Here is an 85,108-nt window from a genome sequence, read left to right on the forward strand (position 1 = left end):
GGACTTGAAATACGGTCACCTGTGGGAGCTGGCTTGCCTGCGATGGCGGTGTATCAGGCAGTGATGAGTCAGCTGACAGACCGCTATCGCAGGCAAGCCAGCTCCCACACTGACTGCATTTTCAAATCAGGGTTGGTAGACGCGCTGGAAGCCTTCGCGGATCTTGTCTTCCGGCAACTCATCGGCAATAAACACAATCACACTTTCCCGCGCTTCGCCCTCTTCCCACTCCGTGTCCCAATCAAAGCCGTAGAGCTTGAGCACGCCCTGAAACACCATGCGCCGGTCTTCCCCGGCAATATTCAGCACACCTTTGTAACGCAGCAACTGCTTTCCGTGGTCTTCCAACAGCTCGTTCATAAACTCGCTGAGCCGGTTGATATCCAGCGGCTGGTCGGTGCGCAGCACCAGGCTCGAAATGCGGTCGATGGACGGCGCGGCGCTGACCGGGCGCAAGCTCATGCCGGCGTTGAGGTTGAAACCGCGCACATCCAGCAGTTCGGCCAAATCGATCTGGCCATGATCGACCACACGGATCGGCGCACGGCGGTTGATGCGAGTGAGGCGCCCGCTGAGCGCGTCAAAGGTGGCGTCATCCACCAGATCGCGCTTGCTCACCAGCAGCCGATCGGCAAAGCCGATCTGGGCCTGGGCAATGGTTTGGGTCAGATGATGCTCGGCATGGGCCGCGTCCACCAGAGTGATGATGCCGTCGAGGATGTAACGCTCGCGCAGTTCTTCATCAATGAAAAAGGTCTGCGCCACCGGGGCCGGGTCGGCGAGGCCGGTGCATTCGATCACCAGGCGGTCGAAGGCGATCTCGCCGCTGTCCAGACGCTCCAGCAACAGGTAGAGGGCTTTGGTCAGGTCGGTGTGGATAGTGCAGCACACGCAGCCGTTGGACAGGGTCATGACCTGTACCGGCTCTGCGCCCAGGAGCTGGGTGTCGATACCGGCATCACTGAATTCGTTTTCGATGACCGCGATCTTCAGGCCGTGCTCGGCCTTGAGCAGATGGCGCAGCAAGGTGGTCTTGCCGGCACCGAGGAAGCCGCTGAGGACTGTGACCGGAATGGGAGAGGACAAAATGCAGTTCTCCTTGAAGGAATACAAAAACAAATGTGGGAGCAGACCCCTGTGGGAACCGGGCTTGCCCGCGAGGCAGACACCTCGGTGTTTCAGTCACACCGAGGCAATGCCATCGCAGGCAAGCCAGCTCCCACAGAAGCCCGCTCCCACAGGGGTATTGCGTTAACTCAACAGCACTTTGGCCCACCCTTGCCACCGTAACGGGCTTCCTGGCGCTCCCGGAAGAACGCCTCGTAGTCCATCACCGGTTTGTCCGGGTGTTTGGTTTGCATATGCTCGACGTACGTGTCGTAGTCGGGCATGCCGACCATCAGGCGGGCGGCCTGACCGAGGTATTTACCGAGGCGACTGAGGTCATTGAACATGGCTGCAATCCTCGATCACGCGTCCGGCAGGGCCTGGAACGGGGCTTCTTTATCCGTACGTTCTTTGTTGCCCCAGGCGGCGACACCGACCTTGAGCGCGTAGAACAGGATGCTGAACACCACGAACAGGAACAGCGCGGTCAGCGTTGCGTTGGTGTAGGCGTTGAAGATCACGTGCTGCATCTGGTCGATGCTCTTGGCCGGGGCCAGGATCTGGCCGTTGGCCAGGGCATCGCTGTACTTCTTGGCCAGGGACAGGAAGCCGATCGCCGGGTTGGCGTCGAACAGCTTGATGAAGCCCGCCGTGGTGGTGCAGATCAACAGCCAGACCGCAGGCAGCAAGGTCACCCAGATGTAGCGCTGGCGTTTCATTTTGATCAGCACGACGGTGCCGAGCATCAGCGCGATACCGGCCAGCATCTGGTTGGAGATGCCGAACAGCGGCCACAAGGTGTTGATGCCGCCCAACGGGTCGATCACACCTTGATACAGCAGGTAACCCCACATGGCCACGCAACCGGCAGTCGCGATCAGGTTGGCGGTCCAGGATTCGGTGCGTTTCAGCGCCGGCACGAAGGAACCCAACAGGTCTTGCAGCATGAAGCGACCGGCACGGGTACCGGCGTCGACGGCGGTCAGGATGAACAGCGCTTCGAACAGAATCGCAAAGTGGTACCAGAACGCCATGGTGTTTTCACCCGGCAGCACACTGTGCAGGATCTGCGCGATACCGACCGCCAGGGTCGGCGCACCGCCGGCACGGGCCAGGATGGTGGTCTCACCGATGTCATGGGCCACGGCCTGCAGCGCTTCCGGAGTAATTGCAAAGCCCCAGCTGCTGACGGTCTGCGCCACGGCGGCCACATCTGCGCCCACCACGGCGGCAGGGCTGTTCATGGCGAAGTACACGCCTGGCTCGATCACCGACGCGGCAACCATCGCCATGATGGCCACGAACGACTCCATCAACATGCCGCCGTAACCGATGTAGCGGGCGTTGGTTTCGTTGTCCAGCAGCTTGGGTGTGGTGCCCGAGGAGATCAGCGCATGGAAACCCGAGACGGCGCCACAGGCGATGGTGATGAACAGGAACGGGAACAGGCCGCCCTTCCACACCGGGCCGGTGCCGTCGATGAATTGGGTGAGCGCCGGCATTTTCAGCTCTGGCATGGTGACCAGGATGCCGATGGCCAGGGCGATGATGGTGCCGATTTTCAGGAAGGTGGAGAGGTAGTCACGCGGTGCGAGGATCAGCCATACCGGCAATACCGCCGCCACGAAGCCGTAGCCGATCAGCATCCAGGTAATCTGTACGCCGGTGAAGGTGAAGGCCTTGGCCCACACCGGGTCAGCAGCGACCTGCCCGCCCAGCCAGATCGAACCCAGCAGCAACAGCACGCCGATGATCGAGATTTCGCCGATGCGGCCCGGGCGGATGTAGCGCATGTAGACGCCCATGAACATCGCGATCGGGATGGTCGCCATGACCGTGAAGATGCCCCATGGGCTCTCGGCGAGGGCCTTGACCACGATCAGCGCCAGCACCGCGAGGATGATGATCATGATCAGGAAGCAGCCGAACAGCGCGATGGTCCCCGGAATACGCCCCATCTCTTCGCGAACCATGTCCCCCAGGGAACGGCCGTTGCGACGGGTGGACAGGAACAGGACCATGAAGTCCTGCACCGCGCCCGCCAGCACCACCCCGGCAATCAGCCACAGGGTGCCGGGCAGGTAGCCCATTTGCGCCGCCAGCACCGGGCCGACCAGCGGGCCTGCACCGGCGATTGCCGCGAAATGGTGACCGAAAAGGATGTGCTTGTTGGTCGGCACATAGTCCAGACCGTCGTTATTGAGCACTGCGGGGGTGGCCCGCCGTGGATCGAGTTGCATCACGTTGTTAGCGATGAACAGACTGTAGTAGCGGTAGGCGACCAGATAAATGGCCACGGCAGCGACCACAATCCACAAGGCGTTGATCGCCTCGCCTCGGCGCAAGGCCACTACGCCCAGGGCGCACGCTCCTACGATTGCCAGCACCAGCCAGGGTAGGTGGCGTAGCAGGCTATTATTATTTTTCATTTTTATATTCCAGCCAGGGTGGACAGAAGGACAGCCATCCCGAGTTTAGCGCTGTTGGCCTCAAAGACCACCCCCCTACGTTGGTCTAGAGCCTTGCCATCGCAAAAAAAGCAGAAATAAAAGCCGGGTGATGGCGCAAGGCTACAATCCTTCTATTCACAGAGGGTTTAACCAATGACCGAGCAACCGTCTGACCGCCGCCGTTTTCGACGAATCGCCTTTGATGCCAGGACGACCATTTCCCAGGACAGCTGGAATTGGCCGGTGCAACTGGTGGATTTGTCGCTGCGCGGGTTGCTGGTGGAGCGCCCTGACGACTGGCGGGGTAATGGCAAGCGCCTGTTTGACGTGGATATCCGGCTGGACCCACAGGCGCATATCAAGATGCAGGTGAAGCTGGCCCATGACGATCACGGGCAGCTTGGGTTTGTGTGCCAGCACATCGACCTGGACTCGATCAGCCATTTACGGCGGTTGATCGAGCTGAACCTGGGTGACGAGGATGAACTGCACAGGGAGCTGGCAGCATTGCTGGAGACCTGACAGCCAATACACACCAAAATGGTGGGAGCTGGCTTGCCTGCGATAGCGGCGGACCAGCGTGTACACCTTTATCTGACACACCCTCATCGCGGGCAAGCCCGGCTCCCACAGTGGGCTCTATTGGCAGTGAGGTCGATGACTACTCGAACAACGCATCCAGCGCCTGCTCCAAGCGCGTGACCCCGATAATTTTTAGCCCCGCCGGCGACTCCTTCGGCGCGTTGCCCTTGGGCACGATGGCGCGCTTGAAGCCGTGCTTGGCCGCCTCTTTCAGGCGCTCCTGGCCGCTGGGCACCGGGCGTACTTCCCCTGACAAACCGACCTCGCCGAACACCAGCAAGTCATGGGGCAACGGCCGATTGCGCAGGCTGGACATCACCGCCGCCATCAAGGCCAGGTCGGACGCGGTCTCCAGCACCTTGACCCCACCCACCACGTTGAGGAACACGTCCTGATCGTGAGTCGGAATACCGCCGTGACGGTGCAACACCGCCAACAGCATCGCCAGCCGGTTCTGATCCAGGCCCAACGTAACGCGGCGCGGGTTGGCCAGGTGGCTGTCGTCCACCAGCGCCTGCACCTCCACCAGCATCGGCCGGGTGCCTTCCCACGTCGCCATCACCACGCTGCCCGGCACTTCTTCCTGGGCTCGCGTGAGAAAAATCGCCGACGGGTTGGAGACTTCTTTCAGCCCCCGATCGGTCATGGCGAACACGCCCAGTTCGTTCACTGCGCCGAAACGGTTTTTCACGGCCCGCAGCAAGCGCAGGCGGCCATCGGATTCGCCTTCGAAATACAGCACGGTGTCGACCATATGCTCCAGCACCCGAGGCCCGGCCAGTGCGCCCTCTTTGGTCACATGGCCCACCAGGAAGATCGCCGTGCCACTCTGTTTGGCATAGCGCACCAGCAGCGCCGCACTTTCGCGCACCTGGGACACACCGCCCGGCGCCGATTGCAGTTGCTCGGTGAAAATCGTCTGGATCGAGTCGATCACCATGACCTTGGGTTTTTCCACCCGGGCGGTGGCGATGATGCTTTCGATGCAGGTCTCGGTCATCACCCGCAACTGGTCCTGGGGCAGCCCCAGGCGGCGGGCACGCATCGCCACTTGCTGCTGGGACTCTTCGCCGGTGACGTACAGCGCCGGCATGCGGCTGGCGATACTGCACAGGGTTTGCAGCAGGATCGTCGACTTGCCGATGCCCGGGTCGCCGCCGATCAGCACCACCGAGCCATCCACCAGGCCGCCGCCAAGGACGCGGTCCAGCTCGCCGGACGCCGTGGAAAAACGCGGGATTTCTTCGACACTGACTTCGGCCAGGGTCTTGATCTGCGCCTGTTGCCCGGTCCAACCGGTGCGGCCGGAGGGCGCTGCTGCGCCGCCGCTTTCGATCATGGTTTCAGTCAGGGTGTTCCAGGCACCGCACTCGGTGCACTGGCCGGCCCACTTGGGAAAGGTCGCGCCGCACTCCGTGCAGCCGTACATGCGCTTGGCCTTTGCCATTCGAGAACCTCCAACCGAAAAACCGCGATGATAGCTCAGCGCGAGGCCGGGGTACGGATTTCCCCACTGGCCAAACGTGAAGCGCTGTTGCCGACCGGGTCTTCGGCATTGAGATCAGCGCCCTTGGCTTTCAGTTCGTCCAGCAGCTCGACGCGCTTGAACAGCCCGGCGTACATGGCGGCGGTCTGTCCGGCACCGTTGCGCTGGTCCGGGTTGCAATCGGTGGCCAGCAGGCGCTGGGCAATTTTCAGCTCGCCCTTGAAGATCGCGCCCATCAACGCCGTGTTGCCGCGTTTGTCCTGCACGCAGGCATCCGCGCCGGCGGCGAGCAAGCGCTCCACGAAAGGCCCCTGGCCGTGATAGGCGGCCAGGATCAACGCGGTGTAACCCTTGTCGTCCTGGGTGTTGAGGCTGTAGCCGGATTCGATGAAGGTGTTGAGCATGTCGAGGTCGCCACGGCGGGCGGCGTCGAAATAGTAGTCCTGCAATTGAGCCTTGAGCGCCACCGGATCGGGCGACTCGGCATGGGCGACGAAGGCCAGCATGGCCATCAGCAATCCGATAGAAATACGCATGGATGTTCTCCTGCCAAAGACCGGCGCCCGTTCCGGGGCGCCGGCCAGAACCGACGGATCAGTCCGTCAATTTGTCCGCCAGCGCCTTCACGCGCGCCAGGTCACCCTTGGCCACCTTGGTCACGCCGGTGCCGTATTCCGGGTCAGCCTTGTAGAGGAACGACAGGATGATGTGCTTGCTCTCGTCATCGGTAGTGGCCAGCGAGCCGCCGAAGTTTTCGATCAAGTCCTGGCGCTCTTTCTTGCTGTAGGAGCGGTACAGATCGCCGGCCTGCTTGAAGTTCTGCTCGCGCTGGATCTTCGCCTGCTGGGTGCTGCCCGACAGCGGCGACTGGCTGTAGCGCGCGGTTTGCGGCTCATCCCGTGGCAACAGGCGGCTTGGCTGGTAGTTCACGCCCGTGGTGGTTTTGCCGGTGTTCATCGCGCCGTCCTGATTGCCGTTGTTGACGGTCACCCGAGGGGCGTTGATCGGCAATTGCAGGGCGTTCGGCCCCAGGCGATACATCTGCGTGTCGGCGTAGGAGAACACACGGCCTTGCAGCAAGCGGTCTTCCGACGGCTCGATGCCCGGCACCAGATTGGCAGGGGCCATGGCCACTTGCTCGGTTTCCTGGAAGACGTTGGCCGGGTTGCGGTTCAGCACCATCTGGCCGACTTTGCGCTCCGGCACATTCGGCCAGATCTTGGTGGCGTCCAGCGGGTCGAAGTCGAACTTGGCCAGGTCCTCAGGCTTGAGCACCTGCACGTACAGGTCCCACTTGGGGAAGTCGCCCTTGTTGATATGGGTGACCAGGTCATTGGTCATGTGGCTGTAGTCGCGGCCCTGAACCTCGGTGACCTGCTTGGGATCCAGGTTCTTGATGCCTTGCAGGCTCTTCCAGTGGAACTTGACGTAGTGCACTTCGCCCTTGGCGTTGATCAGCTTGTAGGCGTGCACGCCGTTGCCGTCCATTTCCCGGTAGCTGGCCGGGGTGCCGGAGTCGGAGTACAGCTCGGTGAGGGTACGCGTGGACTCGGGCACATGGGAGAAGAAGTCGAAGCGACGCGAGTCGTCATCCAGGTTGGTACGCGGGTCGGGTTTGAACGCGTGGACCATATCCGGGAACTTGATCGCATCGCGAATGAAGAAGGTCGGGAAGTTGTTGCCCACCAAGTCCCAGTTGCCTTCGGCGGTGTAGAACTTGGTGGCGAAACCACGCGGGTCACGCAGGGTTTCCGGCGAGTGATTGCCGTGCACCACGGCGGAGAAACGCACGAACACCGGCGTGGTCTCGCCTGCGGCGAACACCTTGGCCTTGGTCAGGTCGCTGAGGTTATCGGTGACGGTAAAGGTGCCGTGGGCACCGGTGCCGCGGGCATGCACCACGCGCTCCGGGATGCGCTCGCGGTCGAAGCGTTGCAGCTTCTGGATGAGTTGCACGTCTTGCAACAGCACCGGGCCATTGGCGCCGGCGGTTTGCGAGTTCTGGTTGTCGCCGACCGCCGCACCGTTGTCGCGGGTCAGGTTGGCGGCTTGCACAGAGAGGGAAAGCACACTGGCGGTCACCAGCGCCAGCGCATGGCGCGCCGACACCGTCCCGCGGTTCATTGGGTTCTTCATCAAGGTTTCCTCTGGTTTTTTTAGTGCACATTCAGTTGTGCTTGCCAGAGGCTAGTGACCTGACAGTCAGAAGATAAATAGAAAAGCCGTACTATTCCGATATATAAAATAATGTGGCGAACCGCTGAAATCCCGGGTATTTCGCGCGCGATTGGTGGCACTTTGCAAACTATTTGCGTTTAATTGTGTCGATAAAAACTAACAGTGTTAACAGTTGTGTCGCGCAAGCCTCCTACGACTGACTTACACTGAGTCCACCCTTCTCATCTGTAACAAGGAATAACCCATGGGCGTGATCAGTGAGTTCAAGGCCTTCGCGGTCAAAGGCAATGTGGTCGATATGGCCGTCGGTATTATCATCGGCGCGGCGTTCGGCAAAATTGTTTCATCCTTTGTAGGCGATGTAGTAATGCCCCCACTGGGTCTGTTGATCGGTGGTGTGGACTTTGGCGACCTGGCGATAACACTCAAGGCAGCACAAGGCGATATACCGGCGGTGGTACTGGCCTATGGCAAGTTCATCCAGAGCGTGGTCGATTTTGTGATCATTGCCTTCGCAATCTTCATGGGCGTGAAGGCCATCAACCGTCTCAAACGCGAAGAAGCCGTGGCCCCCAGCCTGCCACCGACGCCGAGCAAGGAAGAAGTGCTGCTGGGCGAAATCCGCGATCTGCTCAAGGCGCAGAACGACAAAACGCTTTAAGTCGAACGCTATGTGGTGAGCGGGCTTGTCGAATCGTCGCACCGCCCGCTCACTACAGGATTACCAGTAGTTTTCCACCGCCACCTGGCCCGGACGCCGGCTCAGGCTCAGTTGCAGGTTGCGCTGCTTGAGCAACTGGCGCGTGTCATCGACCATCTGCGGGTTGCCGCAGATCAGCACGCGGGAGTGCTCGGGGGTCAGCTCGACGCCGGCGGCACGTTCCAGCTCGCCATTCTCGATCAAGGTGGTGATGCGCCCGTTCAATGTTCCCGGGTGCTGCTCACGGGTGACGATCGGCAGGTAAACAAGCTTGTGGGCGTGCTCGGCCAGGTACTCGCGCTCATCCAGCTCCTTGATCAACGCTTGATAAGCCAACTCCCTGGCTTCCCGGGCGCTGTACACCAGAATGATGCGCTCGAATCTTTCCCAGACTTCGAAGTCCTGCAGGATCGACAGGAACGGCGCCACCCCGGTACCGGTGCCCAGCAACCACAAGTCGCGCCCATCAATGAAACGATTCAAGGTCAGGTAGCCGGTGGCCTGACGTTCCACCATCAGGGTATCGCCCACGCGCAGGCGGCTCAGTTCGCTGGTGAATTCGCCACCGGGCACGACGATGGAAAAGAAATCCAAGTGCTCATCGAACGGGGAAGACACCACCGAGTAGGCCCGCCAAACCGTGCTGCCATCGGCCTTGGTCACACCCAGGCGCACGAACTGGCCGGCGGTGAACCGAAAACCCGGGTCGCGGGTCGTGCGCAAGGTAAACAGGCTGGGGGTCAGCGATTGCACATCGAGCAAGGTCTGGCGGGTAAATTTCTCAGCACTGGCCGTCATGGGGGGCTCCGTTCTACAGGTGCCCTAGTGTCCCTCAAACTCGCCCGCGGAAACACCTGCGGTTGGTAGTGGCATTTCGCTGATGGCAACCAGTGGCCGATTAATGGCACCACTAATTAATTGGCTATTAATCCCTGCCAAGAGTGTCCAAAACTCGCTGTAAATTGCCCGTAACAGATGCCTCAACTCCCTAAAAAACCGACATAATTTGCTGATATGTGGGTGGACCCAACTAAGAGCAGGGGCATACACGCTTGAGCCTCGCCGCACAACAGCGAAAATCCTCATCCGCCATGTAATACATGTCCTACACTGATTTGGCGTGAAGCAGCACTGGGGAGCCAGGAAGTCCCCCATTCAGGGAGAACCCCCATGGAGAGTTATCAATGGTCAACTGGCGCAACACCCGGCTCCCCAAACTGGAAGGTGAGAACGAGATTACCAGCGTGTTTGAAATGGTGGTCAACCACACTTATGAACTCGGCTTCCAATATTGTTCATTTACCATGAGTTCTCAATCGCTCGACTATCAAACTGAACCGATTCAACTCAACAACTACCCCAATGAATGGAATACGCGTTACAAAAAAGCGCATTACTTCGAAGTTGACCCCACTGTCAGTCACTGCAAACGCTGCGTGCTGCCCTTCGTCTGGGAACAGAAAGCCTTCAATGCGACGCCCGACCTGTGGGAGCTGGCTCAGTCGATGGGAATGCATTTGGGCTGGACCCAGTCGGTCCACGATTTCCAGGGCGTATTCAGCATGCTCACCCTGGGGCGCGGCGAGGGCCAGGTAAGCCCCGAAGAGCTCTACGAAAAGGCCGGCCAAGTGTTATGGCTGTGCCATGCGATGCATGCCGTGGTCGTCCAGAAATATGCCGCGCAACCCGGCGTGAACGCGCCCAGCAAGTTGACATCACGCGAGACGGAAATCCTCAAATGGTCAGCCATGGGCAAGACGGCCTCCGACATCGCCGTCATTCTTTGTCTGTCAGAGCGCACCATCGGTTTTCATCTCGGCAATGCTTGCAAGAAACTGGGAGTCCACAACAAAATTGCCGCTGTGCTCAGGGCTTCCAAGATGGGCTGTTTTTAATCGCCCGGAAACACCGCATGTAATCCCTCTGGAAAGAAAGTAACATTTGCAACCAATTCTGAGTGTTGATGCAACTCCCCGCAGCTGCGTCGAAGTTCACTCAGAGGGTTGCGCAGCCGCTGCCGAACACTCACCGATTATCCAGAGCCTCCCCCGCCATGCCCCTGCTCGACAGCCCCTTCGCCCAACTCGATCTTATCCGCCAGCCAGAACAGCATAACGACCCGCTGCAAGCCTTCGACGCCGCCGATGAATACCTGCTCAACCACCTGGCCGAACAGCAGCCCGCGCCCACAACGCGTGTGTTGGTACTCAACGACAGTTTCGGCGCCCTGGCGGCAAGCCTAGAAGGCCGGGTGCAGGTCATCTCCAGTGGCGATTCGTTTCTCGCCGCCCAGGGGCTGGAAAAAAACCTGGCGCGTAACGGCAAGGCCTTCGATGCCGTACCCTTCACGCCCGCCAGCCAGGTGCCGACCGGGCCGTTCGATCGTGTGCTGATCCGCGTGCCCAAGACCCTGGCCCTGCTGGAGGAACAGTTGATCCGCCTGCAAGGCCAGTTGGCGCCGGGAGCGCAGGTGATCGCCGCCGCGATGATCAAGCACCTGCCACGCGCGGCGGGTGAGTTGCTCGAACGTTATATCGGCCCGATGCAGGCCTCTCTGGCAGTCAAAAAGGCCCGTCTGTTGATTGCAACGGTCGCGGATCGTCCGACCGCGGTCTCACCCTACCCGACCCGCTACACACTCGAAACACCCGCGCTTGAATTGCTCAACCATGCCAACGTGTTCTGTCGCGAAGGCCTGGACATCGGCACCCGCGCCTTCCTCCCACACCTGCCGGGCAACCTGGGCAGTGCCCGCGTGGCAGACCTCGGTTGCGGCAATGGGGTATTGGCAATCGCCAGCGCGCTGCAAAACCCTGATGCCCACTACACCCTGGTGGACGAGTCCTATATGGCCGTGCAATCCGCCACCGAGAACTGGCACGCAACCCTGGGCAATCGCGATGTGGAGGTACGCGCCGGCGATGGCCTGGCCGGGCAGGCAGCGCAATCTTTGGACGTGGTGCTGTGCAACCCGCCGTTCCATCAACAGCAGGTGGTGGGTGACTTCCTCGCCTGGCGCATGTTCCAGCAGGCGCGCGAAGCGCTGGTGGTGGGTGGCGCCCTCTATATAGTCGGCAACCGCCACCTGGGGTATCACAGCAAACTGGCGCGGCTGTTCCGGGGAGTCGAGCAAGTGGCGGCCACCCCGAAGTTCGTGATTCTCAAGGCGCGCAAATAAAAAAGCCCTTCGACAGAAGGGCTGAAAGCCGGGCCGCAAGGCCCGGATGGGATGTCAGTGGGTGGTCAGGCCCGCCGCGTTCATGAACATGCGCATCAGGCTGGCCACGATGAACAGGGCCAGCACGCTGCCAGTCCAGATCATCGCCAGCCACCCCAGGCGCCGCCACAGCGGTTGTTTCTCGGCCTGCTCGATCTCGCGCAACGACGGTTTGCCGGACATGTCACACCCCTCCTAGTGATAGCCGTCTTCGTGGGTCACCTTGCCGCGGAACACGTAGTAGCTCCAGAAGGTGTAGCCCAGGATGAACGGGATGATGAACAGCGTGCCCACTAGCATGAAGCCTTGGCTTTGCGGCGGCGCGGCGGCGTCCCAGATCGATACCGACGGCGGAATGATGTTCGGCCACAGGCTGATCCCCAGGCCGCTGTAGCCCAGGAAGATCAGCACCAGCGTCAGCAGGAACGGCGTGTAATGCGCATTGCGCGCCACCGCGCGGATCAACCCGTACATCGTCACCAGCACCAGGATCGGCACCGGCAGGAACCAGAACAGGTTAGGCAAGGTGAACCAGCGCGAGGCGATTTCCGGGTGCGTGAGCGGCGTCCAGATGCTGACAATGCCAATCACGGCCAGCACCACGAAGGCCAGCGGCCGCGCCAGGTCGTGCATTTTTTCCTGCAAGGGGCCTTCCGTCTTCATGATCAGCCAGGTGCAGCCCAGCAATGCATAGGCAACGATCAGCGCCACACCACAGAACATCGTGAATGGCGTAAGCCAGTCCAGCGAACCGCCGGCGAACTGGCGGTCCACCACCGGAATGCCATCGATAAAGGCCCCCAGCGCCACGCCCTGGAAGAAGGTGGCCGCCACGGAGCCGCCGATGAACGCCTTGTCCCACAGGTGACGCTTGTGGTCCTTGGCCTTGAAGCGGAACTCGAAGGCCACGCCGCGAAAGATCAGCCCGACCAGCATCAGGATCAGCGGCAGGTACAAGGCCGACAGCACCACCGAATAGGCCAGCGGAAACGCACCGAACAACGCCGCCCCGCCCAGCACCAGCCAGGTTTCGTTACCGTCCCACACGGGAGCCACGGTGTTCATCATCACATCGCGGTCGGTCTTGCCCGGGATAAAGGGGAAGAGAATGCCGATGCCCAAGTCGAAGCCGTCCATGACCACATACATCATGATGCCGAAGATGATGATCACGGCCCAGATCAGCGGAAGATCAATACCCATCTCAATGCCCCTTGTGCTGAATGTGGTCGTCATCGCTGCCGTCATCGGCGGCCGACAACGGACGGGCCGGTGTACGTTTCTGGCCAGGACCGCCGTGGGTCGTCTCGGCGCCTTCGTGGGTCACGGGGCCTTTGCGTACCAGGCGCATCATGTAGCCCAGCCCCGCACCGAACAGCGCGAAGTACACCACCACGAACAGCACCAGGGTGATAGTCATCTGCGCCAGGCTATGCCCGGAGGACGCATCCGCCGTGCGCATCAAGCCGTAGACCACCCACGGTTGGCGGCCAATCTCGGTAGTGAACCAGCCGGCGAGAATCGCGATCAGGCCGGACGGGCCCATCCACAGTGCCAGGTACAGGAACGGCCTGGACGTGTACAACTTGTCGCCCTTGCGCAGCCACAGGCTGAACAGACCGGTAAAGATCATCAGGAAGCCCAGGCCGACCATGACCCGGAACGACCAGAACACGATGGTGGAATTGGGCCGGTCTTCGGGCGGGAACTCCTTGAGGGCAGGCACCTGTTTGTCCAGGGAGTGGGTCAGGATCAGGCTGCCCAGGTACGGGATTTCCACGGCGTATTTGGTTTTTTCAGCCTTCATGTCAGGCCAGCCGAACAGAATCAGCGGCGTCGGTTCATTGCCGATGTTTTCCCAGTGGCCTTCGATCGCGGCGATTTTCGCCGGCTGGTGCTTCAAGGTATTGAGCCCGTGGAAGTCACCGATCACCGCCTGGATGGGCGCAACGATCAGGGCCATCCACATCGCCATCGACAGCATCTTGCGGATGGCCGGGTTGTCTTTGCCGCGCAGCAAATGCCAGGCCGCCGAGGAACCGACGAAGAACGCCGTGGCCACGAAGGCCGCCGTAGCCATGTGGGCCAGGCGATAAGGGAACGAGGGGTTGAAGACCACTGCCAGCCAATCGGTCGGAATCACGCGCCCATCGATGATTTCGAAGCCTTGTGGCGTCTGCATCCAGCTGTTGGACGACAGGATCCAGAACGTGGAGATCAACGTGCCCACGGCCACCATCACCGTAGAAAAGAAGTGCAGCTTGCGCCCCACCTTGTTCCACCCGAACAGCATCACCCCCAGGAAGCCGGCTTCGAGGAAGAAGGCCGTGAGTACTTCATACGTAAGAAGCGGGCCGGTGACGGCGCCGGCGAAGTCCGAAAAGCGGCTCCAGTTGGTGCCGAACTGATAGGCCATGACCAGGCCGGAGACCACGCCCATGCCGAAGTTGACGGCAAAGATCTTCGACCAGAAATGGTAGAGATCACGGTAGGTGTCGTTGTGGGTCTTGAGCCACAGGCCTTCCAGCACCGCCAGGTAACTGGCCAGGCCGATGGTGATCGCCGGGAACAGGATGTGGAAAGAGATGGTGAACGCGAATTGAATTCGGGCGAGATCTAGCGCCTCCAAACCGAACATAAGTCTTCCTCTGTCAGGTAATACCGGCTGCTGGCTGGGAGCCTGCACCCACTGCCCCCACGGATATGGAGTGTGGCGAATTTCAATTCGTTTCTTTTTTTGCCAACCACGTAGGGAATCAGGCCTTAGGGCCGCCAGGGCAACGCCCGTGAAGGTGTTGATCTGGATCAAGCATTGCTGAAAGAGTAGTCCCATTTTGAACGCAGGACTGTGTGGTCTTTTGCCGCGTGACAGGCTGCCTCAGCTCAGTTGTTGCAACCATCTGTTACAACTTAATGATAATCTCGGCGCTCCCTCCGGCCCTGACCCGAACTTCCGATGCCTAGTGAACCCGCGTTGCTGTTGCGTCACCACCGCCCTTTCATCGCGTTCTGGCTGGCGCGCATCTTCACCGCCAGCGGTTTCCAGATGCTCACCGTGGCGATTGGCTGGAACCTCTACCAGTTGACCGGCAACGTGCTGGACCTGGGCCTGGTCGGCCTGGTGGAGTTCGTGCCGCGCGTCTTGTTCATGCTGCACACCGGGCATGTGGCCGACCGCTATGAGCGACGCAAGGTCGCGGCCATCTGCCAGACCGTGCAGGCCTTGATCGCCCTGTCACTGGCCATCGGCGGCCTGACCGGCAGCGTGACCCGCGAGATGATCTTCATCCTCGCCTTCCTGCTGGGTGCCGCACGCTCCTTCGAAATGCCCACCACCCAGGCCCTGCTCCCGAGCATCGTGCCCAGTGCGTTGTTCCCGCGCGCGGTGGCATCGTCCCAATCGGCGCAACAACTGGCGACCATCGTCGCCCCGGCCCTGGGCGGCTTGCTCTATGCGTTCGGCAGCGTGTGGGTGTATGGCCCGACGGTGGCGTTGTACCTTATCGCCTGCGTGCTGACCCTCAACCTGCCTGCGCGCCAGACCCCGCTCAACAAAGGCAAAGCCACCCTGGATTCGCTGCTGGCCGGCATTCGTTTCATCCGCAGCCGCCCGGATATTCTCGGTGCCATCTCCCTGGACCTGTTCGCTGTGCTGCTGGGCGGTGCCACCGCGCTGTTGCCGGTATTTGCCAAGGACATTCTGCTGACCGGCGCCTGGGGCCTGGGCCTGCTGCGTTCGGCACCGGCGGTGGGCGCGTTGCTGATGTCGTTGTGGCTGGCACGGTTCTCGGTCGACCGTCATGTGGGCCGTGTGATGTTCACCGCCGTCGGAGTATTCGGCGTCGCGACCATCGCGTTCGGCCTGTCCACCTCGTTCTGGTTTTCCCTCGCCGTACTGGTGGTGCTGGGCGCCGCAGACATGATCAGCATGGTCATCCGTGCATCCTTCGTGCAGTTGGAAACGCCGGATGAAATGCGCGGGCGGGTCAGTGCCGTCAACGGCCTGTTCATCGGCGCGTCCAACCAGTTGGGCGAGTTCGAATCCGGCATCACCGCCCACTGGTTCGGCACCGTGCCCGCCGTGGTCATGGGCGGGATCGGTACGCTGGTGGTCACCGGTGTCTGGATCAAACTGTTTCCGACCCTGGCCAATCGGGACCGGATGCATGTGCCGGACGAGGAAGCGCGCGCTTAAGCAGCGCGCCCGCCGAATCAGTTTGTCCCACCTATCAATGGAACGAATTCTCACGTCGAAATCACTCAAGGGTTACACCAACGCTGGAACCTTCCTGCGATTGGCGAACCCCTTCGACCTACTTTCGGCAGATGAAGATGAGCATCCCCAGTGTTTCCAGGCAAACCGTATCCCCTCCACTCTCTCCAGCCTCGTCTTGGGACAGGCCCAACAGTAGCTACACGCTGAAGACCTCTCTCGATCGATTCACGCAGAGCATCACCACCGACCTGAACGCCGGGAACATGCCCCCCGGCGTCAACGACATGGTCGACGCCGTGCGGTGGCCGCGCACCCGAGGCCTGCCTTCCGTGCAGGTCAAGACATTTGCCGTCGACGGGGTCCAGGCCACGGACATCATCTTCATACAGCGTGTACCCTCAGTGCCCGCCGGCCCCAATATCGTGCTGTATGTTCCACAGGACGATGGGCGCTCGTTTCAGTCGTTCAATTCCCTTGCAGAAATGAATGCCTGGCTGAAAGCGCAGGCCGGCGACCCCAAGCAACTCAAGTCCTTCAGCCAGCACTTTGCCGAGGGTGGCTCACCTGCCAGGACCCAACGGGTCACAGATACCCTGACCCGGTTCAAAAACAACGACATCAACGCTGTCGCAGGCCCGTATGCCACTGAAGGCAACGATATTTTTGCGCGACTGGATCAGGGCAGCTCCGCGCCCCCCACATCAGTCAATGGCTTGACCGATCTCAAGCACGAAAGCACTTCCCCGGATGGGCGGGTGCTTTACTCCGGGCGACGCGCAGATGGCGAAAAGGTACTGTTTGAATACGACGCCTACGGCAATCTGCTGGGCCAAGATAAAAAGCAGCAGTTTTACTTCGTGAAGAACGGCTTGAACCAGCACCTGCCGCTGGTGCCGATGACGGCCAGCGAATTCAAAAGCAAGGTTCAGAATGAAGCGGCCAGCAATGTCGAAGCGGACGACATCCGAGGGTTCTACGAAGAACTGCTCAAGCACCTTGAACACCCTTTTTCCGGGCTGGGCGAAGCGTTGCAAGTGTTCGGTGTGGATAAAAACACGGCCAACACCGTGGAGCGCTACTTCGATAACCCTTTGAGCGCGCTGTTGCTGGATCTCAATCAGAATAATCACATTGGCAAGGTCTTCGGGGTCGACAAAACGACCATGGACTCTGTGCTTGGTACGGTCGGTGATTCAGGCCAGGGATTTGTTCCCGTCTATGGACAAGTCAGGGGCTTGGGTACTTTGCTGGTGAAGGCTCTTCGCAATGAGCCACTTTCGGACGATGAGATCAGCAGCCTGGCCGACAATCTTGCCTTGAAACCCGACAGTCCAGCCCGTAGAAATCTGGTCAAGCCGAAGGCTGTTCCGGCACTCACACCCAAGGCTGCCGCCGAAAAACCTGCCCTCGACACCCGTCCGGTCGAAACAGCCCCTGCCGCCCCGCCGTCAGAGACGCCCAACCAGCCCGAACCGGAAGTCAATCGTCTGCGCCCCTCACAATGGGGCCGGATCAGCCAATTTGCGGTGGAAGGCGGCGAGCAATTGATCGCAGGTGTCACTCCAAACGCCCATGGCATCTACCAAGTCAACGGCAGCTCCGGCGAAAGCCGCTGGTTCATTCGACTCACCGACGAACAAAGTACCGGGCACGTCCATGAAATAGACGGCCGGTTCAAACTGCGTGATGGCTACGTTCAGGTTATCGACCCTTCGACCAAAAAACCGCTCATGACCGTCCACTCTGATGGCCAAGGAGGCTGGCAGCCGGCCAAAGGCAACGGCGGCATAAAACTGCCTTGGCAGTCGGCCAAACCATCCTTTGAGCCCGGTGCCTATGACTATCCCGCCCCCGGAGAGCCTTCGTCATCGAAAATAAAGGACCAGATTGATAAAAAGCTGAAAGCGGATGCCAACGCCTATCACAAATCCGCGAAAACCAAGCCAAGGCCTGTTCTTGCCGATCTGCCTAAAAATGCCTCGCCCAAAGAGGTGATTGACACTGTCTACGGGAAATCCTCCGGCATGATCCTTGGCGAGGATCATTCCCAGCCCGCTGGCGTGCAGTTTTTGATTGATAACGCAGGCGAGTTCGAGAGGAACAAGGTGACCACCTTGTATTCGGAAGGGTTCGATCACTCGCTTCAACCCGACCTGGACCACTTTTTCGAAACAGGCAAGTTTTCGCCCGCCCTGAGTAACAATCTGAAGCTCATTGACCGCGCTCATGCCGGCCACGGTCGCTACACCAACAGAGAACTGCTGTTGACGATGCGAAAACATGGCATACGGGTCAAAGCTATCGATGTGCCCTCCGTGGAGCCCAAGACCACCCGCCTTAAAAACATGAACTATTACGCAAGCAATGTCATTAATGCTGACCAGGCCAACCAACCACAGGGCAAATGGGTTGCAAGGGTTGGCAGCGATCATGTGTTCAACTACGACAACGAGCCTCCTGTTCGAGGTATATCTCAACTGACGGGCGCAACGGGCGTCTCCATCGATGAAGCGCCGCCAACCAAGGAGACCGCTGTGACACAGTCTCGAGACAAAACAGAACTCTACATCGACCTGAAACAGCCTAAATAGCAGGTGGGAATCACCGAATCTGGCGAAGCCAGAAATTCGATGGTCCCCTTCCGACGCACATCAGCGCGACGTTTTCACAGCACCTTATCCAGGGTAATGGGAAAATCCCGCACCCGTTTGCCAGTGGCGTGATACACCGCATTCGCCACCGCGGCTGCCACGCCGACGATGCCGATTTCGCCCACGCCCTTTGAACCGAGGGCGTTGACGATCTCGTCATGTTCCTCGACGAAAACCACATCTATGTCGCCGATATCGGCATTCACCGGGATGTGATATTCAGCCAGGCTGTGGTTCATGACACGCCCCAGTTGATGGTCGGTCTGGGTTTCTTCGTGCAGGGCCATGCCGATGCCCCACACCACGCCGCCGAGGATCTGGCTGCGCGCCATCTTGGGGTTGACCACGCGCCCGGCGGCAATCGCGCTGACCACCCGGCTGACCTCGACAGTGCCCAGGTCTTCATCCACCCGCACTTCGACAAACACGGCTGAATGAGTGGCCGTGGCGTATGCCTTGCGTTTTTTGTCCGGTTTGCTATCGACCTGTACTTCCACCGCGCCCTTGCCGCCGTCCTTGACCAGTTGCGCCAACGACACCCGGACATCACCGGCATGCAGTTGGCCGTCTTCGAAACGCACCGATTGGGCGTCCTTGAAGACCGGGTAAGTCTCGCGGGCGATGGCCAGCAGTTGGGCGGTCAACGCTTCGCATGCTTGCTGCACGGCGGTGCCGACGGATGAGACGGTAAACGAGCCGCCCTGCAACGGCGCGGTCGGCAAGGACGAGTCGCCTAGCACAAACACCACGTCCTCAACGGGCACGCCACTGGCCTGCGCAGCAATCTGGGTCATGACCGTGTAGGTACCGGTGCCGATGTCGGTGGTGGCGCTGCTGACGGTCAGCTTGCCCTCTGCGTCGAGGCTGGCCTTGGCGCTGGCCTTCATTTGCATGGCTTCCCACACACCGCCGGCCATGCCCCAGCCGATCAGGTGGCGACCGTCGCGCATGCTGCGTGGTTCGGGGTTGCGCTGGTCCCAGCCGAAACGCTCGGCACCTTCGCGGTAACACTCGCGCAGGGCTTTGCTCGACCAGGGTTTGTCTTCGTTCTGGTTGCGTTCGGCGTAATTGATCAGGCGCAGTTGCACCGGGTCCATGCCCAGCGCGCACGCCAATTCGTCCATGGCGCACTCCAGGCCGATCACGCCGAGGGCGGCGCCCGGTGCGCGCATGTCCAACGGGGTAAAGACATCCAGCGGCACCAGGTTGTAGGTCAGTTGCACGTTGTCGCAGTGATAGAGCATGCCGCTCCATTCCACCACATGCTCGCTGAAATCCTCGAAGCGTGAGGTCTGGCCGATGGCCGTGTGTCCCAAGGCCAGCAGCCGACCGTTCGCCGCCGCGCCCATCTGCAAGCGCTGCAAGGTGCGCGGGCGATAACCGAAGGTGAACATTTGCTGGCGCGTCAGCGTGACGCGCACCGAACGCTTGAGTGCCAGCGCGGCCATCACCGCCAATGGCAGTTGATACTGTGGGCGCAGGCCGGAGCCAAAGGCCCCGCCGACAAACGCGGCAAAAATACGCACTTGGTGTTTATCCAGGCCGAACACTTTTTGCACATACGCCTGACAGTTCTGCGGGCCCTGGGTCTTGTCATGGATATGCAGCGTGCCGTCCGGTTGATACAACACCGTGCTGGCATGGGGCTCCATCGGGTTGTGATGCTCACTGGGGGTGCTGTAGTGCAAGTCCAGGCGAACGGCGGCATCAGCCCATTGCGCCTGAAAGTTGCCGCGCGGCGCGGGCGGTGTCTGCGGCGAGGCATGGGCGTGTTCCTGCTGCGCCGCCAGGTCGGTGTCGAAGGTTTCGGGGGCGTACTCGATGGTCACCAGGGAGCCGGCATACCGCGCCAACTCCAGGTTATCGGCGACCACCAGCGCCAGAGGCTGGCCGCTGTACAGCACGCGGTCGTTGTACAACGGGCGAAACGGCGAGCCGTCCGCCGCATCGGCATCGGCGAAGGCATCATCGTAGCTGGCGATATTCGGGCGGTTGAGATGATCGAGCACCGTGACCACGCCCGGCAGCGCCAGGGCCTTGGAAGCGTCGATCCTGAGCACTCGTCCTTTGGCGATGGTGCTGGATACCACACTGCCATGCAGCAGTTGCGCATCGGGAAACTCACCGGCGTAGCGTGCGCGGCCGGTGACCTTGAGCAGACCGTCCACCCGGTCCAGAGGCTTGCCAAGGGTGGTCATGGGCGTTCTCCTGCGACCGCCGCGTCGCTCAGCGCACGGATGACCGCGCGGCGTGCCAATTTGATCTTGAACCCGTTGTGCGCCAAGGGTTCGGCGTCTTGCAACAGGCTGTCGGCGGCGTGGCTGAAGGTTTCTCGGCTCACCGCCTGGCCAATCAGCGCGGCCTCCACCGCACGATCGCGCCAGGGTTTGTGGGCCACACCGCCAAGGGCCAGGCGCGCGTCGACGATGCGGTCGCCCTCCAATTCAAGGGCGGCGGCAACGGACACCAGCGCAAAGGCGTAAGAGGCGCGATCGCGAATTTTCAGGTAGTGGCTGTGACGCGCCAGATGGTCGGTGGGCAATTCGATAGCGGTGATCAGCTCATCATCAGCCAGCAGGTTATCGCGTTGCGGCGCATCGCCCGGCAGGCGATGGAAGTCGGCGAACTCAATGACCCTGGCCCCGCCTCGCCCCTCGACATGCACTCGCGCGTCCAGCGCCGCCAAGGCGACACACATGTCCGAAGGGTGGGTAGCGACGCACTGTTCACTGGCGCCGAAGATTGCGTGAATGCGGTTCAGACCGCTGCGCGCCGGGCAACCACTGCCGGGCTCGCGCTTGTTGCATGGCACGCTGGCATCGTAGAAGTAGTAACAACGGGTGCGCTGCAACAGGTTGCCGCCGGTACTGGCCATATTGCGCAGTTGCGGTGACGCCCCGGCGAGAATCGCCTGGGACAGCAATGGGTAGCGCTGTTCGATAAGCGGGTGCCAGGCCAGATCGGCGTTGCTCACCAACGCGCCAATCAACAGGCCGCCCTCGGCGGTTTCCTGAAGGTCATGCAGCGGCAGGCCGGTGATGTCGATGAGATGTTCAGGGCGGCTGATGTTTTCTTTCATCAGGTCCAACAGGTTGGTGCCGCCGGCGATAAAACGCGATGTCGCACTGCTCAGGTGCACGGCCTCATTCACGTCAGCGGGCTTGCTGTAATGGAACGGGTTCATTGCTCGCCTCCCAGCACATCCTCGATGGCATCGCGAATATTGCTGTAGGCCCCGCACCGACACAGGTTACCGCTCATGCGCTCCCGGAGCTGCGAGACGTCATCGGTACGCCCTTCATTGATCAGGCCGACGGCGGAGCAGATCTGGCCGGGCGTGCAATAACCGCACTGGAACGCGTCGTGCCGGATAAAGGCTTGCTGCATGGGATGGAGCGCATCACCGTTGGCCAGGCCTTCGATGGTGGTCAGCTCCGCGCCATCGCACATCACCGCCAGGGTCAGGCAGGCGTTGACCCGTTTGCCGTCGCGCAACACGGTACAGGCGCCGCACTGGCCGTGGTCGCAACCTTTTTTGCTGCCGACCAGGTCAAGCTGTTCACGCAACAGGTCCAGCAAGGTAGTCCAGGGCAATACCTTCAGATGGCGGGCCTGACCGTTGAGGGTCAGGTGGATCGAGTGACTGACGAACGGCTGGACCGCCGCGCCATTGGGGGTCGCGCTCATAAACACCTCACGGGTTGGTGTACGTCCGCGGCGTTCAGGAAAGTCGCCGTCTCAGGGGTACGACTTCCCGGGGTATCGAGCGTTCAAGGGGATTGATCAGCGGATGTTGAACTGGGTGCTGAGCGTGTTGCGCGGAGGGTTGATCGACGAATTGCTGTATTCGAACCACCCCGGGGCTTCGACATTCAGACTGAACACATAGATGTAGCCCATCAGGGTGCCTGCGCCGTTGCACACCTGGCTGATGTTGCCCACCTGGCACACAGGGGTGCGCGTGCCGTCCAGCTCGGCGCCGTCGAAGCGCCCCATCGGGTTGTTGCCCAGGCCGACTTCCATCACCGAAACCTGGGTGGGCCCACGGTGTGTGCACATCTGCGTGCTTTGCGCACGCTCGGGGATAATTTCCTTGCACACTGCCGACTCGACCTTGACCACGCGCACCTCGCTCAAGGGCGGTGCAGTCGCGCCCCAGGCCGGTGCTGCCGCGAGCAACAGGCTGATACAGGGGATCAGAGCTAGACTCCACGGGCTGGCGTTTTTCATGTTGCAGTCGACCTTCGTTTAAACGTCGGCGCAGTATGCCTCATGGTCTCTGCTGCTGGTATGATGCGCCGCTTTTTCCGAACCTCTCTGAAACCACAGGCGCTTGGCGCAGTTTGTGCTTTGACTTAGAGGTCAACAAATAACGACGCCACAGAGCGTCACAGGGAGCAGGCATGCTGGAAAAGCTGTTTCAACTCAAGGCACACAACACCAACGTGCGCACCGAGATTCTCGCGGGCGTCACCACCTTCCTGGCCATGGCCTACATCCTGTTTGTGAACCCGAGCATCCTCGGCGAGACCGGCATGGACAAGGGCGCGGTGTTTGTCGCCACCTGCCTGGCAGCGGCCATTGGTTCGACCGTGATGGGCCTGATCGCCAACTACCCGATCGCCCTCGCGCCGGGCATGGGTCTCAACGCCTTCTTTACCTACACCGTGGTGCTGCACATGGGCCACACCTGGCAGGTGGCGCTGGGTGCGGTGTTCATTTCGGCCGTGCTGTTCTTCCTGCTGTCGATCTTCCGCATCCGTGAGTGGATCATCAACAGCATCCCCCTGCCCCTGCGCTCGGCGATTGCCGCCGGTATCGGCCTGTTCCTGGCGCTGATCGCACTGCACAACGCCGGTATCGTGGTCAGCAACCCGGCCACCATGGTGGGCCTGGGCGACCTGAAACAACCGGCGCCGATCCTCGCCACCCTCGGTTTCGCGCTGATCGTCGCGCTGGAAGCCCTGGCCGTGCGCGGCGCAGTGCTGATCGGCATCCTCGCGGTGACTATCGTCTCCATCGCCCTGGGCTTCACCCCGTTCGGCGGCGTGACCTCGATGCCACCGTCCCTGGCGCCGACCTTCCTGCAACTGGATATCAAAGGCGCGCTGGATATCGGCCTGGTCAGCGTGATCTTCGCCTTCCTGTTCGTTGATTTGTTCGACAACTCCGGCACCCTGATCGGCGTAGCCAAGCGCGCCGGCCTGATGGGCAAGGACGGGCACATGCCGAAAATGGGCCGTGCACTGATCGCCGACAGCACCGCCGCCATGGCCGGTTCCCTGCTGGGCACCTCGACCACCACCAGCTACATCGAATCGGCTGCTGGCGTGAGCGCCGGTGGCCGTACCGGCCTCACCGCCATCGTGGTCGCGATCCTGTTCCTGCTGGCGCTGTTCTTCTCGCCGCTGGCCGCCAGCGTTCCGGCTTTTGCCACCGCTCCGGCACTGCTGTTTGTAGCAGTGCTGATGACTTCGGGCCTGGCAGAAATTGACTGGGATGACATCACCGTTGCAGCGCCGGTGGTGATCACCGCCCTGGCGATGCCCTTCACTTACTCCATCGCCAACGGCATCGCCTTCGGTTTCATCGCCTGGACCGCCATCAAGCTGCTTTCGGGCCGCTACCGTGAGCTGAACCCGGCGCTGGTGATTCTGTCGATTCTGTTCGTGATCAAGCTGGGCTGGTTCAACGCATGACTTTTGACGCCGCACGCTACACCGTACAACTGCAAGACAAGGTCACGCGCCTGCGTGACCTGCTGGCACCGTTCGATGCCCCCGAGCCGCAAGTGTTCGACTCGCCGCTGCAGCACTTTCGCCTGCGCGCGGAGTTCCGCCTGTGGCGCGAGGGCGGTGAGCGCCATTACGCGATGTTCTCCCAGGACGACAAACGCACGCCGATCCTGATCGAAGAGTTCCCCATCGCAAGCACCCGCATCAACCAGTTGATGCCGCGACTCAAGGCTGCCTGGCAAGCCAGTGCCGCCCTGAGTCACAAGCTGTTCCAGGTGGAGTTTCTGACTACCCTGGCGGGCGACGCGATGATCACCCTGTGCTATCACCGCCCACTGGACGAGCATTGGCACGCCGCCGCCAACCAGCTGGCGACTGACTTGAACGTGAGCATCATCGGCCGCTCCAAGGGCAAGCGCGATGTGATCGGCCACGACTACGTCGTTGAAAAGCTCGAAGTCGGTGGCCGCACGTTCAGCTATCGCCAACCCGAAGGCGCCTTCACCCAGCCCAACGGCACGGTGAACCAGAAGATGCTCAACTGGGCATATGAAGCACTGGGCGATCGCCCGGATGATTTGCTGGAGCTGTACTGCGGCAATGGCAATTTCACCCTGCCTCTGGCCACTCGGGTGCGCAGGGTGCTGGCGACTGAAATCAGCAAGACGTCAGTCAATGCGGCCCTCAGCAATCTCGATGAAAACGCGGTGGAAAACGTCACGCTGGTGCGCCTGTCTGCCGAAGAACTCACCGAAGCGCTGAATGAAGTGCGACCGTTCCGCCGCCTGCACGGCATCGACCTGAAGAGCTACGAATTCGGCAGCGTGTTCGTCGACCCGCCCCGCGCCGGCATGGACCCGGACACCTGCGAACTGACCCGGCGCTTCGACAACATCCTGTACATCTCCTGCAACCCGGAGACATTGGCGGCGAACATTGCGCAATTGCATGACACGCACACAATCACCAAGTGTGCGATGTTTGATCAATTCCCGTGGACGCACCATATGGAATCCGGCGTCTTACTGACTCGGCGGTAACTCAGCGTCCTCCGGTTCCTTCTTGCGCGGCCGTCCGCCCTTCTTGCCATTGGCGCGGGCGGCGGCGGCTTTGGCGGCGCTGCGCTTGCGGCCGTTGCGCGAGGCGACCAGGCTCACGGCCAAGTCCATCAGAGGCTTGCTTGTGGCAATCAGACCCGTGACCGAAACATCCAGGTCCTGGGGTTCACAGCACAGCGCCTTGCCGCCAAAGCCGACTTCCAGTTGCTCAAAATCCTCCAAGGAAAACCCTTCGAACTCGGGCAGGCCAGTCACCGGCAGTACCACGCGACTGCCGTCGCTGAAGCCGATGGAAATACAGTTGTCTTCATAACGCACCGAGCTGGCGCGGGCATAAAGGTGCCGTGTCTTGCGCCCTCGGGCTATCGCCTTCTCGACGTCGGCCTCAGTGAGCGGTTTATCGGGTACGGCTTTGGCTTTTACGATTTGCTTCATAGTTCTATCTCCACAAAACCCGGCGCCCTGACCAGATTCAAAATTGTCCGTTGCGCTACAACATCGTGCCTGGCGCTTGCGATGACATGGGCTCCACGTCCCCATCCAGGAAACTGAAACGAAAACGGGCATCCCAATCGTTCCCCCTGACATGCACATGGGGCGGGCAATGCTCATCCCTGATAAACACCGAAATCACATATCCCTTGTAAGCGCCTACTCTCATCGCAACCCATCTGTTAGGTTATTTTTCGCCAGGTAACAATTTTTTCCCGTGTCACCCGACAACCGGCTCCTGCGTCCCGAAGCTGTTTCACAGATTAGTCAGCACAAAAAACCCGGCGAATGCCGGGTTGTAACCACTCATGCCGAGGGCTGGAAATACCCTGCCAACGCCCGCAAGTCCTGCTCGCTCAGCAACCCCGCGTAATACTTCAGCTGAATACGCGCCAGCAAATATGCATGCCGCGCATTCGCCAGGTCGCGGCGGGCGGTGAAAAGTTGTTGCTCGGCGTCCAGCACGTCGAGGTTGACGCGCTCACCGCCGGTGACGCTTTTGCGGGTGGCGGCCACCAGCGCCGTCGCCGAGCTGACGGCCATTTCATAGGCGCGTACTTTGGCCGCGCCACTGGTGTTGAGGTTGAACTGTTTGCGCAACTCCACCAGCGTGGCCGAGGTTTGCGCGTCCAACTCGTATTGGGCCTGGGACAGCTGGTTCGCCGCCTGGCGCGTGGACGCCGACACCGAGCCACCGGCGAACAGCGGCAGGCTTACTTGAATGCCCACGCTGTTGGTGTCGTACTTCTGGTTGTAGCTGCTTTCCGAGTCGGAGCTGGTCTGGCGACTGCTGGCATAGAGGCTGACCTTGGGTAAATGGCCGGCGCGTTTGCGCTCCACTTCATAGGAGGCCACGTCCAGCGCGTGGTGCTGGGATTTCAGCTCCGGGTTATTGGCCATGGCCAGTTCGCGCCAGGCTTCGAAACGGTTGGGTTGCAGCGGCGCGACGTCGAACTGACGGGTCAGCGGCACCAGCGCTTCGATCTGCAAGGGTTGACCGACGATGGCTTCCAGCTCGCGCAAGGCGCTGTCCTGGGCATCCAGCGACTCGATTTCTTCTGCCTGGGCCAGACTCAAGCGCGCCTGGGTTTCCAGCACGTCGGTGCGTGTGCCTTCACCCCCCTTGAGCAAGCGATCGTTGAGTTGCAGGCGCTCGGCCAGGGCGCGTTTCTGCGCACGGCTCAGTTCGATGCGTTCCTGGGCCAGCAGCGCCTGGCTGTAGGCACTGAGCACCCGCACCGCCAGTTCCTGGCTCTTGCCGCGAAAACGCTCATCGGCCATCAGCGCCTGGGCAGTGCCCTGACGAAAACGTGCGTACGCCTCGTAATCCAGCAGGGGCTGTTGCAGGGTCAGGGTCGAGGCATAGCTGCGGTAATCGCGGTCAGTGCTGACATTGCCCACGGCGGTACTTTGGGTCACCTCGGACTCGTTGCGCGAGTTGTTGTAGCTCCAGGACAGGTTCGGCAACAACGCCGAACGACCGATCACGCGGTTCTCTTCGCCGGCCTCACGCTCCTGAATCGCCGCCTGAAACGTCGGATCATTGCGCAGGGCAAGGTCATAGGCGTCCATCAATCCCAAGGCGCTTGCGGTCGGTGCCACACCCAGACACAGGGTAAAAAACAACGCCTTCATTCTTCCACCAGCGCCATGTGGGTACGATCCAGCAACGGTTTGAACAAGTAGTTGAGCATTGAGCGCTCCCCCGTCTTGACGAAGGTTTCCACCGGCATGCCCGGGCGGATCTGCACGCCGTCGAGTTGCTGCATACCCGCCGCGCTGACCTGGGCGCGCAGCGTGTAATAAGGCTCCTCGGTGCGCTCATCCACCTGGCGGTCCGCCGACACCAGCGTGACCTCACCCGCCACCCGGGGCGTGGTGGCCTGGTTGAACGCGGAGAACAGCAGTTCCACCGGCAGGCCCGGGTGAACCTTGTCGACCAACTGCACCGGCACCCGCGCTTCCACCAACAGCGGTTCGCCCTGGGGCACGATGTCCATCAGCGCCTGGCCAGGCTTGATCACCCCGCCTTCGGTGTACACATCCAGCCCCACGACGACCCCGGACGCCGGCGCGCGTACCAGGCTGTTGGCCAGTTCGAACTCGGCCGAGGCCAGGCGATTGCGCAGGTCATCGCTGCGCGTGCGGGTCTCGGCCAACTGGCTGCGCAGATCTTTCTGGAAATCTTCGCCAAGCTGGCGGATGCGCAGGCGTAGCTCCAGCACCTGGCGCTGCAATTGGCCGATGCGGCCAAAATCCTCGGCGATGGTGCCGTCGATCTGGGCGTACAGCCGCTCGCTGTCGAGCAAGCGATTGCGCGGGATATAGCCTTCGCGCGCCAACTCGCGCAGACCTTGCAATTGCTCGCTCAAGGCCGCGCGCTGCTGGACCTTGCTGGCCTGGGAGTCCCGCGTGCCACGCAACTGCGCCTCGGCGCCGGCGATGGTTTCGCGCAGGCCTTGTTGCTCGGTGGCCAGTGCCTGGGCGCGGCTGCTGAACAGCTGGCGTTGCAGGTTCAGGGTGCTCGCCGCCTCCGGATCGTTGAGCAGTTCGGGCCCGAACGCGATCGCCGACAAGCCTTCGCTTTCCGCACTCAAGCGCGCTTCGCTGGCCAGTGACGCCAGGTACTGACTGCGCAAGGATTGCATCTGCCCACGCAACGGGGTTTCCTTCAGGCGCAGCAACACTTGACCGGCCTTGACCGCCTCACCATCACGTACCTCGATGCGTTCGACGATCCCGCCGGCCGGGTGCTGCACGGTCTTGCGATGGCCCGACACCATGACCTTGCCCGACACCGCCACGCCCTTGTCCAGAGGCGCCAGCGACGCCCAGCCGAGGAACCCGGCAAAACCGCCGAGTACCAACAGCCAGCCCAGGCGCGAATACTTTTTGTCATCCAGCGCCAGCACGTTGTTCGATGCTTCGCTGATCAACACCGGCCTGCTCGGATTCATGCCTGTTTTCCTTCACCAAGGCGGTAGCTCATGCTCAGGGTCGACACCGGTTTGGTCGCCGGTGCAGCGGGTTTCTGCCGCACTTCAAGCACCCGCGCCGTCGGGCCGAACGCCTGCAACTGGCCGTCCTTGAGGATCAGCAACTGGTCGGTCAAGGTCAGCACATTGGGTTTGTGCGTGATCAGGATCAGGGTGCGGCGCTGCTGCTTGAGTTGGGCGATGGCCTGGAGCAGCGCTTGCTCGCCCGCCTCGTCAAGGTTGGCGTTGGGCTCGTCCAGCACGATCAGCGCGGGCAGGCCGTACAGCGCACGCGCCAGCGCCACGCGTTGTTTCTGGCCACCGGACAGTCCCGCCCCGCCCTCCCCCAGTTGGGTGTCGTAGCCCTGGGGCAGTTGCAGGATCAGTTCGTGCACACCGGCCATTTGCGCGGCGGCGAGGACTTTGTCCGCCTCCACTTCGGCAAAGCGCGCGATGTTTTGCGCGATGCTGCCGGCAAACAGTTGGATGTCCTGGGGCAGGTAGCCGATATGCGGGCCGAGTTGCTGTTTGTCCCACTGGGCAAGGTCCGCGCCGTCCAGTCGCACCTTGCCGGCCAGCGGTGCCCAGGCGCCCACCAGCACGCGGGCCAACGTGGATTTGCCGCAACCCGACGGGCCGATCACTCCCAGCACATCGCCGGCCGGCAGACTGAAACCCAGGTTGGCCAACGCCGGTCGGCGGCTGCCGGGCGCGCAGGCGCTGACCTGCTCGACACTCAAATGGCCCTTGGGCGTGGGCAAGCTCATGCGCAGCGGGCGTGCCGGGTTCACCGCCAGCAACTCCGACAAACGCTCGTAGGCCAGGCGCGCCGAGCCCCATTGCTTCCATACGCCGATCAACTGGTCGATGGGCGTGAGCACGCGGCCCATCAGGATCGAACCGGCGATCATCATGCCCGGGGTGATATCCCCCTGCACCGCCAGCAACGCGCCCAGCCCCAGCACCAGCGACTGCAACGCCAGACGCACGCCTTTGGACCAGGCGGTGACCGCCGCGGTCTTTTCACTGGCCAGGTTCTGCTGCGCAAGAAATGCCTGGTGCTGGCCGAACCAACGCGCACGCAAGGTGCCGAGCATGCCCATGGCTTCGATGGTATCGGCATTGCGCAGGTTAGCCGTGGCCTGCTGACTGGCGCTGATGGACAGCTGGCTGGCCTGGGCCATCGGCGCCTGACTGACGTGATGGTTGACCCACGCCAACGCGATCAGTATCACCGCGCCGCCCAGGGCGAGCAGACCGAGCCAGGGGTGGAACAGGAAGATCACCAGCAGGTACACCGGAAACCACGGCGCATCGAAAAACGCGAACAGCGCCTGCCCGGTGGCGAACTGGCGCAAGGTGGTCAGGTCGTGCAACGCCTGGCCGGCGGCCTGGGTGCCGCCCTTGAGTTGCGCCTCGAACGCGGCGTCGTACACCCGCTGGTTCAGGCGCATGTCCATCTGCGTGCCGAGGCGGATCACCACTTGGCTGCGCACCCATTCCAGCGCGCCCATCAGGCCGAACAGGCCGAGGATCATCAGCGTCAGCATCAGCAGGGTCATCTGATTGCCCGAGGCCAGCACCCGGTCGTACACCTGCAGCATGTACAACGCCGGGGCCAGCATCAGCAGGTTGATCACCGCCGAGAACAGGCCGATGTTGAAGAAGCCACTTTTATAGGCCGTGAGGGCGGCCAGGGTTTCGTTGCCGGCGTGGCGCATCTGGGGATTCTCAAAGGGTTGAGCGTGCAGCGTCGTTGCGTTGACAGGTGAAACGACGCTGCTCAGAATTCGGCACCGCCGTCGCTTGAAGAGTTAGAAGGCTTGAGCGACGGCGGTGTAATACGGCGAATGGGAGAGTGATCTTCCATTCGCTTTTTTCATGCTGCGTCAGGCCGCGAGTGCGAAGTCCTGCGCTACATCCTGCACACCCACCAGCGCCACATCGGCGGTGGTCGAGGACGCTGCGTGAGCCGCAAGACCCGCAGAGATTTCGTCGAAGGTGCTGGCGGTGGAGAGGCTGGAGTCGATGGCGCCCAGCAGTTCGTTGAGCACGCCTTCCAGTGCGCTGGTGTTGCCTTGCATCAAGCCGTAGATCACGCTTTGAACTTCGTTGCCGGTGCGGCCCGCGCCTTCCGCGGCGAACAGGTCGAGACCGTTGAAGGCCACCTTGTAGGCGCTCAGGTCAAAATCACTGCCGTTGCCGCCGCTAAGGCCGGTGCCCAGCTCGACGTTATCCAGGTTGCCCCACAGGTAGTGGTTCAGGTTGCTGCTGGCAGGCAGCAGTGGATTGAACACATAGTGCAGGCCGTTGCTGGTGTTGCTGTCGGCGATGAACGCGTAGTCGGAATTGTTGGCGCCATGGGTCGAATACTGATCGCCACTGAAGGTGCCATTGCTGAAACCGCCAGTATTACCGGTGCCATGGCCTGCCGTGGCAAAACCCAGAGCCCAGTCCGACAGGTAGTCAGACAGCGAAGTAGTGCCCAGGTACGACTCGTAGCTAACAGAAATAGTCATCACTAAACCTCGTTATAAACAGCGCTAGTATCAGTACGCAGATGCGCACTTTTTGCCCAACCCTGGGCAAAACCGTGATTGATCCGGGGCCTCGGCCTCGGTATCAGAATTTGTATTCGAGCATCCCGCTCAACGTCCGCCCGCGAGCCAGGCTGAGGTTGTTGGCATCGCCCATGGCCACGAAGTAGGCCTCGTCGGTGGCGTTCTCCAGTGCCAGAGCGATGTTCAATTGATCGGTCATCCAGTAACTGGCGTAGACGTCATAGACGGTGTATTTGGGCCACACGGCCTGGTCGATGAACTGATAGCCCTGGTTGTTCAGGTTTTCCCCATTACCGGAGCTGTAGCGAACACGCACACCGGTATCCAGGCGCTTGTCCAGAAAGCGCGCGCCCAGCGTCAGCGACCCGCGATCAGCCGGGGTGTAGGTAGCATTCCCCATGATGCGGCCGCAGCTTTCCTTGGCATTGGCGACATCGTCATCCAGCACTTCATACCGAGTGACCGGACGGAACCCGATGGTGCCGTTGGGACGGGTGAACTGTTCGATAACGGTGGTGGTAGGACCGGCCTTCTTGGCGCCGCCCAGGTAGTAGTTCTTCGAGCAGAACTCGTTGCTGCCGATCATGTGGGTGTAGCTGAGGTTGGTATACGCCCGCCCCATGTCGTAGTTCAGTTGATACTCAAGCCCCCTGAACCGCGTGTCATTGAGGTTGTTGGTGTACGCCATGATCCCGTTGAAGCCGCCCACGGACGTCTCCGGCAGGCTCACGCTGGTGTTGAGAAAGGTGAAGTTCTTAATCTTCGTATCGAAATACGCCACCTTGATGCCCAGCCGGTCATCGTTGAAGAACAACGATTCCTTGAACACATTCATCCCCACTTCCCAATCACGGGACTCCTCAGGCTTGAGGTAAGGGTTGGGGAATACCCGCTCGCCCGTGCCACCACCATGGGGTCGACCGGTCATGAAGGTTTCGGTGACGGCCGGCGGACGCCAGCCCTTGCCCCAGCGGGTATAGAGTTGCAGCCAGTCGACGCCGGGCTTGATGCCCACACCAAAGGTTGGCGAAAAGCGCCCTTCCTCACGGTCGATGTCGAAAATGTCCTCGACGCGCCGGGCCGGCGTGCTGCTGGTGTAAAAACGATCGCGCTTGTAGAGCGTCATTCCCGTAACGCCTTCCAGTCGGTAGCGGTCGTAACGCAGCCCTGCATCCACGGTCAGCCAATCGTCGTATTCGTATTGCAGATTGTTGAAGAGACTGGCGATGGTGCGCTTGCCTTCCGGGTCGGCACTGGGGGTGTAGGGCAATGATCCGGTCGCGAGGACATTGCTCGACTCAACTTTATTGGTTCTGGGCTTGAAGGTGTCCTGATACATCTCCAGGCCATAGTTCCAGCTCAAGTGGCCCCCTGCGCCCAGGTCGAAGCGCGCGGTGTTTTCCCCTTGCAGGCCCCAGGTGTCGGTCTGGAAATGGTCGGTGTAGGGCGCGAAGTAGTTGCCCGAACTCAGCGACGCCACATTGGGCGCATTGGCCCGGTCCAGCTGGGTGGTGACGTAATAGAGCTTGGCCTTGAAGTCGATCAGCGGGTTGTCCGGGCTGTAGCTGTAGTCCAGCGCGACGTTTTTTGCGTTGAGATTGTTTTTGCTGGTGCGCAGGTAATAGGTGCTCAGCAGGTCATCGGCGATGTAGCCCCAGGAATCGTTGCTGTCGGTGTCGCTTTCCAGGTAGCTCAACTGCACGCGCTGGTCGTTGGGCAGGTTCAGGCCGAACTTGACGATCTGCGAGCGGGTCACGCTGCCGGTGTCGCCGACTTCGCTGTTCAACCAGTCGTCGAAGGCCGCCGGGGCGTATTTCCTGGCGCGCAGATTGGTGCCCAGGTTTTTGTCATTGTGGGTGCCGCCGCGATAGTTGCCGAAATGCCGCTCGCTGTAGCCCAGCAATACATCACCACGTTCATCGCCAAAGGCGAACACGCCGCTGCCGTTGAAGTTTGTGCCGTTGCCCAGCTCACCGATGCCGCTGCCGGCACGAACCCGTCCGCCGTAGGGTTTGCCGTCCTTGAGAAACTCGCTGGCGTCGAGGGTCTTGAACGACGCGATACCGCCCAACACCGCCGCGCCGCCCTGCCCCGACTGGCTGCCTTTGTCGATCTCGATGCTGGAGATGAACTCCGGGTCGATCAGCATCGTGCCGTTGCGTTGCTGGTGGCCGTTGACGTTGAAGTTCTGGCGCATGCCGTCGATGTTCATGTTCACACGGCCATAGTCCTGCACCCCGCGAATGTTCACGGACAGGCCGGGGTCGCGTTGATCGACGGCGGTGTAGACGCCCGCGGTTTCCTCCAGCATGTCGGCGGCGTGACGGGGCGGGCGTTTATCGATCATGTCACGGCTGATCACCGCCACCGACTTTGGGCTCTGGTACACCCAGTCACTGGCCTGGCCGTTGCTGCTGCCGGTGATGGTGGTGGTGCCCACGGTCATGGCGTCGTCATGCTCGGCGTTGACCCGATTGAGGGTAACCTGACGCTCGCCGGTGAAGCGGAACTCCACCGGCGCCCCGCCGAGCAATCGGCCAAGACCTTCCTGCACGCTGAAACGCCCCTTGAGCGGGGTGCTGCTCAATCCTTGCAGACGCTGGCTGTCGAACAACACTTGCAGACCTGCCTGATCGGCGAACGCCAGCACGGCACTGCCCAGGGCTTGCGCAGGGATATCGAACATCAGCATGGCGGGCTGGGCAGCACCGACCTGGGGCTGCGCGGCATACACCGGGGTCGTTGCGACGAATAGACCCAGGTGAATGGCCAGGGCTAACCGGCTACCGGTGATACGCCCCTTGGTGAGTGCTGACATTTCTGATTTTCCCTGCGCCAAGCGGTTTTTGTTTATGCGAATGCTTCTCACCTAGCAAGACGTACGAGGCGCGGGAAGTCAGTAAGACTTTTTTCAAGGTTTTTAAAATAAGGGGAGATTGGCGATGACAGGAGCCGGCATACGGCGCCTGTCAGCAGATCAATAAATCAGGCTGAGGCCCGCAAGATCCAGGCGTTGCACCTGAAGCTCCTGGGTCAGGGTCACGAGTGCGCTGTCGAGCATGTCGAGGCGGAACACACCGCTGACCTCACGATCACCCAGCGCCGAGTCGGCCAGCACCACGCGTCCGGGACGATAGCGATTGAGTTGTTCGATGACTTTGGCCAGTGGCTGGCGATCGAAGATCAACACGCCGCGCCGCCAACTGGTGGCACGCTCCACGTCGAACTGATCCATCGGCACCACGCCTTCCTGAGGGCTGTAGCGCGCGGCCTGGCCCTCTTTGAGTACCCGCTCGGAAGGGCCTTTTTTTGCCGGCGCCTGCATCGTGACTTCAACACTGTGTTGCAGCACGCCGACCCAGGCCTGGTGATCCTCTTCACGCTCCACCACAAAGCGCGTGCCCAAAGCTCGCGTCTGCCCGCCGGCACTCTGCACCACGAACGGGCGGGTTTCCTCACCCGCCCTCGGCGCCACGTCAAAGATCGCCGAGCCTTGCAACAGACTGATGCGCCGCTGTGCACCGTCGAAATCCAGCCGGATTGCACTGGCGGAATCCAGCTCCACCTTGCTGCCATCGGCCAGGTGCACCGTGCGTACTTCGCCTTTCTGCGTGACGTAATCGGCCTGCCACTGCAACAGCGCGTCCGGCCCGCGCAGCCAGCCAACCCCCGTGAGCACCACCACCAGCGCGACAGCCGCTGCACGTTGCCAGGGCCTGCGTCGCCTGGCGCGGCGCGCGGGCAACGGCGCCGAGGTCGGGCGCTGGCGATGTGGCGGTTCATCCTTGTATACATCACCCAGCGCCGACCAAGTCTGTTCGGCGAACCGCAATGCCGCCTCGTGACGACTGTCGCAGGCGATCCAGTGCTGCAGCTCGGCCTGCTCCTGTTCGGTCAGGGCACCGGCGTGCAGGCGCACCGCCCACTCGGCCGCCGCCTCGGTAATGCTGTGCTGTTGCGGACCCTGGCTATTCACGTGTGCATCTCGAATTTTTCGTTATGTAACGCTGTGACGTCTGAGGTGGCGCATTTCGGTAACTCATTCGTCGGGAGGCGCCACTTCGCCGTCCTGCAAGCGCTGCATCACATAGGCCAGGGCCTTGGCCAGGTGCTTTTGCACGGAGCTGTCGGAGATGTCCAGGTGCCGGGCAACCTGGGCGTGGGTCATACCTTCCATGCGGTTCAGACGGAAGATCTGCTGGGTGCGCTCCGGCAACTCCGCCAGTGCCTGCTTCAATGCCTGTCGCTGTTGCTGCGCCATTGCCTGAGCCTCCAACCCGGCCACTTCATCTTCAATCTCGGCCAGCGCCTCATGGGGCACGGAATCTGTCTTGCGCCGTGCTTCCTGGCGAATATGGTCGATCAGAAGATTGCTCGCCGTTCGATAGAGATAGCCTTGGGAGTTGTCGATGCGCTCACCGGCCGGCTTTTCGGCCAGGCGCAGGAAACTCTCCTGCACCAGGTCTGCGGCCAACTGCGGGTCCCGCACCTTGCGCGCCAGATACCCGCGCAGGGTATCGGCATGCTTGAGAAACAGGCCTTTGAGATCCACGTCCGACAAACCGACTCCCTGGAATGTTTAGGAAACAGGCGGGCATCTTAAGCGTTGTCGAGAATGATTTTCAATTGATATCTAATCTGATTCGTCCATGGGAAAGCTCTGATTGAGCGTTCGGTAATCGAACAGATCCCGCTCGGAAACCTGTGGATCAATTGACCAAACTAACCATTCAGTACATTTTACTTCCACAACCAACAATAACTGTGGACACCCCCTATGCCGCCGATCGTGCTGGTACTCAACGGCCCCAACCTCAACCTGCTCGGCACCCGCGAGCCCGCCACCTACGGTCATGAAACCCTGGCCGACATCGCCGCCCTGTGTGGTCGCAGCGCCGAGCAACTTGGGCTGAAGATCGAATTTCGCCAGACCAACCACGAAGGCGAACTGCTCGACTGGATCCACGGTGCCCGCGCCCGTTGCGCAGGTATCGTGATCAACCCGGCGGCCTGGACCCACACCTCGGTGGCAATTCGCGATGCGCTGGTGGCCAGTGAAGTGCCGGTGATCGAAGTGCACCTGTCCAACGTGCATGCGCGCGAGGCGTTTCGTCATCATTCCTTTGTGTCGCCCATTGCCAAGGCGGTGCTGGCCGGCTTCGGCAGCCACGGTTACCACCTGGCCCTGAGCCATTTCAGCCAGTTGCTGAAGGCATGAGCCCGATGAAGCCACGCATTCTCGCCGGCCTGATCGGTGCCGGCATCCAGGCCTCACGTACCCCGGCCCTGCATGAACAGGAAGGCGATGCCCAGGGCCTGCGCTACCTGTATCGCCTGATCGACCTGGAACCGCTGCGCCTGGAGGTCAACGCCCTGCCCGACCTGCTGGACGCCGCCGAGCTGATGCACTTCACCGGACTGAACATTACCTACCCGTGCAAGCAAGCGATCCTGCCCCTGCTCGATGAACTGTCTGACGAAGCCCGGGGCATCGGCGCGGTCAACACCGTGGTGTTCAAAGGCGGCAAGCGCATTGGCCACAACACCGATTGTCTGGGTTTTGCCGAAGGGTTCCGCCGCCATCTGAATGACGTTGCGCGCCGGAATGTCGTGCAGATGGGCGCGGGTGGTGCGGGTGCGGCGGTGGCCCATGCACTGCTGGCGGAGGGCGTGGAGCACTTGAGTCTTTTCGACGTGGACAGCACCCGCGCCCACGACCTTGTGGATAACCTGGCCAAGCGTTTCGGTGCCGGGCGCGCCCAGGTCGGCCATCACCTTGAACACGCCATGGCCGAAGCCGACGGCCTGGTCAATACCACCCCGATGGGCATGGCCAAGCTGCCCGGCACCCCTGTGTCGGCTACGCTGTTGCGGCCAGCGTTATGGGTGGCGGAAATCGTGTATTTCCCACTGGAAACCGAACTGCTGCGCGACGCCCGCGCCCTGGGTTGCCGCACGCTGGATGGCGGCAACATGGCGGTGTTCCAGGCGGTGAAAGCGTTTGAATTGTTCAGTGGCGAGGTGCCGGATGCCGACAGGATGCTTGCGCATTTTCAGAGCATGAATACCTGACTGACGAAACCGGATCAAAAATTGTGGGAGCTGGCTTGCCTGCGATAGCGATCTGTCAGTCACATCATCGTTGACTGAGACACCGCAATCGCAGGCAAGCCAGCTCCCACATTGAGTGTATTTCAAGCCGAGATTTTCAGGCCTGCAAGTAACGCATCACCGATTCGCAGATCATGTCGCGATGGCGCTGCTTGACCGCCTCATCCGACAACTCGATCTGAAAAATCTCACTGAACGTGTGGCGGTTGGAGACCCGGTAAAAGCTGAACGAGTTGATCAGCAAATGCACGTCCAACGGTTCCAGCCCCTCGCGGAACACACCCAGCTCGGCGCCCCGGCGCAACGTCGCGCCCAGCGCTTCGAGGATGTTGCTGTTCATCGCCTTGATCGCATCCGAGCGCTTCACGTACTCGGCATTGTGGATATTTTCGATGCTGACGATGCGCACGAAATCCACGTTCTGGTCGTGGTGATCGAAGGTGAATTCCACCAGCCGGCGGATCGCCTCGCGGGGCTCCAGCGCGGTGAGGTTCATGCGTGTTTCGGTGTTGCGGATATCGCCGTAGAGTTTTTCCAGCACCTCGACGTACAACTGCTCCTTGCTGCCGAAGTAGTAATAGATCATGCGCTTGGACGTGTGGATGCGCTCGGCGATGGCATCCACCCGGGCGCCGGACAGGCCCTGCTGGACAAACTCGACAATGGCTTCCTGGAGTATGTTTTCGCGGGTCTTTTCCGGATTGTTCTTACGACTCTTGCGGGGTGCCTCGGAGGTCATGGTGCGCTCACGGCCAGTGTTGTGCAGGCGGTGATTATGGGCCGCGGCGCCCGCCGAAGGAAGCACCTGGCCACTCGTTACAACCGCGCCTGGCGTGCCGCGCCACTGCGGGACTTGGCCATCGCCGCCAGGCGCACCGCCACGTTGGCCGCCCCGTAGCCCGCATAGCCGTTCTTGCGCTGGAGGATCTCGAAGAAAAACCGTCCTTCGAAGGCCTCGGTGTACACATGAAACAGCTCACCACCCTGGGCGTCACGGTCGTACAGCACGTTGTAGTACGCCAACTCGCTGAGGAATTCGTCGTCGAAATCGAAGCGCGCCGCCAGGTCGTCGTAATAGTTGAGCGGGATATCCAGCAGCGGTACCCCCGCCTCCTTGGCCCGGCGCACCTCGGCGAAAATATCCCCGCAATCGAAGGCAATATGGTGCACGCCCGAACCGCGATAGCTGGATAACGCGTGAGAAATGGCGGTGTTGCGGTTCTCGGAGATGTTCAGCGGCAGTCGAATGGAACTGCACCGGCTGCGCAACGCGCGGCTTTTCACCAGGCCGTAAGGGTCGGGCAACACCACTTCGTCATCCGCTTCAAAATCCAGCAGGCTCTTGTAGAACAGCACCCAGCTGTCGAGGCTGTCCGCCGGCAAGGCCATGGCCATATGGTCGATGCGCAACAATCCACCGCCGGACGATGCTGCCGGTTGCAGGTTGAAATCCGTGTCGTACAGCCCGCTTTCACCGGGGTCCACCAGGTAGATCAGGCTGCCGTCCGGCGCGCGCACCGCCGCCAGTTCCAACTCGTTCGGCCCGACCAGCCCGCGATACGGTTGGCCCTTGTAAGCCACCGCGCGCTCCAGCGCCTTGGTGCTGTCCTTGACCCGCAGCGCGGTGGCGCACAGCGACGGCCCATGGGCTTCGAAAAAGTTGTGGGCAAAGGAATAGGGTTCGCAATTGAGGATCAGGTTGATATCGCCCTGGCGCAGCAGACTCACACTCTTGGAGCGGTGCTGCCCGGCCTTGACGAACCCCAGGCGCTCCAGCCAGTGAGTCAGCTTGGCGCCGAGGCTTTCGTCCACGGCAAACTCCAGGAATTCGATACCGTCATAGGCGCTGGCCGCCGGGGTATCAAACAGCATCTCGAGCGGTTGCGCTGGCGCGTTCTGCTGCAAGCGCTCGCGGGTTTTCTCTTCCAGGTACAGCAACGAGCGCAAGCCATCCGCTGCATTCGCGCGGGTCGGCGCGGCGCGGAAACCATCGTTGAAGATTTCCAGGGACAACGGCCCGGTATAGCCACTCTGGAGGATCGGCGCGAGAAACCCCGCCAGGTCGAATTCGCCCTGCCCCGGGAAGCAACGGAAATGCCGGCTCCACTCCAGCACGTCCATGGCCAGGATCGGTGCGTCGGCCATTTGCACAAAGAAGATCTTGTCACCGGGAATCTCGGCGATGGCGCTGGGGTCGCCCTTGAGCGACAAGGTATGAAAACTGTCCAGCAACACGCCAAGGCTGGGATGGTCCACCTGACGCACCAGGTTCCACACCTGCTGCCAGGTGTTCACATGCTTGCCCCAGGCCAGCGCCTCATAACCGATCCGCATGCCACGCCGCCCGGCGCGCTCGGCCAACAGGCTCAAGTCATCCAGCAGAATGCGCTCATCGCCCACGCAATCGGCCGACGCATTGCTGCACACCAGCACCAGGTCGGTGCCCAGTTCCTGCATCAAGTCGAACTTGCGTTCGGCGCGTTCCAGGTTGCGGGCCAGGCGGTCGCGGCGGCAGCCTTCGAAGTCGCGAAACGGCTGGAACAAGGTAATGGCGATGCCCAGGTCAGCGCACATTTGCCTAACTTCCCTTGGGCTGCCGTCGTAATACAACAGGTCGTTTTCGAAGATCTCGACGCCGTCGAATCCGGCGGCGGCGATGGCTTCGAGTTTTTCCGGCAGGGTGCCGCTCAAGGAAACGGTGGCAATGGAACGTTGCATGGGCGACTCCCGGCAATAGTTGTTTGCGGCAAATTATTGGCCCCTTGCCTACCCGCAGCAATTAAAATGTACGAACCGGTTAGTTTTTGGTGCGATTATCGAACACTATGCCCCTTTGGCGAATTGACGATTTTTTAACCGCTACGCACCATCGACGCAGCAACAAGACCCAGAACACACCATAAAAATTTCAAAAAACGGGTACGACCTCATGCCTCTGCAAAACTCCGTCCTGGCCGCACGCCCGGGCAACCCGCACGCCGGCATCGGCGACAAGATCCGCGGCGCCCTGGCCGTGGGCAAAACCCGCTGGGGCATGCTGGCCCTGGTGTTTTTCGCCACCACCCTGAACTACATCGACCGCGCCGCCCTGGGCGTGATGCAACCGATCCTGGCCAAGGAAATGAGCTGGACGGCCATGGACTACGCCAACATCAATTTCTGGTTCCAGGTGGGCTACGCGATTGGCTTTGTGCTGCAAGGCCGCTTGATCGACCGTATCGGCGTGAAACGCGTGTTCTTCTGCGCGGTGCTGTTGTGGAGCCTGGCCACCGGCGCCCACGGCCTGGCCACGTCGGCGGTCGGCTTTATGGTCTGCCGTTTCATTCTCGGGCTGACCGAGGCGGCCAACTACCCGGCCTGCGTGAAGACCACTCGCCTGTGGTTCCCCGCCGGAGAGCGCGCAGTGGCCACCGGCATCTTCAACGCCGGTACCAACGTCGGCGCGATGATGACGCCGATGCTGCTGCCGCTGATCCTCCACGTGTGGGGCTGGCAGGCGGCGTTTCTGTGCATGTCGGCACTCGGCGGCATCTGGTTGCTGTGCTGGGGCCTGAAGTACTTCAACCCGGAAGACCATCCCCACGTCAAACCGTCAGAGCTGGCCTACGTGCAGCAACAGGCCGAGCCGGAACAACCCCGCGTGCCGTTCAGCCGTATCCTGCGCATGCGCGGCACCTGGGCCTTCGCCCTCGCCTATTCGATGACCGCGCCGGTGTTCTGGTTCTACCTGTACTGGCTGCCGCCGTTCCTGAACCAGCAATACAACCTGGGCATCAACGTGACGCAGATGGGCATCCCGCTGATCATCATCTACCTGACCGCCGACTTCGGCAGCATCGGCGGGGGCATTCTGTCGTCGTTCCTGATCGGTCGCGGCATGAACCCGATCAAGGCCCGGCTGCTGTCGATGCTGCTGTTCGCCTGCTGCATCGTCGGCGTGATCATGGCCGCCGGCTCCAGCCAGCTGTGGGTCGCGGTGTTCGCCATCTCCCTGGCCATCGGTGCGCACCAGGCCTGGACCGCCAACATCTGGAGCCTGGTGATGGACTACACGCCCAAGCACATGATGAGCACCGTGTTCGGTTTCGGCGGGATGTGCGCGGCCATCGGCGGCATGTTCATGACCCAACTCGTCGGCCACATTCTCACGGTGACGAACAACAACTACACCGTGCTGTTCACCCTGATTCCGGCGATGTACTTCATTGCGCTGACCTGGATGTATTTCATGGCGCCGCGCAAGATTCCTACCGTCGAGGTCTGAGTCAACGCCGCCGCTGCTGCCACGCAGCGGCGAGCCCGCTCATGCAGATCACCCCGATGCCGACCACCGTGGTCACATCGGGGGTATGGGCAAATACCAACCAGCCCAGCAACCCCGCGAACACAATCTGGCAATAGCCGAACGGTGCCAGCAACGCCGGTGCCGCGAAGCGGAACGCCTGGGTCAGCAGCAGGTGCGCGGTCATCCCGCAGGTGCCCAGCGCCAGCATCATCACCGCGTGCCACAGGCTCGGCACTTGCCAGAAGAACGGCACCAGCGCACTCATCACCAGGGTATTGCACAGGCCGGCGAAAAAGTTGCTGGTGGTGGGGGTGTCGTATTGGCTGAGGATGCGCGTGAGCAGTTGGTAGAAGCAGAAAAACAGCGCCGAACACAGTGGCAGCAGCACCGCCGGGGTGAAGAGCTCACCGCCGGGATGGATGATCACCAGCACGCCGATGAAACCACAGATCACCGCCAGCCATTGGCCACGGGTGACACGCTCGCCCAGCAGCGGTACGGAAAGGGCGGTGACGAGGATCGGTGCCAGGAAGTTCACCGCCGTGGCTTCCGCCAGGGGGATGTAATGCAGCGCCGAGGTGAAAAACAGGCTGGTGCCCAACAGGCACAACGCCCTGATCACCTGAAGCAGCGGGCGCTTGCTGCGCAGCACGCGCAAACCCGATTGCGGCAGGAAGATGCCGGCCATCAACAAGGTATGCACCAGGTACCTCGCCCACACCACCATCACGATCGGATAGAACCCGGCCAGGTACTTGGAAAGTGCGTCGTGGCTGGAGAACAGAAACGTCGCCACCACAATCAGCACAATGCCTTTGAAGGGGTGATTGACGCCGGAAAGCGGGGTACTGAGGGTCATTGAATTCTCTTGCGTGGCGGCTGAACGCGGGGGCACTCAACCCGGTAATCTAGCAGCCGGGCATGCGTCTGCCCCAAGAGCATAACCAAACACCGTGCGAACAGCGCACTAAATCGCGGGATGCCAGTCCAACGCAGCACCCTGAAACCCAAGTTGCACACTTTCAACCAAGGCCTATCCGTCATGAAAAAAGCCCTTCTCCTGCTTCCTGCCCTTGCCCTGCTCGCCGCCTGCAACCAGGAACAAACCCCCGCCAAGCCTGCACCGGCTTCCGTACAAGCGACACTGGTCCCGCAAACCCCGCCCACCGACCAATGGGTTGGCCGCTGGATCGGCGTCGAAGGCCTCAACCTGACCATCGCCAAGGACGACGCCGTTGGCCGCGGCCACTACCTCCTGACCATGCAATATGGCCTCGACGCCGATGACTCAGGCACCTTCAAGGGTGAAGCCGCCGAAGACGGCATCGCCTTCACCCGCCCCGACGGCCCACAGCTGATGCGTGCCGGCGACGGTGAAGCCACCGGCCTCAAATGGCTGGCCGGTAAAAAAGACTGCCTGGTCGTGAACGCCGGCGAAGGCTATTGCCGCGACTGACCTGGCAAAACTGACACAAGTTTCATCTGGCGCCCCTGCCGGCCCGCCTCGGGAGCGGCGATACTAAGCCGCGATCGATCCTGTCGGACAGCCGGGCTGGCGCCATTCCCGCGCAGCAACAACACTGCACTCAACACAGTGGTTTGACGGTTTATCGAGAGGATTGCCCCATGTTATGGAGAAAAGGCCGACGCAGCGACAACGTGGTGGACGCCCGCGATGGCAGCGGCGGCGGCGGCATGCGCTTCGGCGGCGGCAAAGGCCTGAGCTTGACGGCCATCGTGCTGATCGTCGGCATTGGCTGGCTGACCGGCCAGGACCCGTTGCAGATCCTTGGCCAGTTGACCGGCCAGATGGAACAGGCGCCGTCGGTGAGTACGCCGTCGCGCCAGGCGCCACCGGCCAACGATGACCAAGCCGATTTCGTTCGGGCGGTACTGGGCGACACCGAAGACACCTGGGCGCAGGTGTTCCAGGAAAACGGGCTGGCGTACAAGAACCCGAAGCTGATCCTGTTCCGTGGCCGGGTCAACTCCGCCTGCGGGGGCGCCACTTCGGCCAGCGGCCCGTTCTATTGCCCGGCTGACCAACAGGTGTACCTGGACCTGGATTTCTTCCGGGAAATGTCGCAACGCTTCAAGGCCGCCGGCGACTTCGCCCAGGCCTACGTGATTGCCCACGAGGTAGGGCATCACGTGCAGACGCTGCTGGGCATCTCGGCGAAGATCCAGGCCGCGCGCCAACAGGGCCGGCCGATGCAGGGCGACGGTGGGCTGCTGGTGCGCCAGGAGCTGCAAGCCGACTGTTTTGCCGGCGTGTGGGCCAACCGGGCACAGAAACGCCTGAACTGGCTGGAGCCCGGCGATGTTGAAGAAGCACTGAACGCGGCCAACGCCATTGGCGATGACCGCTTGCAACAACAGGGTCAGGGCCGCGTAGTCCCCGACTCGTTTACCCACGGCACCTCGGCACAGCGGGTTCGCTGGTTCAAGACCGGCTTTGCCCAGGGCCAGATCACTCAATGCGACACTTTTTCAGCCAAGAGTCTTTAAATGAATAAACGATCGGGATTGCTGCTGGGCTTGTTGATCACCTGTTCCTCCTTCACCTGGGCCGCCGGAGAAGACCACGGCGTCAAGGTGATCAGTCCCGATCGTTTTCACCTGGATGCCGGCGACCTCAGCCTGGGCTTGAGCCAGGACTGGCGCCAGCCCCTGCCCAACGTCACCCGCGCGCTGATCATCGTGCATGGTCGCCTGCGCAATGCGCAAACCTATCTGCAAAGCGGCGAAGACGCCGCCGAACATGCGGGCCAGGCCAGCAACACCTTGGTCATCGCACCGCAGTTTCTCAATGAGTCGGACGTGAAGCGCAACCACTTGGACAACCAGGTCCTGCGCTGGCATGGCAATGACTGGATGGCCGGCGAGCCGTCGCTCGGCCCGGGCCAGGTCAGTTCCTACGGCGCCCTCGACCAGATCATCAAGCACCTGGGCAATCGCAAGCTGTTCCCGGGCCTGAAAGAAATCGTGGTCGCCGGCCATTCCGGCGGCGGCCAGGTGGTGCAGCGCTTTGCCCTGACCGGCCACGACCACCCGACCCTGCAAACCGAAGGCATTCGCCTGCGCTACGTGGTGGCGAACCCATCGTCCTACGCCTACTTCACGCCCCAGCGCCCGGTGAAGTTCGACGTGGCGAGTTGCCCGGGCTTCAACGACTGGAAGTACGGCATGCAAAACCTGCCGGCCTACGCCAAAGGCCAGAGTGCCGAGCAGCTTGAACAGACTTACGTCGCGCGCAACATCACCTACCTGCTGGGCCAGCAAGACACCGACCCGAACCACCCGGCGCTGGACAAGAACTGCGGTGCCGAAGCCCAGGGCGCGTACCGCCTGATTCGCGGACACAACTACTTCGACTACCTCAAGCAGCGCCATCCACAGTTGAGCCACACCCTGGTGGAAGTGCCGGGCGTGGGGCATAACGGGGATGGGATGTTCACATCGCCTGAAGGCGAGAAAGTGTTGTTTACCCAGTAACACCTGAAGAAACCGGATCAAACATGTGGGAGCTGGCTTGCCTGCGATGGCATCACCTTGGCAGGGGTGATAGAACGCGGTGTCTGCATCGCAGGCAAGCCAGCTCCCACACAAGCCGCGTACCACAGTTGATTTTTGGTGCCTGGGTTAGATCATCCGGCGCAAGGCGGCGCAATCTTCGGCATGCCAATCCACCAACGCCGGCCACGGGTTCTCCGGCAGGTTGACCAACACCGTCCGCGCCCCCGCCGCCCGCCCGCAATCCAGGTCGAAGCGGTAATCCCCCACCATCACCATCTCGCTCGGCGCCACGTCCCACGCCGCAGCCAGCTTCAGCAAACCACCGGGGTCCGGCTTGGGCGGTGCATCGTCACGTCCCAGCACGTCCTCGATGGCAAAGCAGTCGGCCAGGCCAATCGCTTCGAGGGTGATGTGCGCCAGCTCCCGCGCATTGCGAGTCAGGATGCCCAGGCGATAACCACGCCCCGCCAGTTCACGCACCAGCGCCACGGCACCGGTCGCGGCGACCGAACCGAGGGCCAGTTCCCGCTCGTGCTCCAGCAACCAGGCATGCTTGGCCGCCGCGATTTCCGCCGGCAGCGCCGCCAGGTGCGTGAGGATGTCGTCTTCGGGCGGGATCTCCAGCGCCACGCGAATGGCCGCAAAGTCATGCACGGCCACCGTGAGGGTGCCGTCCATGTCGAACACCCAGTGCTTGATATCCGACAGGCTCATGCCCAGTCCTTGCGATGGCGAATCAAGCCTTCCTGGGTCACCGAGGCCACCAACTGGCCGGCGCGGTTGTACACGCTGCCCCGGGAAAACCCACGGGAATTACCGGCCCACGGGCTGTCCATGGCATAGAGCAACCAGTCATCGGCACGCAGGTCGGCGTGGAACCACAGCGCGTGGTCGAGGCTGGCGACCTGCATGTCTTTCTGCCACACGGTCTTGCCATGGGGCAGCAAGGAAGTGGTGAGCAGGCCGAAATCCGAGGCATAGGCCAGCAGGTATTTGTGCAGCGCCGGCGCATCGGCCAGGGCGCCGTCGGCCCGGAACCACACATACTTGACCGGATCGGACGGCTGCGGGTTGTACGGGTCCTTTTCGGTGACCGGGCGCACTTCGATCGGCTTGGGGCACAGCAGCTTGTCACGCATGTGCTCGGGGATCAGGTGCGCACGCTGCTGGGTCAATTCCAGCTCCGACGGCAGGTTTTCCGGGCCGACCACCACGGGCATGGTGGTCTGGTGCTCGAAGCCTTGTTCGTCGTACTGGAACGACGCACTGCAGGTGAAGATCGGATGGCCCTTCTGGATCGCCGTGACACGGCGCGTGCTGAAACTGCCGCCATCACGTACACGGTCCACCGAATACACCACCGGCAACGCCGCATCGCCAGGGCGCAAGAAATAACCGTGCAGCGAATGCACGTGCCGCGCTTCTTCTACGGTCTGGCTGGCCGCCGACAGCGACTGGCCGAGGACCTGGCCGCCGAACAGTTGACGAAAACCCAGGTCCTGGCTGCGGCCACGAAAAAGGTTTTCCTCAATCGGCTCCAGGGTCAGCAAGTCCACCAGATCTTCCAATACTTGGCTCATAGAGCAACTCCTACAAACGTTGGTGCATTCCGGGCTGCCTATCCGTGCAGCGTGTCCAACCATTGGGCGCGGGTGATGCGATACAAAACATGATGGCGCAGCGGGTCATCGGCCGCGACCTTGGGGTGTTCGAAATCTGCCTGGGGATCGTAATGCATACCGATGGCCTGCATGACTTTTTGTGATGGCAAATTGGCTTCAGTGGTAAAAGCGACGATTTCGTCCAGTTGCACGCGGTCGAAACCACAGCGCACCGCGGTCCACGCCGCCTCGCTGGCATACCCCAGCCCCCAGTGCTCACGGGCCAGGCGCCAGCCGATCTCCACCGCCGGGGTGAAGGCGCCTTCAAAGCCGACATTCTGCAGCCCGGTCAGGCCGATGAACTCGCCGGTGTCCTTGCGCTGCAAGGCCCACAGGCCAAAGCCGTACTCGGCGAAATGCCCGCGAATCCGGCCAATCAGCGCGGCACTTTCCAGATGGCTCAACCTGGCCGGGAAATACCGCATCACCTGCGGGTCGGCACACATGCGCGCAAAGTCCGGCAGGTCGCTGTCGCGCCATTGGCGCAGCACCAGGCGTGCGCTTTCCAACTCCAGTATCGGCTCCATGGGTCCCCCTCCCTTGCCATGTGCGTGAGTGTACAACGCGGGTAAGATGCGTCGCAGATTCTCGTCAGAAAATGCCATGCCTTTGCCATTGATTTACCACGATGACTACAGCCCCGAGTTCCCGGCGGACCACCGGTTCCCCATGGACAAGTTTCGCCTGCTGCGCGACCACCTGGTGGCCAGCGGGCTGACCGAGGACCGCCAACTGCTGCGCCCGCAACTGTGCCCACCGGATGTCCTGGCCCTGGCCCATGACCCCGCCTATATCGAACGCTACATGGGCGGCGAACTGTCCCGCGAAGACCAGCGCCGCCTCGGCCTGCCGTGGAACGAAGCCCTGGCCCGGCGTACCGTGCGCGCGGTCGGCGGTTCGATACTCGCCGCCGAACAGGCCCTGGAACACGGCCTGGCCTGCCACCTGGCGGGCGGTACTCATCATGCCCATTACGATTACCCGGCAGGTTTCTGCATCTTCAATGACCTGGCGGTGATCAGCCATTACCTGCTGGCCAGCGGCCGGGTCAACCGCGTGCTGATCTTCGACTGCGACGTGCACCAGGGCGACGGCACCGCGCGCATCCTGCACGACACCCCGGAAGCGATCACCGTATCGCTGCACTGCGAAAAGAACTTCCCGGCGCGCAAGGCCCAGAGCGACTGGGACATCCCGCTGCCCATGGGCATGGGTGACGCCGACTACCTCAAGGTGGTGGACGATGCGCTCAACTACCTGCTGCCGCTGTATCAACCCGACCTGGTGCTGTACGACGCCGGCGTCGATGTGCATAAAGATGATGCCCTCGGCTACCTCAAGCTGACCGACGCCGGCGTGGCCGCCCGCGATGAAAGCGTGATGCGCCACTGCCTGGGCCGTGACATCCCGGTGATGGGCGTGATCGGGGGCGGTTACAGCAAGGACCGCCCGGCCCTGGCCCGGCGCCACGGCATCCTGCACCACAGCGCCCAGCGGGTGTGGACGTCATCAGTTTGTCACTGAACTGTGGGCGTTACCCACAATGCCTGTGGAACGGCCTGTGGATAACTTGAGCGTAAGGGGCTGAAAGCGAATAGCCATATGGCCTGTGTGAAACTGTACATTTTCTGATCAGACACTTTTGCACAGCCGTGAAACGTTGTGGAAGATCCGGCCTGCGCAGGTTTTGCAACAAAACTGCCGCAACCCGTCGTCACCCTGAAAGCCTCCTCCGCCTTCAGAGTATTCAGCGATGGCAACGTACAAGATCGGCAGTAGCTCGACACCCGGCAATGACGACGCCTTGAAAAAGGTCGCGGCCACCTTCGACGTGGCGATGTCCCGTGCCCTTTCCGGCTTCAAGGAAGCCGCCCACCCCGGCAATTTCAAGGTGCTGGCCAGCAACGACAAACCGTTTTTCACCGACGGCACCGGTGTCACCGACAACACCAAGGACAAGAAGATTGCCGACGTCAAAGCCAGCGGTGATCAGGTAGCGATCAGCCACCTCAACGACCCGAACCTGGCCGACATCAGCAACACCGGCATTCCCCTGGCCAACATCGCCAGTGTCACCAAGCTTTCCGACAACGTCCTGGAGCTGAAAACCCGCGACGGCAGGGACATCATCATCATCAAACAGATGACCCCGTACCTGTTCGACGGCATGGCCGGCAAGGCCGACGCCGTGGATGCGTTGAACAAGAGCAAGGCCGACGGCTACCGCATCGCCCAGGCCGGTGACACCGCGCCGGGCCTGGAGACCTACAAAGGCATCGGCCCGGCCGATGAAGTGGGCCCGGGCATGATTCGCTATGAAACCGTGTCGGGCGACAAAGTCGTCGTCAGTAAGGAAACCAACAGCGACCTGTACGAAAAAGTGAAGTCCGACGGTGAAACCTGGGGCCTGATCAACGACAGCAAAAATGAAGGCTATCGCCTGGCCAGCGCCAACGAAGCCGGCGGCGTGAGCCAGGTGGGCACACCGGAAGAACTTGGCCACGGCCTGATCCGCTACGAAACCGCGTCCGGCGACAAGATCATCGTCTCCCAGGCCATCAGCCCCGACCTGTATGCCTCGGTGGTCAAGGAATCCGACGGCATTTTCGGCGTGAACGGCGCGGTGGACACCAACTGGATCGACAACTCCAAATACTCCAGCGCCAAGGACTGGGACAAGATCGTCGGCAACACCAGCGGCACGCCCACCCAGGAAGAACGCGACCTCGACCGCCCGCGCGCGGCCTCGAAAATGCTCAGCGACAACTGGGACAAGTGGGGCCTGCACGACCGCCCGATCGACTTCTCCAACCCGCCCACCGACCTGCCGCCCGAAGCCCAGGCCTGCCTCAAATACCTGGCCGGCAGCCCGAGCCTGATGAACGCCCTGGACAGTGGCGGCCTGGGCAAGAGCGATGGGGTGATCACCCACGCCGATGTGGACAAGTTCATCAGCCAGTCGAACAAGGATCTGTCGGCCGCGTCGAAGTCCTACGGCACCTTCCTCAGCAAGAACCCCGGCGCCAGCGGCCTGGCCAAGGAAAACGCCAAGTCCGCCGCCATCGTCATGGCCAATATTTCCCTGGTGAGCAGCGCCGGCCCGGAAATGCAGGGGCCCAACCAGCGCGCCAACAACGGCAGCCTCAACACCACCAACCTCAAGGCGATCAAGGATGACACGGGCCTGAGCCCCGAATTGACCGGCGCCGCCGGCTACTGGTCGACGCCCGGCATGATGCGCACCCTCGACATGGCGGGCGACCTGCCCGCCACCGCCAAGGCCGACGGCATCACCCAACAGAAAAACCTCGGCGCCTGGCTGGAAAACCAGGCACCCAAGGACGACCACGGCGTGCTGATGATGCTCAGCAACGCCTCGGTGCGCAGCTCGGTGGCCGATGTCGACACCTCCAAGCTGACCAAGGATGTGCTCGAACACCCGGAAAACTACGACGGCAAGACCAAAGCCGCCGTGATGATGGAAATCAGCGACGCCCGCGCCCGCATGGCCGCCAGCGACAAGGTGGGCGACGGCGACCTGTACGCGGGGATCACCGCCGACAGCGAATACCACCTCAACCCGACCAAATCCAAAGTCACCGACCAGTTGGATGCGGCCATCGGCCAACTGTCCAGCGATCCGGACGTGAAAACATTCCTGGCGCAGAACCAGGCCTCGGGCATGCGCGATATCGTCGCCAGCGACCCGGCGATCAAGCGCGAGCTGCAAGCCTACCAGGACAGCCAGATCAACAGCGGCAACGTGATCAACACCGCACTGGCCACCAAGGACAGCAACGGCAACCCGCTGTCGATGATGGACGCCCTGAGCCTGGCCGGCACCGACGCCACCCTCACCGACCTGGCCCTGGGCGGCGACGGGCATGTGGACTTGAGCGCCGTGGCCGACAAGTCCGGCAAGTCCGGCGACATCGAGCAGTACTTCAAGGACCACATTCTCAATGGCAAGGACTTGCAGGACGCCCTCGCCCAGCCGAACGCCGACCCAATGACAGCCATCGGCCAGTACGCCGCCCACGCGGAATTGCTCAAGGAGTTCCTGGGCGACAAGGTTTCGGCCCAGGACTCCTCGACGGTGCAGCAATACGTCAACCAGGCGGTGTCCGACAGCCTGGTCAACGGCGCCAATGACGACGTGCTCAAGGGCGCGTTCGGCGACAGCAACGGCAACTTCGACGAGGCCAAGACCAAGGCCATCATCGACAAGGCCATGGCCGATGACCCGGACATGTTCAAGGATGCCAGCGGTGCGCAGATCAAACCGCAGGACGTGATCTCGCTGATCCGTTCGATGTGGGACGTGAACCGTCAGGGCGAGAAGATCAGCGACGTGCTGCCCAAGGCAGTGGACGGGCTCAAGCTCAACGTCAGCGACTCCTACAAGCAAGGCCTGCTGCATATCGGCAGCGCCCTGCTGGCCGGCGGCGTATTGGCGGCGCGCTCGGCCACCGGCGGCAACAGCGCGGCGGATAACGCCGGGCGCGTCGCGGCGGGCATGCAGTTCGCCGGTCTGATCACCGAAGGCGGCACCAAGTACGCCAAGGAAGCCGGCTACGGCATGGCCTGGAAACCCACGCCGATCGACCCGAGCAAACCCCAGGGCATCGGCGATTTCCCCACCGGCAAAATGGTGCAGAACACCGACGGCATCAACAAACTCGGCAACCTGGGCAAAATCGTCGGGGGTACAGGCAGCTTCATCGGCGGTGTGTTCGGCCTGATCAGCGGGGTCAACAGCGCGTTCTCCGGTGACAAGCTCAACGCCGGCTTCTCTCTCACCAGCGGAGCCCTCGGTACCGGCGCGGCGGTGGCATCGATCATCGAAGGCGGCGCGGGGTTGTTCGGTATCGCCGATGCTGCGGCCATCGCCGGGACTTTCGCCGGTGTGCTGGGCTGGGCGGCAGCGGGCGTGGGCATCGTCACCGCCTTTGTGTTCCCGATCATCGAAGTGGTGAAGCGGGAAAAACAACAGGACGCGTTCTTCGGCAACCTGGTGCCAACCCTGGACAAATACGGCCTCACCGGCGGCCCGATCACCGACGCCGACCGCGCCGACGAATACCCGCCCTACACCAACACCGGGTTTGCGTGATTCCGCCGGGGTGGGCCCGCTCCCTGGGTGGGCCCAACCGGTAGCGAACAGGCTTCATGTGGGATGTGGTGAGCGGGCTTGTCCCGCGCTGGGGCTGCACAGCAGCCCCAGCGCGGGCGGTGCGATGCTTCGACAAGCCCGCTCACCACAAAAACGCCCCCTGCATAACCATCACAATTGCTTACAATGGGCGCCCTTTTCTTTTGCCCAGGCCCGCCGATGTCCGCCACTCCCCCTTCCCGCGTTGCCATTATCGGCGGTGGCCCTGCCGGGCTGATGGCTGCCGAAGTCTTGAGCCAGGCGGGCGTGCGGGTGGACCTGTACGACGGCATGCCCTCGGTGGGACGCAAGTTCCTGCTGGCGGGCGTGGGCGGCATGAACATCACCCACTCCGAAGCCTACCCGGCGTTCCTTTCACGTTACGCCGAACGCGCACCGCACATGGCGCCTCTACTACGGGCGTTTGGCGCCGACGCCTTGTGCGAATGGATCCATGGACTGGGCATCGAAACCTTTGTCGGCACCTCCGGCCGTGTATTTCCCACGGATATGAAAGCCGCGCCCCTGCTGCGCGCCTGGCTCAAGCGCCTGCGCGACCAGGGTGTGGTTATCCACACCCGGCATCGCTGGGTGGGCTGGACGGCCGAGGGCGATTTACTTATCCACAGCCCCGACGGCGAAAAAACAGTCCACAGCGATGCCGTGCTGCTGGCCCTTGGCGGCGGCAGTTGGTCACGCCTGGGCTCCGACGGCGCCTGGCTCAAGCTGCTGGAAGAGAAAGGCGTTCCCTTCGCGGCGCTGCAACCGAGCAATTGTGGCTTCGAGGTGTCGGCCTGGAGCGACCTGATGATCAGCAAATTCGCTGGCACGCCGTTGAAAAACGTCGCCATCGGCCTGGGCGATGACAAACCGCGCCTCGGTGAATGCGTGGTCACGGCCACCGGTATTGAGGGCAGCCTGATCTACGCGCTGTCGGCGCCGATCCGCGAAGCGATCAACCGTGACGGCGCGGCCACCGTGCATATCGACCTGCTGCCGAGCAAACCACTGGACAAGGTGCAGGCCGCGCTGGCCAAACCTCGTGGCTCACGCTCGATGAGCAAGCATTTGCACAGTCAGTTAGGGTTGGACGGCGTCAAAGCCGCGTTACTGAGAGAACTGGCACCGGCTGAACACTTCAACCACCCCGCGCAGTTGGCGGTGGATATCAAGGCACTGCCGCTGACACTGGTGAAAACCCGGCCCATGGACGAAGCAATCAGCACCGCCGGCGGCGTGCCGTTCGAGGCGCTGGATGAGCGCCTGATGCTCAAGCAGTTGTCGGGGGTGTTTTGTGCGGGGGAGATGCTGGACTGGGAAGCACCGACGGGCGGGTATTTGCTGACGGGGTGTTTTGCCAGTGGCCGAGCGGCTGGGCGTGGCCTGTTGGAGTGGCTTGACCGCTGAGACTTGCGGTGAATTCAAAGCCGCCTTCGCGGGCAAGCCCGCTCCCACATTTGACCGAGTTCCAACATTGGAATGCAGTCAAATGTGGGAGCTTGCTTGCCTGCGAAGAGGCCATCAGCAGCCCCGCAAAATCACTTCTTCTTGCGCGGCCCGGTATTGAACACCGGCACCTTGCGCACCGGCTTGATCGACGGCTCAGCCGGCGCCACTTCGCCACTGTCCACCCACTTGCCCAGGTTGCGCTTGCCGCCACCACCCGACACCTTGGGCTTTTTCGGTTTCTTCGGTTTTTTCACCACTTGGCCGCTGGCATCGGTCTCGGGCACGCGGTGCTCCGGTTCGAAGTCGGGTTCCATCTTGCGGGTCAAGGTCTGACGGGTCAGCATCTCAATGGCCGACAACATGTTCACTTCATCGGCACACACCAGGGAGATCGCCTCGCCCGTGTTGCCTGCGCGACCGGTACGGCCAATCCGGTGGATGTAATCTTCGGCCACGATCGGCAGGTCAAAGTTGACCACCAGCGGCAGGTCTTCGATATCCAGGCCACGGGCCGCCACATCGGTGGCCACCAGGATCTGCACGTCGCTGGCCTTGAAGCGATCCAGTGCGCGTTGCCGCGTGGCTTGTGGCTTGTCGCCATGAATGCCGTCGGCGTTTACGCCCAAGCCCTGCAACTTGTCCACCAGCGCGTCCACACCATTGCGGGTCTTGGCGAACACCAGCACCTGCTTCCAGTGGCCCTTGCGCATCAAGTGCACAAACAGTTCCGGCTTGCGCTTCTTGTCCACCGGCACGATCCACTGCTTGACCGTGTTGGCGGCCACGTTGCGCGGGCTGACCTCGATGCTCAGCGGGTCATTGAGCATCTGCCCGGCCAACAGGCGAATGTCATCGGAAAAGGTCGCTGAGAACAGCAGGGTCTGGCGCTTTTTCGGCAGCATGCGGTAGATGTTCGCCAACTCTTCGGAGAAGCCCAGGTCGAGCATGCGGTCGGCTTCGTCCAGCACCAGGGTTTGCAGCTGGTTGAGTTTCAGCGCGTTCTGGCGGAACAGGTCGATCAGCCGACCCGGGGTGGCGACCAGAATGTCGACCCCCTTGCGCAGCTTCATCATCTGCGGGTTGATGCTCACGCCGCCGTATACCGCGTAGGTGGTCAGCGGCAGATTTTGCGCGTACTCGGCAACGCTGGCGTGCACCTGCTCGGCCAGTTCGCGAGTGGGGCACAGGATCAGCGCGCGCGCCGAGTTGGCGGCGACTTTCGGCCCTTCCATCGTCAGCCGTTGCAACAATGGCACGGCGAAACCGGCAGTCTTGCCGGTACCGGTCTGGGCGGCGGCCATCAGGTCGCGACCGGCCAGTACCGCCGGAATGGCTTGCGCCTGCACCGGCGTCGGGGTCTGGTAGCCAAGCGTCTCAAGGGCGCGCAGCAAGGGTTCGATCAGGCCAAGGGTGGCGAAAGTCATGTGTTTACCGTAGGAAAAATTCAGCGCAAGGTCGCAATGCGCGGCAGTTTACCTTATTTCCGGCTTGGGCTTGCGCCACTGGGGCAGACCGATCAGCACCACCGCGCTGATGATCACCAGCATGGCCAGGGCCTCTTCCATGCCAATGGTCTCACCCACGAATACGATCCCCAGCAACACTGCCACCGCCGGGTTCACGTAGGCATAGCTGGTCGCGGCCGCCGGGCGCACGTGCTTGAGCAAGTACATGTACGCATTGAACGCGATGATCGAACCGAACACCGCCAAATACGCCAGCGCCAGCCAGCCCTCGATCGGCGGCACGGCGTGCAGGCGTTCGCCCGTCAGCGCGCTGCCCACCAACAACAAGACCCCGGCGATGATCATCTCCGCGGCACTGGCCATCGCGCCCGCCGGCAACGGCAAATGCTTGCTCCACACCGAACCGAAGGCCCAGGAGGCGGCTGCGAACAGGAGCAACATGGCACCGGTCGGGCTCGATTGCAGGTTGGAACCCATGTTGAGCATGGCGATCCCGATGATGCCCAGCACCACCCCGGCCCATTCCAGACGCGTATTACGCGCGCCCCAGAAATAACCGCACAGCAAGGTGAACAGCGGCACCGTCGCCACCGCCAGCGCGGCCACGCCGGAAGCAACCCCCGTGTGCTCGGCCACCGTCACCGCGCCATTGCCGAAGGTCAGCAGCAGAACACCGATCTTGCCGGCAGCCTTCCACTGCGCCCAGGTCGGCGCCGGCGCCCCGCGCCAGCGCAAGAAGCCATACATCGCCAAGCCGGCCAGCACGAAACGAATCCCGCCGAGCATCAGCGGCGGCCAGTACTCCACCCCGATGCGGATCACCAGGTAGGTAGACCCCCAGATCACATACAGCGCAAAAAAAGCGGCGATCAGCGGCAAGGGAAAGCGACGTGGGCCTGGCATTGGGTGGCTCTAAAGGCAGGAAAGGGAGGCTTATTCTAGAAAGGCCACTGCATAAAAATAAGTTACAAAACCTGTTTAAAGCGCCCATACACTTTTCAAAGCATGGTTTCGAAGGCTATAAACCGTGCTTTCGAAAGCCACGCGCAACCGGAGCCTTATCATGGACAAATACGACCGCATGCTCCTCAGCGCCCTGCTCGAAGATGGCCGCGCTTCCTACGCGCAACTGGCGCGCACGGTAAATCTCTCCGCCCCCGCCGTGGCCGAGCGCGTGGCCAAGCTGGAGGCCAGCGGTGTGATCACCGGCTACCAGGCCAAAGTGGACCTGTCCAAAGTGGGCCTGCCGATTCAGTGTGTGATTGAGCTGCGCCTGACCAACCATGGCAACCAGAAGGTATACGACGCACTGGCGGAAATCCCTGAACTGACCGAATGCCATCGGGTGACCGGTGACCCGTGCGTGATCATGCAGGCTGCGGTGGGCTCGATGCCGGAGCTGGAGAACCTGATCAACCGGGTGGCGAAGTTCGGGTTCAGCAAGACCTCGATCATCTTGTCGAGTGCGATAGAGCGGCGGGTGCCGTTGGGGCAACTGGAGGGGAAAAATGGTGGCTGACTACAGCAAGGTCGTGAGCCTCAGCCACCCGATCACGCCACGTATCCCGCTGTGGCCGGGGGACCCACCGGTGCAATTCGCAGACGTTGCCTCATTGGAAAAGGACGGCTATTTCCTGCGGCGTTTCAGCATGGGCGAACACAGCGCCACCCACATGAATGCACCGAACAGTTTCTATGCCGATGGAATGGGGATTGATGGCTACGCGCCGCAAGACCTGGTGCGGCACGCAGTGGTGATTGATGTGCGCGCCCGTTGCACGGCGGACTACGAAATCAGCGTGCAAGACATTCAAGACTGGGAGCGCCAGCACGGCATCATCGAACCGGGCTGTGTGGTGCTGATGTACACCGGCTGGCAGCACCTGTGGAATGACCCGGCTGCGTTTTTCGGGCACGAAGCCCACGGCTCTCATTTTCCCGGGATTGGCGAGGCCGCGATTGTGTTTTTGCTTTCACAACGACAGGTCGCCGGGGTGGGCATCGACACCCATGGGGTCGATCCGGGGCAAAGCACCACCTTCGCGACGAACCATGCGGTGCTGGCGGGGAACGGGATTGTGTTGGAGTGCCTGACGAACCTTGATCGGTTGCCGGCCAAGGGCGCGACGGTAGTAATCGGCGTTTTGGCGCTGGAAGGCGGGTCGGGGTCACCGGTTTCGGTCATGGCGTTTATCCCTTGAGTGCGTTGCCGCTCGGGTTGACGCCATCGCGGGCAAGCCCGGCTCCCACAGAAGATTGCATTCAGGCTTGGCAACTCGGTCAACTGTGGGAGCTGGCTTGCCTGCGATGGCGTCAGTTGCGTCACTGCCGATTTGAACGCTGAACAATCAACTCAATAATTTCGTCGCCCCTCTAAAAAGCAGAAAGGTCTGACGAGGCAGCAGGGCGTGGCCTACTGACTATTCAGAAAGCAGTTAAAAGTCCCCCCGCCCCACCCCGCTTCCTCAGCGAAGACGCCCTGCTCAATCGCCGAGCCATCGACTACTACCTCAAAGCGTCCGCCCCGGATGCCCCTACCTTTACCCTGAATGACAACCTGAGTTTCGAAGATGCCCTGGCTCATGCGGCAGATTTGCTGCATTGCGCGGTGGAGACGGTGCTGGTGTCAGGTGAGGTGCTGAGCGTGCAGCAACGGGCGGTGATGCATTTGGTGGGGATGGCGAAGGGGGTGGTGGATCAGGCGTTGGACTGCACACAATCTCGATGAGCGACACATAACTCATGTGGGAGCGGGCTTGCTCGCGAAAGCGGTGGGTTCAGTCCCCTCTCCTGCGAACTGATCCACCGCTTTCGCGAGCAAGCCCGCTCCCACACAAGCCCCACATTTTGGATCTTCGGTGTGCTTGAGGTTGTGGCGGGTTCAGAACCCGCGATGTTTCTTCAGGTGCTCAGTGATCTTCGCCGCCGGCACTTTCTGCAAGCTGCACAGCAGGTCGTGGGACAGTTCGCGCAAGCCATGGGTACCGCGCAGTTCCTGGGCCAGGTGTGCCGTGAGGTTGGCCGCCATCTCCGCATCCGCCATCGCGCGGTGAGCCTTGCCGGTGTGGGGCAGTTGGGCGAATGTGGTCAGGGTGCCGAGTTTGTGGTTCGGCGCCGCCGGCATCAAACGGCGGGCCAACAGCAGGGAACAGGCGAACTTTTGCAGGCGGGTACGGCGGATCAGGCCCAGTTCGTAATCCCAGAACTTCTGGTCGAATGCGGCGTTATGCGCCAGCAACGGCGTGGTGCCGACGAACTCGTTGACTTCGTTCATCACCCGCTCGGCCGGTGGCGCGCTGCGCAGCATGGCGTTGCTGATGCCGGTGAGCTGTTCGATAAAACCCGGCACGCGCACGCCGGCGTTCATCAGGCTCTGGTAGCGGTCCACGATCTGGCCACGTTCAAGGATGACCACCGCGATTTCCGTGGCCCGGCAGTGGCTGCCGGGGGTGATGCCGGTGGTTTCAAAGTCGATGACCGCTATACGTTCCAAACCTGTTCCAACTCCGTTAAATATCTATTTAAGCAACAACGCGCCTTCGATGGGCACGTAGCGGCTGGCCGCGCGTATCAATGAATTGGCCGTCAGCCCCGGTACGCCGTAGGCCACGGCATCAATGCCATGCTTGTGGATGACACGTTCGAGCAACATGTCGAAATCACCGTCACCGGAGGCCAGTACGATTTCGTCGACGTGGTCGGCGGCGTCCATGATGTCGAGGGTGATGCCCACGTCCCAGTCACCTTTGGCCGAGCCGTCGCTGCGCTGGATGTAGGGTTTGAGTTTTACCGTAAAGCCCAGGTTGCGCAGGATCTGCTGAAACTGCTGCTGCTTGCTGTCGCCCCGGTCGATGGCATACGCGTACGCCTCGACGATCTGCCCGCGCGCACTGATGTCAGCCCACAGCGCGGCGTAGTTGAAGTGGCAGCCATACGCCTGGCGTACGGTGTAATAGAGGTTTTGCACATCGGCGAACACCGCAATTCTTTTCACCGCACTTCCCCATGGCAACCACCAAAACCCCGACTGCGCGGGGTCGCAAAGGTGCCAGTATGCCAGCCACGAGGAGGTTTCCGAGAAAAATCCGCCCGGGCCGACGAAGCGACCCGGGCCGAGGTAGGTCAGACGAAGGAATCGTCGTCGCCGAAGGAGGACGAATCGTCGGAATAATCGTTATCCGCGAAGCTGTCCGAGTTGTTGCTGCCCCAATTGTCATTGCCGGCGTAGCGCTGGTCGTCATTGCCCCAGCCACCCGGATCACTGGCGGGTGCCGGTTGCTCGATGATTTCTTCAACGATCTGCGGCTGCTGGTTGTGATGGAACAGGCTGCTGATACCTTCGGCCAGCAACACACCACCGGCCACGCCGGCGGCGGTTTTCATCGCCCCGCCGAGAAACCCGCTCCCCACCGGAGCCGCCGGCGGTTGCTGGTAGTTCTGTGGCGGAGCGGCATAGTTCTGCTGCGGCGCAGGTTGGCCAAAGGCGGGCCGCGCCGGCTCACGCCAGCCCCCCCCCGAAGACGCTGGAGCACTCTGGGCCGGTTGCGGGTCGCGGGAGCCGCCGCCAAAGATGCTCGACAGGAAACCGCCGCTGCTCGGTGCCGGCTGGGCAGACTTGGCGCGCTGCAGTTCGTCCTGCAATTGCTGGATCTGCTGCGCCTGTTGCTTGTTCTGCGCGTCAAGGCTCTTGAGCGCGTGCTCCTGCACCAGGATGGACTGGGTCATGTAGTACCCGGCCGCCGGTTGGCGAGTCATGTGCTCCTTGATCCGCGCTTCCGCCAGGGCGTCGCGCGGGGCTGAGTCCGTTTCGGCTTGTTGCAACCGTGAAAACAGTCCATCGATCAGGGTTTGCTCTTCGCTATTCATGGCGACCTCGTTAGATTGCCGGTAAAAATCGTGGCGCCGCCTATCATCAGGCGTGTGTACTGGTTAGCACGTCTCTGTTATGGGGCTGTTACCAGACGTTTCAATGGTCTTTACTCAAGGTTTACGTTTGCTTACCTCAGGTAGTGATCGGTTAAAGTGTCGCCCTTGCTTTTAGGCCTGTGATGAACCTGATGAATCCGTTAGACGTACTGCGCGACTCCTTCCGTTTCACCCAGCGCAACCTGGGTGCCATCGTCCAGTTGTGCCTGCCGCTGGTGATCCTCGAGGCCGTGCTGCAACAGGTGCTCGACCACACGCTTGGCGCGGACGCCTTCCCCGGTTACAGCGTGGTGGTGGGTCTGTTGGTGTACCCGTTGTATACCGGTGCGCTGATCCTGTTTCTCGACGCCCGCACCCGTGGTGACTCGCCGCGCACCCGGGATGTGTGGGCCATGGCCCTGACCCTGTGGCCGCGCTTCGCGCTGCTGACGGCGATGAGCACGCTGCTGATTCTGCTGGGCTTGTCGCTGTATTTCCTGCCGGGCCTGTGGCTGATGGTGGTGCTGGCCTTCGCCGAATACCTGCTGGTGTTGCGCGGCATGCCGGCGTTGGACGCGATGAAGGAAAGCTTCCGCCTGACCCGCGGGCATTTCTGGCGAATCCTGGTGTGCCTGCTGTGCGTGATGACGCCGCTGTGGCTGCTCAAGGGCGCCAGTGTCGCGGCCTACCCTGACCCGCAAAACCCGCTGCTGGGCATCGTGATCGACAGCGCCCACAGTTTCCTGCAACTGTTCACCAGTGTGGTGCTGTTCCGTTTATTCATGCTGATCGGTGGCGATGCCGACGCGCGGTGATATGCTCCGTGCCATTCCCGACACGCTATAAGCCGAGCCGATGACCCGTTTATTGCGCATCACCCTGCTGAGCCTGCTGATCATCGCGGGCCTGCTGACGGCCCTGATCTACAGCCTGACCTGGCGCCCAGCCAACAAGGAAACCCTGCCCGTGAGCTGCGTCGCCCCCCGTGCGCCCACGTTGCTGCCCGGGCAGGCGCTCAAGGTCATGACCTGGAACGTGCAATACCTGGCCGGCAAGAACTATGTGTTCTGGTACGACACCGCCGACGGCACAGGCCCGGATGACAGCCCCACCGTCGAAGACATGGCCTACAGCCTCGACGAAGTCGCCCGGGTAATCCGCGACGAACAACCCGACCTCCTGCTGTTGCAGGAACTCGACGAAAACGCCAAGCCCTCACACTACCAAGACCAATTCGCCTTGTTGCAGGAACGCCTGGTCGACCTCTACCCGTGCAGCGCCCAGGCCTTCGATTGGAAAGCCGACTTCGTGCCCAACCTGCATATCTTCGGCAGCGTCGGCCGCAAACTCGTGACCCTGAGCCGCTACCAGATCGAACACGCCGAACGCCTGCAATTGCCGGCTCGCCCGGCCGACTTCATCAGCCGTCAGTTCCAGCCCAAGCCCGCCCTGCTGCTGACCTACCTGCCCTTGAGCGACGGCGGCCAACTGGCCGTGCTCAACACCCGCCTCGACGGCGACAGCCCCGGGCGAACAGCGGTGCAAGACCAGGTGAAAACCACGGTCAAGCTGCTGGATAAATTCGAAGGCCGGGGCACGCCCTGGTTGATCGGCGGGGATTTCAACCTGCTGCCACTGGGACAATTCCTGCGCCTGGACGCCGCCAAACGCGGGCAGTATTCCCCGGACAGCGAACTGCACCTGCTGTGGGACAAATACCCGATGATCCCGAGCAACAGCCAATCCAGCGGCATCGACCGGGAAAAATGGCTGACCCACTTCCCCAACGACCCGAGCGTGGACGGGCCGGATCGCACGCTGGACTACCTGTTCTACAGCCCGCGGATCAAACGGGTAGAGGCCAAGGTGCGGCAGGAGGACACGTTGCGTATCTCCAACCATTTACCGGTGATTGCGCGGTTTCTGCTGCCCGCCGCGCAGTAACAGCCCCACAAAAACCTGTGGGAGCTGGCTTGCCTGCGATAGCGTTGGACCAGTGAAACATTCTTCAACTGACCCACCGCTCGCAGGCAAGCCAGCTCCCACATTTGATCTCCACATGACCTACTTGCGGGGTTTGACCCGCGCAGTCGGCTCGGCAATCAGTGGGTCATCAGGCCAATAGTGCTTCGGGTACCGCCCTTTCAAGTCCTTCTTCACCTCGGCATAGGTGCTGCGCCAGAAGTTCGCCAGGTCCTGGGTCACCTGCACCGGTCGACGCGCGGGCGACAGCAGGTGCAACTTGACCACCTGGCGCCCGCCGGCGATGCGCGGGGTGTCGGCCAGGCCGAACAGTTCCTGCAGGCGCACCGCCAGAATCGGCGGATGTTCGCTGTAGTCCAGGCGCACCGAGGAGCCCGACGGCACCGTCAAGTGGTGCGGCGCCAGTTCGTCCAGGCGCTGGGGCAGCGGCCAGGGCAGCAGGTTGTGCAGAAAGCTGGAAATATCCAGGTTGGCGAAGTGGCTCAGGCGCGAGACCTTGCCCAGGTACGGCATCAGCCAATGTTCGAGGCTGGCGAGCAAGGCGCTGTCGCTGACGTCGGGCCATTCGCTGGTTTTGCCCGCATCCAGCTGACGCAGCAGCAGGACGCGGGCCTGCCATTGACGCAATTCCGGGGTCCAGGGCAACAGTTCCAGACCTTTGCGACGCACCAGGTTGACCAGCGCCTGGTTGCGCGCTGACTCATCCAGGCCCGTCAGCGGCTCGCGGCTGAGCACCAACTCGCCAACCTTGCGTTGACGCTCGGCGCGCAGCACGCCTTCGCGTTCATCCCAATCCAGCTGGTCGACGTTGCGCACTTGCTCGGCCAATACGCTGTCGAACAGCATCGGATCGAAATCCGCGGCCAGATAGATGCGCTCTTCACGCTGGCCCTGGCGGCTACCCAGGTCGGCGATCACCAGCCAGGGCTGTTTCATCAGGCTGTCGGCTTCGGCGAACAAGGCTGCGCGGCCATTGGCCAGGCGATATTCGGCGCCGCCCGGGCGACGTTGCTGGGCCACACGGTCTGGATAGGCCAGGGCCAGCAAGGCGCCGAGCCAGCGCGGGTGCTCGGGATCGGCCACCGCTTGGGTGGCCTGGCCTCTCAGGTAGCCACGGTATTGTCGGGCCAACTGTTTGGCCCGCTGCACACCACCTTGGGTGCCGCGCGCGCGCTCTTCGCCGCTGAGCAAGGCCAGGCGGCTATGCAAGTCCGCGCCGCCGCCGCGCAAGATATCGCGCTCGCCTAGTAACGCGGCCACATCGCATGCCGTCGCCGCCAGCCCCAGGTCCTGCCCGCGCAACAGCAAGTGGGCGATACGCGGATGCGCCGGCAATTCGGCCATTTTCTGGCCATGGGCGGTAAGTGTGTCGTCATTCAGTGCACCGAGGCGCTGCAACAGATCCTGAGCCTGGGCATAGGCGGCGGTCGGCGGCACGTCCAGCCATACCAGTTGCGCCGGTGTGACACCCCAGCGCGCCAGTTGCAAGGCCAGGCCCGCGAGGTCGGCGGCGAGGATCTCCGCGCTGCCATAGGCGGCCAGCCCTTCGTGCTGGTCCTCGGACCACAAGCGGTAACACACCCCCGGCTCCAGGCGCCCGGCGCGGCCGGCGCGCTGGGTGGCACTGGCGCGGGAGATACGCTGGGTGTCGAGGCGTGTCATGCCGCTGCCCGGGTCGAAACGCGGCACCCGCGCCAGCCCGGCGTCGATCACCACGCGCACGCCGTCGATGGTCAGGCTGGTCTCGGCAATGTTGGTGGCCAGCACCACTTTGCGTTTACCGGCAGGTGCCGGGTCGATGGCGGCGCGTTGGGCGCTCAGGTCCAGCTCGCCGTGCAGCGGGCAGAGCAGGACATCACTGCGTTCCCCCAAGGCATCGGCCAGTTGTTGGTTAACCCGACGAATCTCCGCCTGCCCCGGCAGAAACACCAGCACGCTGCCGGTTTCGTCATGCAGGGCTTCGAGGACGGTTTGCACCACGCGCGGTTCGATGAATTCACCCGGCTGGCAAGGCCGTCCCCAGCGCGTCTGCACCGGGAACATGCGCCCTTCGCTGCGCAGGACCGGCGCGTCGTCCAGCAGGCCCGCCAGGCGCTCGCCTTCGAGGGTGGCGGACATCAGCAGGATTTTCAGCGGCTGCTCATCCCGGAACAGCTCGCGGCCATTGAGGCTCAGGGCCAGCGCCAGGTCGGCGTCGAGGCTGCGCTCGTGGAACTCGTCGAAGATCAGCAGTCCCACGCCGTCCAGCGCCGGGTCGTCCTGCAAGCGACGCGTCAGGATGCCTTCAGTGACCACTTCGATGCGGGTATTGGGCCCCACTTTGCTGTCGAGGCGGATGCGATAGCCGACGGTTTCACCGACCTTTTCGCCCAACTCGCTGGCCAACCGCTCGGCGGCGGCGCGGGCGGCGAGACGGCGCGGTTCGAGCATCAGGATGGTCTGCCCAGCCAGCCATGGCTCGTGCAACAACGCCAACGGCACGCGGGTGGTTTTACCGGCGCCGGGCGGCGCTTCCAGCACGGCTTCATGGCGTTTCGCCAAGGCGTCACGCAGGGCAGGTAAAACATCATCGATCGGCAACGAATTCATACTGGCTCCAAAGCAGAGCGGCGAGTATAACGGCGAACTGCCGTGTGCCGATGGTGGTCTCACACGCACCACCCGATTGACTTGGCAACATGGTCAAATGTGGGAGCAAGCCCGCTCCCACATTGGATTTTCGTCGCTTATAGTCCCGTATTGATTGTGTTCAGGAGATAGTCCATGCGTATCGCTTCCCGTGTCATCGGCGGTGTCCTCGCCATCAGCTTGCTGAGCCAGTTGACGGCCTGCGGTTCGATTTTCTACCCCGACCGCCGTGGCCAGATCGACGGCAAGATCGACCCGGCCATCGCCGCGCTCGACGCCATCGGCCTGCTGTTCTACATCATCCCGGGCCTGATCGCCTTTGGGGTGGACTTCGCCACCGGCGCCATCTACTTCGAGCCTGGCAAGACCGCCCACGTGGCGCCGGAAAAACTCCATGAGGCGATTGGCGCCGACGGCAAGGTCGACAACGCCAAGCTGCAGACCATCATCCAGAAAGAAACCGGCCACAGCCTGCCGCTGGACGACCCGCGCCTGATCCAGTTCAAAGGCAGCGTGCAGCAGCTCGCCAGCCTGGGCCTGAAACCCGCCGCCTGAGGATTCGATGCGCCTATGACCAGCAGCCCCGAACACGCCAGGCTCCTGCGCCTGGCCACCCGCGCCTCGGTGGGCGTGGCCTGTGTGCTGATTATCACCAAGGCCATCGCATGGTGGCTCAGCGGCTCGGTGAGCATGCTCGCCGGCCTGACCGACTCGCTGCTCGATGGCGTGACCTCGCTGCTCAACCTGCTGGCGGTGCATTACGCCCTGCGCCCGGCCGATGATGACCACCGTTATGGGCATGGCAAGGCGGAATCCCTGGCCGGCATGGCCCAGGCGCTGTTTATCGGCGGCAGTGCGGTGCTGATTGCGCTCCAGGCCTATGACCGGCTGAAACACCCCGAGCCCGTGGGCGCGCCCTGGTTGAGCATTGGCGTGATCGTGTTTTCCCTGGCACTGACCGCGGCGCTGCTGATGCTGCAACACCGGGTGATCCGCGAAACCGGCTCCAACGCGGTGCGCGCGGACTCCTTGCACTACCGCTCGGACCTGATGCTCAACGCCAGTATCCTGGTGGCGCTGGTGCTCGCAGGCTTCGGCTTCAATCAGGTCGACGCCTGGTTCGGCCTGGGGATCGCCGCGTATATTTTATGGAGCGCGATCCAGATCGCCCGGGAGAGCTTTGCGGTGCTGATGGATGAGGAACTGCCTGCCGACGTCAGCCAGCACATGCTCGAACTGGCCCGAGGTGTGCCGGGCGTATTGGGCGCCCATGATTTGCGCACGCGGATTTCCGGCAGTCACTGGTTCGTGCAATTGCACCTGGAACTGCCGGGGGAGTTGACGCTGTCAGTTGCCCACGGCATCAGCGACCAGGCCGCCGATACCATTCACCAGGCGTACCCGCGCGCCGAAGTGCTGGTGCACGCCGACCCGCAGGAAGTGGTCACGGGCAACAAGGCCTAGTACTGCACCTGATAGCCGCGACTGCTCAGGCAGTTGCCCTGGGCCTGGCGGTAGGTTTGCACCACTGCCGGGTCAGGGGCGTAGGTCACTTGCTGCGGATCGAAACCGCTTTGCTGCACCGCCCAGCGATAACAGTCATAACCGTCCTGCTGTACCTGGGCCGGGGACTGACCGTTGGCGGGATAGGCCACTACGTCATAACCGTTGCCCTGGGGCGCAGGCTGCGGCGCCGGGACGGCAGTCGGCGGGGCCACCACCACATACTGCTGGGAACTGCTTTCGTAGGTGTAATACGCCCCCGCCGCGAGGAAGAACAACGCGCTGCCCACCCACACTTCCCGCGCGTAGTCCGGCAGGTAATGCACACGGATGCCGTACGGTGGCGTCACCACCACATAGCGCGGGCCTTGCGGGCGGTACCAGTAGCCGCCGGAAAAGAAGTAGTCCTGGCCCCGGTAAGGCACCCGGTAATTACGGTCGGGGAAGCGGTCGATCACGTACCCGGGGCGGTGCTGCGGGCCGGGGCCCCAGCCGTTGCCGTGCCCATCGGGACGCCCCGGCCAGCGGGTATCACCGGGGTGATTGTTGTAGCCGCCGTTGTTGCCGGGACGCGGGCCCGGGCCGCCGGCGTCCCAGTGCGGGTTGCCGTCGTTGCGTCGGGGAATGTCGCGGTAATAACCCTGGCGCGGTTCCTGGGTCTGGCGCACGGTGTCGGGGCGGCTCTGGATCGGCAGGTTGTTCGCAGGTTGCGGTGCCGGGGCCGGGCGTGGTTGCTCGGCGTTCTGCGGGCGCCCCTGCCACTGGCCGCGTGGCGGCTGGTCGGCGCGCTCGAAATGCGGGTTCTGCGGACGCGGCTGGTTATTCTCGAAATGCGGGTTCTGCGGGCGCGGTTGTTCATTGCCACCGGGCCGTCCGCCCTCCGGCCCTCGTTCATGCTGACCACCGCCGTCAGGGCGCGGAGAGTTATCCCGCTCATCGGCCACGGCCTGGGCGCCCACGGCCACCATCAACACACCTACACCTGCCAAACGCCAGATGCGCTTCATGCTATTCCTCACTGCGGATTAGGGCCTGTCCATGAGACTGGGAAAGCGCGGCCCGGTTCTCGGACAGGTTATCAGCCGGCAAAAGAAAAGGGGCGACCCGTCGGCCGCCCCTTGAGAACTTCGTCCTGGCTCAACGCTTTTGACGTTGGCTCACCTCACGCCGTCGGATAGACAGTGTGCAGCCTGGAGGCCGGCTCGACCCTGCTGGGGTGGCGGCCGCAGCGGGCCTGATAGGGCGGGCTGCTGTGGACTGTTGTCCAGGCGGTGATTCTGTTGATAAAGATACCCGCGAAGCCCCGACAGATGATTGCGAAGATTGCGTCAATAAACAGTGCTTGCGCAATTTTTAACCCTTCATGGATAATTCGTCGCAATAGTTACGACAAAGGCCAATCCAATGAGCAAGCTTGATCGATACGACCTGAGTATTTTGGCGGAATTGCAGCGCGACGCGAGGATCTCCAACCAGGAGTTGGCCGAGCGTATCGGCCTGTCACCCTCGCCCTGCTCACGCCGGGTCAAGCAATTGGAGGACGACGGCTATATCGCGCGCCAGGTGGCCTTGCTCGACCGCAAGATGCTCGGCCTGAGCCTCACGGCCTATGTGCTGATCGGCATGGACCGCCACACTCCCGAACGCTTCGAGAATTTCGAAGCGGCCATCCGTACCTTGCCCCAGGTGCTGGAGTGCAGCCTGGTGACCGGGATGGACGCCGACTATCAACTGAAAGTGGTGGTGCCGGACATGGACCACTATCAAAAACTGCTGCTGGGCCACCTCACCCGCATCGAAGGCGTGACCAGCGTACGCTCCAGTTTTGTGCTGAACCAGGTGCTCAACAGCACCGAATTGCCGTTGACGCACCTGCGCACCTGACGCACCGCCGAACCGTAAAAAGCGCGCACGCCGGCAATAGTGGCAGGCAGGGCTTACGTATGCCCCCCTACCTGCAAAATGGTCACGGTACGGGTAGCGTTGTCCACCAGGAAGGTCGCGCGCTCGGAACCCGACAGACGAATTTGATACTGCTCGGTGTTTCCCAGTTTTTTGTAATCGGCGCTGCCAATCATTTGAGCGGCGTCTCTTGGGTGGATGCCCAAGTTATGAATCGCGTTCTGGAAGGTGTCAAAGTTGTTCTGTGCGGCGCGGGGAAGATGGGCGGTAAACGACGCGCTGACTTTATTCAGGTTCCACATTGGGTTGCGCTCCTAAGAGGGGTCTTGCATCCAACGAACATTGAAGTTGACGCGGCTTTTCAACAGGCCGATTCGATCGGGCTCAAAGCTGCTCACTGACGACGAATTTCAAGGCAGTCATCGACATGTTTCGCGTGTTGCGGAGAGTGTTATTGACCCTGTTTTGATAACGTCAATAAAACAGGTCGGCGGGCGTTTTTATTCCACGACTTTCACAATTTTGCTGCCGCGTCGTGTGCGACTGACCGACGCAGGTCCACTCCAGGTCGATGGCACTGCCTTATACTCGCCGTCTCCTCCGCCGGAAAAGCCCCTATGAACGCCATCGACCCCGCCCTGTTTGAAGAATGGATGATGACCGGCCTGGTCACGATCCTGATCATCTTCATGGGCTTTATCGTCTGGGACTTGGCGAAGAAGTCCAAGGCCGGGCGCTTTGGCTCGCTGATTCTGTTCTTCGTGCTGGGGCTGGGCGTGGCCGCGTTCATCATCAAGAGCGTGGTGATCGGCCTGATCGAATCCGGCGCCCTATAGACGCGCCGGCACTGCCTTCCACTGGCCCTGGTCCAGGCCGTCGATCGACCACTCGCCAATCCGCACGCGCACCAGGCGCAACGTGGGCAAGCCCACGGCAGCAGTCATGCGCCGAACCTGACGGTTGCGCCCTTCACGAATGATCAATTCCAGCCAATGGGTTGGCACGCTTTTGCGAAAGCGCACCGGCGGGTTGCGCGGCCACAGTTCAGGCTCATCCAATTGCCGCGCTTCGGCGGGCAAGGTCATGCCGTCATTCAGCTCCACACCGTCACGCAGGCGTTGCAGTTGCTCTTCGGTGGGTTCGCCTTCCACTTGCACCCAATAGGTTTTCGCCAGCTTGTGCCTGGGGTCCGCAATCCGCGCTTGCAACTGCCCATCATTGGTCAGCAGCAGCAGGCCTTCGCTGTCACGGTCCAGACGGCCCGCCGGGTAGATACCGGGGATATCGATGAAATCCTTGAGTGTGGCGCGCCCGCCTTCGTCGCTGAACTGGGTCAGCACGTCAAACGGCTTGTTGAACAGGATCAGCTTCGGCTCGGCCGGTGGCGCCTTGGCCACGCGCCGCGCAGCGGAGTACGGAGGTTTTGCGCCAGGGCGGCGCGCATCGGGGCGAGAAGGACGGGACATGGCACACAAACATCTAACGGTCAGGACCAACCATGCTAGTGGTCTGACCGTTAAATGACCATCCCAAGCGCTTAGCGGAACGGCGGCTCGTCGAAGCTGCGCAGCTTGCGCGAGTGCAACGAGTTGAGCTCGGTGCGCAGCAAGTCCACCGCCTCGATGCCGATCTTCAAATGCTGGCTCACCGCACGCTCATAGAACGCGTTGGCCGAACCCGGCAGCTTGATTTCGCTGTGCAGCGGTTTATCCGACACGCACAGCAAGGTGCCATACGGCACACGCAAGCGATAACCCTGGGCCGCGATGGTGCCGCTTTCCATATCCACGGCCACGGCGCGGGACAGGTTGATCAGCGGCCGCTCCTGCGCCCAGCGCAGTTCCCAGTTGCGGTCGTCGTAGGTCAGCACAGTGCCGGTGCGCAGGCGTTTTTTCAGCTCTTCGCCTTTTTCGCCGGTGACATTGGCCGCCGCTTGCTGCAACGCCAACTGCACTTCGGCCAGGGCTGGAATCGGAATGTTCGGCGGTACCACGCGGTCAAGGATCCCGTCGCGACGCATATAGGCGTGGGCCAGTACGTAATCGCCGATAGTCTGGGATTGGCGCAGGCCGCCGCAGTGGCCGATCATCAGCCAGCAATGCGGACGCAGCACGGCCAGGTGGTCGGTGATGTTCTTGGCGTTGGACGGGCCGACGCCGATGTTGACCAGGGTCACGCCATGGCCGTCAGCGGCCTGCAAGTGATAGGCCGGCATCTGATAACGGTGCCACACCACACCGGCGGCAATCGCCGACGCTTCGCCGTGGTCCATGCTCTTGTCGATCACCACGTTGCCCGGCAGCACCATGCGGATGAACCGTGGGTCGCTGCGCAATTGCTCCAGACCATGCAGGATGAACTGGTCCACATAACGGTGGTAGTTGGTCAGCAGGATCCACGGCTGCACATGGCGCCAGTCACTGCCGGTGTAATGCACCAGGCGGCGCAGGGAAAAGTCCACGCGGGCCGCATCAAAGAGGGCCAACGGCAGTGGGTCGGTGTTTTCCCAGTCGTACAGGCCGTCGGCGATGCCATCGGTGGCCGCCGAGAGGTCGGTGCTGGGAAACACGCGGGCCAGGGTCGCGGCAGTCACGCCGGAGCCGGCCAGCTCATCGCCCTGCTCGACCACATACGGGTAAGGAATGTTCTGCTGGCTCACGCCCACTTCCACCGTCACGGTGAAGTCGTGCATCAACGGCACCAACTGTTCCAGCAGGTATTTACGGAACGCCGCGGGATGGGTAACGGTGACGCTGTAGGTCCCGGGTAACTGCACCTTGGCGTACGCCCGGGTCGTCTGTGGGACTTCGCCGTGGCAATGGTAGGTCAGGCGCAGTTCCGGGTAGCGAAACAGCGCGCGTTGTTCGGCGTCGGGCTCGACGCGGTCTTTGAGGTATTGCTTGAGAGCCTGATTGAGTGCGCCGGTGGCACGCTCATGAAGAGCCGCCAGCCGATCCACGGCTTCTTCGGCGGTTTGAACGACAACAAAAGCTTCGGTCACGATAAGCATCCTGTGTTCTTGACGTGCAGGCCTTTATCTTGCCTGTATCCCAGACTCACATAAACACCAGAGTTGGAATGCTCTGAAAGGTGGGAGCTGGCTTGCCTGCTCCCACATTTTGATTGTGTTTATTCAATGAGGGATCGAACGAGCAACAATAGCCTCCACATCCACCCCACGCGACAAGGTGCCATATACACGCCCGGACGACTCGCCCAACCGGCTGGCAATAAACCCGTCACTGACCGCCGCATTCCCCGCCTCCAGCAACAGCTTGGCCTGCAACGCCACGGCAATGTCCTCGGTGAGTTGCCGCGCGCGGTACTGAATGTCCTGGGTGTCCATGAACGCCGCTTTCAACTGTTCGATATGCCGGGCCAGTCGTTTGTCGCCATGCCCGTCGCCCAGCTCGACAAACAGTGTTTCCAACACGCCGGGCTCCTTGGACAGCGCGCGCAGCACGTCCAGGCACTGTACGTTGCCGGAACCTTCCCACGTCGAATTCACCGGTGCCTCACGGTACAGGCGCGGCAGAATGCTGTCCTCGACGTACCCCGCCCCCCCCATGCACTCGGCGGCCTCATTGATCATGGCCGGCGCGCGCTTGCAGATCCAATACTTGCCCACCGCCGTGACCAGCCGGGCGAATCGGGCCTCCTGCTCGTTGTCGAGGTGGTCCAGCGCGCGACCCATGCGCAGGCTCAGCGCCAGCGAGGCTTCGCTTTCCAGGGCCAGATCGGCCAGCACGTTTTGCATCAAGGGCTGTTCGCTCAGTACCCGCCCGCCCACCAAACGGTGTGCGCAGTGATGGCTGGCCTGGGTCAGCGCCTGGCGCATCAAAGCGCTGGAGCCGACCATGCAATCGAAGCGGGTCATGGCAACCATCTCGATAATGGTGGGCACGCCCCGGCCTTCCTCGCCGATCATCCAGGCCAGGGCGCCACGGAACTCCACTTCGCTGGAAGCATTGGAACAGTTACCGAGCTTGTTCTTCAGGCGCTGAATGTAGAACTCGTTGCGCGTGTCATCCGGACGGTGTCTGGGCAGCAGGAAACAGCTCAGGCCCTTGTCGGTCTGGGCCAGGGTCAGGAAGGCATCGCACATCGGCGCCGAGCAAAACCATTTGTGCCCCACCAGCTCATAGGCCTGCCCGGGACCACCCGCCCCCACCGGGTAAGCACGGGTGGTATTGGCGCGCACGTCGGTGCCGCCCTGTTTCTCGGTCATGGCCATGCCGATGGTGGCGCCGGCCTTGTGGGCGATGCCAACGTTGCGCGGGTCGTATTCGGTCTTGAGAATTTTCGGCAGCCAGGTCTTCGCCAGGTCCGGTTGCAGGCGCAGGGCCGGCACGCAGGCAAAGGTCATGGTCAGCGGGCAACCGGTGCCGGCTTCGGCCTGGCTGTGCAAGTACGTCATGGAGGCGCGCGCCACATGGGCGCCGGACTGCGGGTGGGCCCAAGGCAACGACGGCAGGCCATGTTCGACGGCGGTGCGCATCAGCTCGTGATAGGCCGGATGAAACTCCACCAAGTCGATGCGATGACCATAACGGTCATGGCTGTTGAACACCGGTTTGTTCTGGTTCGCCAGGAACCCCGCTTCCATCAACGGCCCACCAGCCAGCGCACCGTAGGCATCGATACGCGCCTCGGCCCAACCGGCGCCAAAGCGGCGCGACCAGTCTTGCAGGGGCAGGTCGATGCGATACAGATTAGTGCCGTCCAGGGACGGGGGCTGGTTGGTGACGTCGTGGGTTTCGGCAAACTGGTGCAGGTTCATGACGGGCCTCCTGGAAAAAGGCCGCACATGTCGTTGAGGCCTGAATTTCAGTTAAACACCGTCCACCACCTTAAAAAAGCGACATAAGCGCCTAATTCGCGGCGCTTTCGCCCTCTAACGGGCACAGCAAGCGGCGTTCCAGCACGGCCTGCAGCGCCTCGAAACGCACCGGTTTGGCTAGTCGGTCAGTGACGCCGATGCCATGGCAGCGTTCACGCTCGGAAACATTCAACGAGGTACTCAAGGCAATCACTGGCAGCTCGCCGCAGCCGGGCAGCGCACGAATCTGACAGCACAACGAGAATCCGCCTTCAGGTACATCCAGCAATACTGCGTCGAAACTCTCTCCCTGCAATGACGCCAGCGCCGCCGGACCAGCGTCCACCGTCTTCACCCGATAACCCAACTTGAGCAACATGCCACGTACTACCAACTGGCTGACGCTGTTGTCGTCCACCAACAACACCGCACAGTCCTGAGGCGTACGGCGGTTGTCCGCAGCCGGGCAAGCGGGCTTGGGCTCGGGCGGTGCCGGGCTGGCCTCCATTTCGAGCTGGAAGCGGCTGCCTTTTTTCGGTTCCGAATGGTGCGTCAGGCGCCCGCCAAGCAATTCGATCAATTGCCGGCAGATGGCCAGGCCGATTCCCAGGCCGCCATATTCGCGAGTCATGGAAGCATCGAGCTGGAAGAAACGCTGGTACAGCGTGGCTTCATCGAGAAACGCAAAGCCGATGCCGGTATCGGTGACGATGAAACTCAGGCGCACACTGCCATCACTGTGGGGCACACCCACCACCCGCAGACGCACGGAGCCTTCGTGGGTGAACTTGAACGCGTTGTCCAGCAGGCAATCCAGGCACTGAAGCAACTTGCCAGCATCCCCGCTCAGGCGATCCGGCAGTTCGTCCGCCACGTCGATGGAGAACGCCAAGCCCTTGCTCTGGGCATTCGGCGTGAATTGCTGACGCAGGCTGTCGAGCACACCGCGCAGGCTGAATACCTGGGGCTGCGCGCTCAAGCGACCGGCCTGCAATTCGGTGAGCGTGAGGATGCCGTTGACCATGCGCATCATGTCCCGCGCCGAACCGGCGGCGGTTTTCTGGTATTGCGCGAGGTCGGCGTCCAGGGGCACGGTCTGCATCAGTTCAAGTGAACCGATCACACCGTTCATGGGCGTGCGCAGTTCATGGGTCAGGGTCGCCAGGAATTCATCCTTGAGCCGGTTGCTGCGCGCCAACTGCTGGTTGAGCACTTCGAGCTTCTGACTGGCATCGAACAGAATCTGGGCCTGCTGCTCTCGCATGCCGTTGATGCGATCGGCCAGGGCCAGGGACAGCAGCGCCACTTCGATCGCCGAACCGATCTGGCTGGCGTACATGGTCAGGAACACATTCGGCAGGTAACCCAGCACCATCAGCGTATTCACCACCCCGCCCAGCAAAAACGCCGACCAGGCAATGATGAAGTAACGCGCCACGCGCTGGCCGCAGTACCAGGCCTTGATGGCGGCCACAAAGATGGTCACGGTAAACACCAGCGCCAGCCCGGTGGCCAGGCGCAAGGCCAATGCGTAGCTGGTCATCAGCGACAGCAGCATCACCACCGCTCCGCAGGCCACCAGTGTCAGCAACAGCCGATTGATCCAGCGACTGTGCTGCGCCGTGTGCAGGAAACTTCGCGCGAACAGGCTACCGAACAAGGCCGCCGAACCGATCAGGAACGGCGTCGCGGCGTTCGCCCACCAAGGGTTGCTCGGCCAGAAATACTCCACCGCCGCGCCGTTGACCGACAGCTGATACATGCCGAACGACGCAATATAGAAGATGTAATAGAGATAGCTGGTATCGCGCACGCTGAGGTAGATGAACAGGTTGTACACCAGCATTCCCAACAACACACCGTAGATCAGGCCCAGCACATACAGGCGCAGTGGTTGTTGTTCCAGGTAGGCCGTGCTGGACCAAAGGGTCAGCGGCGCCTGGATCGAGCCCTCGCTTTGCAGCCGCAGGTAGACGGTCTTCGCCTCTCCGGGGTTGAAGTCGACCTTGAACAGGTAATTGTTCTGACGGATCTCGCGGCTGGCGAAGGGCAAGGCATCGCCGGTACGCCCAGCCAGACGATAGGTACCACTGCTGTCAGGCAGATACAGGTCAAGATGATCGAGGGGCGGGTAGGCCAGTTCCAGCAGCCAGGTGCGCTGAGCGGCAGGATCGTTGGGCTGATAGTGCAGATTGACCTTGAGCCAGAACACCGAGCGCGAGTAGCCGGCATTGAGGGTGTCTTTGTCATGGGGCTTGAATCGGCTCGCGAAGGCCGCATTGCTGACGTCGGCGATGGTCAGGGCGTCGGTGGGGTCTTCGAGCACTTGCATGGCTCGACCCAGCGGCAGGCTCCGCGTGTCCTGAGTGAACTCGATGGCGCTGGCGAGCATCGGCAGCCCGCACAACAATAAGATCAGCAAATAGCGCATAAAGCCCCAGCGTGGCCTGTCCGGTTATGTCAAAAGCCCCCCATTCCTTTTGAGATGACGTATACCGGCGATACAGAGAGTGGTTTGGATCCACTCTAGCATAGCCAGTAAAGGCCATTAGACACCATTGAAATAATTTTTTGAAAGGCTCTAGAACGCGCTTTTCAAAGGATTTTCAAGCATAGCTTATTGCCACAACTCCCCACCCGCGCGGGGCGAAATTCAACTATCGCCCGACAGCCACGCCAAAAGCGTTTGGTGGTAAGCTCGCGCACCATGAATATCTACAGCTCTCGCCCCGTTGTCCTCTGTCTCTCCGGCCACGACCCAAGTGGTGGCGCCGGCTTGCAGGCAGATATCGAAGCGCTGCTGGCCCAAGGCTGTCACGCGGCTCCCGCCGTCACTGCCCTGACCGTGCAGAACACCGTGAACGTCAGCGATTTCCGCGTGCTTGACCGCGAGTGGGTACTGGCCCAGGCCAATGCCGTGCTCGGCGATTCCGAAGTGGCGGCGGTCAAGCTCGGCATGCTCGGCTCCACCGCCATGGTCGACACTGTGGTCGAACTGCTGCAGGCGCATCCGCACCTGCCAGTGGTCTGCGACCCGGTGTTGCGCGCCGGCGGTGGTGGCAGCCTGGGCAAGGATGAAGTCGGCTATGCCATGCGCGAGCGGTTGCTGCCGCTGTCGCTGATCGCCACACCGAACCTGCCCGAAGCGCGCATCCTTGCGGAACTGCCCGAGGGCACGGCAGACGAGTGCGCCGAGAAGCTGCTGCCGTATATCAAGCACCTGCTGATCACCGGTGGCCATGGCGACGAGCATGAAGTGCACAACCGCCTGTACAGCCGCGACGGCACGCGCCAGACCTTCACCTGCCAGCGCCTTCCGGGCAATTACCATGGTTCGGGTTGTACGCTGGCCAGTGCGCTGGCCGGTCGGATTGCTCAAGGTGAAGGCCTGGCCAGCGCCGTACAGTCGGCCCTCAACTACACTTGGCGCACCCTGCGTGACGCTGATCGACTCGGCCAGGGCCAGTTCGTGCCACGCCGTCTGCCGCTGGATTTCTGCTCGTAACACGCTCAAGGGGCCTGCCCGATGAAACTACGTGGCCTGTACGCCATTACCGACAGCCAACTGTTGGCCGGCAAATTCCTCGCCTACGTCGAAGCGGCGCTGGAAGGTGGCGTGACCCTGCTGCAATACCGCGACAAAAGCAGCGACGAAGCCCGCCGCCTGCGTGAAGCGGAAAAACTGCGGGAGCTGTGCTCGCGCTACAAGACCCGGCTGATCATCAACGACGACGCCGAGCTGGCCGCGCGTCTGGGCGTCGGCGTGCACCTGGGCCAGACCGATGGTCCGCTGACCCCGGCCCGTGCGCTGCTCGGCTCCAAGGCCATTATCGGTTCGACCTGCCACAGCCAGATCGAACTGGCCGAGCAGGCCGCCCGGGAAGGCGCCAGCTATGTGGCCTTTGGCCGGTTCTTCAATTCCAACACCAAGCCTGGCGCACCCGCCGCTACCGTCGAGATGCTGGCCGACGCCCGCTCACGCCTGACATTGCCGATCTGCGTGATTGGCGGCGTGACCCTGGAAAACGCCGAACCGCTGGTCGCCCATGGCGCCGATCTGCTGGCCGTGATCCACGGCTTGTTCGGTGCCGACAGCACCCAGGAAGTCACGCGCCGCGCCCGCGCCTTCAATGCCCTCCTCAAGATTTGATTTCAGAGAGCCCGATCATGTCCCGTTCCGAAACGCTGTTTGCCAATGCCCAGAAACACATCCCCGGCGGTGTGAACTCGCCCGTGCGCGCGTTCAAGAGCGTCGGCGGCACGCCGCTGTTCTTCAAACATGCCGAAGGCGCCTACGTCACTGACGAAGACAACAAGCGCTACGTGGACTACGTGGGTTCCTGGGGCCCGATGATCCTTGGCCACAGCCACCCGGACGTACTGGACGCGGTGCGCAAGCAGCTGGAGCACGGCCTGTCCTACGGCGCACCGACCGCCATGGAGACCGAAATGGCCGATCTGGTCTGCTCGATCGTGCCCTCGATGGAAATGGTGCGCATGGTCAGCTCCGGCACCGAAGCCACCATGAGCGCGATCCGCCTGGCCCGTGGTTTTACCGGCCGCGACAGCATCATCAAGTTCGAAGGCTGCTACCACGGCCACTCCGACAGCCTGCTGGTAAAAGCCGGCTCGGGTCTGTTGACCCAGGGCGTACCCAGCTCGGCGGGTGTGCCGGCGGCGTTCGCCAAACACACCCTGACCCTGCCGTTCAATGACATCGCTGCGGTCGAGCAGATGCTCAATGAAGTGGGCCAGGACGTGGCGTGCATAATCGTCGAGCCGGTGGCCGGCAACATGAACTGCGTGCCGCCGGCGCCGGGTTTCCTCGAAGGACTGCGCGAACAATGTGACAAGCACGGCGTGGTGCTGATTTTCGACGAAGTGATGACCGGTTTCCGTGTCGCACTTGGCGGCGCCCAGGCTTACTACGGCGTTACGCCAGACCTGAGCACCTTCGGCAAAATCATCGGCGGCGGCATGCCCGTAGGCTGCTTCGGCGGCAAGCGTGAAATCATGCAACACATTGCCCCGCTGGGCCCGGTGTATCAGGCCGGCACGCTCTCGGGCAACCCGCTGGCCATGGCCGCCGGCCTGACCACCTTGCGCCTGATCAGCCGCCCGGGCTTCCACGCCGAACTGACCGACTACACCACCCGCCTGCTCGACGGCCTGCAACAACGCGCCGATGCCGCTGGCATTCCGTTTGTCACCACCCAGGCAGGCGGAATGTTCGGCCTGTACTTCAGCGGTGCCGACGATATCGTTACGTTTGATGACGTGATGGGCAGCGACGCCGAACGCTTCAAGCGCTTCTTCCACCTGATGCTGGAAGGCGGCGTGTACCTGGCGCCGAGTGCGTTCGAAGCCGGCTTCACCTCGATCGCCCATGGCGAAGCCGAGCTGAAACTGACCCTCGATGCCGCCGAACGCGCCTTCGCTGCACTGAAATAGGGGACGCAAAAATCAGGCACCGCCCAAACGGTGTCTGATTTGCTACCTTGCTTACAGAACTTTCCGACTTTTTTCGAGAATTCACCTGCAATCCAACAGATAACTTGCACAGGCAGCAGAAAAACGAGTAAAGACTTTGTAAGCAGAGGCCTGCTTATTTCATAATGCGCGCTTATTGGATCCCCCGAGGATCCGCGTGCTCCGTCAGAGGTAAGTCGATTCCCATGAAACGCACCGGCCGCACCCTGGTTCTGGGCTGCCTGTTGCTCCTTCAGCCGCTGCTGGCGCATGCACAAGCAGGCGGCAACTCGTTGTTGATCCCAGCGATGGGTCGTTGCACCCTCAATACCCAGCCAGACAGCCAGGCCGAAGCCCTGAGCGCGTGCCAAAAACAGGCCGAGAGCGGGGATGCGCAGGCGCAATACGAGTTGGGCGAGTACTTCCACGACAGCAAAAACCCCGCCCGCGACCTCAACAAGGCCTTGAGCTATTTCGAGAAAGCCTCGCTGCAGGGCCACGCCCAGGCCCAATTCCAGCTGGGCAACATGTTCTTCAAGGGCGAAGGCGTACCGGCCAATAACGTTCAGGCGTATATCGTGCTGAAAATGGCTGCGGTCAATGGCGCCGAAGATGCGCTGGACACCGCCGACGAAGTCGCCGAACACATGCAGCGCGATGAACTGGAAGTGGCGACCCAGGTGCTGGGCCAGATTTTCCGCAACTACCTGCAGGAACTGCAGAGTGCTGATGGGCGCTCGCCCTTCTCACCCTTACCCTGATTCGTCCTGAACCCATCTATCGCCTTCGCAGGCAAGCCAGCTCCCACACTTGAATGTGTTCACAACTCAAAATGTGGGAGCTGGCTTGCCTGCGAAGGGCGCGACGCGGTCTAAAGCCTTACTTCTCGGGCATCGGCATCGGAAACGGCATCACATTGCTCGTGCCCCGTGCCTCGCTGATCTTCGGCGTGCCCAAGCGTTCGACCTCATCAATGCGCACGATCGAATGCATCGGTACAAAGCTGCGCACCACGCCCTCGAACTGCGCTTTGAGCTTTTCTTCGCCCGGATCGACGACCAACTGGGTGCGCTCGCCAAAGACGAACTCTTCCACCTCCAGGAACCCCCACAGATCGCTTTGATAGATCTGCTTGGCGTACATTTCGAACACCTGGCCCTGGTTGAGGAAAATCACCTTGTAGATTGGAGCTTCACGTTTGGTCATGGTGGGCGGATAACACATCGGGGCTATAAAAGAGGGCGCGAACTATAGCATGGCACCCGATGTACAACGCTAGGAACCAATGGACATGCCCCCTATAATGCGCGGTTCTTTACCACCAGTTGACGATTCCCATGGCCAAGAAGCTTTACATCGAAACCCACGGTTGCCAGATGAACGAGTACGACAGCTCGCGCATGGTCGATCTGCTGGGTGAACACCAGGCCCTGGAAGTCACCGCCCGCGCCGAAGATGCCGACGTAATCCTGCTCAATACCTGCTCGATCCGTGAGCGGGCCCAGGACCGCGTGTACTCGCAACTGGGCCGCTGGCGCGAACTGAAGCTGGCCAACCCGGACATGGTGATCGCCGTCGGCGGTTGCGTGGCCAGCCAGGAAGGTGCAGCCATTCGCGACCGCGCGCCCTATGTCGACGTGGTCTTCGGCCCGCAGACCCTGCACCGCCTGCCGGAAATGATCGACGCCGCGCGCATCAGCAAGCTGCCGCAGGTGGATGTGTCGTTCCCCGAAATCGAAAAGTTCGACCATTTGCCAGAGCCACGTATCGACGGGCCGAGTGCCTATGTGTCGGTGATGGAAGGCTGCAGCAAATATTGCACCTTCTGTGTGGTGCCCTATACCCGCGGTGAAGAAGTCAGCCGGCCATTTGACGACGTACTGTCGGAAATCATCCACCTGGCCGAAAACGGCGTGCGCGAAGTGACCCTGCTGGGGCAAAACGTCAACGGCTATCGCGGCGTGACCGACGACGGCCGCCTGGCCGACCTGGCGGAACTGATCCGCGTGGTCGCTGCAGTGGACGGTATCGAGCGCATCCGCTACACCACTTCGCACCCGCTGGAATTTTCCGACAGCCTGATCCAGGCACACGCCGAAGTGCCGGAGCTGGTCAAGCACCTGCATTTGCCGGTGCAATCGGGCTCGGATCGCATCCTCGCGGCCATGAAGCGCAACCACACCGCTCTGGAATACAAATCCAAACTGCGCAAACTGCGCGCAGCGGTGCCGGGCATCTGTATCAGCTCGGACTTTATCGTGGGTTTTCCCGGCGAAACCGAAAAAGACTTCGAGCAGACCATGAAGCTGATCGAAGACGTCGGTTTCGACTTCTCCTACTCCTTCGTCTACAGCCAGCGCCCGGGCACCCCGGCTGCCGATCTGCTGGACGAAACCCCGGAAGCGCTGAAAAAGGAGCGGTTGAACGCCCTGCAACACCGCCTGAACCAGCAAGGCTTCGAGATCAGCCGACAAATGGTCGGTTCAATCCAGCGCATCCTGGTCACCGACTATTCGAAAAAAGACCCGGGTGAGTTGCAAGGCCGCACCGAGAACAACCGAATCGTCAACTTCCGCTGCGATAATCCGACCCTGATCGGCCAGTTTGCCGATGTGCACATCGATGCGGCGCAGCCTCATTCGTTGCGCGGCTCATTGACCAACTGACACAAACGCTCTGACTACAAATGAAGATCAAATGTGGGAGCTGGCTTGCCTGCGATTGCGATGTAACAGCCAGCCTCTATTTTGGATGTGCCGGCCTCATCGCAGGCAAGCCAGCTCCCACAGGGGTTCTTCATTGTTATTGAGATCGAGGCCAGCCGATTTAAGTGCTTTCGTACCCGCGCCTCTGGCGTTATTCTCTCTTTCACATCCATTGCCAAAGGGCGGCTAAAAGCGACCTTGAACGCACCCACAGTAGAACCCCATCGTTTTCTCCTCGAGCCGTTTGAGGCTCGCCGTTTCGCCAACCTGTGCGGACAGTTCGACGAGCACCTGCGCCTGATCGAACAACGCCTGAGCATCGAGATCCGCAATCGCGGCAATCAGTTCGAACTCATTGGTGAACCTCAGCACACCACGTCCGCAGAAAACCTGCTGCGTCGCCTCTATCGCGAAACCAAGGGCAGCGAACTGTCGCCGGAAACCGTGCACCTGTACCTGCAGGAGTCGGCCATCGAAGACTTGGCCAACAACCCTGTGGCCGAGGCCAGCGTGGCGCTGCGCACCAAAAAGGGCATGATTCGCCCGCGCGGCCTGAACCAGCAGCGCTACGTCAAAGAGATCCTCGGCAACGACATCAACTTCGGCATCGGCCCCGCCGGTACCGGCAAGACCTACCTGGCCGTGGCCTGCGCGGTCGACGCCCTGGAGCGCGAGCAAGTACGCCGCATCCTGCTGGTACGCCCAGCGGTCGAGGCCGGCGAAAAGCTCGGTTTCCTGCCCGGCGACCTGGCGCAGAAGATCGACCCGTACCTGCGCCCGCTCTACGACGCGCTTTACGAAATGCTCGGCTTCGAATACGTGGCCAAGCTGATCGAGCGCCAGGTGATCGAGATCGCCCCGCTGGCCTATATGCGCGGCCGTACCTTGAACAACAGCTTCATCATTCTTGACGAGAGCCAGAACACCACCGTCGAGCAGATGAAGATGTTCCTGACCCGTATCGGCTTCGGCTCCACCGCCGTGATCACCGGTGACATCACCCAGGTCGACCTGCCCAAGGGCACCAAGTCGGGCCTGGCCCATGTCATCAAGGTGCTCGAAAATGTGCCGGGCATCAGCTTCACGCACTTCCAGCCCAAAGACGTGGTCCGCCATCCGCTGGTGCAGCGCATCGTCGAAGCCTACGAGCGCTTCGAGACTGCCGCCGCAGAGGCCTCGGCACAGGATTCACGCCGCGATGCTTGAGCTCGACCTGCAGCGGGCCACCGACGCACCCGCCCCCAGCGAAGCACAGTTCCGCCAATGGTGCGCCCTGGCCCTGCGCCAGCGCACAGCCGACTCGGAACTGACCATTCGCCTGGTGGACGAGCCCGAGGGCCGCGAACTGAATCACACCTGGCGCCAGAAGGACTACGCGACCAACGTGCTGTCCTTTCCCGCCGACGTCCCCGATGAGTTACTGGACATCCCACTGCTGGGGGACCTGGTGATCTGCGTCGAGGTGGTGGAACGCGAAGCGAAGGAACAAGGCAAGGAGCTGGAAGCCCACTGGGCCCATCTGGTTATCCACGGCTGCCTGCATCTCTTGGGTTACGACCATATAGACGATGACGAAGCCGAAGAAATGGAAGCACTGGAACAAACGTTGCTTGCAGAATTGGGTCATCCGGACCCGTATGCGGACGACGACGCTTGAAAAACACTCAACTGTAACGATAAAGGATTCAGAGTAATCGCTATGAGCGAAGACCGATCGAGCAACGGGCAGAAGTCATGGCTGGGCAAATTGACCCAGGCTTTTGCCCACGAGCCGAAAAACCGCCAGGAGCTGCTGGAGCTCTTGCGCGAGGCCCATCAGAACAAGTTGCTGGACAGCGAAGCGCTGGCCATCGTCGAGGGCGCCATCCAGGTGGCTGACCTGCAAGTGCGCGACATCATGGTCCCGCGCTCGCAGATGATCAGCATCAAGGCCGTCCAGACTCCACGGGAATTCCTCCCGGCCGTGATCGATTCGGCGCACTCGCGCTACCCGGTGATCGGTGAAAGCCATGACGACGTCATGGGCGTTCTGCTGGCCAAAGACCTGTTGCCGCTGATCCTCAAGGAGAACGGTGATAACTTCAACATCAAGGACCTGCTGCGCCCGGCCACCTTCGTGCCCGAGTCCAAGCGCCTGAATGTGCTGCTGCGCGAGTTCCGCGCCAACCACAATCACATGGCCATCGTGATCGACGAATACGGCGGCGTGGCAGGCCTGGTCACCATCGAAGACGTGCTGGAGCAGATCGTCGGCGACATCGAAGACGAACACGATGTCGAAGAGGACAGCTACATCAAGCCGCTGCCCAGTGGTGACTTCCTGATCAAGGCGCTGACGCCCATCGAGAACTTCAATGAGTTCTTCGACAGCGAATTCTCCGACGATGAGTTCGACACCGTGGGCGGCCTGGTGATGAGTGCATTTGGCCATCTGCCAAAGCGCAACGAAACCACCGAGATCGGCGCGTATCGCTTCCGCATCCTGAATGCCGATAGCCGTCGTATCCACTTGATCCGCCTGACTCCTATTGCCCGTTAAGGACTGACATATGCGGTTCACCGCTCCCGGCTGGCCCGGTAATCTGCTGGCCGTGGTGGCCGGCGCCATCACTACCCTGGCGCTGGCGCCGTTCGACCTGTGGCCGTTTGCACTGGTAGCGGTCGGTTTGTTCTATGTCGGGCTACGGGAACTGACGCCACGCCAGGCCCTGGGCCGTGGCTGGTGCTTCGGTTTTGGCCTGTTTGGCGCCGGCACCAGTTGGATCTACTACAGCATCCACCACTTTGGCGGCGCTTCGGTGCTGCTGGCAGGTTTCCTGATGCTGTTGTTCACCGCTGCGATTGCCTGGTTCTTCGCTCTGCCCGCCTGGCTGTGGGCGCGCTGGCTGCGGCGCAACGAAGCGCCGTTGGCGGATGCGCTGACGTTCGCCGCGCTGTGGGTGGGCCAGGAAGCGTTTCGCGGCTGGTTCCTCACCGGTTTCCCTTGGCTGTATTCCGGTTACAGCCAGCTCGACGGCCCGCTGACGGGTCTCGCGCCGCTGGGTGGCATCTGGCTGATCTCTTTTGCGTTGGCATTGACCGCCGCCGTGCTGTGCAACCTGCCGCGCCTGCTGGCCAGTAAACGCAATGGGTTTATCGCCGCCGGCCTGGTGCTGCTGGTTGCGCCCTGGGCCGTGGGCCTGGCGTTCAAACACCATGCCTGGACCACGCCATCCGGTGCGCCACTGAGCGTGGCCGCCGTGCAGGGCAATGTCGAACAAAGCATGAAGTGGGACCCGGAACAGCTCAACGCGCAACTCGCCCTGTACCGCGATATGAGCTTCACCTCCAAACGGGTCGATTTGCTGGTGTGGCCGGAGACGGCGGTGCCCGTACTCAAGGAGTCCGTCGAGGGCTACCTGGGCATGATGGGCAAGTTCGCCGCCGACCGGCACAGCGCGCTGATCACCGGCGTGCCGATTCGTCAGGAAGTCCATCACCAGAAACGCTACTTCAATGGCATCACCGTGGTTGGCGAAGGCGACGGTACCTACCTGAAACAGAAGCTGGTGCCCTTTGGCGAATACGTGCCTTTGCAGGACATGCTGCGCGGCCTGATCGCCTTCTTCGACTTGCCGATGTCGGACTTCGCCCGCGGCCCGTCCGACCAGGCGATGTTGCAGGCCAAGGGCTATCAGATCGCACCGTTCATTTGCTACGAAGTGGTGTACCCGGAATTCGCCGCCGGCCTCTCGGCCCAAAGCGACTTGCTGCTGACCATCAGCAACGACACCTGGTTCGGCCGCTCCATCGGCCCCCTGCAACACCTGCAAATGGCGCAGATGCGCGCATTGGAAGCCGGGCGCTGGATGATCCGCGCCACCAACAACGGCGTGACCGGCCTGATCAACCCGTTCGGGCAGATCACCGAGCAGATCCCGCAGTTCGAGCGCGGCATTCTGTATGGCGAAGTGGTGCCGATGCACAACCTCACGCCCTACCTGCAATGGCGCTCGTGGCCGTTGATCATTGTGTGCCTGGGGCTCTTTGGCTGGGCGCTGCTGGCGGGCAGAATGTCAAAGACGGTTTAATTTGAAGAGCAGCAAAAAACCAATGTGGGAGCGGGCTTGCTCGCGAATACGGTGGATCAGTCGATGGATCTGTTGA

At 61.8% G+C, this 85,108-nt stretch carries 76 protein-coding genes and 1 pseudogene; 35 read left to right on the forward strand and 42 right to left on the reverse strand.

Annotated features, from left to right (window positions below; genetic code table 11):
- Positions 1–126: 126 nt before the first annotated feature.
- The 3 genes from yjiA to ACW9IB_RS13275 all read right to left on the reverse strand — a co-directional run bounded on the left by yjiA (position 127) and on the right by ACW9IB_RS13275 (position 3,536).
- Positions 127–1,086, reverse strand: coding sequence for a GTPase (gene yjiA, locus ACW9IB_RS13265; protein ID WP_457413971.1), 960 nt, complete (start codon positions 1,084–1,086; stop codon positions 127–129).
- A 170-nt stretch (positions 1,087–1,256) separates the two neighbouring features.
- Complete coding sequence (locus tag ACW9IB_RS13270) at positions 1,257–1,454, reverse strand: YbdD/YjiX family protein (protein ID WP_041023338.1); 198 nt, start codon at positions 1,452–1,454, stop codon at positions 1,257–1,259.
- A gap of 15 nt (positions 1,455–1,469) precedes the next feature.
- Positions 1,470–3,536: a carbon starvation CstA family protein gene (locus ACW9IB_RS13275; protein WP_457413972.1), complete on the reverse strand. Its 2,067-nt coding sequence runs from the start codon at positions 3,534–3,536 to the stop codon at positions 1,470–1,472.
- A gap of 174 nt (positions 3,537–3,710) precedes the next feature.
- Here ACW9IB_RS13275 and ACW9IB_RS13280 point away from each other — a divergent pair, with 174 nt between their 5' ends.
- Positions 3,711–4,079 carry a PilZ domain-containing protein gene (locus tag ACW9IB_RS13280; RefSeq protein WP_457369144.1) on the forward strand — a complete coding sequence of 123 codons (369 nt, stop codon included), beginning with the start codon at positions 3,711–3,713 and terminating at the stop codon, positions 4,077–4,079.
- Between the two features lie 139 nt (positions 4,080–4,218).
- On the opposite strand, the gene radA is transcribed toward ACW9IB_RS13280, so the two are convergent.
- The 3 genes from radA to katB are packed head-to-tail and all read right to left on the reverse strand — an operon-like array spanning position 4,219 to position 7,761.
- The gene (radA, locus tag ACW9IB_RS13285; RefSeq protein ID WP_457413974.1) at positions 4,219–5,586 is read right to left on the reverse strand and encodes a DNA repair protein RadA; all 1,368 of its coding nucleotides are present in this window, start codon (positions 5,584–5,586) and stop codon (positions 4,219–4,221) included.
- 35 nt (positions 5,587–5,621) lie between these two features.
- Positions 5,622–6,161 carry an ankyrin repeat domain-containing protein gene (locus tag ACW9IB_RS13290; RefSeq protein WP_457369146.1) on the reverse strand — a complete coding sequence of 180 codons (540 nt, stop codon included), beginning with the start codon at positions 6,159–6,161 and terminating at the stop codon, positions 5,622–5,624.
- A 58-nt stretch (positions 6,162–6,219) separates the two neighbouring features.
- Positions 6,220–7,761 (reverse strand): catalase KatB, encoded by a 1,542-nt coding sequence (katB, locus tag ACW9IB_RS13295; protein ID WP_457413975.1) that lies wholly within the window; start codon positions 7,759–7,761, stop codon positions 6,220–6,222.
- Positions 7,762–8,047: 286 nt separating this feature from the next.
- Between katB and mscL the strand changes: the two genes are divergently transcribed.
- Complete coding sequence (gene mscL, locus ACW9IB_RS13300) at positions 8,048–8,464, forward strand: large-conductance mechanosensitive channel protein MscL (RefSeq protein ID WP_457369148.1); 417 nt, start codon at positions 8,048–8,050, stop codon at positions 8,462–8,464.
- 60 nt (positions 8,465–8,524) lie between these two features.
- On the opposite strand, the gene ACW9IB_RS13305 is transcribed toward mscL, so the two are convergent.
- Positions 8,525–9,301, reverse strand: coding sequence for a ferredoxin--NADP reductase (locus ACW9IB_RS13305; protein WP_457413977.1), 777 nt, complete (start codon positions 9,299–9,301; stop codon positions 8,525–8,527).
- Between the two features lie 386 nt (positions 9,302–9,687).
- Between ACW9IB_RS13305 and ACW9IB_RS13310 the strand changes: the two genes are divergently transcribed.
- Positions 9,688–10,398, forward strand: coding sequence for a LuxR family transcriptional regulator (locus ACW9IB_RS13310; protein WP_457413978.1), 711 nt, complete (start codon positions 9,688–9,690; stop codon positions 10,396–10,398).
- Positions 10,399–10,556: 158 nt separating this feature from the next.
- Positions 10,557–11,681 (forward strand): methyltransferase, encoded by a 1,125-nt coding sequence (locus ACW9IB_RS13315; protein WP_457413980.1) that lies wholly within the window; start codon positions 10,557–10,559, stop codon positions 11,679–11,681.
- A 54-nt stretch (positions 11,682–11,735) separates the two neighbouring features.
- Here the strand turns inward: ACW9IB_RS13315 and ACW9IB_RS13320 are convergent, their stop codons facing one another.
- From ACW9IB_RS13320 to ACW9IB_RS13330, 3 genes are read right to left on the reverse strand one after another with little or no spacing between them, the layout of a single operon-like run.
- The gene (locus ACW9IB_RS13320) at positions 11,736–11,903 is read right to left on the reverse strand and encodes a DUF2474 domain-containing protein (protein WP_457413981.1); all 168 of its coding nucleotides are present in this window, start codon (positions 11,901–11,903) and stop codon (positions 11,736–11,738) included.
- 12 nt (positions 11,904–11,915) lie between these two features.
- Entirely contained in the window at positions 11,916–12,923 is a 1,008-nt protein-coding gene (gene cydB / locus ACW9IB_RS13325; protein ID WP_457367669.1) for a cytochrome d ubiquinol oxidase subunit II, read from the reverse strand.
- 1 nt (position 12,924) lies between these two features.
- A complete protein-coding gene (locus ACW9IB_RS13330; protein WP_457367670.1) occupies positions 12,925–14,358 on the reverse strand; it encodes a cytochrome ubiquinol oxidase subunit I in 1,434 nt (477 codons plus the stop codon).
- Positions 14,359–14,676: 318 nt separating this feature from the next.
- Here ACW9IB_RS13330 and ACW9IB_RS13335 point away from each other — a divergent pair, with 318 nt between their 5' ends.
- Entirely contained in the window at positions 14,677–15,915 is a 1,239-nt protein-coding gene (locus tag ACW9IB_RS13335; RefSeq protein ID WP_457413982.1) for an MFS transporter, read from the forward strand.
- A gap of 137 nt (positions 15,916–16,052) precedes the next feature.
- On the forward strand, positions 16,053–18,527 hold the full coding sequence (locus ACW9IB_RS13340; RefSeq protein ID WP_457413983.1) for a dermonecrotic toxin domain-containing protein: 2,475 nt from the start codon (positions 16,053–16,055) through the stop codon (positions 18,525–18,527).
- 74 nt (positions 18,528–18,601) lie between these two features.
- On the opposite strand, the gene ACW9IB_RS13345 is transcribed toward ACW9IB_RS13340, so the two are convergent.
- From ACW9IB_RS13345 to ACW9IB_RS13360, 4 genes are all read right to left on the reverse strand, one after another.
- Entirely contained in the window at positions 18,602–20,785 is a 2,184-nt protein-coding gene (locus tag ACW9IB_RS13345; RefSeq protein ID WP_457413985.1) for a xanthine dehydrogenase family protein molybdopterin-binding subunit, read from the reverse strand.
- Positions 20,782–21,771 (reverse strand): FAD binding domain-containing protein, encoded by a 990-nt coding sequence (locus ACW9IB_RS13350; RefSeq protein WP_457413987.1) that lies wholly within the window; start codon positions 21,769–21,771, stop codon positions 20,782–20,784. Before ACW9IB_RS13350 ends, ACW9IB_RS13345 begins: the two co-directional genes overlap by 4 nt.
- On the reverse strand, positions 21,768–22,274 hold the full coding sequence (locus ACW9IB_RS13355; protein ID WP_457413988.1) for a (2Fe-2S)-binding protein: 507 nt from the start codon (positions 22,272–22,274) through the stop codon (positions 21,768–21,770). Before ACW9IB_RS13355 ends, ACW9IB_RS13350 begins: the two co-directional genes overlap by 4 nt.
- 96 nt (positions 22,275–22,370) lie before the next feature.
- Positions 22,371–22,817, reverse strand: a complete 447-nt coding sequence (locus ACW9IB_RS13360) for a DUF4879 domain-containing protein (RefSeq protein ID WP_457413989.1) — start codon at positions 22,815–22,817, stop codon at positions 22,371–22,373.
- A gap of 173 nt (positions 22,818–22,990) precedes the next feature.
- Here ACW9IB_RS13360 and ACW9IB_RS13365 point away from each other — a divergent pair, with 173 nt between their 5' ends.
- Positions 22,991–24,286 carry an NCS2 family permease gene (locus tag ACW9IB_RS13365; protein ID WP_457367676.1) on the forward strand — a complete coding sequence of 432 codons (1,296 nt, stop codon included), beginning with the start codon at positions 22,991–22,993 and terminating at the stop codon, positions 24,284–24,286.
- Complete coding sequence (gene trmA, locus ACW9IB_RS13370; RefSeq protein ID WP_457413991.1) at positions 24,283–25,362, forward strand: tRNA (uridine(54)-C5)-methyltransferase TrmA; 1,080 nt, start codon at positions 24,283–24,285, stop codon at positions 25,360–25,362. Before ACW9IB_RS13365 ends, trmA begins: the two co-directional genes overlap by 4 nt.
- On the opposite strand, the gene ACW9IB_RS13375 is transcribed toward trmA, so the two are convergent.
- From ACW9IB_RS13375 to ACW9IB_RS13415, 9 genes and pseudogenes are all read right to left on the reverse strand, one after another.
- The gene (locus ACW9IB_RS13375) at positions 25,345–25,815 is read right to left on the reverse strand and encodes a DUF2442 domain-containing protein (protein WP_457413992.1); all 471 of its coding nucleotides are present in this window, start codon (positions 25,813–25,815) and stop codon (positions 25,345–25,347) included. The genes trmA and ACW9IB_RS13375 overlap by 18 nt on opposite strands.
- Positions 25,812–26,041 (reverse strand): annotated as a pseudogene (locus ACW9IB_RS13380) (DUF4160 domain-containing protein). The gene ACW9IB_RS13375 and the pseudogene ACW9IB_RS13380 overlap by 4 nt, the downstream one beginning before the upstream one ends.
- A 137-nt stretch (positions 26,042–26,178) precedes the next feature.
- Positions 26,179–27,507 carry a TolC family outer membrane protein gene (locus ACW9IB_RS13385; protein WP_457367680.1) on the reverse strand — a complete coding sequence of 443 codons (1,329 nt, stop codon included), beginning with the start codon at positions 27,505–27,507 and terminating at the stop codon, positions 26,179–26,181.
- Positions 27,504–28,829, reverse strand: a complete 1,326-nt coding sequence (locus ACW9IB_RS13390) for an HlyD family type I secretion periplasmic adaptor subunit (RefSeq protein ID WP_457413994.1) — start codon at positions 28,827–28,829, stop codon at positions 27,504–27,506. Before ACW9IB_RS13390 ends, ACW9IB_RS13385 begins: the two co-directional genes overlap by 4 nt.
- On the reverse strand, positions 28,826–30,568 hold the full coding sequence (locus ACW9IB_RS13395; RefSeq protein WP_457413995.1) for a type I secretion system permease/ATPase: 1,743 nt from the start codon (positions 30,566–30,568) through the stop codon (positions 28,826–28,828). The genes ACW9IB_RS13390 and ACW9IB_RS13395 overlap by 4 nt, the downstream gene beginning before the upstream one ends.
- A gap of 168 nt (positions 30,569–30,736) precedes the next feature.
- A complete protein-coding gene (locus ACW9IB_RS13400) occupies positions 30,737–31,366 on the reverse strand; it encodes a heme acquisition protein HasA (RefSeq protein WP_457367683.1) in 630 nt (209 codons plus the stop codon).
- A gap of 103 nt (positions 31,367–31,469) precedes the next feature.
- Positions 31,470–34,226: a TonB-dependent hemoglobin/transferrin/lactoferrin family receptor gene (locus ACW9IB_RS13405; protein ID WP_457413997.1), complete on the reverse strand. Its 2,757-nt coding sequence runs from the start codon at positions 34,224–34,226 to the stop codon at positions 31,470–31,472.
- A gap of 159 nt (positions 34,227–34,385) precedes the next feature.
- Entirely contained in the window at positions 34,386–35,384 is a 999-nt protein-coding gene (locus ACW9IB_RS13410; RefSeq protein ID WP_457413998.1) for a FecR family protein, read from the reverse strand.
- A 63-nt stretch (positions 35,385–35,447) separates the two neighbouring features.
- Positions 35,448–35,969 (reverse strand): RNA polymerase sigma factor, encoded by a 522-nt coding sequence (locus ACW9IB_RS13415; RefSeq protein WP_457367686.1) that lies wholly within the window; start codon positions 35,967–35,969, stop codon positions 35,448–35,450.
- A 216-nt stretch (positions 35,970–36,185) separates the two neighbouring features.
- Here ACW9IB_RS13415 and aroQ point away from each other — a divergent pair, with 216 nt between their 5' ends.
- Together aroQ and ACW9IB_RS13425 are read left to right on the forward strand one after the other, a co-directional pair.
- Positions 36,186–36,626, forward strand: a complete 441-nt coding sequence (aroQ, locus tag ACW9IB_RS13420) for a type II 3-dehydroquinate dehydratase (RefSeq protein ID WP_457413999.1) — start codon at positions 36,186–36,188, stop codon at positions 36,624–36,626.
- 5 nt (positions 36,627–36,631) lie between these two features.
- Positions 36,632–37,480 carry a shikimate dehydrogenase gene (locus ACW9IB_RS13425; protein WP_457414000.1) on the forward strand — a complete coding sequence of 283 codons (849 nt, stop codon included), beginning with the start codon at positions 36,632–36,634 and terminating at the stop codon, positions 37,478–37,480.
- 136 nt (positions 37,481–37,616) lie between these two features.
- Here the strand turns inward: ACW9IB_RS13425 and ACW9IB_RS13430 are convergent, their stop codons facing one another.
- Together ACW9IB_RS13430 and quiC are read right to left on the reverse strand one after the other, a co-directional pair.
- A complete protein-coding gene (locus tag ACW9IB_RS13430) occupies positions 37,617–38,258 on the reverse strand; it encodes a TetR/AcrR family transcriptional regulator (RefSeq protein WP_457414030.1) in 642 nt (213 codons plus the stop codon).
- Positions 38,259–38,335: 77 nt separating this feature from the next.
- Entirely contained in the window at positions 38,336–40,237 is a 1,902-nt protein-coding gene (gene quiC / locus ACW9IB_RS13435; RefSeq protein WP_457414001.1) for a 3-dehydroshikimate dehydratase QuiC, read from the reverse strand.
- Between the two features lie 211 nt (positions 40,238–40,448).
- Here quiC and ACW9IB_RS13440 point away from each other — a divergent pair, with 211 nt between their 5' ends.
- Entirely contained in the window at positions 40,449–41,783 is a 1,335-nt protein-coding gene (locus tag ACW9IB_RS13440; protein WP_457414002.1) for an MFS transporter, read from the forward strand.
- Between the two features lies 1 nt (position 41,784).
- Here ACW9IB_RS13440 and ACW9IB_RS13445 read toward each other — a convergent pair whose 3' ends face one another.
- The gene (locus ACW9IB_RS13445; RefSeq protein ID WP_457367692.1) at positions 41,785–42,663 is read right to left on the reverse strand and encodes a DMT family transporter; all 879 of its coding nucleotides are present in this window, start codon (positions 42,661–42,663) and stop codon (positions 41,785–41,787) included.
- Positions 42,664–42,846: 183 nt separating this feature from the next.
- On the opposite strand from ACW9IB_RS13445, the gene ACW9IB_RS13450 reads away from it, so the two are divergent.
- The 3 genes from ACW9IB_RS13450 to ACW9IB_RS13460 all read left to right on the forward strand — a co-directional run bounded on the left by ACW9IB_RS13450 (position 42,847) and on the right by ACW9IB_RS13460 (position 45,299).
- On the forward strand, positions 42,847–43,260 hold the full coding sequence (locus tag ACW9IB_RS13450) for a hypothetical protein (protein ID WP_457414003.1): 414 nt from the start codon (positions 42,847–42,849) through the stop codon (positions 43,258–43,260).
- Positions 43,261–43,430: 170 nt separating this feature from the next.
- Positions 43,431–44,312: a KPN_02809 family neutral zinc metallopeptidase gene (gene ypfJ, locus ACW9IB_RS13455; protein WP_457414004.1), complete on the forward strand. Its 882-nt coding sequence runs from the start codon at positions 43,431–43,433 to the stop codon at positions 44,310–44,312.
- Positions 44,313–45,299: an alpha/beta hydrolase gene (locus ACW9IB_RS13460; protein WP_457414006.1), complete on the forward strand. Its 987-nt coding sequence runs from the start codon at positions 44,313–44,315 to the stop codon at positions 45,297–45,299.
- A 147-nt stretch (positions 45,300–45,446) separates the two neighbouring features.
- On the opposite strand, the gene ACW9IB_RS13465 is transcribed toward ACW9IB_RS13460, so the two are convergent.
- From ACW9IB_RS13465 to ACW9IB_RS13475, 3 genes are read right to left on the reverse strand one after another with little or no spacing between them, the layout of a single operon-like run.
- A complete protein-coding gene (locus ACW9IB_RS13465; protein WP_457367696.1) occupies positions 45,447–46,034 on the reverse strand; it encodes an HAD family hydrolase in 588 nt (195 codons plus the stop codon).
- Positions 46,031–46,900, reverse strand: a complete 870-nt coding sequence (tesB, locus tag ACW9IB_RS13470; protein WP_457367697.1) for an acyl-CoA thioesterase II — start codon at positions 46,898–46,900, stop codon at positions 46,031–46,033. The genes ACW9IB_RS13465 and tesB overlap by 4 nt, the downstream gene beginning before the upstream one ends.
- A gap of 38 nt (positions 46,901–46,938) precedes the next feature.
- The gene (locus ACW9IB_RS13475) at positions 46,939–47,508 is read right to left on the reverse strand and encodes a GNAT family N-acetyltransferase (protein ID WP_457414007.1); all 570 of its coding nucleotides are present in this window, start codon (positions 47,506–47,508) and stop codon (positions 46,939–46,941) included.
- A 76-nt stretch (positions 47,509–47,584) separates the two neighbouring features.
- Between ACW9IB_RS13475 and ACW9IB_RS13480 the strand changes: the two genes are divergently transcribed.
- The 3 genes from ACW9IB_RS13480 (at position 47,585) to ACW9IB_RS13490 (ending at position 53,540) form a co-directional block, all read left to right on the forward strand.
- Positions 47,585–48,505 (forward strand): histone deacetylase family protein, encoded by a 921-nt coding sequence (locus tag ACW9IB_RS13480; protein WP_457414008.1) that lies wholly within the window; start codon positions 47,585–47,587, stop codon positions 48,503–48,505.
- Between the two features lie 229 nt (positions 48,506–48,734).
- Positions 48,735–52,094, forward strand: coding sequence for a type III effector HrpK domain-containing protein (locus tag ACW9IB_RS13485; protein WP_457414010.1), 3,360 nt, complete (start codon positions 48,735–48,737; stop codon positions 52,092–52,094).
- Positions 52,095–52,313: 219 nt separating this feature from the next.
- On the forward strand, positions 52,314–53,540 hold the full coding sequence (locus ACW9IB_RS13490; RefSeq protein ID WP_457414011.1) for a TIGR03862 family flavoprotein: 1,227 nt from the start codon (positions 52,314–52,316) through the stop codon (positions 53,538–53,540).
- Between the two features lie 131 nt (positions 53,541–53,671).
- On the opposite strand, the gene ACW9IB_RS13495 is transcribed toward ACW9IB_RS13490, so the two are convergent.
- On the reverse strand, positions 53,672–55,006 hold the full coding sequence (locus ACW9IB_RS13495; RefSeq protein ID WP_457414012.1) for a DEAD/DEAH box helicase: 1,335 nt from the start codon (positions 55,004–55,006) through the stop codon (positions 53,672–53,674).
- 48 nt (positions 55,007–55,054) lie between these two features.
- Positions 55,055–55,951 (reverse strand): drug/metabolite exporter YedA, encoded by an 897-nt coding sequence (yedA, locus tag ACW9IB_RS13500; protein ID WP_457367704.1) that lies wholly within the window; start codon positions 55,949–55,951, stop codon positions 55,055–55,057.
- A 160-nt stretch (positions 55,952–56,111) separates the two neighbouring features.
- Here yedA and ACW9IB_RS13505 point away from each other — a divergent pair, with 160 nt between their 5' ends.
- From ACW9IB_RS13505 to ACW9IB_RS13515, 3 genes are all read left to right on the forward strand, one after another.
- Positions 56,112–56,567 carry an Lrp/AsnC family transcriptional regulator gene (locus ACW9IB_RS13505; RefSeq protein WP_457367705.1) on the forward strand — a complete coding sequence of 152 codons (456 nt, stop codon included), beginning with the start codon at positions 56,112–56,114 and terminating at the stop codon, positions 56,565–56,567.
- Positions 56,557–57,249, forward strand: a complete 693-nt coding sequence (locus tag ACW9IB_RS13510) for a cyclase family protein (protein ID WP_457414013.1) — start codon at positions 56,557–56,559, stop codon at positions 57,247–57,249. The genes ACW9IB_RS13505 and ACW9IB_RS13510 overlap by 11 nt, the downstream gene beginning before the upstream one ends.
- A gap of 221 nt (positions 57,250–57,470) precedes the next feature.
- Positions 57,471–57,776 (forward strand): DUF3077 domain-containing protein, encoded by a 306-nt coding sequence (locus ACW9IB_RS13515; RefSeq protein WP_457414031.1) that lies wholly within the window; start codon positions 57,471–57,473, stop codon positions 57,774–57,776.
- A 153-nt stretch (positions 57,777–57,929) separates the two neighbouring features.
- Here ACW9IB_RS13515 and ACW9IB_RS13520 read toward each other — a convergent pair whose 3' ends face one another.
- The 3 genes from ACW9IB_RS13520 to ACW9IB_RS13530 all read right to left on the reverse strand — a co-directional run bounded on the left by ACW9IB_RS13520 (position 57,930) and on the right by ACW9IB_RS13530 (position 59,914).
- Entirely contained in the window at positions 57,930–58,541 is a 612-nt protein-coding gene (locus ACW9IB_RS13520; RefSeq protein WP_457414015.1) for a 3'-5' exonuclease, read from the reverse strand.
- Positions 58,542–58,565: 24 nt separating this feature from the next.
- Positions 58,566–59,042 (reverse strand): LabA-like NYN domain-containing protein, encoded by a 477-nt coding sequence (locus ACW9IB_RS13525; protein ID WP_457367708.1) that lies wholly within the window; start codon positions 59,040–59,042, stop codon positions 58,566–58,568.
- Positions 59,043–59,170: 128 nt separating this feature from the next.
- Positions 59,171–59,914 carry a DUF2076 domain-containing protein gene (locus ACW9IB_RS13530; protein ID WP_457367709.1) on the reverse strand — a complete coding sequence of 248 codons (744 nt, stop codon included), beginning with the start codon at positions 59,912–59,914 and terminating at the stop codon, positions 59,171–59,173.
- A 191-nt stretch (positions 59,915–60,105) separates the two neighbouring features.
- Here ACW9IB_RS13530 and ACW9IB_RS13535 point away from each other — a divergent pair, with 191 nt between their 5' ends.
- Entirely contained in the window at positions 60,106–60,768 is a 663-nt protein-coding gene (locus tag ACW9IB_RS13535; RefSeq protein WP_457367710.1) for a YciC family protein, read from the forward strand.
- Positions 60,769–60,808: 40 nt separating this feature from the next.
- Positions 60,809–61,897 (forward strand): endonuclease/exonuclease/phosphatase family protein, encoded by a 1,089-nt coding sequence (locus ACW9IB_RS13540; RefSeq protein WP_457414016.1) that lies wholly within the window; start codon positions 60,809–60,811, stop codon positions 61,895–61,897.
- A 120-nt stretch (positions 61,898–62,017) separates the two neighbouring features.
- Here the strand turns inward: ACW9IB_RS13540 and hrpB are convergent, their stop codons facing one another.
- Complete coding sequence (gene hrpB, locus ACW9IB_RS13545; protein ID WP_457414017.1) at positions 62,018–64,525, reverse strand: ATP-dependent helicase HrpB; 2,508 nt, start codon at positions 64,523–64,525, stop codon at positions 62,018–62,020.
- 174 nt (positions 64,526–64,699) lie between these two features.
- Between hrpB and ACW9IB_RS13550 the strand changes: the two genes are divergently transcribed.
- Both ACW9IB_RS13550 and ACW9IB_RS13555 read left to right on the forward strand, forming a co-directional pair.
- The gene (locus ACW9IB_RS13550; RefSeq protein WP_457414019.1) at positions 64,700–65,119 is read left to right on the forward strand and encodes a polyribonucleotide nucleotidyltransferase; all 420 of its coding nucleotides are present in this window, start codon (positions 64,700–64,702) and stop codon (positions 65,117–65,119) included.
- A gap of 15 nt (positions 65,120–65,134) precedes the next feature.
- Positions 65,135–66,028: a cation diffusion facilitator family transporter gene (locus ACW9IB_RS13555; RefSeq protein ID WP_457414020.1), complete on the forward strand. Its 894-nt coding sequence runs from the start codon at positions 65,135–65,137 to the stop codon at positions 66,026–66,028.
- On the opposite strand, the gene ACW9IB_RS13560 is transcribed toward ACW9IB_RS13555, so the two are convergent.
- Entirely contained in the window at positions 66,025–67,074 is a 1,050-nt protein-coding gene (locus tag ACW9IB_RS13560) for a DUF6515 family protein (RefSeq protein ID WP_457414022.1), read from the reverse strand. The two genes, ACW9IB_RS13555 and ACW9IB_RS13560, sit on opposite strands and share 4 nt — an antisense overlap.
- Positions 67,075–67,471: 397 nt before the next feature.
- On the opposite strand from ACW9IB_RS13560, the gene ACW9IB_RS13565 reads away from it, so the two are divergent.
- Positions 67,472–67,951: an Lrp/AsnC family transcriptional regulator gene (locus tag ACW9IB_RS13565; RefSeq protein ID WP_003194418.1), complete on the forward strand. Its 480-nt coding sequence runs from the start codon at positions 67,472–67,474 to the stop codon at positions 67,949–67,951.
- A 53-nt stretch (positions 67,952–68,004) separates the two neighbouring features.
- On the opposite strand, the gene ACW9IB_RS13570 is transcribed toward ACW9IB_RS13565, so the two are convergent.
- The gene (locus ACW9IB_RS13570) at positions 68,005–68,271 is read right to left on the reverse strand and encodes a hypothetical protein (protein ID WP_457367716.1); all 267 of its coding nucleotides are present in this window, start codon (positions 68,269–68,271) and stop codon (positions 68,005–68,007) included.
- 324 nt (positions 68,272–68,595) lie between these two features.
- Here ACW9IB_RS13570 and ACW9IB_RS13575 point away from each other — a divergent pair, with 324 nt between their 5' ends.
- Positions 68,596–68,805, forward strand: coding sequence for a DUF2788 domain-containing protein (locus ACW9IB_RS13575; RefSeq protein WP_457367723.1), 210 nt, complete (start codon positions 68,596–68,598; stop codon positions 68,803–68,805).
- Here the strand turns inward: ACW9IB_RS13575 and ACW9IB_RS13580 are convergent.
- The 4 genes from ACW9IB_RS13580 to ACW9IB_RS13595 form a co-directional block, all read right to left on the reverse strand.
- Complete coding sequence (locus ACW9IB_RS13580; RefSeq protein WP_457367724.1) at positions 68,800–69,366, reverse strand: pseudouridine synthase; 567 nt, start codon at positions 69,364–69,366, stop codon at positions 68,800–68,802. The genes ACW9IB_RS13575 and ACW9IB_RS13580 overlap by 6 nt on opposite strands.
- Positions 69,367–69,506: 140 nt before the next feature.
- On the reverse strand, positions 69,507–70,979 hold the full coding sequence (gene amn / locus ACW9IB_RS13585; RefSeq protein ID WP_457367717.1) for an AMP nucleosidase: 1,473 nt from the start codon (positions 70,977–70,979) through the stop codon (positions 69,507–69,509).
- A 123-nt stretch (positions 70,980–71,102) separates the two neighbouring features.
- Entirely contained in the window at positions 71,103–72,749 is a 1,647-nt protein-coding gene (locus ACW9IB_RS13590) for an acyl-CoA dehydrogenase family protein (RefSeq protein ID WP_457414023.1), read from the reverse strand.
- Between the two features lie 91 nt (positions 72,750–72,840).
- Positions 72,841–75,219, reverse strand: coding sequence for a 7TM diverse intracellular signaling domain-containing protein (locus tag ACW9IB_RS13595; protein ID WP_457414025.1), 2,379 nt, complete (start codon positions 75,217–75,219; stop codon positions 72,841–72,843).
- Between the two features lie 276 nt (positions 75,220–75,495).
- On the opposite strand from ACW9IB_RS13595, the gene ACW9IB_RS13600 reads away from it, so the two are divergent.
- The 4 genes from ACW9IB_RS13600 (at position 75,496) to ACW9IB_RS13615 (ending at position 79,018) form a co-directional block, all read left to right on the forward strand.
- Positions 75,496–76,293 (forward strand): hydroxymethylpyrimidine/phosphomethylpyrimidine kinase, encoded by a 798-nt coding sequence (locus tag ACW9IB_RS13600; RefSeq protein WP_457414026.1) that lies wholly within the window; start codon positions 75,496–75,498, stop codon positions 76,291–76,293.
- Positions 76,294–76,314: 21 nt separating this feature from the next.
- Complete coding sequence (gene thiE, locus ACW9IB_RS13605; protein WP_457367721.1) at positions 76,315–76,938, forward strand: thiamine phosphate synthase; 624 nt, start codon at positions 76,315–76,317, stop codon at positions 76,936–76,938.
- Between the two features lie 17 nt (positions 76,939–76,955).
- Positions 76,956–78,239: a glutamate-1-semialdehyde 2,1-aminomutase gene (gene hemL / locus ACW9IB_RS13610; RefSeq protein WP_457367722.1), complete on the forward strand. Its 1,284-nt coding sequence runs from the start codon at positions 76,956–76,958 to the stop codon at positions 78,237–78,239.
- A gap of 224 nt (positions 78,240–78,463) precedes the next feature.
- Entirely contained in the window at positions 78,464–79,018 is a 555-nt protein-coding gene (locus ACW9IB_RS13615; RefSeq protein ID WP_016973899.1) for a tetratricopeptide repeat protein, read from the forward strand.
- Positions 79,019–79,136: 118 nt separating this feature from the next.
- Here the strand turns inward: ACW9IB_RS13615 and ACW9IB_RS13620 are convergent, their stop codons facing one another.
- A complete protein-coding gene (locus ACW9IB_RS13620; RefSeq protein ID WP_003194436.1) occupies positions 79,137–79,463 on the reverse strand; it encodes a DUF1820 family protein in 327 nt (108 codons plus the stop codon).
- Positions 79,464–79,594: 131 nt separating this feature from the next.
- On the opposite strand from ACW9IB_RS13620, the gene miaB reads away from it, so the two are divergent.
- The 5 genes from miaB to lnt all read left to right on the forward strand — a co-directional run bounded on the left by miaB (position 79,595) and on the right by lnt (position 85,032).
- Positions 79,595–80,923 (forward strand): tRNA (N6-isopentenyl adenosine(37)-C2)-methylthiotransferase MiaB, encoded by a 1,329-nt coding sequence (gene miaB, locus ACW9IB_RS13625; protein ID WP_457414027.1) that lies wholly within the window; start codon positions 79,595–79,597, stop codon positions 80,921–80,923.
- Positions 80,924–81,160: 237 nt separating this feature from the next.
- Positions 81,161–82,168 (forward strand): PhoH family protein, encoded by a 1,008-nt coding sequence (locus tag ACW9IB_RS13630; protein WP_457369087.1) that lies wholly within the window; start codon positions 81,161–81,163, stop codon positions 82,166–82,168.
- Positions 82,161–82,619 carry an rRNA maturation RNase YbeY gene (gene ybeY, locus ACW9IB_RS13635; protein WP_457414028.1) on the forward strand — a complete coding sequence of 153 codons (459 nt, stop codon included), beginning with the start codon at positions 82,161–82,163 and terminating at the stop codon, positions 82,617–82,619. The genes ACW9IB_RS13630 and ybeY overlap by 8 nt, the downstream gene beginning before the upstream one ends.
- A gap of 42 nt (positions 82,620–82,661) precedes the next feature.
- A complete protein-coding gene (locus ACW9IB_RS13640) occupies positions 82,662–83,501 on the forward strand; it encodes an HlyC/CorC family transporter (protein WP_457369085.1) in 840 nt (279 codons plus the stop codon).
- Positions 83,502–83,511: 10 nt separating this feature from the next.
- Positions 83,512–85,032, forward strand: coding sequence for an apolipoprotein N-acyltransferase (gene lnt / locus ACW9IB_RS13645; RefSeq protein ID WP_457369084.1), 1,521 nt, complete (start codon positions 83,512–83,514; stop codon positions 85,030–85,032).
- Positions 85,033–85,108: the final 76 nt, after the last annotated feature.

This window comes from Pseudomonas sp. SDO524_S393 (genome assembly GCF_054071875.1).

Coding starts and splice junctions, on each gene's coding strand:
- ACW9IB_RS13280 (WP_457369144.1), top strand. CDS start 3,711: ATGACCGAGCAACCGTCTGACCGCCGCCGTTTTCGACGAATCGCCTTT.
- ACW9IB_RS13620 (WP_003194436.1), bottom strand. CDS start 79,463: ATGACCAAACGTGAAGCTCCAATCTACAAGGTGATTTTCCTCAACCAG.
- tesB (WP_457367697.1), bottom strand. CDS start 46,900: ATGAGCCAAGTATTGGAAGATCTGGTGGACTTGCTGACCCTGGAGCCG.
- ACW9IB_RS13495 (WP_457414012.1), bottom strand. CDS start 55,006: ATGACTTTCGCCACCCTTGGCCTGATCGAACCCTTGCTGCGCGCCCTT.
- ACW9IB_RS13590 (WP_457414023.1), bottom strand. CDS start 72,749: ATGAACCTGCACCAGTTTGCCGAAACCCACGACGTCACCAACCAGCCC.
- hemL (WP_457367722.1), top strand. CDS start 76,956: ATGTCCCGTTCCGAAACGCTGTTTGCCAATGCCCAGAAACACATCCCC.
- ACW9IB_RS13445 (WP_457367692.1), bottom strand. CDS start 42,663: ATGACCCTCAGTACCCCGCTTTCCGGCGTCAATCACCCCTTCAAAGGC.
- ACW9IB_RS13440 (WP_457414002.1), top strand. CDS start 40,449: ATGCCTCTGCAAAACTCCGTCCTGGCCGCACGCCCGGGCAACCCGCAC.
- ACW9IB_RS13270 (WP_041023338.1), bottom strand. CDS start 1,454: ATGTTCAATGACCTCAGTCGCCTCGGTAAATACCTCGGTCAGGCCGCC.
- hrpB (WP_457414017.1), bottom strand. CDS start 64,525: ATGAATTCGTTGCCGATCGATGATGTTTTACCTGCCCTGCGTGACGCC.
- ACW9IB_RS13480 (WP_457414008.1), top strand. CDS start 47,585: ATGCCTTTGCCATTGATTTACCACGATGACTACAGCCCCGAGTTCCCG.
- ypfJ (WP_457414004.1), top strand. CDS start 43,431: ATGTTATGGAGAAAAGGCCGACGCAGCGACAACGTGGTGGACGCCCGC.
- ACW9IB_RS13335 (WP_457413982.1), top strand. CDS start 14,677: ATGCCTAGTGAACCCGCGTTGCTGTTGCGTCACCACCGCCCTTTCATC.
- ACW9IB_RS13450 (WP_457414003.1), top strand. CDS start 42,847: ATGAAAAAAGCCCTTCTCCTGCTTCCTGCCCTTGCCCTGCTCGCCGCC.
- ACW9IB_RS13345 (WP_457413985.1), bottom strand. CDS start 20,785: ATGACCACCCTTGGCAAGCCTCTGGACCGGGTGGACGGTCTGCTCAAG.
- ACW9IB_RS13400 (WP_457367683.1), bottom strand. CDS start 31,366: ATGACTATTTCTGTTAGCTACGAGTCGTACCTGGGCACTACTTCGCTG.
- ACW9IB_RS13350 (WP_457413987.1), bottom strand. CDS start 21,771: ATGAACCCGTTCCATTACAGCAAGCCCGCTGACGTGAATGAGGCCGTG.
- ACW9IB_RS13390 (WP_457413994.1), bottom strand. CDS start 28,829: ATGAATCCGAGCAGGCCGGTGTTGATCAGCGAAGCATCGAACAACGTG.
- ACW9IB_RS13505 (WP_457367705.1), top strand. CDS start 56,112: ATGGACAAATACGACCGCATGCTCCTCAGCGCCCTGCTCGAAGATGGC.
- ACW9IB_RS13275 (WP_457413972.1), bottom strand. CDS start 3,536: ATGAAAAATAATAATAGCCTGCTACGCCACCTACCCTGGCTGGTGCTG.
- ACW9IB_RS13320 (WP_457413981.1), bottom strand. CDS start 11,903: ATGTCCGGCAAACCGTCGTTGCGCGAGATCGAGCAGGCCGAGAAACAA.
- ACW9IB_RS13510 (WP_457414013.1), top strand. CDS start 56,557: ATGGTGGCTGACTACAGCAAGGTCGTGAGCCTCAGCCACCCGATCACG.
- ACW9IB_RS13425 (WP_457414000.1), top strand. CDS start 36,632: ATGAAGCCACGCATTCTCGCCGGCCTGATCGGTGCCGGCATCCAGGCC.
- ACW9IB_RS13560 (WP_457414022.1), bottom strand. CDS start 67,074: ATGAAGCGCATCTGGCGTTTGGCAGGTGTAGGTGTGTTGATGGTGGCC.
- ACW9IB_RS13565 (WP_003194418.1), top strand. CDS start 67,472: ATGAGCAAGCTTGATCGATACGACCTGAGTATTTTGGCGGAATTGCAG.
- ACW9IB_RS13315 (WP_457413980.1), top strand. CDS start 10,557: ATGCCCCTGCTCGACAGCCCCTTCGCCCAACTCGATCTTATCCGCCAG.
- ACW9IB_RS13570 (WP_457367716.1), bottom strand. CDS start 68,271: ATGTGGAACCTGAATAAAGTCAGCGCGTCGTTTACCGCCCATCTTCCC.
- ACW9IB_RS13340 (WP_457413983.1), top strand. CDS start 16,053: ATGAGCATCCCCAGTGTTTCCAGGCAAACCGTATCCCCTCCACTCTCT.
- ACW9IB_RS13475 (WP_457414007.1), bottom strand. CDS start 47,508: ATGGAGCCGATACTGGAGTTGGAAAGCGCACGCCTGGTGCTGCGCCAA.
- ACW9IB_RS13305 (WP_457413977.1), bottom strand. CDS start 9,301: ATGACGGCCAGTGCTGAGAAATTTACCCGCCAGACCTTGCTCGATGTG.
- ACW9IB_RS13595 (WP_457414025.1), bottom strand. CDS start 75,219: ATGCGCTATTTGCTGATCTTATTGTTGTGCGGGCTGCCGATGCTCGCC.
- ACW9IB_RS13550 (WP_457414019.1), top strand. CDS start 64,700: ATGCGTATCGCTTCCCGTGTCATCGGCGGTGTCCTCGCCATCAGCTTG.
- ACW9IB_RS13600 (WP_457414026.1), top strand. CDS start 75,496: ATGAATATCTACAGCTCTCGCCCCGTTGTCCTCTGTCTCTCCGGCCAC.
- ACW9IB_RS13640 (WP_457369085.1), top strand. CDS start 82,662: ATGAGCGAAGACCGATCGAGCAACGGGCAGAAGTCATGGCTGGGCAAA.
- lnt (WP_457369084.1), top strand. CDS start 83,512: ATGCGGTTCACCGCTCCCGGCTGGCCCGGTAATCTGCTGGCCGTGGTG.
- ACW9IB_RS13490 (WP_457414011.1), top strand. CDS start 52,314: ATGTCCGCCACTCCCCCTTCCCGCGTTGCCATTATCGGCGGTGGCCCT.
- trmA (WP_457413991.1), top strand. CDS start 24,283: ATGACTTTTGACGCCGCACGCTACACCGTACAACTGCAAGACAAGGTC.
- aroQ (WP_457413999.1), top strand. CDS start 36,186: ATGCCGCCGATCGTGCTGGTACTCAACGGCCCCAACCTCAACCTGCTC.
- ACW9IB_RS13485 (WP_457414010.1), top strand. CDS start 48,735: ATGGCAACGTACAAGATCGGCAGTAGCTCGACACCCGGCAATGACGAC.
- ybeY (WP_457414028.1), top strand. CDS start 82,161: ATGCTTGAGCTCGACCTGCAGCGGGCCACCGACGCACCCGCCCCCAGC.
- ACW9IB_RS13355 (WP_457413988.1), bottom strand. CDS start 22,274: ATGAGCGCGACCCCCAATGGCGCGGCGGTCCAGCCGTTCGTCAGTCAC.
- ACW9IB_RS13360 (WP_457413989.1), bottom strand. CDS start 22,817: ATGAAAAACGCCAGCCCGTGGAGTCTAGCTCTGATCCCCTGTATCAGC.
- cydB (WP_457367669.1), bottom strand. CDS start 12,923: ATGGGTATTGATCTTCCGCTGATCTGGGCCGTGATCATCATCTTCGGC.
- quiC (WP_457414001.1), bottom strand. CDS start 40,237: ATGCAACGTTCCATTGCCACCGTTTCCTTGAGCGGCACCCTGCCGGAA.
- ACW9IB_RS13430 (WP_457414030.1), bottom strand. CDS start 38,258: ATGACCTCCGAGGCACCCCGCAAGAGTCGTAAGAACAATCCGGAAAAG.
- ACW9IB_RS13365 (WP_457367676.1), top strand. CDS start 22,991: ATGCTGGAAAAGCTGTTTCAACTCAAGGCACACAACACCAACGTGCGC.
- ACW9IB_RS13385 (WP_457367680.1), bottom strand. CDS start 27,507: ATGAAGGCGTTGTTTTTTACCCTGTGTCTGGGTGTGGCACCGACCGCA.
- yedA (WP_457367704.1), bottom strand. CDS start 55,951: ATGCCAGGCCCACGTCGCTTTCCCTTGCCGCTGATCGCCGCTTTTTTT.
- ACW9IB_RS13615 (WP_016973899.1), top strand. CDS start 78,464: ATGAAACGCACCGGCCGCACCCTGGTTCTGGGCTGCCTGTTGCTCCTT.
- ACW9IB_RS13530 (WP_457367709.1), bottom strand. CDS start 59,914: ATGAATAGCGAAGAGCAAACCCTGATCGATGGACTGTTTTCACGGTTG.
- mscL (WP_457369148.1), top strand. CDS start 8,048: ATGGGCGTGATCAGTGAGTTCAAGGCCTTCGCGGTCAAAGGCAATGTG.
- radA (WP_457413974.1), bottom strand. CDS start 5,586: ATGGCAAAGGCCAAGCGCATGTACGGCTGCACGGAGTGCGGCGCGACC.
- amn (WP_457367717.1), bottom strand. CDS start 70,979: ATGCTTATCGTGACCGAAGCTTTTGTTGTCGTTCAAACCGCCGAAGAA.
- ACW9IB_RS13535 (WP_457367710.1), top strand. CDS start 60,106: ATGAATCCGTTAGACGTACTGCGCGACTCCTTCCGTTTCACCCAGCGC.
- ACW9IB_RS13395 (WP_457413995.1), bottom strand. CDS start 30,568: ATGCGCCACGCCGGCAACGAAACCCTGGCCGCCCTCACGGCCTATAAA.
- thiE (WP_457367721.1), top strand. CDS start 76,315: ATGAAACTACGTGGCCTGTACGCCATTACCGACAGCCAACTGTTGGCC.
- ACW9IB_RS13290 (WP_457369146.1), bottom strand. CDS start 6,161: ATGCGTATTTCTATCGGATTGCTGATGGCCATGCTGGCCTTCGTCGCC.
- miaB (WP_457414027.1), top strand. CDS start 79,595: ATGGCCAAGAAGCTTTACATCGAAACCCACGGTTGCCAGATGAACGAG.
- ACW9IB_RS13330 (WP_457367670.1), bottom strand. CDS start 14,358: ATGTTCGGTTTGGAGGCGCTAGATCTCGCCCGAATTCAATTCGCGTTC.
- ACW9IB_RS13375 (WP_457413992.1), bottom strand. CDS start 25,815: ATGAAGCAAATCGTAAAAGCCAAAGCCGTACCCGATAAACCGCTCACT.
- ACW9IB_RS13465 (WP_457367696.1), bottom strand. CDS start 46,034: ATGAGCCTGTCGGATATCAAGCACTGGGTGTTCGACATGGACGGCACC.
- katB (WP_457413975.1), bottom strand. CDS start 7,761: ATGAAGAACCCAATGAACCGCGGGACGGTGTCGGCGCGCCATGCGCTG.
- ACW9IB_RS13310 (WP_457413978.1), top strand. CDS start 9,688: ATGGTCAACTGGCGCAACACCCGGCTCCCCAAACTGGAAGGTGAGAAC.
- ACW9IB_RS13540 (WP_457414016.1), top strand. CDS start 60,809: ATGACCCGTTTATTGCGCATCACCCTGCTGAGCCTGCTGATCATCGCG.
- ACW9IB_RS13460 (WP_457414006.1), top strand. CDS start 44,313: ATGAATAAACGATCGGGATTGCTGCTGGGCTTGTTGATCACCTGTTCC.
- ACW9IB_RS13405 (WP_457413997.1), bottom strand. CDS start 34,226: ATGTCAGCACTCACCAAGGGGCGTATCACCGGTAGCCGGTTAGCCCTG.
- ACW9IB_RS13555 (WP_457414020.1), top strand. CDS start 65,135: ATGACCAGCAGCCCCGAACACGCCAGGCTCCTGCGCCTGGCCACCCGC.